Source organism: Mammaliicoccus sp. P-M58 (assembly GCF_022386165.1).
GTDB lineage: Bacteria > Bacillota > Bacilli > Staphylococcales > Staphylococcaceae > Mammaliicoccus > Mammaliicoccus sciuri.
The window spans coordinates 1-115,343 of the sequence record NZ_JAJNJI010000008.1; the positions used below are offsets into that span (position 1 = coordinate 1).

Genomic DNA, 115,343 nt, shown 5'->3' on the forward strand with positions numbered 1-115,343 from the left:
TCAAGACTGGCCAAACAAGATAAATAGAAGTGCTGTATTTATCAAGACTGACCAAACAAGATAAATAGAAGGTTTGTATTTATCAAGACTGGCCAAACAAGATAAATAGAAGTGCTGTATTTATCAAGACTGACCAAACAAGATAAATAGAAGGTTTGTATTTATCAAGACTGACCAAACAAGATAAATAGAACTGTCGAATATTGCAAGACAGCCCTAACTAGCAACATTCCCCATATATCATTGCACAAAAAAGCTAGGACTTGTTCAAAGTCCTAGCTTTTCTCATTTTATTGTCCGTGATAAATACTAAAGTTAAGTGGCTTAATGCCATTGCTCAACCATTCATTGTATATTTTTTGTTTATTTCTATCGTTTTCTACAATTGTAATACCGCAGTCTCCGCCGCCAGCTCCTGATGTTTTACTTGCGCCACCGTATGATTCTCCGATATCGCATAATTTTTTAAGATGTGGTGTTTCGATATCTATTGTAGCGAATGAATCTAAATATTGTATAACAGTACGATTCTTTCTAATTGTATCTTGAACACCTTGTATATTGTTTGTCTTAAATGATTTAATAAGTTGTTCAACATATTTCTGTGATTGATCTAAAAATTGTGTATATATTGTTGGGTCTGCTTTTAAGCGTTTGACTTCACTTACTAAATGATGTGAAGAAGCGGGTGAGCCTGTCCAACCGATTAATACTTCCATATGCTCTGGAGCTTGAAGTGGTTCGATGTGTAAGCCTGGCCAGTTTTTATAAAGGACGTCCATTACAGATGTTTCTTCTATTTGTTGTTTGACCCAAACGTGATCAAAAGTACTATAGACTAACCAACCTGTATAAACACTTACTGCGATATCACCGCAAGAACTTAAACTTTGTAATTTCATATTAGCGATAACAGCTAATTTATAAATAAATAAATTTGATAATTGTAAGTTATAGAATTCGTTTAGAGCTTTGATAACAGATACTAATACGGCTGCACTAGAACCTAAACCATATTTATGGCCAGATGCATCATCAAGGTTACTATCAATCGTTAAGTTATAATGTCTTAATGTGACATTGGAACTTTTAGCAAATTGTTCAAAGACTTCTATAGCTTGTGTAATATATTTAAGCTGATCTGCAGCATCATTATCAGAAATGATGATTTTGTCTTGTTCTCTTGTAAATGTAATCGGCTCATGATGTAAAGTCTTAGAATGGATAAATCCTGATGATGAATTCGTATCTTCAATTGTTGCCGTCACAAATCGATCAACTGCAATTAAGACAGATTTATATCCAGGCTCTGTTACTGCATATTCTCCAGCAATATACAGCTTTCCTGGCGCTTTGACTTGAATCATTATATCTCTTCCTTACTCAATAATTTCAATTCCTGTGTTTGTAATATCACTCGCAATAACTTGTTCTTTATTAAAAGATTTAAGTAAAGCGTCTATTATAAATTGCTGGTTTTTCTTTTCGACTAATATTTTAACATTTGGACCTGCATCCATTGTAAAATAGCATGGATATCCCGCTTTTCTACATTGATGTACAATATCCATAACTTCATAACTTTCTGGTACTAAGTATGTGAAAGGTGGCTGTGCACCTAGATTAGTAGCGTGCATGCGTAAGCCATTTTCTTCTATGACTTCACCTAAATGTTTGAAGTCTTTGTTACGTATCGCTTCTTTAACTAATGCAATATCTTCATCAACATGATCTAACCAATATTGGTAGAAACGAGATGTGTCTCTTGTATGGGACATGCCTGAACGACTAGATACTTTTTTAGATTGGTTATTAATGACAACAAATACCATTGATAAATCTTCTTCCCAACCTTGTGCATCGATTGCGTGTGCATATGACGTTTCATCGTCATGACCTTTTTCCCATTCAGCAAATCCACCAAAAATACTTCTAGAAGCTGAGCCTGAACCTCTTCTAGCTAATCTTGATAAATCTTTTTCAGACATATTCAAGTTAAGTGCTTCGTTACAAGCTCCTGCAAGGGCTGCAAATGCACTTGCTGATGAAGCAAGACCTGCTGCTGTAGGAACATAATTGACACTTTCAATATAAGCATAGTGTGAAGTATGACTACGTTCTCTTACAAGGTTCATAAACTGATAAATTTTCTTCGATTGTTCTTCGTTTACTTCTTCACCATTTAGAACGAGTATATCTTTCGTGTATTCAGGACTAAATGTTACTTTTGTTTCTGTATAAAATTTATCAAGCGTAACGGATAAGCTATTATTCATGGGGATGATAAGTGATTCATCGGCTTTTCCCCAATATTTAATTAAAGCAATATTTGTGTGCGCACGGGCTTTACCACTCATATTCAATCTCGTTAACCTCCTAAATTTTCAATCCAAGTATGATGAGCACCGAATTTTTCAGCACTTGTTGCAATTTTTTCAGCAATGTCGAGATTTTGAGCGAGTACAATCATGCTGCCACCACGGCCGCCGCCTGTAAGCTTGCCAGCGGTTGCACCTTGTAATTTACTTATTTCAAGTAATGCTTCAATATTGTCATGACTAACTGTTAACTTGCGTAAATTTTCTTGTGCACGTTCAAATACGTGTGCTAATTGTGTGAAATCATGATGTTCGATTGCTTCATTAGCATCATATACGAGCGTACCGATATGCTCTATGTACTGCATATATTGTTCGTTATGATTACATAACTGGTGTACATCTTCGACTGCTTGTTTAGTAGAACCTTGAACACCTGTATCTATCACGACCATATAGCCGTTTATGGATAATGGTTTTAAAGTAGTTACTTTTCCTTGGTGGAACCATACTGGTTTATTAGAGACAATCGTTTGTGTATCGATGCCACTCGGTTTGCCATGCGCGATTTGTTCTGCCCAATTCGCTTCTTCTATTAATAATTCATCAGAAAGAGGCTCTCCTATATAATCATAACTTGCTCTTACAAAGGCGATAGCCATAGCAGCACTGGAACCTAATCCTCTTGAAGGGGGAAGATTTGTTTCGAATTTAACATTTATAGGCTCTTCGATATGATATTTATCGATAAATCTTGAAATAACAGATTTAATATGTTCAGGAGCTGATTGTAACGTTCCTTCATATACATCACTATTAATATATGAAGTATCACCAGCGTTAAGAGACTGGATCGTTACTTTCACTTTACCTGTTGTAAATGGAATCGCTATTGCTGGTTGTCCAAAAGTAACAGCATGTTCTCCTATTAAAATAACTTTCCCATTTGCTTCCCCGTATCCTATTTGTGCCATATTTTCAATCACCTTTAGTATTTCTTATTTTATTTTTGTTAAACACTTTATTATTATAAAGCTCTGTCACCATATATTCAAAAACTTTAACTAATTAATGTGTAATTATTACAATTTTTAATGAAATTGATAGCTATTATGACCTTTTGCAAAGCCTTTTGCTGTAAATAACCATGAATCGCCACCACGTTCTATATCATTGGCACAAATGATTAATTGATTTGTACCGGGTATAAATGCAGGATGTGTCGATCTTAACATATGCCCTTGGTCGCGACCTGGCATTAATATTTGTCCGATAGGGTAACCACTTTTATTAAAGACAAGTACTCTACCTTGACCATACATAGCAACATAAAGGTTATCGTCGCTATCAATGCAACAAGAATCAGGGCCTTCATGACCTGTAAAATGATATGGAATAGATGCACCAAATGGTTCAATTGTCACACCGTCTTCTTCTAATGAAATACGATGTAATCTATTCGCATTTGTTTCAGTCACCCATAGTACACGTTCATCTGTACTTAATGCAATACCATTTGCTACTGCGATATTTTGAATAATAGGTGTAATCGTTTGATGATCAGGTGAGACATAATATACGCCACCAAGTGGATTTGTAGAGTATCCTCTAAAATCCGTAAAGTAGAATCCACCTTTACTATCAAATACTAAATCATCAACGCAATATTCTGTATCGATATCAGAAACGATACTTTGTGGATTTTTGCCGTCTGCATCAGTAGCAAAAATACCACCAGAACTTTTGAAGTCACCTAAATAAGACATATATAATCGTCCGTCTTTATGTATTTTAACAGAAGCCGGGTTAGTTTTCTTAGATTTAAATACTGTATTAACTTTTTTCTCAGGTAAATCTACGCGGAAAATAGTTCCGCCAAATACTTCACATAAGAAAAGATTATGATTTCTATCAAAGCATAAACCTTCTAATTGAAGACCTTCATCAGAAATTTTGAGCCAAGGTTCAGCTGTTACAGTTTGCAAGTGCTGTTCATGCGCAAGTAGCGGTACAGCACTTTTTGAAGCTTCCGTATAATATAAAGATGGTATATGTTGATTAGACATGATAATCTCTCCTTTAAGTTGTACAATATAGAAAAGTACACATGTACTTTAAAGATATGTTTAATATATATGTTTAATATTATCACTTTTAACTTACAATGAAAATGAATATTAAATTGCGAAAAATATGAATGATGTTTGAGATATTATAGTCATATAAAAAACAGCTTTTCGACAAGAAGAAAAGCTGTTTTTTATGATTAAGCTTTAATTGATTTCGCGCGTTGTTCTACATATGTCTGTAATTCTGGAGACAATACATAGCTGACTGATTTTAAATCAGATACGTTTGATGCATTCAATAAATTAGCAATGACATGCATTTGTTCTATAAATTGTTTCATATGTTCAATTGTATCTTCTACACCATAAGCATCTAAATATTTGAGAACATATCCAGATAAGCCAACAGCTTCTGCGCCTAGTACAAGAGACTTAATGGCATCGAGTGGGTTTTTAACGCCACCACTAGCTAATATGTGAATATCTGCATTTAATAATTGTGCTTCTAATAAGCTTTGAACAGTACTTTGTCCCCATTGATTTAAGAATGCCATATCTTTTAATGGTCTTCTTTGATTTTCAATGTCAGCAAAATTCGTACCGCCTCTACCACTGACATCTACATATTGAATGCCAATATCTTTAACTTTTTGAATCGTTTCAGCACTCATACCGAAACCAACTTCTTTGATGATCACTGGTATATCAATATTATCTTGAATTTCTTGAATGTTCGTTAACCAATTTTCAAATTCAGTATCACCTTCAGGCATTATCAGTTCTTGTGGTGCATTGACGTGAATTTGTAAGGCATCAGCATTTAAAAGTTCTATTGATTTCTTAGCTTTTGCATATTCAATATCTGCTCCAACATTACTAAATATTAGACCTTCAGGATTTTCGTCACGTACTACTGTGAAACTTGATTCAGCGTTAGGGTCTTTTAGAGCTGAATGTGTAGAACCTACTGCCATAGGTATGTTACAAGCTTTAGCTATTTGAGCTAACTCTTTGTTAATAGTTGCTGCTCTTTCACTTCCACCCGTCATCGCATTGATATAAATAGGGTATTTAAAAGTGAAATGCGGAAACTTTACTGATAAATCAATTTGATTTTTATTAATAGAAGGAATGGATTGATGTATAAGCTGTACTTTATCAAAATCAGTACTAACTGGTGAATACGTATCTAATGCCAGCTGAATATGTTCATTCTTCCTTTTGCTTCTTAATGAGTCGTCCATTCATTTATCCTCCGTGCGTCTATATGTTTAATGATATATTTTATCTTAATACACATTATAGCAGTTGTATAATTGAATATAAACTAAACATTGTTATACAATCCGCTTCTAAATCTTTTTCCAAATACCTGAAAAATCAATCAAACAATTTATGCTAATATTAATACTATACAAATATACATAAAATGGAGGAGAATCGTTATTAAATTTAAAAAACTTACTTTAATTTTAATTTGTACATTATTATTAAGCGGTTGTACTTTACCAGGCTTAGGTGGCACATCGTCTGATACAGTGAAAATTACGGCGCTTGCTACAAGTGAGTCTCAAATCATGGCGCATATGATTCGCTTACAAATCGAGCATGATACAAAAGGGGAAGTAAAACCGATAATTGTAAATAATCTTGGTTCAGCGGTAATTGAACATAACGCGATATTAAATGATAATGCTCAAATATCTGCTACAAGATATACAGGTACTGATTTAGTAGGTGCTTTAAACTCTGAACCCATTACAAATACTAAAAAAGCTGAGAAAGCTGTCAAAACAGGTTTCCAAAAGAAATTTGATCAAACATTTTTTGACTCATATGGATTTGAAAATACCTTTGCATTTACAGTCACTAAAGAAACAGCTAAAAAGTACAATTTAAAAAAAGTTTCGGATTTAGCTAAACATAAAGATGAACTAAGAGTAGCAAGTGATCCTACATGGATTAAGAGAAAAGGGGACGGCTATCCAGCTTTTTCAAAAGCATACGGATTTGAATTTAAGGATATTAGAACAATGCAAATAGGACTCGTATATGATGCATTGAAGAATAAGAGCATCGATGCAGCACTTGGATATACAACAGATGGTAGAATTGCTGCGTATGATTTGGTGACACTAGAAGATGATCGTCACTTCTTTCCACCTTATGACGCCAGCCCATTAGCAACAAATGATTATTTAAAAAATAATCCAACAGCTAAAAAATCTATAGAAAAATTGGTTGGGAAAGTATCCACTGAAAAAATGCAAGAATTGAATTATAGAGCAGACGGTCAAAAAGAAGAGCCAGCTATAATCGCAGAAAAATTCCTTAAAGCACATCACTACTTTGAATAGTTAATATAGTAAAAAGCAGGAACCACAAGTGCGGTTACTGCTTTTTTGATACATATTGAGGATGAAATATAAGGGGAATAGGAGATTCATGGCTTAATAGGGACGTTAAGCCAAGAGATAGCCCAAGTCGTGGCTTAAGTACCGCGTAAAGCCACGACTTAGATTATTTTCTTTAATATTCTATTTATTAAGCCCATCCTCTGAAACGTGTTGCTTCTGCTGTACGTCTAACACCTACAACGTAAGCTGATAATCTCATGTCTAACTTTCTTTTTTGTGAAATGTCATATACTTTGTCAAAAGCTTCTACAATTTTAGTTCTTAATAACTGATTTACTTCTTCTTCTGACCAATATAGTCCTTGATTGTTCTGTACCCATTCAAAGTATGAAACAGTTACACCGCCGGCACTAGCAAGTACATCGGGAATTAAAAGTACATCATTTTCTGTCAGAATACGAGTTGCTTCTTGTGTTGTAGGACCGTTAGCCGCTTCTGCTACTATACTCGCTTTTATGTCTCTTGCATTTTGTGCGGTGATTTGATTTGCTAAAGCTGCTGGTACTAAAATGTCACAATCTATTCCAAATATATCTTCGTTCGGAATAATGTTATCAAATAAAGGTGTGATTCTGCCGTGTTCTTTACGAAGTTCTAATAAATGATCAATATCTAAACCTTCTGGATCATATATAGCACCACGACTTTCTGAGATACATACAATTTTTGCACCTTTATCATGTAGGATTTTAGCGATAAAGCTACCGGCATTACCAAATCCTTGTACAACAACTTTTGAACCTTCGATATTTATATGTTTACGTTTAGCCGCTTCTTCAATCGTAATCACAGCACCTAATGCTGTTGCTTGTTCACGACCAAGTGAACCACCTAAAGAAATGGGTTTACCTGTAATGAAATTTGGCGCGTTAACTTTATGCATAATACTATATTCATCCATCATCCAAGACATGATTTGAGCATCTGTATATACATCTGGTGCAGGAATATCCTTAGTTGGTCCGACGATTTGAGCAATTGCTCTAACATATCCACGTGACAATCTTTCTAGTTCATTTTGACTCATGCTATGAGGGTCACATTGAATTGCCCCTTTACCACCACCATAAGGTAAGTTAACGAGACCACATTTTAAAGTCATCCACATAGATAATGCTTTTACTTCATTTTCATCTACATCAGGATGGAAGCGGACGCCACCTTTAGTAGGTCCTACTGAACTATTATGTTGAGATCGATATCCTGTAAAAGTTTTTACAGATCCATCGTCCATTTTAACTGGAATACGAACTCTTAAAAATCTAGCAGGTTCTTTAATCAATTCAAAAAGACCTTCATCATACCCTAATTTATATAAAGCTTGTTCAATTATATTTTGTGTGGAAGTTACAAGATTGCTATTTTCACTCATGATTGGCGCTCCTTTGTTGGTTAAAATAATGTCTAAAAAAAACATATTAAATAAAATCATAATACAAATGAAAATGGTTTTCAATAAAATAAACAGAATTTACTAAAAATTCTAATATGTATAATGATGAAATTTGTCGTATTTTAATGTAATGAGTGCAAGTGGTTGGTAGTAATTGGAAGTCATGATATAATTCAATTACGAGCATATACAAATATAATGAAATCATTATATTTACTAGTGTGAATGAATCTGGGACAAATGAATTTTTGTCCCAGATTCTTCTTTTTTATGTAAATCAAGAGGTGTAGAAAAGAGGTTCATGAAGTTATAATGTATATTTTATAAATTGAGTAATGAGTGAAATGAGAATATTGGATGAGATGTGAGTTAAAGGCAGAGTAAACTCACGAGATTACAAAAGATGTGAGTTAAAGGCAGAATAAACTCACGAGATCGTCAAAGATGTGAGTTAAAGAGGCAGTAAACTCACAAGTTCCATAAAAACCCAGCTCTATCCCACACCTCAGCACCTAATCCGATTCAAAGTTTGTATCATTTTCTCACATATAGCACACGATTATTTGCAATACTAAAAAGACGCCCCCAACAATTATCTAAGAATGTTATGATATTACTATCAAAAACTTATCTTATACATCGTGGGGGTGTCTTTTTGTCTGAAATGCTCAATATTTTACTAACGGTTGTTGTACCGATTTTTCTAATGACAGCGTTAGGTTATGTTCTTCAAAAGCGTGTGAAACTTGATTTACGTACGCTCGCAAAATTAAATATCAATGTGTTTGTGCCTGGATTTATTTTTGCGAAGTTTTACAAAGCTGAGTTAGCGGTAAATTTATTATTATTAATCATCGTATTCTTCGTTATATACATAATTGCTTTATATATCGTCGCATTTGCTATCGCCAAAATGCAAAATTTAGATAAGGGTAAAGAGACGACTTTAACCAATAGTGTGCTCTTCTTTAACTCTGGTAACTATGGTGCGCCGTTAAATGATATTGTATTTAAAAGTGATCCACTTGCAATGTCTGCACAAGTTATTGTATTAACGCTACAAAATGTCTTCACGTTTACATATGGTGTCTTCGCAATTCAATCCGTTCAATTAGGTAAACTTAAAGCATTACTCAATTACTTTAAGATGCCCATTATTTATGCACTCGTTCTTGCTATTATTTTAAACTATAATCATATTCCAATTCCTGAGTTCATGTGGACGACTGTCAGTTATTTGTCTGACGCTATGATTGCGATTGCTTTAATTCTTCTCGGTGCACAAATTGCCAATATTAAACTTAATTTTAAATGGTCATCTTCTTATATTTATATCTTTATAAGATTAGTTGTTGGACCTGCTATCGCATTTGTCATCATAAAATGCATGGGGTTAGATGGCATTATCGCACAAACATTGTTTATAGCTTCAGCGATGCCAACATCCGTGAACAGCTCAGTTATTGCACAAGAATATGATAATTATCCAGCTTTAGCTGCAGAATTAGTCTTCATGTCTACGTTGTTTAGTTCTATTTCTGTTGTTATTGTCATTTATTTATCTTATTTAATTTTTTAATGTACATTTAAAAGCTCTTTAAATGTATGACTTGAATAAGCTTCTCTATACAGTCCGCGTCGTTGTAATTCTGGAACAATATATGTTACAAAATCTTCAAGACTATGTGGTAAAGTAGGTGGCATTAAATTAAAGCCATCAGCAACTCCAGACTTAAACCAAAGCTCCATTTCATCTACTATTTCTTCAGGTGTACCTATTAATGTAAGATGCCCACCACCTGCATTGAGATAACCTAATAATTCTCTCACTGTAGGGTCGGTATCTTCTATAATTTCTAAAATCGTTTCATATCTGCCTACTGGACCATCGAATGCTTCTACAGGTGGCAGTTCTGGGACAGGTTCATCCAATGCCCATTTCGAACAATCTTGTCTAACAAACGTACTTAATTGTTTAATGGCATTTTCAATTGGTAAAGCTTTATCTAATTTTTCTTTTTTGAGCAGTGCTTCTTCACGTGTTTCCCCAACATAAGTGACTAATCCTGGGAAGACTTTAATATATTTCTCGGGTGTATCACTTTCGCTGATGGCCGTATTTAATTTATTTCTATAAGCTTTCGCTTGTTTCAAGTTCCATGATACTGAATAAACTGCGTCTGCATGTTTGACGGCTAACGCAATACCTTGTTTGGATGCACCAGCTTGCATAGCAACAGGTTTGCCTTGTGGGCTACTCGGTGTCGATAACGGTCCATTTACTTGGAAATAATCGCCAGAATGATGAAAAGCATGCACATGCTCATGATTAATCACTTTATTGTTATGACGGTCATGAACGAAGTCTTCTTTATGCCAAGATGTAAACAGTTTATCCATCAATTCAGCAAATTCTTGTGCTTTATGATATCTAGCATCATGCTGAGGTAAAGCTTTCATACTATGATTTTGAGCTTCTATATCAGTCATAGATGTTACTAAGTTCCAACCAACACGACCATTCGTTGCATGATCAAGAGTTAAAATTTGCCTAGCCGCAGTATAAGGGTTTGAAAATGAGCTTGATATTGTTGAAACTAGACCAATATGTTGTGTAACTTGTGATATAGCAGTTAAATTCACAATCGGATCTAACCAGAATGCAGGTAATTCACTATCTGACTTTGCAGGGAATGATTGATTATCTGCAAAGAACACAGCATCTAATAAACCTCTTTCTGATAGTTGTGCTAATGATTGATAATAAGAGATATCACCAATCTGTTCGATAGAGGAGTCTTCCATAAGCCATGCTGCTTGATGATGGCCACAGCCATATAATAAGACACCAATATTGAGTTGATCACTTCTTAAATTACGCATTTCTATTCTCCTTATCTCTCTTTTGGAATTCTAGTTCATTGTTAAGCCGCCATCTACAGTATAATTTTGTCCAGTTATACCATTTGCTTTATCAGAAGCAAGGAAGCTCACCATATTTGCGACATCTTGTGGTGAAGTGACTTTTTTAAGAGGTGTTGATTGAGCAATTAAGTCGAACACTTCAGGTGTTGTTACAGAGCTGGCATCAGTCGTTTTGAGTAGGCCACCAGAAACAACATTGGCTGTAATGCCGTATTGACCTAATTCAGCAGCGATATTACGCGTGAAGCCAATTAAACCAGCTTTCGCAGTTGTATATTCATGATAAGGTACGACAGGATTTTGGAATAAGTTCGTACCAATACTAATGACAGCACCTTGTTTTCTTTCTATGAATTGTGGTGCAACACTTTGCACGATATTAAATGCTGCTTTTAATGTGCCATCAATTTGCTGTTGATAGTCTTCCCATGCAAGATCGACGAATGCTTTTTGTTTTACTGGATCAAATTTAAAGTTAACTAAAGCATTATTGACGACGACATCAATTTTTCCAAAATGTTTCGTACCTTCATCAATTAACTGATCAGCTTCAGAGCGATTCGTCACATCCGCTTGAATAGCAATCGCTTGTTCTGCTCCAATTTCATCAACTAACTGTTCTGCTAACGCTTTACTATTATGATAATTAATGATGACTTGATGTCCCTCAGATGCTAATGTACGTGCGATTGTTGCGCCTAATCCTCTACTACTACCTGTTACTAATATTGTCTTTGTCATATGTAACACTCCTATATAGAATTTTAAATAAAAAAATACACAACCTTCTCGTAAGAAAGTTGTGTAAAAACAAAGATATTTATAAAAAGGGCATAGTCATCCCTATAAATTCATTTCACAAACACTTTCCTACGCTAGTACGATCTAGTTCAGGTTCAAAGGGTTCGAGTTCATCCTCATCTCAGTTAAAAAACACCCCTAGTGCATCTATTTAATTACTATCAATGTATAGTTTTTAATAATCGATGTCAAGTTTGTATAAATGTCAGTTGCAAATGATAGGGAAAATCGGTTATGATATAAAACGTATTCATTACGATTTATAAAATGAAGGTGATAAGATGAAGTGGACGATAGTAGGTGGTGGCATCCACGCGATAACGATAGCATTAGAATTAAAAATTAAAGGATTAAAAAATAAAGATTTAACAATTATTGACCCACATGATGTGTTCTGTCATCAATTTGACCATCGAACACAGAATATTAGTATGCCTTATTTAAGGTCTCCAATCGTACACCATGTTCACCCAAATCCTTTTCATTTAAAACAATATTTTAAGAAAATGGATTATGCAGGTGGTATTTATGGCAAGTATAAAAGACCAAAAAGAGATATGTTTATGGACCATACAGCGGAACAAGTTAAATATTATCGATTAACGGAATGTCATATTAAAGACACGGCTGTAGATATAAAGAAAAATCGCGATAAATGGTGTATCGTATTGGAATCTGGGGAGATGATATATACAGAGAATGTTATCATCGCATCTGGTTGTAACCATAAGCCAAAGGTTCCAGAAATGTATGAGCATGCACAAGATGTACAACATATTTTTGAAGATGCAAATATTCAATTTAATGAAAGTTCTCATGTTGTTGGAAGTGGGATATCAGCTGCACATTTAGCTTTAAAATTAATTTATCATGATGATGAAAAACATGTGCATTTATGGACGAATAAGCCGTTAGAAATTCATGATTTTGATGCTGATCCAGGGTGGTTAGGACCTAAAAATATGGCAAGCTTTTCAAAAGTAATAGATCCAGAAGAGAAGATGGATATTGTCTTAAAAGAACGTCATAAAGGTTCGATGCCACAAGAGTTATTCATTAGATTAAAGAAATATGTGAAAAAGGGCAGACTTACGATACATCTCAATGAATTAGATCATATTAACAATCATCAAATCATAACAGTAGATGGGAAACATATGGATTATGATCATATATTGTTGGCAACAGGATTTGATAATACTTTATTAACACAACCGATATTAAATCGTTTAATTCATGAGTATGAAGCACCACTCAATAAATGTGGATATCCTGAAATTAGCAAACATTTAGAATGGTTGCCGAATTTATTTGTATCAGGTGGATTAGCAGATTTAGAACTGGGACCTTTCGCTAGAAATATTATGGGTGGAAGAGAAGCGGCACGCAAAATAGGTGAGAAGTATCACGAAATAGAGCAATGCAGTTAGACTTATTAAACATAGAAAAGCCTGGAACAAATTCGTTCCAGGCTTTTTAAATTAAATTTCTTTCAAAATGTTATAAATAGCTTCTGTGCTTTCAGCGTTGATTAATTTTTCTCTTGTTTCATCATCCATAAGTGTACGTGACAGTCTTTGTAATAGCTTCAAGTGTGTATCACTACTATCATTTGGTACAGCAATTAAGAAGATGATTTTAGGTTGTGTTTCATCTAAGCTTTCCCATTCAACACCATGTTTGTTTTTCAGAACAGCTACGACAGGCTGTTTGACAACATTTGATTTAGCATGCGGGATGGCTACATTCATACCGATTGCTGTTGTTGATTCTGATTCGCGTTTCAATACAGCTTCTTTTAACATTTCTTCATCGTCTATAAAGTTGTGATGTTTTAAATTGTGAATCAGTTTATCTATTGCGTCATCTCGAGACATCTCAGCGTCTTCTATCGTAATGACTTTTTCATGAAAGACTTGTTCTGATTCTGTCTGAGTTTCATCATTTGAACTTGATGTTTCTTTTTGATCGTTATCATCTTCATCTAATCCCATAAATGATGTTGTGATACCGCTATTAGATGATTCCATTTCAGGTGTTGCAATTGTTGCTTCTTTTTTCTTTAATAAAAGTGTAACAAGCATTGTAACACTACTTCCGATGATGACAGCAATAAAGAACCATAGTATTTTATCGATACCACCAAGTACAGCTACAATCGGACCACCATGTGCAACTCTATCGCCAACGCCACCTATAGCTGCGATCGCTGCTGCAACCATTGCACCAATCATATTTGCAGGAATAATACGTAATGGGTCTTGTGCGGCGAATGGAATAGCACCTTCAGTAATACCAAATAAGCCCATCGTAAATGATGCTTTACCCATTTCAATTTCACCTTTATTAAATTTACGTCTATTGATAAAAGTAGCAAGACCTAAACCAATTGGTGGTGTACATACAGCTACTGCAACCATCCCCATAACGGCATAGTTTCCTTCAGCAATTAAAGCTGATCCGAATAAGAAAGCAACTTTGTTTACTGGACCCCCCATATCGAATGCAATCATAGCTCCGATAATAAGCGCTAAGATAATACTATTTGTACCTTGCATACCTTTTAACCATGTTGTTAAGCCTTCAAAAATACTCGCAATCGGTGCACCAATAACAAATATGAAAATAAGTCCTACAATAATTGAAGAAATAATAGGAATAATGATAATTGGCATAATCGGTGCCATTGCTTTAGGAATTTTAATGTTTTTAATCCATTTTGCAATATAACCTGCTAAGAAACCAGCGACAATACCACCTAAGAATCCTGCACCAGCTTCACTTCCGTAAAAGCTACCATCAGCAGCAATTGCGCCACCAATCATACCTGGTACTAAACCTGGTTTATCAGCAATACTAACTGCAATGTAACCAGCTAGAATTGGAACCATAAAGCTAAATGCTAAACTACCGATATTTTCAATAGATTTCCAGAATGAATCATCAGGAATTTTAAGGCCTTCAGGTGTTGTATGCCCACCTAAAGTTAAAGCAATGGCCATTAATAAACCACCGACTACGATAAATGGCACCATGAATGAAACACCATTCATTAAATGTTGGTAGACCATTTGTAGACCGCTTTTTTGATCTTCGTCATCATCTGTTTGTTTATTGCCACCTTTTTCATGATGGATATGCGCATCTTGATCGATGATGCGTTGAATTAATAATTTAGGGTTGTGAATACCTTCTCTAACACTTTCGTTAATTAATCGTTTCCCGTCAAATCTTGATAAATCAACTTGTCTGTCAGCAGCGATAATAATACCGTCTGCTTCTCTAATTTCTTTTGATGTCAGAACATTTTCTGCACCGACACCACCTTGTGTTTCTACTTTAATATCTATGCCCATTTCTTTTGCGGCTTGTTCTAATTTTTCTTGAGCCATATAAGTATGTGCAATCCCGTTTGGACAAGATGTAATTGCTAATATTTTCATAACGTCAGCTCCTTCTTAATTCAATTGTAAACGCATTCACTAAAGCATAAAAAAGAATAATTGCCGTTAGTAGTGGCAATTATTCTTTAAAACGTTCAATGATATATTGTTTGAATGGTTCATCTTCTAGTTTTAGTAAATGCGTAACATTTTGTTCTGTTAATGTAGCAATACTGTGTATGATTTTCTTCATTACTTGTTTATCTTTGTCTGCAATAGATAAGAAAAATACTAAATGAACTTTATGCTGTTTCCATGATATATCTTGTCGGGGTCTAAACATTAATACATGTGACTTAAATACTTTAGTAGGGTCGCCATGTGGAATAGCAATGCCATTTCCAATATAAGTTGATGAGAACTTCTCCCTTTCTAACGCACTTTCAATATACCCACTTGATATTGCATGTTGTTGATTAAGCAAACGTTCTGCATGTTGGAATATATCAACAGTAGAATGTATGTCTGTTTCGATCGGTACTGATAGAAAGTCGATAGGCAATAATGCATCGTTGTTTAAAACAGGGTTTTGCTTCTGATTTAAAATGGTTTGAAATTTATGTGCATCTTCTTCTGAAAATAACGGCGATACTTGAACAACTTGTACATTACTAGGTAGATGTGTCAAATCAATGTCGTGTGTTGTAACAAGTATATCTGTGTTAGTGAATGGGTATGTTGAAACATCTTCAAGTTTAATCGTATCCGTAATATTAATTTTATGGTTTAATTTTTGAATTTTTGCTTCTAATAAGCTTGAAATCCCAAGTCCGTAATAACAAGTAATGACAACATTAAATTGATCTTGTACATTACGATCTATTGATGATTGAAAATGCAATGCTAAAAATGCTATCTCATCTTCACTTAAATTGAGTTGTGCATCTTCTTCAAGTAAATGAACCGTTTCATATAATGCGTTGAACACAAAAGGGTATTGCTGTTTAATATCCTCTGTAAGCGGGTTGTTAATATAAACATTCTTAACGATACGCAAATATGTTCTACTAAAATGCGAATAAACATTTTCACGAAGTACTGCATCTTGCATAAAATCTATACCGATTTTGGCATTCATTTGATAAATTAAACGTTCAATATAACTTTGAATAAATATTTGTTTAAAGCCTAGGTCATATTTATCAAAATAATAGCTAATAAAAAATGAAAATAACTTTGCTGTTTCATCGCTTAAAGAGTATTTAAGCTGTTGGTTGATGTCTTCTATTATTGCACGGGAAATGACTAAAGCTTCTTGATTAATATCCCATTGCTCTGTCGTATCGTGGATTCTTTTGAAAATAATGATAAGGTGAACGAGCAACTGTTTAATATGCACTTTTGAAGTTTGAATATGGTGATGCTCTAAATGTTGTTCCATAATATGCATCATTAATTCACTATGCGCTTTTGGGATTTCATTCAAAATAAAATCCTCTACTTTAACATTATTTGTAGAGAGTTGGTTTAAATGAAGAATAGCATTACGAATATCCATTTCATTCCCACTTACCGTAACACCTTTTCTTTTAACGAGTTTAATAGCAACGTCATAAGATTCACACCAAGCTTGAATTTGGTTTAAATAATCGACAAGTTCATTCTTCGTTAAAGCATAGTCTTCAGATAATTGCTCAAGCGTAACAGATTGTTTATACATTAATAATTGATAAGCCATCTTGATGAGCGTCTGACCGTTCTTTTCCGTATATTGATTTAGAATGGTTTCTATCTCTTCAGTTTGATACAACTCGTGATTTACTTGATAACCACGCCCTTTAATACTGATGATGACATCTTTAATTTCACTATTGATATATTTAATATCGCTTCTTACAGTTCTATTTGAAACATTCAAATAGTCAGCTATTTCACTCCCGTTTAAATAACTATCACGATTTAAAAGTAATAGCCTCATTAATTTCACATGTCTTTCTAACACTAATCCCACCACATTTCAAGTCCACATTTTGATTCATATTATATTGTAAGCGTTTAATGAATGCGTGACAAATAAATGATTAGATACTCACTCAAGTATTCATGCGCTATAAACAGAATGCATGTATTATATCTTTCGACATATTATACTGAACTTAGATATTAAATATAAATTTTGAAGGTGACATAAATGGTTGAACATATATATTTAGATGAAACGCAAATCCCACTAACACATTTTGAAGACGAAACTGTAGATGGTTTATATAAAGTAACAATTGAATTTAATGTAACGAGTGAAGCGTATCACGATATTGCTGTTTTGTTATATAGAGGGCATTTTGATGTTGAAGTTCCGGCTAAAGATAAGAAATTTAAAGGTGAAATTTTTAATTATTCAACATCTTTAACAAATTTATATGAGGACAATCAAGTTGCGGTGTACCGTCTTGTGCTCATTGAAATACAAGAGGACCAAAAGGAATGAGCAATATGAAATTGAGTATACTTGACCAATCACCGATTGCACCTGGTCAAACAGCAAGTGATGCATTTAAAGATTCTTTGGCATTAGCGCAATTAGGAGAGGCTTTAGGGTATGAAAGGTATTGGTTAACTGAACATCACGGTTTGTTTAACCTTGCAAGTTCAGCGCCAGAAGTATTACTTTCTTATATTGGTGCGCATACAAACCGTATAAGAATTGGTGCAGGTGCCATATTGTTACCACATTATAGACCGTATAAAGTTGCAGAACAGTTTAATACATTGGCTACGTTATTTCCAAATAGAGTAGATTTAGGTATAGGTAGAGCACCCGGTGGCTCAGCTGAAGCTACTAATGCATTATCGACGCAGTTTTTAAAGCAAGTGTGGGCTTTACCAGAACTGTTAGAAGAATTATTAATGTTCTTGGAGGGGCAATTTCCTGTAGATCACGAATATCATAAAGTAAATGTGTTACCACAACCTGATGTACCACCAATACCATGGTTATTGGGAACAAGTGAGAAAAGTGCTTTACTTGCAGCTAAAAATGGTATGCCTTATGTGTTCGGTGTCTTTATGAGTGACCAAGATGGCCGTGCAATTGTGGATCGTTACCGTGAACACTTTGAACAAAGAAATCAAGAAACACCTAAAGTGATTGTTACGGTATCTGTCATATGTGCAGAGACTGAAGAAGAAGCGGAAGCACTTGCTATAGAAAGTTTAATACCTAAAGCACAAGGTGAAGATAAAAAAGAAAAAGTACAAACGTTTGATGCGTTAAGTGACCATGAAAAAGAAATGCTTTATGACATGAAAGACAATATGATCATAGGTGATGTCGAAACCGTTCAATCAAGACTTCAAGAAATTCAAGCAGAATATCAATGTGATGAAATCATGGTGAGCACAAATACAATAGCACATGAGGATAGAATGCAATCTTATAGATTATTAGCACAAATATAAATGCTTGTTTCAGAACTCAAATATGATATTAAAGGGTGATTTCGTATGATTTTATTAATAGGCAAAATCATCATCTCAGTCGGTCTCATAGTCGGTTCAATTATAGAAGAAACAATACGAGCTAAACGAAAAAAACAGTCTGGAACAAAATAGGGTTCCAGACTGTTTTTGTTAATTTCAAATATCATGATTTTACATGTTTATTTATTTCGGATACAAGTGCTTGTACGCCTTTATATTCTAAATGCACGCCGTCATAGGCGAAGTATTCTGAATGGTCTTTTGCTTTTTGATACCAATTGACTAATTGAACATTCTTATGTGAATCTGCTACTTTCGAAAGTTTTTCATTGACACTTTGTTCCCAATCTCTAGGTACGTGTGTATTAACGACATAAACATGTGCATTACCAAACATTTTAATGAGCTTCGTTAAATCATCATATGAAAAATCTCCATTCGTACCAAGTTCAAGTACCACTTGCTGATTGCGCTTGTTAAATTTACTGTATTTTTCTTGAACGAGTGGAATAGCATCATTTAAATTACGACCGACTTTACCATCTATTATCGCATCTGGATATGCTTTATGTATTTCTTCTCCGATATCAACCATGACGGAATCACCGATAAATAACATTTTATCTTGATGCTTTCCTTTATGATTAATGGTTTGTTCGCTATTAACATTTATTTTAGGAATAGGTAATATCAAACTATTCTTATGGTCGTGATTTGAAACTTTAAAAGTCGTCTTAGTATGATGATGTTGCGCTTGTTGTAAATAATCAAAATGCCCTGAAAGTATTGTTAACGTAAGACCAACTAATACTAAAGTAATGCTACTCTTAGCAATGAGTGATTTTAATTGAACTTTTCCAGGTTTAAAATATGCTAGCCCACGTACTCTAATCGGTACTTCAACATAACGGTATGAACATTCAGCTAACAGTAACGTTAATATGATTTCAATCAATATCATGTAAAAGGGGATTTGCCCTTGAACGAAATATTTATTGATAAATGTTATGACAGGATAATGCCATAAATATAAACTATAGGATCTCTTTCCAATCCATAAAAACAAACGATTACCTAATGCTTTAGATAATAACGTACTAGGGTGAACGGCACTCGCAATGGCAGGTAAAGAACTTAAAGATATAAGATAAATACCACCAAAGTATAACCAATTGTCATTGGATGAAACAGTCAACATAAAATAAATTAATAGCGCAATTGAAATACAACCTATCGTTTCGATTCCAATCTTTAACGGCGTTATAATTTGCTGTTTCAATCTAAAAGGCGGCCATATGTATGCTAGTAATACACCTAATAACAAAGTTTGTAATCTAGTGTCTGTTCCAAAATACACTCTTGAATTATCAACATTCGGTTCAGCAATTAAAATCATTAACAATAATGAAATAAGAGAAGATATAAATACAACTAAAACGAAATGTCTTTTTAACTTTTTAATGCGAAGTAACAGCATTAATAAAATTGGCCAAAACACGTAAAATTGTTCCTCAATTGCTAAGCTCCATAAATGTTTAAGCGGCATCACTTTAAAGCTATCAAAATAACTAACATGATGAAAAATATACCACCAATTGGATACATAAAATAAAGCAGCAAACGTATCTTGTTTCACACTTTTAATAATGCTCGGTTCAAATAATAACGTATATATGAGTACAATACTTAATAAAAATAAGACAGCCGGCAGTAACCTTTTAATACGTTTCTTCCAAAAATGTAAGAGGTCAATCGTGCCAGTCTGTTGATATTCATGGATTAATAAGCTCGTAATTAAATAGCCAGAAATGATAAAAAAAGTATCCACACCTAAAAAACCACCCGATAACCACTTAGGATTAAGGTGATAAATGATGATAGCTATAACAGCAATTGCACGTAAGCCATCTAAACCATATAAATAGCGAATTGGGTGTGACTTCATCTCTTTCATTTGACCATTCATTTCTCATTGACTCCTCAATAAATTGTAAAAATTTCCAATAAGAAATATTGTACCATAATTTACCAAAGATATACAAAAAAAGGATAGTAGATAGAAAAGGGCTAACGATCAAGACTGGAAAACAAAATCGTTAGAAATTCTATCGTTCAAGAAAACGAAATAAGATCGTTAGCCGGCAAAATAAATCAAAAAACTGGACCATATCAATCATGGTCCAGCCTCATAATATAAATCCACTTAACACATTCGTTTCAATAACTCAGCTTTAATAATATTTTGCGCTTCTTTGTAATTCTCTGCAGTATGTTCCTGTGCATTGACAATAAGTAAGTCGATTAATTCAGAATCGCTTTTTTGACTAACTTCATCTTCGAATTGGAAAATGTTTTCTTCTGTTTCCCTATGGCTCGCGTTTGGCTTAATAATTTGATAGTAATTATCAGCGCCTAATCCACCTTCTTCAATCATAACTGAAATCTCTGAAGATCTTTGTTCATTCTGCCGGTTCACTTTTATAAGATTTTTACCTTCAACAGTCATTTGAAAAACCTCCTTGATTACTCATAATGAATATCCAAAATTCAAAGCAAGAGATAAATATCTATTTAACAATAGTGTATTATTACACGATAGAAATTACAAATAGAAAGCTCAAGTAAAAATTTTTAATGTATTTTTACAACACATCATGTGACCTGCACACCTTATGATTTACTTTTACACAATATTGATTTAGAATTGGTATATAAAGAATTAAGATATCTCTTAAAGAAAGTTGCAATTCTTTCAGACCTTTATATTTATGTATACCCAATTCATGAATATAATACATCTTAAATTTTAGAAAGGTGATCAAAATGGATAATAACCAACCAAAAGACGTTATTCTCATTGGTGCTGGTATTTTAAGTACGACATTTGGTTCTTTTTTGAAAAATATTGAACCAGATTGGAATATTAAGTTATTCGAAAGATTAGAACAACCAGCTATTGAAAGTTCAAATGAAAAAAATAATGCTGGTACAGGTCATGCTGCGCTATGCGAATTAAACTACACAGTTGAGCAAGAGGACGGTTCAATTGATGTTGAAAGAGCGAAAGAAATTAACGAGCAATTCGAAATTTCTAAGCAATTTTGGTCATACTTAGTTAAGAGCAAAGCTATCGAGAATCCACAAGAATTCATTAGACCATTACCACACATTAGTTTCGTAATGGGTATTCGAAATGTAGATTTCTTAAAACGTCGTTATGATGCATTAAAATCTCTACCTATGTTTGAAGGCTTAACTTATACAGAAGATCATAAAGTATTAGCTGAATGGATGCCTTTAATGATGCAAGGTCGTAATTCAAACGAACCACTTGCAGCTAGTAAAATTGACGAAGGTACAGATGTTAACTTCGGTGAATTAACACGTAAATTAGTTAAAAATATCGAAAAACACGAAAATGCACAAGTTCATTTCCGTCATGAAGTAGTTGACTTTAAACAACTTTCTAATAGTAAATGGGAAGTTAAAGTTCGTAACTTAGAAACTGGTAAAGTAGAAACGCATGTTGCTGATTATATCTTTATCGGTGCTGGTGGACATGCCATTCCATTACTACAAAAAACTAAAATTCCTGAAAGTAGACATCTTGGAGGATTCCCAATTAGTGGTGCATTCTTAGTATGTAACAACCCTAAAGTTGTAAGTGAACATAATGCCAAAGTTTATGGTAAAGAGCCACCTGGTACACCACCAATGACTGTACCTCACTTAGACAGACGTTATATTCAAGGAAAAGAAAGTTTACTATTTGGTCCATTCGCAGCAATCGGTCCAAAATTCTTGAAAAATGGATCTAATTTAGATTTATTTAAATCTATTAATACAAGTAATGTGGTGACAATGTTATCTTCAGGTGTTAAAAACTTATCACTTGTAAAATATTCAATCCAACAAGTATTACAACGTAAAGAAGATCGTATGAAAGAATTGCGTCGATTTGTACCAGATGCAAAAGACGAAGATTGGGATATTCATATCGCTGGTAAACGTGTACAAGTTATTAAAGATACAGAAGAACATGGCCGTGGATTTATTCAATTTGGTACAGAAGTTGTAAATTCAGAAGACCATACTGTAATTGCTTTATTAGGTGAATCACCAGGAGCATCAACATCAGTATCTGTAGCTTTAGAAGTAATTGAGAAAAACTTCCCTCAATATATGGATAAATGGGAATCTAAAATTAAAGAAATCATCCCTTCATATGGTGAATCTTTAATCGAAGATACTGCGTTATTGAAGAAGACTCGTAAACAAACAGCAGAAGCTTTAGAATTAAATAAATAATGTTGAACAACAGAAGCCATTCCGTTAAGTCGGGATGGTTTTTTTATGTTTAAACGCACGAAGACTGGTAAATATCGTGCGCTGAGGTACAAAATCAGTGTGTATCGCACGAAGACTGGTAGATATCGTGCGCTTATAAGAATGAATCGTTTAATTTTTAAGAAATCCTACTTTTAGAATTATCCTCTCCAACTATTCCTTCTAATTATTTACTTGTGTATTATTGTTTCATTTATCAAACAATAATATTCCAAATTATTTTTGAGTGATAAGTGATATTTTCGCTTGGTGATTGGTATTTCAATGTTGTTGCATATACGATGCATGAGTAATTTAATGGCCTTAATATTTTATTGATATAATTAAGTTTTTTATATGCGTGATGATTTTCAGGGTATGCGTAAGTTCTAAACGAGCGATAATTATTTTAAAAAATATTACAACTACAGTATGTGAGGAGGTACTAAGTGTTAGTTGTAATTATTTTGAATTTGTAATTAAAAAGATATTGTCGTATACCTTTTTACTTTTCTTTCATATTTACACTATGTTATATTTATCAATGTAAGGGCTTACATTTTATTGGGGAGGTCTTTTATGGAATGATTGTAATTATGAAAGATAGGGGATAATCGTATGCAAATTATTTCGTTCGAAGATTTGAAAGACATTGTAAAAAGTGGAGATGTTATTTCACTGGCAGCTTTATCAGTGAGTAATTTACCTGTGAGTGTCTTAAAACATTTTGTTAAAGCTCATGATGAATATGGAAATCTAAATGATTTAACGTTTATGGTTGCGAATGATATTAGTGATTATCGTGGTGATGGTTATGATTTAGATTCATTTGTGAGTAGAGGTATGGTTAAAAGGCTCATTATGAGTATTATTATTGGTTCACCTAAAACGATAGAAGCGATAAAGAATAATGATGTAGAAGCATATTTTGTACCGCAAGGATTGTTAGCTACACATTATCGGAATTCGTTAGCCAAATTTCCAGATATGATTTCTAAAATAGGTTTACACACTTCCGTGGATCCTAGGTTTGATGGCGGAAAAGTCAATGATGTGACTAAGGAAGATATCGTTTCTTTATTAGAAATTAATAATGAGGAATATTTACAATATAAATTTCCTAAAGTTGATATTGCATTGCTTCGTGGTACATACGCTGATAGCGAGGGGAATATTTATATGCATCATGAAGCACACTTAGGAGAAGGCTATGGTGCTGCTCTAGCGGCGCATCAAAATGGTGGAAAAGTTATTGTACAAGTTAAAGAAATTGTACAACATGGTAGCTTTAAGCCAACAGAAGTCTTTATTCCTGGAGAGCTTGTGGATTATGTATGTGTAAATGATGACCCAAAACATCATAGACAAACCATTCAAAATTATTATGACCCAGCTATTTCGGGTGAATATAAAGTACTTAATATGCCTGAACCAATTAATGAATTGAGTACACGTAAATTGATTTTACGACGTGCTGCCCAATTTTTAAATGTAGGTAATGTTGTGAGTATAGGGTTTGGCATTAACAACGAATTATCGAATTTATTGGTTGAGGAAAAAGCTGAAGATTTAGTGCAACTGAATATAGATACGGGTGTATTTGGTGGAATGATAGGAAGTGGTCAAAACTTCGGATTAAATTACAATTTAGATGCGAAGATGCGACATGAAATGACATGGGACTTTATTTATAGCGGAGGCATAGATGTAGCTTATTTAAGCTTTGCTGAAGTGGATCAGTTTGGTAATGTCAATGTTTCAAAATATGGCGATAGAATGAATGGTTGTGGGGGATTCATAGATATTAGTCAAACGGTCCAAAAAATTATTTTCTCAGGAACAATGGTAGTAGGAAGTAAGGCTACTTGGAATGATAAAGGTTTAGTAATTGAAAAAGAAGGTCATGCTCAGAAATTTGTTGAACAAGTACATAATATGGACTTCAATGCATCATATGCTAAGTCGTTAAATCAAGAGGTCTATTATGTAACGGAACGCGCTGTATTCCAATTAACTGATGAAGGTGTCAAATTGATTGAAATTGCAGCTGGATTAGATTTAGAGAAAGATATTCTATCCAATATAGCATTTCAACCGATGATTGCTGAAGAACTTAAAGTAACAGATCAGCAAATTTATCAAGAAAATTGGGGAGGATTGCAACAATGTATTAAAGACAATGGTTCAAACTATTAAGGGGGTAGTTTAATATGAATTACGATTGGATTAAAACGAGAGCGCAATATGACGAAGAAAAGGCAGCAGTTACCGATCCACTAAAAGGAACAGAATGGACTTATCAAGATTTGAATATTCGAGCTGAGAACTTAGCCAACCATCTTGAAGATCAAGGTATTAAAAAGGGAGATGTCGTTGGGATATTTGCACCAAATGATGTAGCGGTTCTTGACTTACTATTCGCTTCATTTAAGATTGGCGCAGTATACTTCCCAATGAACTGGAGACTCAAACCGAACGAAATTGAAAGTGTCATAGAAGATTCAGGTGTGAAGTTTATATTCTATGCGAATCGTCATTTAAGTAGTTTACAAGGGATTGCAGATGACTATTTACACATGGATATCGATTCACCTGAATATGATGAACTTGTTAATCCTAAAAATCATAAACCATTCAAGACAGTAGATGTAGGTCGTGATGATTTAGCTGCATTAATGTACACAAGTGGAACAACAGGATTACCAAAGGGTGTCATGTTCACTTATGATTCATTCACATCAAATGCGATTAATACGATACTCACTTATAAAGTGAATTCAGGATTTTCATCTATTATTTCGTTACCGATGTTCCATGTATTTGGATTTAATGATTTAGTGATTCCATTGTTGATGGCGGGTGGTTCACTCGTATTACATCGTTACTTCGAAGGTGAACAACTCAACGATTTAATGGCTAAATATAAACCAAATTACTTATCGCTTATTCCAACAATGTATTACGCCATGTTAGTAGCACCTAACTTTGATGTGAAGAACTTTGACAATATTGATTTTCTTATTCAAGGTGGTTCAGCACCGTTGCCTGGTGTTCAGAAAAAATTTGCAAGCATGGGGTTAAATATTATTAATGGTTATGGCTTAACAGAAGCACCATTAGCGATGATTAATACACCTACTAACTCACTTAAAAAGCCAATGAGTATAGGGAAGCCTGTCATGTACGTAGAATCAAGATTATTTGATGAAGATTTCAATGACGTACCTGTAGGTGAAATTGGTGAATTAGCAATTAAAGGTAAACAAGTTACACCTGGTTATTGGCAAAAACAAAAAGAAACTGAAAAATCTTTCCATGATGGCTATTTCTTAACAGGTGATTTAGCACGTATAGATGAAGATGGCGATATATTTATTGTAGATAGGAAAAAAGAATTGATTATTACAGGTGGAGAGAACGTCTTACCATCTGAAGTTGAAATCGTTCTAGCTGGTCATCCACTCGTTGCACAATGTGTAGTCGTAGGTTATGAAAACGAAAAATTTGGAGAAACTGTAGCGGCTGCTGTGTTACTCAATGAACAAGATCCAGATTTCGTAGAGAAATTAGATGCTTATATGCGTGAGAATTTAGCGAGTTATAAAGTACCTAAAAATTATCTATCCGTAACGAAAATGTCATTAACTTCAACTGCTAAACCAGACAAGTTAGAAGTGAAAGCTATGATGAAGAGAAAGTTTCAATAATAAACAAAGATGACGCTAACATGAATACTAAATTTTTTTAGAGAATTATGTAAGCGCTTTAATAACATTTGGAGGTCATATATATGTCAACAAAATTAGAAACATTAAAAGCATTATTTCCAGAGGATGTACTGAATATTTCGAAACAATTAACAGAAGGTGAAGTTAAGTTCTTAAAACAACTTAATGATTTATTAGAAGAAAAATATCGTCCAACAATCAACGAACATTGGGTGAATGCGACAGTGCCAGAAGACTTCTTCGGTGATATGGGTAAACTCAACTATTTCCAAAACCCATTATTATTTGAAGGGCGTGAAGGTGCTAAGACGCCTAGTCAATTATTCCAATTTTTCATGTCTTATGTCGTAGCACGATTCGATGTATCTTTAGTGACTTTATTAGGTGTTCATCAAGGATTAGGACATAATTCATTCTTATTCGGTGGTAGTAAAGAGCAAATTGCATACTACATCCCTAAATTACAATCACATGAATTAAGAACATGCTTTGCGTTAACTGAACCAGAACACGGATCAGATGTTGCAGGTGGACTAGAAACAACTGCAAAACGTGAAGGCGATAAATGGATTTTAAATGGTGAAAAGAAATGGATAGGTGGTGCAAATTTAGCGGATGTTATTCCGGTATATGCTGTTGATGTTGAAACAGGTAAACCTAAAGGCTTTATTATCAGACCAGAACAAGTAGGTGTAGATATTGAAGTGATTGAAAATAAAATTGCTTTAAGAATTATTCCAAATACAATTATTAAATTAGACAATGTAGAAGTTGAAGAAGATCAAAGACTTCAAAATATAAATGGCTTTAAAGATATTGCGAAAGTACTTTATTCTACACGTGCAGGTGTTGCATATATGGCAACGGGTGCATTAGCAGGTGCTTTACGCGCAACGCTTGATTATGTAACAAAACGTAAACAGTTCGGTAAAGAAATTAGTAAATATCAATTAATCCAAGAGAAATTAGCAATGATGCAAGGAAATTTAGCACATTCAATGTCTATATGTGCTCAGCTTGCTAGAATGCAAGAAAATGGTGAGTATGACGAAGTTGCCACTTCAACTGCTAAGATGATGAATTCACTTAGATTACGAGAATCTGTCGCAATGGGTCGAGGTATCACAGGTGGTAACGGTATATTAGCTGAATATGATATTGCGAGATTCTTCTCAGATGCAGAAGCAGTATACACATATGAAGGTACACATGAAATCAATGCACTGTTAATTGGACGTGCATTAACTGGAGATTCAGCATTTATTTAAGCTAACTGAGCAAGATGAAACACACTCAGAATATATGAATTTGGAGGACTTTTTATGACGATAAGTAAAGCGACCGTTCTAGGTGCAGGTACAATGGGTAGCCAAATCGCTGCACTATTAGTGAATGCAGGTTTAAAAGTAAAATTATTAGATATAGTAATCGATGAAAAAGACCCGAATAAAATTTCTAAAAAAGCATATGATATGATAACAGATGCTAAAAGACCTTTATTATTCGATTTAGAGTTTGCATCTAATTTATCTTACGGTAATTTTCAAGATGATTTAACAGGTGAAGATGATGCAGATATTTATATTGAAGCGGTTAAAGAAGAATTAGATATTAAACATCAAGTTTGGAAACAAGTTACTCAAGTTGCGAAAGATAATGCGATATTTGCGACGAATACTTCAGGTATTCCAATCGAAGCAATATCTAAAGCGTTTAGTGATCAAGATAAAGAAAGATTTTTAGGATTACATTTCTTTAATCCACCTCGCATTATGAAACTTGTAGAGGTCATTCCGAATCGTAATACGTCAGATGCGATCGTTGAAAGAACACAAGTATTTGCTGAAGAAGTACTTGGTAAAGGTGTTGTCGTTGCGAATGACGTGCCTGGATTTGTAGCGAACAGAGTCGGTACACAAACGATGAATGACATTATGTATCGTGGCGAAGAACAAGGATTTTCAATTATTGAAGTAGATGCTTTAACAGGTAGAGCAATTGGTAGACCGAGTACGGGAACATATGGTTTATCTGACTTAGTTGGTTTAGATATAGCTGTTACCGTTACGAGAGGGCTCCAACAAGTGCCTGAAGAACAACCGTATTTCAAAGATACTAAAGTTGCCGATACACTTGTTAAAAATGGCTCGTTAGGTAGAAAAACGAAACAAGGCTTCTATAAAAAAGATAAAAAGACAAGACTTGTTTACGATATAGAAAGTGATTCGTACGTACAACCTGAACCGCCTAAATTCGAAATTCTTACTAAATTTAGTAAAGACTTAAAATCCAATTTAGATGTCATTTTTAATGCTGAAGATGATGCAGGTAAATTCTTATGGGAAACATTAAGAAATAATTTCTATTATTCAGCGATTAATGTGCCTAAAGCTGCATCTGACTTTAAAGATGTAGACCGTGCGCTTGTATGGGGATTTAACTGGAAAAAAGGACCGTTCCAACTTTGGGACTTAATGGGATTTGACCGTGTTAAAGATAGAATGAAACAAGAACTCGGTGAATTACCTGAATGGATCGAACAACAAAGCGGTGGCTTCTATAAAGAAGGCGAATCAATAGAGCGTGTCACACCGACATCAGCTTTCATTGACCGTGAAGTTTGGAATAGAGAAGATTCTAATTTATCAGTAGCAAACAAAGATCAATTATTACTTAAAATTCAAAGTAAAAATAATATTATATCTGATGGCTTTGCGAACGACTTAATAGAATCGATTGATTTATTAGAACAAGAAGATTATACAAGCATGGTTATATATGCAGATGGCAATAATTTCAGTGTCGGTGCAAACTTGTTCTTAATGAAACAAGCACATGAAAGTCAGAAAGTAGATGAATTAGTAGGTCCGGCAATTGATAAATTACATGAAAGTTTCGGAAGAATGAAATATTCACTTAAACCTATCGTAACTGCAGTTCATGGTAGAGCTTTAGGTGGCGGTTGTGAAGTTGTCTTACATTCACCATTTATCGTTGCTGCGAGTGAAACATACATTGGATTAGTTGAAACTGGTGTAGGTCTATTACCTTCAGGTGGTGGATTAGCAGAGTTTGCAGATAGAGTGCTTAGAACAAATCATAAAAATGATGACAAACAAGCATCGATTACGAAAGTATTAATGAATGTAGGCTTAGCTAAAGTATCTACAAATGCTTACGAAGCTAAGAGATATGGTTATTTAAGAGATATCGATACAATCATTTTCAACAAAGAAAGACGTGTTGAAGTTGCTTTAAATAAAGCGAGATATGAATCTGAAGCAAACTATGTTCCTAAACCTAAAGCTCAATATCCAGCGCTAGGCAGAGATTTTAAAGCTTTAGCACAAGCTGAACTAGATGCGCAAAGAATTGGTCACTTCATTAGTGATTATGACTACGAAATTACTTTAAAAGTTGCACATATACTTGCAGGTGGAGATTTACCTCGTAATACGTATATTAATCAACGATATATTCAAAAGCTTGAACGAGAAGGCTTTTTATCTCTACTCAAAAATGAAAAAACATATGATCGTATTACGCATATGTTAGAAAAAGGTAAACCACTACGTAACTAATGAAGTGTTGAATAAGAGAGGATGGATATCAATGCAAGAGGCATATATAGTAGCATATGGACGTTCTGCAGCAGGTAAAGCTAAACCAGGTGGTGCATTATTTCATGAAAGACCTGATGAAGTTGCATCTCAAGTATTAAAAGGTGTACTCAATCGTGTAGGTGGTACATTTGATGGTAGTATGGTTCAAGATGTTATCGTGGGGAACTCTTTTCCTGAAGGATTACAAGGTCAAAATATCGCGCGTTCAATAGCATTACTTGCTGGATTACCAAATGAAGTGCCTGGACAAACTGTTAATCGTTATTGTTCTTCAGGCTTGCAAACCATTGCGATAGCAGCGAATGAAATTATGTCTGAGCAGGCAGATGTGCTTGTAGCAGGTGGCGTTGAATTAATGAGTGCCGTACCAATGGGTGGTAATGAGCCGACAAATAACCCAGAGTTACAAGAAGAGGATACAGGTGTTTCTTATCCTATGGGACTAACGGCAGAAATGGTTGCTGAAGAATATAAAGTTTCAAGAGAAGAACAAGATGCTTATGCAGTTGAAAGTCATAAAAGAGCATCTGAAGCACAAAAATCAGGTAAGTTTGAAGATGAAATTATACCAATCGAAGTGCATAAAGTTAAATACGATGAGAACGGTCCAAATGTGACGAAAGAAACATTTAAACAAGATGAACTCATTCGTCCAGAAACAGATTTAGAAACATTATCTAAATTAAGAACAGTATTTAAAGCTGACGGCACAGTTACAGCAGGTACATCGGCTCCACTAACAGACGGAGCAGGATTTGTTGTATTGATGTCAGGTGATAAAGTAAAAGAATTAGGCGTTAAACCAATTGCTAAATTTGTAGGATTTAAAGCAGTAGGTGTAGATCCTAAATTAATGGGCATAGGACCAGCTTATGCAATACCAGAAGTATTAGAATTAACCAATTTATCAGTAGATGATATTGATTTAGTAGAACTCAATGAAGCATTTGCATCACAAACAGTAGCATCTATTAACGAAGCTGGGTTAGATATTAATAAGACAAACGTTAACGGTGGTGCAATAGCACTCGGACACCCACTCGGTGCAACAGGTGCTATGTTAACAGGTAAACTATTGTCAGAAATGAGTAAACGCCCAGACTCCAAATACGGCATGGTAACAATGTGTATCGGCGTCGGAATGGGAGCAGCTGGCATATTTGAATATGTAAGATAATATTTATATAGCATTCGATCATACGGTCGAATGCTTTTTTTGTTGAGGTGAGGGTGTGGGTGATGGGGTGGAAATACGAGGAATCGGTGAAAATGTGAGTTAAAGGAGGAGTAAACACACGAGATTGTGAAAGATGTGAGTTAAAAGGATAGTAAACTCACATCTCTCCATATCTCAACTCAAACAAAAAAGAGGCTGGGACATAAAGCATGTCTCAGCCAGTTTTAGTGTCTTGGCAGTAGATGACTGAATTGAAATACGCTTGTTTCAAGCTTTTTCAACTCTAGTCATCCTTGCCGGGGCGGGACTACGAAATCTTTTTATACAAATTAGATTTCTGTTCCGCTCCCCTCCAATCACTACTTTTCATTACTTCTTTTCCTATGATTGTTTATTATATTTTTCTTTTTCTGCTTCTCTTAATTCAACGCGGCGTATTTTGCCTGAGTTTGTTTTTGGTAGTTCGGATACAAATTCGATTGCTCTTGGATATTTATATGGTGCGACGTCACTTTTTACGTAAGTTTGTAGTTCTTTGACGAGTGCTTCGTCGCCTACGATATTATTTTGTAAGATGACAAATGCTTTGACGATATTGCCTCTGATTTCATCTGGGCTTGCGACGACTGCGCATTCTTGTACTTTCGGATGTTTAGTAAGTGAGTCTTCTACTTCGAACGGTCCGATTGTATAACCTGAACTAATGATAATATCATCTTCTCTACCTTTAAACCAGAAGTAGCCATCTTCGTCTAATCTTGCGCGGTCTCCAGTTACATAATAGTTTCCACGTTTTGATTTTTCGGTACGTTCTTCGTCTTTAAAATAGCCTTGGAATAATGATGGTGAATCTAATGATACGGCAATGTCTCCTGTGGCACCATTTGTTATTGGGTAACCATCTTCGTCTATTACAGTTACATAACTACCTGGTATTGCTTTACCCATGGCACCTGGTCTGCTTTCTGTATCTTTTAAAAATGCGATAAGTAATGTATTCTCAGTTTGGCCATAGCCATCTCTTACTTTAATGTTGAAGTTATGATTGAATTGTTCGATGACTTCTTTATTTAATGGTTCACCAGCTGATACAGCACTGTGTAAATGTTTCAATGTATAGTCTGAAAGATTAGGCAGTTTAGCCATTAATCGGTATTCAGTAGGTGTACAACATAATGCGTTAATTTGATGTTTTTCGAGTAAGTCCAAATATTTAGCTGCATTAAATTTACCGTTATAAACAAATGCGATGGCGCCAGATCCTAATATTGAAAGGAATGGACTCCAAATCCATTTTTGCCAACCTGGTGCTGCAGTTGCCCATACAGTATCTTTGTCTGTAATGCTTAACCAATGTTTTGGCGCTGTTTGAATGTGAGCAAATCCCCATCCATGTGTATGTATAACAGCTTTTGGTAATCCAGTTGTACCAGATGTATATGATAAAATTGCGGTATCATCACGTTTTGTTTCATCAACTGTAAGTTCTGAGCTTGCAGTTTGTATTGCTTCATCGATAGAAATCCAATCTTGTTGTTTAGAGCCTACGATAAATTTAGTGAGTTGATCATATTCTTGAATATTTTCAAATTCGACTGTATATTGGTCGATGACTACGACTGCGTTGACTTCACCATGCGTAATGCGGTGTTGTAAGTCTTTAGTTCTTAACATTTCTGAACTTGGAATGATAATAAGGCCAAGTTTAAGTGCAGCAATGTAAACTTCATAAGTTTTAATTGAGCGTGGCATCATAATAAGGACTTTGTCGCCTTTTTGAAGACCTTGAGCTTTAAAGATGTTGCCCACTTTATTTGAATTTTGGATGAGTTTAGCATACGTAATTGTTTGTACGTTGCCATCGACATCTTCAAATATAATGGCTTCTTTCGTTTCATCTACTGCATGTCTTTCGATTTCATTAACAATATTGTATGTTTCTGGTGCTATTAAGTCTGATCTATTCATGTTAATCTCCTCGTTTTGTTTAATATATTGTTTTATTTTAACAGTGAATAATCATTAATACGAATAAATAAAACTATAGAATATTTTAAATAGTCAAACTATTGACATTTGATAAAAATAAATATATGTTATTAAAGTATATAAAAAATTCAAAGCATCTAAACTTTAGCAAGTGGCTAATCGATATTGGCTAATTGAAAAAGTAAAAACGGTGCAATGACTCACAATTAAAAATTTCAAAAAGATTACATATAAATAATTAGGAAGCAATTAAAATAACGGTAAGCGTTAGTTTGATTGAAGCCGACAATTAAAGCAAATCTGCACGAGAGGTTTGTTTTAAATTGTCGGCTTTTTTTATTGCTTTTAACAGAAAAGGAGCAACCGACATGACAGGTTTATTAGTATTATTTTTTATTTCAATTGGATTAGCGCTTATAAGTAGCATCATATATTTAGTGCCAAAAGTGGCAAAGGCATATATTAATGTTCACTTAGTAATTGCATTTATACCAGTGCTTATCTCATTAATTGGCTTGTGTATGACAAGCGGAAATGTATATATAGGATTTTGGCATTTAGATAAATTGTCATGGTTGCTCGCACTCTTTATTTTGAGTATTGGTCTTATTATTCAAAGGTTTTCCGTACGTTATTTAGATGGAGATGCACAGTATCGTAAATATTTTTCATTATTTACATTTATGACGGTGTTTGCTTCAGTTGGTTGGTTAAGTAATGATTTAAGATTAATGGCGATATTATGGGGGTTAACATTATTTTGTTTAACGCGTTTAATCGGTTTAAACAAACAATGGCACATTACGAAACGTTTAGCGAAAAGTACTAGCATGATCTTTATCGTTAGTTGGATTGCTTTAGTAATCGCGATTATACTGACATACAATGTAACGGGTGAATGGCAACAGTCTACTATATTTAGTGAAAGCCATCTTGACCAATTTGATTCGTGGCAAGGTGTGGTTATTCAGTTGATGTTAGTGATATCGGTCATCATTCCGGCAGCTCAGTGGCCATTTCATAGATGGCTAATAGAATCTGTAGCGGCACCAACTCCTGTTTCAGCGATTATGCATGCCGGTATTGTAAATGTAGGTGGTGTTATTTTAACGAGATTTGCACCGATTTTTACAAATGAATGGATAATTGGGTTACTTATCATTATCGCAACGATTTCAGTATTGATGGGAGCGGGCATTAGTTTAGTACATGTGGATTACAAAAGGCAGTTAGTAGGTTCAACGATTGGACAGATGGGGTTTATGCTTATCCAATGTGCTTTAGGTGTTTATTCAGCAGCTATCGTTCATCTTATGTTACATGGATTATTTAAAGCGACATTATTTTTACGTTCTGGTTCTGCTGTAAGAACTTTTGATATGCCTTCAAGAATGAATGAAAGTGTGTCATATATATGGGTTCTAGTTGGTCGATTATTATCAATTATGATTGGTATTATCTTTTGGCTTATGGATTCGACAAGTAGTTACCAAATCATTAGTGCGCTTATTTTAGCTTGGTCATTATCTGTTTCATGGACACAACTAGTCGCATATGGTGAGGGCAAGTTAGGTAGAATCATTGGATTATTAGCACTTTTAATTGTTGGTTTATCTTACTTTGGTGTACATCATTTATTCCATGATTTGTTACATCAATACGCTACAAATGTGAATCATGCACCAATGTTTGCAGTTATTATCATGATTGTATTGCTTTTAATAGGAAGTGCACTGAACTTGTGGGTTGCAAGAAATCATTCATCTAAAATCGTCACGATTATATATTTATGGATTGTACATTTAGGTGAATCAAATGTGCAAAATATTGAAACGCATCCACGCTATTTGAAAAATCATACGTTTAAAGGAGGTTATCAACATGACGCAAACAATTGAATTACAAAATGACATCACATATTCAATTAAAGAGGCGAGTCGTGTCATAACACCACTTTCTCCTATTAATATATTTGCAGCAAGACATCCTTGGGCGGGTTTAGAAGATCGTACTTTTGAAGATGTCGCGAGATGGTTTCAAAAGGTACAGAATGTCGATTTGTATCCGAACGAAAGTTTATTATTTGCTGCAATTGAAAATGGAGAAATTAAACAAGAATATATAGAAGAACGATTATCAGCATGGCTATCGAACGAAAATACCCCATTAAATAAAGTGATGTTAAGAGAATACGCTGAATGCATATTGTTTAATAGAACTCACAAAGTAAATCTTACAGAACAAGAGCAAAAACAATTAAGAACGTCATTAGAAAATGTTGCACTAAATAAACAACAAGATGATGACATTATATTAAGTACGCGTATTGAACAATATTCTGGACAGGCATATTTAGATAAGTTGGATGCACAAATGATTAAGTGGAGTAAATTATATCTTGATGATAATCAATCAGGTTGGGCAATCCATAAAGATGGTAAAGGTTTCTTTAAAAATTGGAAAAGGTTAGCTCATTTGGATCCATCTTTATCGAAGGCAGAAAGGCATAAAATAAAAATGCTACCATCAACATCTATTGAAACAATAGAAAGCTGTTTAGACAAACTAGGTATATCAGAAGTACAAGTACAATCATATCTTGAAATACACTTGTTGGCTTTACCAGGGTGGGCAGGTATGATGCTTTGGAAAGACGAACGTTTAAACTTGCTGACAGATTATTTAGCCATAAGATTGGCTTTGGAATGGACATTGATGAGTGAGCATGCTCAAGAGCAACAACATACTGAAGAAGATATGTTTCAAGTGCTATCTTGGTTTGAAAGTGGAATCTTAACGTTGGAAAATTGGTTCGCATTATCTCAAGGTGAACGAGAAGATTATATAGCATTTTCACATCAATTTGATCGCATTACACAACATAAATTATTGCTAGAAGCTTGGGAAGATACGTATGCGTCACAATTACAAAGTGAAATTCAATCTCATTTCCATCATGAAGATGATAAAGTATTTGTCGAGGCACAGCTCGCTTTTTGTATTGATACACGGTCGGAACCTTTTAGAAGACAATTAGAAATGGAAGGTCCTTTCGAAACGATTGGTATTGCAGGATTCTTTGGACTACCAATTGAAAAGTGTGAACTCGGACATCAACATACACATAATGCTTTACCAGTAATGAATAAACCGCAACATAAGATTTATGAATACGAAGATGCACATCAATCCAATCATTACGTTGAAAAGAAAAAAAGTATTTCGTCAATATTTTATACATTTAAAAAAATGAAACAAAATGTATTACCAAGTCTATTGCTTCCAGAACTAACAGGTTCATGGCTAAGTGTACAAACGATAGCGAGAAGCTTTATGCCTAAACGTACGGGAGATTTGGTCAATCGATTTAATAAAAATCTTATGAATAAACCGGAAACGAAACTTTCTATAGATTATGCGTCAAATCGGTTTGGTGATTTACCTATTGGGTTTACGAAACAAGAACAGCTTACTTACGCACGAGAAGCATTGAAATTAATGGATTTAACGGAAGATTTTGCGCCATTAGTGGTCATATGCGGACATGGTAGTCATAGTGCAAACAACCCTTATGCAGCTTCATTAGATTGTGGTGCGTGTGGTGGATCAGCGAGTGGTTTTAATGGGAAAGTATTAGCGACTTTATGTAATTTGTCTGAAGTTAGAGAAGGACTCAAAAGCAATAACATTATAATTCCGGAAGATACAGTATTTGTTGCTGCTGAACATAGCACGACAACAGATCAATTAGAATGGCTTTATGTACCCGAACTCTCGAATCAAGCTGAGCGTGCTTTAGAAAAATTAAAATCAGCTTTGCCTAAAGCTAGTCAAGAAGCAAATCGTTTAAGACTTGAAGATATTCCGGGCATGGAACATTCAAATACACAATCCATAACTAAAGCAGAACAATTAGCAAGTGACTGGAGTGAAATCCGACCAGAATGGGGATTAGCTAGAAATGCAACGTTTGTTATTGGTAAGAGAACATTAACAGAGCAATCTCAATTAAATGGTCGTGCATTCCTGCATAATTATGACTGGACGAAAGATCATGACGGTGAAATTTTAAATACGATTTTAAGTGGGCCAGCGACAGTTGCTCAATGGATTAACTTACAATATTATGCTTCAACTGTTGCACCTTACTATTACGGAAGCGGCAATAAAATCACACAAACGGTGACGAGCGGCATTGGTGTCATGCAAGGAAATGGTAGTGATTTACTGACAGGTTTACCTTGGCAATCAGTTATGAAAGCTGATGGGGAATATTATCATGCACCGATTCGATTATTAGTTGTGATACAAGCGCCGAATGATTACATTCGTAAATTGCTCAATGAAAATACTGCGCTTAACACAAAAGTTAAAAATGATTGGTTACTGCTATCAAGCATAGATGAAAATGGTGAATGGCATAAATGGTAAATAAATGAGCGGGACAACAATTTATGTCCTAGACTCGAGAGGATGTATAATATGAATGATGAAAAAAATATACTCATACTATCTGATTTAAATTCACATCTAGAAAGCCAACTTGTTGAATCTTTAAATTTTAACCCTAATCATGTTATGTCGATACAAAGCTATCAAGCAGAAATTTCGCATGCATATGGTGATGTGATGCGGTCAATTATTATCGCGATTTATGAATATGATATAGAGAATATTTATATCATTAGAAAGTCAGACGATAAACAGGTTATCGCATTACCTGAAAGTATCCAAAGTCATACAGAAAAAATTAAAACACTCGATTACTTGTTTAATAACTGTAAGCCTGAGTTTAGTAGTGACAATATTCATGAATGGTTAAATGGTGAAAGTGATATTCACCAAAGTATTAAACAAAGTATTCATCAAGTTTCTAATCATCCACTTATACCATCTGGTATTACAATAAACGGTATGACCATCAATCAAAACAATATTGAAACAATTGCCGAACATTTAACATAAAGCAAAATAAGCATTAAGGAGAGACAAATATGGAAATGACTAAAGGAGCATGTGAATCAAAAATTAGTAAAGCCATTACACAATGGGAAAAAGAATATTTAGGTAGAGGATCTCTATCTGTAAAGACAGATATTATTAGAGATATGATTATTGTTGATTTACAAGGTGTGCTTACACCTGCAGAGTATAGCGTTTGTGAAACGCAAGAAGGTTTACTGAGTATAAAACGTACACGTTCAAAATTAGTAGAATCAGATATGGATCATTTATATCAAATGATATTTGAAATTACACAACAAGACGTCAAAAGTTTCCATACAGATTTAAGTTCACGAACAGGTGAACGTATGATGATCTTTAAAATGCATCATAATATAGAAGAACAATTTAATAAATAATTGCCAGATATCTATAATGAAAACCTTTTAAAAATTAAGTAGCAAAGAATAATCATAATTTTAATAAAAGTTAATTAAAAATTTACATTATCTTAACAATTATAGTTTATTATTCACAATGGTTACAATAACTTTAAAGAGGTGTGTTATGGAACTCTCGGCTTTACAAATGATTTTTACATTCATCGGTGGATTAGGTATCTTCCTATACGGGATTAAACAAATGGGGGATGGATTACAAGCAGCAGCAGGAGATAGATTAAGAGGTATACTAAATAGATTTACAAGTAATCCTATTATGGGTGTACTTGCAGGAATGATCGTGACAATTTTAATACAAAGTAGCTCAGGAACAACGGTTATCACAATTGGACTCGTAAGTGCTGGATTTATGACGATGAGACAAGCAATTGGTGTTGTCATGGGTGCCAATATTGGTACGACAGTCACAGCATTTATTATTGGGATTAACATTGGTGAATATGCTTTACCAATACTAGCATTAGGTGCGTTTTTAATTTTCTTCATTCAAAAAAGAAAAGTTAAAAATATTGGTATGATTTTCTTTGGATTTGGATCACTATTCTATGGTCTAGAATTAATGAGTGGTGCGGTGAAACCACTTGCTAATTTAGAAGGTTTTAAACAAATTATGTTAGATATGTCTTCTACTCCGATATTAGGTGTACTTGCAGGTACATTTGTGACGTTAATTGTTCAAAGTTCAAGTGCAACGATTGGTATTTTACAAGGTTTCTATGCCAATGATTTAGTTTCATTGCATGGTGCATTACCAATCTTATTAGGTGACAATATTGGAACGACGATTACAGCTGTATTAGCGAGTTTAGCAGGTTCTATCGCCGCTAAGCGTGTTGCGATGGCGCATGTTATGTTTAATGTTATCGGTGCAGCAGTATTTCTATTAATATTACCATTCTACGAAATGATAATGGAATGGATTCAACACGCTATGAATTTAAATCCAAAAATGGTTATAGCATTTGCACACGGAACATTCAATGTAACAAATACACTTATACAGTTACCATTCATCTTCGCACTAGCTTGGATTGTAACGAAAATCATTCCAGGTGAAGATGTAAATGAAAAATATAAACCGAAATATCTTGATAATAATTTAATTAATCGAGCGCCTAGTATCGCACTTCAAGAGGCTCAAGATGAAATTCAAAATATCGGTAAAATGACTGTTTCAATGTTGAATAATGTTGAAAATATTGATGAAAAAGCAATTAAAAAGCATAAAGATAAACACCTTGCAGTAGATAATATGTATGATAATGTACGTCAATATTTAAATAAATTATCTGAGAAAAAACTATCAGCTAAAGATGCTGAAAGGCTATCTGTTTTATATGATGTTAATAGAACAATATTGAAAGTATCAACTTTAACAGAATCATACTTAGAAGAATTACAGAAGAAACAATCAGCTGATATTCAAATTTCATCAAAAGCAGAAGAAAGCATTGAACGATTATATGATCATGTAAAAATTTCATATGAAAAAACGTTTGAAGTATTTGATGTTTATGACAATGTGAAAAAAGACGAAGTTGTTAAACGAAGCCAAGATTCATATGTACTAGAGCATGACTTACGTAAAAAACATATCAAGAGATTAAGCTCTGGAGAATGTTCACCAGAAGGTAGCCTTGTATATATCGACATGATATCAATCCTTGAAAGAATTGGTTACCACTCACGAAATATATCAGAATCCATGATTAACCTCGGAGAACATTCATACACACAAACAACTGAAGTGAAAATATAAATAAGTACCACCTCATTTCGCTGATTTAATCAGGTAGAAATGAGGTGGTATTTTTATAATCTGCGATTTTGGTCTTGGCCTTTTATTTTAAATAATTTAGTTGTTTTTCTATTTATCATACTGAAAATATTTTTAAGTTATGAAAATATATTCAGATGTAAAATATAAGTGTCTTTACAAGTGTTATTCGTTGGTGTTTATTGTTTTTTATTTTAACATAGTTATATAAACAAAAATGTAAGCGATTGCTTAATGTTATTAACTGTCGCATAAATACATAAAAGGGGTTGTACATATGAGTTTGAATGTAGGAATTATTGGTTGTGGTGGTATTGCGAATGGCAAGCATTTACCGAGTTTACAAAAAATAAATGAAGTGAACATTGTTGCTTTTTGTGATATCGATATTGAAAAAGCACAAGTGGCAGCTAAGGAATATGGTACGGAGAATGCGAAAGTTTATGAAGATTACCAATCACTCTTAAAGGATGATGCTATTGATGTCATTCATGTATGTACACCGAACAGTTCTCATAAGGAATTAACGGTTGCGTCATTAGATGCAGGTAAACATGTTATGTGTGAAAAACCTATGGCTAAGACGACAGAAGAGGCGCAAGAAATGATTGAAGCGGCTAAACGTAATGGTAAGAAACTTACGATTGGTTATCAAAATAGATTTAGACCTGACAGTCAATATTTACATAAAGCGACAGAGCGTGGTGATTTAGGGGATATTTATTTTGGGAAAGCACATGCTATTCGTCGTAGAGCAGTGCCGACTTGGGGTGTCTTCTTAGACGAAGAACAACAAGGTGGCGGTCCTTTAATTGATATTGGGACACATGCACTCGATTTAACATTATGGATGATGGATAATTACGAACCAGAATCAGTAATGGGTTCAACTTTCCATAAGTTAGGTAAGAAAGAAAATGCAGCTAATGCATGGGGACCATGGGATCCTGAAAAGTTCAAAGTAGAGGACTCAGCTTTCGGTTTTATTAAGATGAAAAATGGTGCGACAATCATGCTTGAATCAAGTTGGGCGTTAAACTCTTTAGAAGTAGATGAAGCAAAATGTTCATTATCTGGTACTGAAGGTGGTGCCGATATGAAAGATGGGTTAAGAATCCACGGAGAAGACTTTGGTTCTTTATATACAACGCAAGTAGAACTTGAAAATAAAGGCGTTGACTTTTATGAAGGTGAAAAAGTAGATGAAGCTGAAGTAGAGGCACGTAGTTGGATTGACAGTATTCTTAATGATACAGATCCTGTCGTGAAACCAGAACAAGCAATTGTAATTACACAAATATTAGAAGCACTTTATGAATCAGCTAAGACTGGTAAAGCAGTATATTTTGACTAAAAAGGGGTTTTATTAATGAACATAACAGTATGGAATGAATATAGACACGAAGTAGAAAGTGAAGAAATAAAAGCAGTTTATCCTAATGGCATTCACAATGTTATTGCTGAATTCTTAGGCGAAGAACATGAGGTTAAAACAGCAACATTAGATGAAGCAGAACACGGATTAACGGATGAAGTATTAGCTGAGACTGATGTCTTGTTATGGTGGGGTCATAAAGCACATGATGAAGTGAAAGATGAAATCGTCGAAAAAGTAAAAGCACGTGTACTAGATGGTATGGGTCTTATCGTGTTACATTCTGGACATTTCTCTAAAATATTCAAAAGTTTGATGGGTACGACATGTGATTTAAAATGGCGCGAAGCAGATGATAGAGAGCGACTTTGGGTAGTTGATCCAACTCATCCAATTACGGATGGATTAGGGCAATATATTGAATTAGAAAAAGAAGAAATGTACGGCGAACACTTTGATATACCGGCACCAGATGAAACAGTATTTATCAGTTGGTTTGAAGGTGGAGAAGTGTTTAGAAGTGGTGCAACATTTAAGCGCGGAAACGGAAAGATTTTTTATTTTAGACCGGGACACGAAAGTTACCCTACTTATTATAATGAAGAAATTCAACAAGTTATTAAAAATGCTGTTAAGTGGGCGAAAAATGATCGCACACCAAAACATCAATATGGTAATGCACAACCTTTAGAAGAAATTAGTAAGAAATAAAATAGGAGATTATATTTATGGATAAACTTAAACTAGGTGTTATAGGTGTCGGCGGTATCGCACAAAACAGACATATACCAGCTTTACAAAAATTAAATCACTTAGTTGAAATTGTGGGTGTACAAGATATTAATCAAGAACTCGCTAAAAAAGTATCATCACAATTTCAAATTCCAAATGTCTTTTCAGAATATGCGAAGATGTTTAAAAGTGTAGATGCAGTCGTCATATGTACACCAAATAAATTTCATGCAGAAATAACAGTTGCAGCGTTAAATGCAGGTGTACATGTATTTTGTGAGAAACCAATGGCTATGAATCGCAAAGAATGTGATGCAATGATTGAAGCGGCAAATCAATCTGGTAAAGTGCTCGCAATAGGCTATCATTATCGCTTTACAGATGCCGCAATAACAGCTCGTCGTGCAATTGATGAAGGTGTTGTAGGTGATGCACTTGTAACGAGAGTACAAGCATTGCGTCGGAGAAAAGTGCCAGGTTGGGGTGTGTTTACAAATAAACAACTTCAAGGTGGAGGCAGTCTAATTGATTACGGATGCCATTTATTAGACCTTGCTTTATGGTTACAAACGGATGCGAAACCAGTCGAAGTATTAGGTAAGACATACAACCGTTTAAGTCAGACACCTAATCAAATCAATGATTGGGGAACATTTGATCATGAAACATTTGAAGTAGATGACCATGTATCTTCATTTATAACATTTGAAGATGGTTCAACGATGCAGTTTGAATGCTCATGGTCTGCGAATATTAAAGAAGATAAAATTCACTTAAGTATGTCTGGTGTAGATGGGGGTATAAACCTTTATCCATTTGAAATTTATCAACCTCGATTTGGTACATTTTTCAACGAACAAGCATATGCTGAACATAATGAAAATATTGCTGCAGAACGTCAGACTTTAAACTTTGTGAACAGTTGCTTAGGACTAGAGTCGTTGGTCGTGAAACCTGAAGAAGCTAGACGCGTGAGTGCATTAATAGATGCAATTTATGAAAGTAGTGAACAAGGAACGAGTGTTAAAATAAAATAAGGGGTGTTACATATGAAAATTGGTGTATTTACAGTACTTTTTCAAGATAAAACGTTTGAAGAAATGTTAGATCATGTTGCAGAATCTGGATTGAAAATGGTCGAAATCGGTACAGGTGGGAATCCGGGTAACCATTTTTGTAATGTAGATGAATTGTTAGAAGATGAAAGTAAAAGACAAGCATTTATGGATGCTATCAAGAAACGTGGATTAGAAATCAGTGCATTCAGTTGTCATGACAATCCTGTTTCACCAGATAAAGAACATGCTAAACAAGCACATGAAACATTTATTAAATCGGTGAAATTAGCTTCGATTCTAGGTGTCCCAGTTGTTAATACATTTTCAGGTATACCAGGTTCAGATGAAGATGCTAAACATCCAAACTGGCCAGTAACACCGTGGCCAACAGCTTACTCAGAAATATTAGAGTGGCAATGGGAGAAGAAGTTAATACCTTATTGGAAAGAAGCGGCGCAGTTTGCTAAAGATCATAACGTTAAAATAGGGATTGAACTACACGCTGGATTCTCAGTACATACACCACATACACTTTTAAAACTTAGAGAAGCGACAAACGATGCGATTGGTGCGAACTTAGATCCAAGTCATTTATGGTGGCAAGGCATTGACCCGATAGCAGCCATTAAAATATTAGGTAAAGCTGGTGCGATTCATCATTTTCATGCAAAAGATACTTATATCGACCAAGAAAATGTCAATATGTACGGATTAACAGATATGCAACCGTATAGTTCAGTTCAATCAAGAGCTTGGACATTCAGAACAGTTGGTTATGGACATAGCCCACAAGTATGGGGAGATATTATTAGTGCGTTGAGAATCAATGGATATGATTATGTCGTGAGTATAGAACATGAAGACCCAATCATGTCAGTAGAAGAAGGATTCCAAAAAGCAGCACATAATTTACAAACAGTGAATATAAACGAATCATTAGATAATATATGGTGGGCATGAAGAAAACCATGGTTTCAGCTTGAGGCTGATACCATGGTTTTTATTTTTGAGAGGGGGTGAATCTATGGGGGATGGGGTCTGTGAGTGGAGGGCGACGATTTTGAGGTAAAAATTTTAGTTAACGTCGAGATAAACTCACGAGAGCCCCGAAGATGTGAGTTAAAGTTGAAGTAAACTCACGAGATTCAAAAAGATGTGAGTTAAAGCTGAAGTAAACTCACGAGATTCAAAAAGATGTGAGTTAAAGTTGAAGTAAACTCACGAGATTCGCAAAGATGTGAGTTAAAGCTGAAGTAAACTCACGAGATTCAAAAAGATGTGAGTTAAAGTTGAAATAAACTCACGAGATTCGTAAAGATGTGAGTTAAAGCTGAAATAAACTCACGAGATTCGTAAAGATGTGAGTTAAAGCTGAAATAAACTCACGAAATCCACAAAGATGTGAGTTAAAGCCGTAGTAAACTCACAAGTTACAAACAAACTTACATTTTAGATACTTCATAAGAAGTATCGGTACATATAATCACCTTCTTTCTTAAAATATTTATTACATATTTGCCTAATTGCCCATCTATCCCCACCACACCACAATTCTGCTTCTTTCAATGTAAATGGCCCATTTTTTAATACGTATAATTCTTTTAAATTTTCTAAATAGAGTAACTGTCTCTGTATATGTCTAGAGCAATACATACAATGACCGAATCTCATCCGTTTTTCTAATTGTATTTGGTTGATTTTACGGCAATGTGGGCATCTTAATCCTGGTTTGATTTGTTCGAATGGAATTATATGTCTAGGATAGGTCTTCGAAAAATCTTGTTTAAGTGTTTTGATTTTATTGAGGATGGCTCTATTTTCGTCTACTTTAAAATTATTAAATAACTTTGGAATTTTGTGTAACTCTGTTGGTAACAGTACCTGTTTACGATTAGGTATGTCAGAGTGAAGTGTAAATGTGGGGTTTGTAAAGACGAGATAAGATATTATATCTCGTTTAATATTGAGATGAGATTTAATCAGTTCGAGTTCATATTCGGCTCTTTTCATTTGTGAAAAAGGGGTTTGGAATATATTCCCGTAACTATTTTTCATTTGATTATCGATGATATAGTAGTCGCCTTTATAGTGTTTGACTTCTAAATTGATTATCATATCATCATCTACAATGAGGAAATCGAGTTGAATTTTGTTCTTTATATTTAATTCAATATTATGTACATAATTTAACTTAAGTTCTTGTTCTAACATTTGTTGTACAATTTGTTCACCTTCTTCACCTTGGATTTGTCGATAAATTTCTTGGGTGTCTTGATTGGCATCTATTCGACCAAAGATTGCCTTATTATATCGTGTGAGTTCCATCTATCAACCTCCTATTTTTTTACATTTATTATATATAATATTCCACTAAAATACAAATAAAAACATTTTAGAAAACATTTATCCTGATTTCCAAAATGTTTTTACCATAACTTATTTGAGTTTTTCAGCTAATTCGATATATATGCCTTCTGGACCCTTGATATAACACAATTTATACATGTCTTCGAATTGCGTAATTTCTCCAATCACATTGGAAGATGTTGCGGCCAATTGTTCTACAATTTGTTCAATATTTTGAACTGAAAATGCAAAATGACTAGCTCCTATATTTCTTGGGAAATGTAAAGATTTGTTGGTCATTGATGATTGGTCACGAAATTGTATGAGTTCTATAGCTGTTTCATCGTGAGGAACTTTCATCATAGCGATACTTGCTTCTAAAGCATCTACACCATAAATATTGTCGATCCATTCGCCATTAATATTTTGTTCTCCAATCAGTTCCAATCCTAACGTATTAAAAAATACTTTAACAGATTCTAAATCTTCAACGATAATACCTACATGGTCCATTTTCTTTAATTTCATGTTTACATCTCCAATTCAGTTAGTAGTTATATTATAACTATTATATCTGTTGAGATGGTTATTTCCTAACAGCATGAACAATATAATTCATATCTTTTTTATATCGTTTCATTGTTTTAAACATATTAAAGAACATAGATCGATTTTCTTTCTTTAAGGCATTTTTAATACCTTTTTCTAGAGCTTTAGCATTTAAGTCGACACCTTCAATTCTGCAACCGTAAGTTTTCGCAATCTGCATAGCTGTTGTACACATATTGCAACCAACTTCTAACACATATTTATCTCTCGTGAAATGACCTTTTTTAATGAGCCAATCTGTCGCAATTTTTCCACCGGGTCTTAATCGTTTCTTACCTAACTTTGCTAAAAATGTATGTCCAGCTTCTTTTTTCATAATGAATCATTCCTTTAAAAAGTTTTTAAAGTAGATGTTTGTATTTCTTGAATAATACGTGGTTTTCTAAATGAACATGTTCGTGTGTGTCGCGTTCTAATTGTTCTAAACGTTGATAGACAAGTCTCCATGTACCACATGCTTCTAGAGGCGGTTGGTAATCGTTTGTGATGGCACGTATCTCTCGTAATAATTGTCCAGCTTCGTCATGGTCATCAACTAAAGATGTAATCGTTGCGTTTAATTGATCAACTTGTTTACCTGCTGATACATCTAAAAGTTTAGGGAACGACTGATGATCTTCTTCGTCTATATGTGCTAATAATGCGGACTTCAATTTAGTATATAAGTCCTTTAGTTCCAATAAATATGGATGACTTGGACCGTGTACTTTAGCTAACTTTGTAACGTAAGGCGTTAAATTTTGGAACTCAGTTCTCAATCCTTCGTGATATCGAGATTGAATGTACTGAATAAGTGAAGCAGCATCTAAATATTTAATATCAATTCCACCATTTGGTTGATCGACAGGTATGCTATTGAGTTGATTTAACAATGTTTCTAAATCGACCTTTTTATTATTAGACACAGCTTGATCAATGGATACATCACCTCCACAACAAAAGTCGATACCGTATTTACGGAAAATATCAGCAGACTTTGGAATATCTGTTACGACATCAGCAACATGACACTCTTTAGTAATCATGTAATGACCTCCTTTAAAATATTTACCTTCTATATATCTCAATTATATTATATGAGAAGCATTCTCAGTATTAGGGAATTCCATGAAAATTACATAAAATTGTAAAAAATATGGTGCGAAAAGGTGTCGATAAAATTCATTCCGATATATCGCTTGACTCTTTTCGATATATCGGATAATATAACGATATATCGAAAAGAAGAAAGGTGATTATATGTTTATAAGAAATTTTGAGGGAAGATTTAACAATCACAGAGGTCATATGATGAATCGTGATGGCTTTGATTTTGGTAGAGGTTTTGGCGGTCATCCGGGAAGAGATCGTTTCTTTAAGAAAGGGAACTTACAATTTATTATTTTAAAAATGTTAAAAGAAGAACCAAAACATGGTTATCAAGTCATTAAAGATTTAGAAGAAAGATTCAAAGGATTCTATGCACCAAGCCCAGGTTCTGTTTATCCAATTTTGCAAATGTTAGAAGATAGAGACTTTGTATCAATTTCTAAAGATGGCAATAAAAAAGTTTATACAATTACAGATGAAGGCGAAGCATTTTTAAATGAAAACATCGATCAAGATGAATTTACGAAACGATTAGAAGGATTCCAAAATGTTGATATTAAAGCAATGGAAGATGCACGAAATCAACTTAGAGATTTATTTAAAGAAATTATGTTAGCAGGAAGAGAAGCAGTGGAAGATGATGAGAAAAAAGCGAAATTCGAATCATTTATAAATGAAACAAAAGAAAAAGCAAAAAACTTATATAAAAATTAAAAAGAAGGTAAAAATGTTGAAAAGTAATAAAAATAATAAAGTCGCAATTATAGGTGGCGGTCCTGGTGGCTTAATGCTCGGTTTGTTACTACAAAAACAAGGAATTCCATTTACTATATTTGAAAAAGGTGAACGTGATATTAACGGCAACAGAGGTGGTTCATTAGATATTCACGAAGAATCAGGACAATTGCCGATTAAAGAAGCTAATCTTATTGAAACATTTAAAAGTATGGCAAGATTTGAAGGCGAAGATACAAAAATTCTTGGACCAGATGGCACATTGTATTTTGAAGATGATGCTGAAGGTGAAGGCGGAAGACCAGAGATTGATCGTGGTGAACTTTGCGATATGATTCTTAACGAAATTAATCCAGAAAACATCCGTTATCATTATGAATTTAAAGCAATCGAAACGTTAGATAATCATAAAGTGAAAGTTACTTTTAATCATAATGTGAGTGAAATCTTTGATGTTGTAGTAGGTGCAGACGGATCCTTTTCTAAAGTGAGACCATTTATAACAGAGCAAGATATCATGTACACAGATATTTCAATGGTCGAACTAAACATTTCTGATGTGAAACAACAATTTCCAGATTTAGCTGCTTTTAATAAGAATGGTAAAGTCATGGCGCTTGGCGGGGATCAAGCTATACTTGGACAATTGAACGGTGATGGATCGATTAAAGTTTATGTCACTTATCGCATGCCTTATAAAGATTTAGATACGTATAAAGCTTTGTCTTCTGACCAACTAAAATCACGTTTATTACAAGATTTTAAGGATTGGGATAAAGAGCTGTTAAAATACATTTCATATGCCGATGATAAAATTCTGTTTAGAAGAATTTATAAATTGCCAATTGGTTTCAAATGGGATCATCAATCGAATGTGACATTGTTAGGTGATGCGGCTCACGTTATGAGTCCGTTCGCTGGTGAAGGTGTTAATACAGCACTATATGATGCGTATTTATTAGCACGCGCATTTAAAAATCATGACAATTTAGAAGATGTGATAACAGCATACGAAGATGAAATGTACAAAGCTTCTGAAGAACATGCACAAGAATCTCAAGATAATTTAGATTTAATGTTTTCAGATAATGCTGCTGAAAAAATGGGCAGTATATTTACAGATGTAGAACTAATGTCATAAAAATTCTTACTGTGTAGATGATTAATTTACGTTATACTTCAATTAAGGAAGAACTGAATGGAGTGATAACATGGTCAATCAAAGAGATCAATGGTCATCTAAGATAGGATTTATTATGGCATCAGCAGGTGCTGCAATCGGTATTGGCGCAATATGGAAGTTTCCTTATGTTGCAGGTCAATTCGGTGGTGGCGCCTTCTTATTGTTATTTATTATATTTACATTATTTATCGGATTACCGATGTTGATTTCTGAATTTATCATTGGACGTGCAACAAACAAAGAAGCTGTTGCTGCCTATGATACGCTAGCACCCAAATCACCATGGAGAATAACGGGAAGACTTGGTGTTATTGGATGTTTCTTATTATTATCCTTTTACAGTGTTGTAGGTGGTTGGATTACAATTTATACAGCATTGGGATTAACAGGCAATCTTATATCTGATGATACAAATTACAGTAAAGTCTTTGAACAAATTATAGGAGAGCCATTTACTGTATTAATCGGTGTGTTTGTCTTTATTTTAATGAATGTTGTTGTGTTAAACTTCGGTATTAAAAAAGGTATTGAACGTGCAAATAATGTATTAATGCCTTTATTATTTATATTCTTTATTATTCTTGTTGTGAGAGCAGTTACTTTAGAAGGCGCATCTGAAGGATTATCGTTCTTCTTTAGTTTCAACTTTGAAGACTTCTCAGCTGAAGGCGTGTTATATGCGTTAGGTCAGTCGTTCTTTGCTTTAGCTGTGGGATTCTCATGTATGGTTACTTATAGTTCGTATTTAAGTAAAAAAGAAAGCTTACCAACGTCAGCTATGTCGGTATCGATTATGAATATTATCGTGTCTATATTAGCGGGAATGGCGATATTCCCAGTTGTATTTGCTTTTTCATTAGAACCTACTGAAGGTCCTGGATTATTATTTATCGTATTACCTAATGTATTTGGCCAAATGGCATTTGGTTCAGTATTCTTAACGTTATTTTTACTGTTATTCTTATTTGCGACATTGACTTCTTCATTTAGTCAATTTGAAATTATCATTTCAGCTTTTGAAAAAGAAGGCAAAAGATCGCGTTCAAAAATAGTATGGGTATTAGGATTACTGACATTTATCGCTTGTATTCCATCATCATTGTCATATGGTGTTCTTGCAGATGTTTCGATTTTTGGGAAATCTATATTTGATGCTACAGATTATTTAGTGAGCAACATATTATTGCCAATTGGCTGTTTACTAATCGCAGTATTTATTTCGTTTAGAATGGATCAAGCTATTGTAAAAAGAGAATTCCAAATGGGGAATCAACTTTCTTTAAAATGGTTTAAATTATGGAAATTCCTAATGAGATATATCATTCCGATTATTATACTTATCGTATTTATATGTTCGCTTTAATTCTGTCATGAAATCCATGAAATGAGGTATAGCAAATGGAGTTTAAACAGTTAAAATATTTTGTGGAAATTGTTAGAAATGGTGGTATGACCCAAGCTGCAGAACATTTATTTGTAGCGCAATCTACAATTAGTAAAGCTGTGAAAAATCTTGAAAATGAATTTGATGTCACGCTATTTGATCGTTCACAAAAACACATTAAACTGACAGATACTGGCGAAGTATTTTATGATAAAGCGGTAGAATTCTTAACATTATTTGATCATTTGACGCTCGAACTGAATGATATCTTTGAAGTGCAACGTGGACATATTAGATTAGGTTTGTCGCCTATGATTAAAGTGGATCTTATAACAGATAGTCTTGAGAATTTTCATGGTAAGTATTCTAACGTCACATACGAAGTTACTGAAGGTGGCGGTAAAGCGGTAGAACATTATATTAATAAAGATGAAGTAGATATTGGTGTGACGACATTACCTGTAGATTCATCTAAATATAACAGCGTGCCACTTTATAAAGAGGAATTGTTTTTAGTAGTGAATAAATCGCATAAACTTGCCAAGAGATATCAAGTATCAATCAGTGAATTAAAAGATGAAGAATTTGTCTTATTTCACGATGACTATTATTTAAGAGATATGATTATTGAGAACTGCCGGAAAGAAGGCTTCTATCCAAAGACAGTTGCTAAAATATCACAGCTTACCTTTATCAGCAATATGATAGAAAGAGGACTTGGTCTATCTATTGTGCCACGAAGTATTGCTGAACAAATGAGTGATGATGTGACAATGATTGAACTTGAAGGTGAAAAGATATATTGGCATCTCGGATTAATTTGGAAAAAAGGTGCCTATGTGAATCGCGTTACGAAAGAATGGATATTATTTTTAAAAGAATCATTAATCAAGAAGCAGGCTGGAACATAATGTTCTAGCCTGTTTTTTGCTTTGAACAATGAAAATAAAATTAAACTATTCCGAAGTGGAATAGTTGTAATCGATAATATGTATTTTATTAATACTTTGAACCGTCCTATAATATTGTCTATAAGGTCTTATTAAAAGGATGAGTTTAGATGATTAAAACGTTTATAAAGATACTATTTCAAGTATCTCTCATATATATGATTACTCAAATTGGTAAATGGCTTCAAGAAATATTACATATACCAATTGCAGGTAGTATTGTTGGACTAGCATTATTATTTTTATTACTTTTAACAGGTATTTTACCTGAACGATGGATAGAAGTCGGTGCTAATAAATTAATTAATGTTATGATTCTATTCTTTGTGCCTTCAATTGTAGGCATAATGGATATTGCAGATCAGATTGGACCAGGTTATATCATTATGGTCGTGTTACTCATTGTGAGTACAAGTTTAGTAGCACTGTCATCTGGTTATGTTTGTGAGAAGTTTTTAAATATTAATAAAACGGATAAGGAGAATGCATCATGATTATACAATCTTTATTGATGGTACTTTTAACATTAGCTTGTTTTATCATCGCTAAGAAACTACAAATTAAATATAAACATCCTATTCTTAATCCAGCACTGATTGCTTCAATTATGATTGTCACAATTTTATTAGTGTTAGGTATGAATTACAAAGACTACATGGTAGGCGGTTCATGGATTCATCAATTTTTAGATTGTTCAGTTGTTAGTTTAGCGTATCCGTTATATAAATACAGAAAGTTGATTGTCGCGAACTTCAAAATTATTATTTCAAGTGTATTAGCAGGTATCATGGTTAACTTTGTCCTTATTTATGGTGTCCTATATATAATGGGATATCCGAGTTCAACGATTGTCACAATTTTACCTAGATCTATGACAGCAGCAGTAGGTATTGAAGTGTCTCATCAAATGGGTGGAACAGATACGATAACGGTTATGTTTATTATAGCGACAGGCTTAATTGGTAGTATTTTAGGTAATTTTTATATTAGTAAAGCGAAGTTTAAAAGTGATTTAGCGAAAGGTTTAACTTATGGTAATGCTTCACATGCTTTTGGTACAGCAAAAGCTTTAGAATCTAATATTGAAGCAGGTGCGTTTAGTACAATTGGTATGATTTTAACAGCTGTTCTCAGTGCGATTATGTTACCAGTACTTTATTTAATGACCACTTATATTTAATGAGATATAGAAGGAGATATGGCAAAATTCATGTCATATCTCCTTCTTTTTTATATAAATTTATATTCATTAAACATGTATAAAAATTCATAATAAAAGAACGTTAGATTTGTTACGTTCGTTAAATTTTAACTTAACACAACCGTTGTATCAATATTTATAATGATTATAAAAATTGTATTATATATATTTATTCATAAGTAATGATGATTTTGATTGTATGTAATTTGCATTTTTATTAAAACTTCTATAGTGTCTTCATTGTGATTTAAATCATCGTGTTCATTAATAATGATTATTTAACGATGTACATTAATCGACAACGAGGAGTGTTCAGAAGTGAAGAAACATAAAGTAATGGACTGGTGGACATTTTATGGGACGGTTGCAGTATTACTTATTGCTGTTATACCGATGATGGTATTCCCTAAAGCTAGTCAAGAAGTCATTACAAGTATCAATGATATTATTTCGGATTCATTAGGTGCATGGTATCTATTACTTGGATTGATTGTTTTTGCATTTGTATTATACATAGCGTTTGGGAAATACGGGAATGTCACTTTAGGTAAAGCAAGTGATAAACCTGAATTTAATAATTTTAGTTGGATTTCGATGCTATTTTGTGCGGGTATCGGTTCAGACATTCTATACTGGGGTGTCATCGAATGGGCATACTATTATCAAGTGCCGCCGTATGGTGCAGGTAGTATGACGGATGAAGCACTCGAATATGCAACAATGTATGGCATGTTTCATTGGGGACCAATAGCTTGGGCGATTTATGTGTTACCTGCATTGCCAATTGGCTATTTAGTATTTGTTAAGAAGAAACCAATTTATAAAATCAGCCAAGCATGTAGACCAATTTTAAAAGGTCAAACGGATAAATTACTCGGTAAAATTGTAGATATTTTATTTATTTTTGGATTATTAGGCGGTGCAGCGACATCATTAGCGCTAGGTGTACCAATGATTTCTGCTGGGATAGAGCGACTCACAGGACTTGACGGTGAGAATATGGTTATGAGAAGCATTATCTTACTCATCATTACAGTCATCTTTGCATTTAGTTCTTATACTGGCTTGAAAAAGGGTATACAAAAATTAAGTGATATTAACGTTTGGCTAACGTTCTTAATTTTAGGAATCGTACTGATTGTTGGGCCAACGATATTTATTATGGAAACGACTGTATCAGGATTAGGAAATATGTTGAAGAATTTCTTTAGAATGGCAACATGGTTAGAACCATTTGGTGGTGTAGGAGATAGAAATGAAACAAACTTTCCTCAAGATTGGACGATATTCTATTGGTCTTGGTGGTTAGTATATGCGCCATTTATTGGCTTATTTATTGCCAGAATTTCCAAAGGCCGTACTTTAAAAGAAGTCGTATTAGGTACAATTATTTATGGAACTTTAGGATGTGTATTATTCTTTGGTATCTTTGGTAACTATGCAGTGTTCTTACAAATTTCAGGTCAATTTGATGTCATTCAATTCTTGAATCAACATAGCTCTGAAGCCACTATAATAGAAGTGATGCATCAATTACCATTTCCAAAAGTAATGATTGTCCTATTCTTAATCTCAGCATTCTTATATTTAGCAACAACATTTGATTCAGGATCATATATATTAGCAGCAGCAACTCAAAAAGAAGTCATAGACGAACCATTAAAAGCAAATCGATTATTCTGGGCGTTTGCATTATGCTTATTACCATTCTCATTAATGTTAGTAGGTGGAGAACGTGCCTTAGATGTCTTGAAGACAGCATCCATATTAGCAAGTGTCCCACTAACCGTTATATTTGTGATGATGATGGTTTCATTTATCCGGACACTAGGTGGAGATCGAATAAAATTAGAAGAACGAGCTGAAAAATTAAAAGCAGTAGAACGACGATCATTAAGAATCGTTCAAGTACGAGCAGAAAAAGAAGACGATAACTTATAATAAAAATTCCAACAAAATCTTATGGTTTTGTTGGAATTTTTATATCTTAATTTTGTTAGAAGCATTTTTGATGAGAAGTGTGAATAACGATAGGAGTAGTTACAAATTTGAGAAGTTTTGTAACTAAGCCCCCAGTTAAAAACAAACTAACACTGAAGTGTTCACAATACCTAACATTTTCAGTGAATAATTTCTTCATTAAATAGACTGAAAATTTAAAAAGAATAGTTGACATCATATGATGTATCGGGTATGCTAATCATCATAATTTATTATTTCTTAGTAAACTTATCTGTTTAAAATAATTTCTGCTAAAAACATTGATTTTAAACATAAAAGCTTGTAGAAATAAGTATAAGGAGGACGTTATATATCATGACCGAAGTGTTAACTTATGAACGTTTTGACACTGATCCTTTTAAAGATATTGATATTGACGATGAAACTAAAGGTGCATATCAAATAATTAAATGGGCGTATGAACATTATGGAGATTCTATCGTATATTCATGTAGTTTTGGGGCAGAGGGTATGATTTTGATAGATTTAATATCAAAAGTTAAGCCAGATGCCAAAATTGTCTTCTTAGATACTGATTTGCATTTTCAAGAAACGTACGATTTGATTGACCGTGTGAAAGAAAGATATCCAACATTAAATATTGAACTTAAAAAGCCAGATTTAACGCTAGAGCAACAAGCAGATCAATATGAACCGGCACTATGGACAAGTGACCCGAATCAATGTTGTTATATCAGAAAGATTAAACCGTTAGAAGAAGTATTATCGGGCGCTACTGCTTGGGTCTCAGGATTAAGAAGAGAACAATCTCCGAGTAGACAAAATACCGATTTTATTAATAAAGATGAAAGATTTAAATCTATAAAAATTTGTCCTTTAATTTATTGGACTTGGGACGATGTATGGGCATATATCGAACGCCACGATTTAACCTACAATGAACTTCATGATTTTAATTATCCAAGTATTGGATGTATTCCGTGTACAGCTCAAGTATCTTCTTCAGGTGATTCACGTGAAGGTAGATGGACGAATTTCAACAAAACTGAATGTGGTTTGCATACAGTAAATAATAACCCTAAGTAATCTAATTAAGAGATTTATTAATCTTTTTTTAGCATAAATCAGACTATTCCCATAAGAATAGTATTTAAAACTTAAATAATTGGACAGGATGAGGTGACATCTTTGGAATTATCAGTAACAAATAGCCCTTTTAATCAAGAGCAGTCAGAAAAGTTAAATCAAGTATTTGCAACACTTACAAATGAACAAAAAATTTGGTTGAGTGGTTACTTATCGGCGTCAGTCGTGCAAGGTGGTCAAGTAAGTGCGCCTGTAGTTGAGCAATCTACGGCAGTAAGAAGTGAACCTAAGTTTAAGAAGAGAGATATTACGGTATTGTTTGGTTCTGAAACAGGTAATGCTCAAGGTTTAGCTGAAACGTTAGAAAGTAAATTAAAAGAAAAATCATTCAATGTCAATCTTGCATGTATGGAAGATTTTAAGACTAAAGATTTAAAGAAAGTAGAAGATTTATTTATTATCACAGCGACTCATGGAGAAGGAGATCCACCAGATAATGCAATTACATTCCATGAGTTTTTACATAGTCGTAAGGCACCTAAGTTGAATGATGTTAGGTTCTCAGTGTTAGCACTTGGAGACGAATCATATGAATTCTTCTGTCAGACTGGTAAAGATTTTGATAAGAGATTAGAAGAGTTAGGCGCAGAGAGAATACATCCAAGAGTAGATTGTGATTTAGACTTTGATGAACCTGCTGAGAAATGGATGGAAGACATTTTAAATTCAATCGGACAAGTATCAGGTCAAACGGCAGAAGAACCCGTTAAATTAGATGCTGAAGATTTATCAGCTACTCAAACATATTCACGCTCTAATCCGTATGAAGCTGAAATTTTAGAGAATATTAATTTAAACGGTAGAGGTTCAAATAAAGAAGTTAGACATATCGAACTTTCTTTAGAAGGTTTCAATGATTCATTTGAACCAGGTGATTGTATCGGTATATTCCCTAAAAATGATCCCGAAATTGTATCAGAGTTAATTGAAACACTCGTTTGGGATCCAGAAGAAATCGTGCCAATTAATGATTCTGGCGATACTTTAACTTTACGTGATGCATTAACTAATCATTTCGAAATCACAAAACTAACAAAACCAATCGTCACAAAAGCTGCGAATATCTTTGGTAATGGTGTGTTATCTGAAAAAGTTAAAAAAGATCGATGGATTTACGGATACGTTGAAGGTCGCGATTTAATAGACTTATTAAATGATTTTCCACCTGAAGATTTGCAACCAGATGCTTTGCATCAAATATTGAGAAAATTACCAGCTCGTGAATATTCTATCGCAAGTAGTCATCAAGCAGCACCTGATGAAGTACATTTAACGATTGGAGCGGTTCGTTACCACTCTCATGATAGAGATAGAAAAGGTGTTTGCTCAGTACAATTTGCAGAACGTCTACAACCAAGTGATACAGTACCGATTTACTTGAAGAAGAATCCGAACTTTAAGTTCCCTAAAACAAGTGAAACGCCTGTCATTATGATTGGACCAGGTACAGGTGTTGCGCCATTTAGATCATATATTCAAGAAAAAGAAGAATTAGAACTTACTAATAAAGCTTGGTTATTCTTCGGTGAACAACACTTTACGACAGACTTCTTATACCAAACAGAATGGCAAGGTTGGTTGAAAGATAGCGTACTTGATAAATTAAGTGTCGCGTTCTCAAGAGATTCAGAAGAAAAAGTATATGTACAACATAGAATTGAAGAAAACAGTAAAGAATTTTATCAATGGATTCAAGAAGGTGCAGCAATCTATGTATGTGGAGATGAAAAACATATGGCTAAAGATGTGCATCAATCCATTTTAAATGTCATTCAAAAAGAAGGACATTATAACGAAGAAGAAGCAGAAGAATTTTTAACTGAATTGAAAAAAGAGAGAAGATATCAAAGAGATATTTATTAAGAGGGGGCAATATTGTGAGCACTCAAACTAATTTATCCGACAAATTAGATGAAATGGAACACATTAAGAATAGAAGTAATTATTTAAGAGGAACAATTAAAGAAAGTTTAGCAGATGAAATAACTGGCGCAATAGCTGAAGACGATACTAAATTACTTAAATTCCATGGTAGTTATATGCAAGATGATAGGGATATTCGTGATGAGCGTCGTAAACAAAAGTTAGAACCAGCATATAGTTTCATGATTAGAGTTAGAGTTCCAGGTGGTACGGCTACTGCTGATCAATGGGTTGCGATGGATGATATTTCAACAGAATACGCTAATAACACAATCAAACTTACAACAAGACAAGCGTTTCAATTCCATGGCATCTTGAAAAGAAATTTAAAAAGTTCAATGCAAAGTATCCATCATGCAGTCATGGATTCATTAGCAGCATGTGGTGACGTTAACAGAAACGTCATGTGTAATCCAAATCCTTATCAATCAGGCGTGCACAAAGAAGTAGATACACTTGCTACACAAATAAGTGATCACTTATCACCTCAAACTGGTGCGTATCACGAGATTTGGTTAGACGATGAAAAAATTATCGATACAAAAGAAGAAGTTGAACCAATGTACGGTAAGACATACTTACCAAGAAAATTCAAAATCGGTATCGCTGTACCACCATCAAATGATATTGATGTTTATTCACAAGATATCGGATTGATTGCAGTTATTGAAGATGATCAATTAGTCGGATTTAATGTGACAGTCGGTGGCGGTATGGGTATGACACACGGTGATACGAAGACATACCCTCAAGTAGGACGTCTATTAGGCTACTTCCCTAAAGAAGAAGCGGTAGATGTTTGTGAGAAGATTTTAACTATCCAACGTGATTATGGTAATAGAGAAAACAGAAAGAACGCACGATTTAAATATACTGTTGATCGTCTTGGTGTTGATTTTATTCGTGAAGAATTGAATAAACGTTTAGGTTGGGAAATTGAAGAAGCGAAACCATTTGAATTTAAACATAATGGTGATCGATATGGCTGGACTGAAGGAAGCGGAAAATGGCACTTTACATTATTTATTCAAAATGGACGTGTCAAAGATACATCTGACTACAAATTGAAGACAGCACTTAGAGAAATTGCTGAAATTCATACTGGAGACTTCCGTCTAACACCAAACCAGAACTTAATCATTGCCAATGTAGCTAAAAGTAAAAAACAACAAATTCAAAAAATTATTGATAAATACGGAATTACAGATGGTGAACATTACACAGGACTTAGAAGAAATTCAATGGCATGTGTTGCGTTTCCAACGTGTGGTTTAGCGATGGCTGAATCAGAACGTTATCTACCAACACTTATTAATAAAATAGAAGGACTTTTAGATGAAGCAGGATTAAATGAAGAAGAAATAACGATTCGTATGACAGGGTGTCCAAATGGATGTGCAAGACCAGCATTAGCTGAAATTGCATTTATTGGTAAAGCGCCAGGTAAATATAATATGTATCTTGGCGGTGGATTCACTGGAGATCGTTTAAATAAACTATTTAAAGAAAATATTGGTGAAGATGAGATTTTAGAAAGCTTAAAACCAATTCTGATTCAATACGGTAAAGAAAAAAATGATGGAGAACACTTTGGAGACTTTGTTATCCGTAAAGGCATAATTAAAGAAGTGCAATCAGGGCAAGACTTCCATAGTTAATCAGAAAATGGGGTGTAAGAATGGGGAAAGTATTCTTGGTTGGTGCTGGACCGGGCGATCCAGATTTAATAACTGTTAAAGGTATTAAAGCCATTAAACAGTCTAATGTCATATTATATGACCGACTCGTTAATAAAGCATTATTAGATTATGCAACTGAAGACACGAGAATGATTTATTGCGGTAAAAGTCCAAATAAGCATTCTTTAACTCAAGATGAAATTAATGAATTGCTCGTAAAACTTTCTCTAGAAGGTTACACCGTAACAAGACTTAAAGGTGGCGATCCATTTATCTTTGGTCGTGGTGGCGAGGAAGCAGAAACATTAAATAGCTATGATATTCCGTTCGAAGTGGTTCCAGGTATTACTGCTGGTGTTGCAGCACCAGCTTATGCTGGTATTCCAGTAACACATAGAGATTATAGTTCATCTGTTGCCTTTATAACAGGTGTTATGAAAGACAGTGTTGATGAAGATGAATATTGGAAACACTTAGCACTAGGACCTGAGACACTTTGTATTTATATGGGTGTAAAGAAGTTGCCTGACATCCAAAAATTATTAGTGAAACACGGTAAAGATATTCAAACACCAGTAGCATTAATTCATTGTGGAACTTCACAGAAACAAGTAACAGTGACAGGGACTTTAGAAGACATCGTAGAGAAATCAGAACAAATCACAAACCCTGCAATGATTGTTATTGGAGAAGTCGTCAAACTAAGAGAACGCATGAGCTGGTTTGAAGAAGTGGCATCAGAACAGAACGTTCCACAACTTATTTATTAATACTGGAGGGATACAATGATAGGCGTGTTATATGTCAGTCACGGTAGCAGAATTAAAGAAGCGACAGATGAGGCAATTTCTTTTATAGAATCAGTGAAACAGTCTATTGATATACCTTTACAAGAAATTTGTTTCTTAGAATTAGCACAACCGGATATTCAGCAAGGCGTCGAAAAGTTAATAGCAAAAGGTGCAACCGAGATATCCGTTATACCCGTATTATTACTAAGTGCAGGTCACTATTTTAAAGATATACCGAAAGAGATAGATGAAATTAAGACACAATATCCAGAAGTAACATTTACTTATGGAGAGCCTTTAGGTGTTCAATCAAGATTAACAGCCATTCTTAAAGAACGTATTGAAGAAACGAAAGTCGCGATTCAAGAAGATGCTAAATTACTTGTTGTTGGAAGAGGCAGTTACAATCCGCAAACGAAGATAGATATAACAGCTATAGGTCAAGCTTTATATGAATCGACAGCATTTAAAAATGTAGAAGTGTGTTACTTAGCTGCCTGTGAGCCATCCTTTGAAGAAGCTTTGCAAGATGCATTACATGAAGAATATTCACAAGTATTCATTGCACCGTATCTTTGGTTTACAGGTGTCTTGGAGCGTCACATAGAGCAAACAGCAGCAGAACATAATACGAAAAGCGACATCATCGTATGCGAACATTTAGGTCATCATCCATCCATACAAGAAGCATTGAAAGATCGCGTATTAGAAACACTAACGACTCAAACAGTTTAAATATCAGATTAAAGGATGATTTATTGTGGCATACATTCCAATCAATTTAGATTTACAAGATAAAATCGTCAAAGTTATTGGTGGCGGTAAAATTGCTGAACGTAGAGTGAACGCACTGATAGATAGTGAAGCGTTGATTCATGTTATTTCACCAGAACTTACAGACCATTTAAAGCAATATGAAATTGAAGGGAAATTGAAATGGCACAAAAAGGACTTTGAAATATCTGATATAGAACATGTTGATTTTATTGTAAATGCCACGAACTCACCAGAAATAATCGATGTCATTAAAGATAATACCCCTAAACATTGTCTAATCAACATGGTCGGTGATGCACAAGATGGCAATGTGATATTTCCTGGGACATTAAATAGAGGTAAGTTGCAGATAAGCGTCACATCAAATGGTGCAAGCCCAAAGTTAGTGCGTAATATTTTGAAAGATTTAGAACAACAATATTCAGTAGATTATACAGAATATGTAGATTTTTTATATGAATGTCGCACAATCATTAAATCACTAGAAATAGAGCAAACAGAAAAAAATCAATTATTAGAGAACATTTTGTCTCATCAATATTTTGATACGGATGAGCAAAATAAATTAATCAATTGGTTGAAACGACAACTTAAATAGAAAGCCAGAGAGGAGTAGCTTATGCGAAAGTTAACGATATTTGCATTAATAGGTTTTTTAGCACAACTTATAGACGGTTCTCTTGGGATGGGATTTGGTGCAACCTCTTCATCATTACTATTAACTTTTGGAGTGGCACCAGTAATCGCATCTGCAACCATTCATTTTTCAGAAGTGGCAACAACAGCAGCATCAGGACTTTCACACTTAAAGTTTAAAAATGTTGATAAGTCTATTATTCTAAAGCTTGCTTTACCAGGCGCGATAACTGGATTTATCGGTGCGGGTGTATTGAGCAACTTGCACAGTGATTTTATTAAACCATTCATCGCCTTATTCTTATTATCAATGGGAATTTATATTATTTATCAATTTGTATTTAAAAAACAGCAAAACCAACAAGTGAAAGATGGCAGATTTTCAGCTTTATTACTTGTTCCACAAGGTGCAATTGCAGGATTCTTAGACGCAATTGGTGGTGGTGGTTGGGGTCCAGTCAACACACCATTATTACTATCAAGAAATAAAATTGAACCAAGATATGTTATCGGAACAGTTTCAGCGAGTGAGTTCTTTGTGACAATTTCAACTTCATTAGGATTTATTATCTTCTTAGGTTGGAGTCAAATAAATATTCTACTCGTCGTTGCGTTAGCATTTGGTGGCGTCGTAGCAGCACCGTTCTCAGCATGGTTAGTGAAGACTTTACCGGTGTATGTTTTAGCGGTACTTGTCGGTGGTCTGATCATATTTACAAATAGTAGTGTTTTATTAGGTACTTTAATTAGCAGTGAAGCAACAGTCAATATTATAAAAGGTGTTATTATCCTTGCTTGGTTAGGTTTAGTACTATTCACACTTTACCAACATAATAAATTTCCTTTTAATATTCAAAATCAAAAATCAAAAGAAGTAGATCAAATTAATTAATAGGAGTGAATATTGATGGTATCAGCAACTCAAATGACTAAAGAAACAATCGAAGCTCATGGTGGAGAATTAATTAATCGCCAAGTCATAGGTCAAGAAAGAGCAGAACTTATTGAAGCGGCACAATCATATCCTAAATTAACATTAAATCCTTGGAGTCTATCCGATTTAGAATTAATCGCAATTGGTGGTTTCAGTCCACTGACAGGATTTTTAGGTGAGAAAGATTATATTAGTGTCGTTGAAAATCTACGTCTAGAAAACGGACTTGTATGGAGTATTCCAATTACATTACCGGTTACTGAAGAAGAAGCAAACAACTATGAAATAGGTTCAGACATCGCTTTATATGGAGAAGACAATCATTTATATGGTGTGCTAAAGCTTGAAGAGAAATATACGTATGATAAAGCTAAAGAAGCTCAAAATGTATACGGCACAACAGATGTAGATCACCCAGGTGTGAAACGTGTATATGAAAAAGGCAATGTTTATTTAGCTGGTCCAATCCAATTAGTTGATCGACCAAAACATGATGAATTTAGTGATTTCCATTTAGATCCAAGTGAAACACGTGAATTATTTAAAGAATTAGGATGGAAAACAGTTGTAGGGTTCCAAACTAGAAACCCAGTTCATCGTGCGCATGAATATATTCAAAAAATAGCACTTGAATCAGTTGATGGGTTATTATTAAATCCTTTAGTTGGTGAAACGAAGTCTGATGATATTTCAGCTGAAATAAGAATGGAAAGTTATCAAGTTATCTTGAAACATTATTATCCTAAAGAAAGAACACGTCTTGTTATTTATCCAGCAGCAATGAGATATGCTGGTCCACGTGAAGCCATTTTACATGCATTAGTACGTAAGAATTATGGATGTACACACTTTATCGTCGGTCGTGACCATGCAGGTGTCGGTGACTACTATGGTACATATGACGCACAAGAATTAATTTCACAATATGAAAATGAAATTGGCATTCAAATCTTTAAATTTGAACATGCATTCTTCTGTACAGTTTGTGACAACATGACAACAGCTAAGACATGTCCTCATGACAAATCAAATCATGTTCATTTAAGTGGAACAAAAGTGAGAGAGAAACTTCGTAACGGTGAACAATTACCAAAAGAATTCTCAAGACCAGAAGTAGCAGATGTATTAATTAAAGGTTTAAGACAAAATTAATTTCTTTAGGAGTGGAATAATGAGCGCGTCAACAAATATTACATGGCATGATTCTGAAGTAACAAAAGCACAAAGACAAGAACGTAACGGTCATAAAAGTGTTGTGATTTGGTTTACTGGATTATCAGGATCAGGTAAATCAACAATATCTGTAGCATTAGAAAAAGCACTATTTGAACAAAATATCACGTCATATCGTTTAGATGGAGATAACATTCGTCATGGATTAAACCAAAATCTTGGATTCAGTCCAGAAGATCGAAAAGAAAATATCCGTCGTATCGGTGAAGTTGGTAAATTAATGGTAGATGCTGGTGTTGTCACAATGACAGCATTCATTTCACCATATGAAGAAGACCGTAATACAGTTAGAGATATCCTTGAAGACGGTGAATTCATCGAAGTCTACACTAAATGTAGTTTAGACGAGTGTGAATCAAGAGATCCAAAAGGACTGTATAAGAAAGCAAGAAGCGGTGAAATTAAAGAATTCACTGGCATTAATGCACCATATGAAGAACCATCAAACCCTGAAATAGTCATTGATACAGAAAACGAAAGTGTAGAAGAATCTGTAGAGAAAATCGTTGCATACTTAAAAGAAAATCAATATTTATAATGATAAAGCTCACAACGCTAGCTAGTGTTGTGAGCTTTTTGTATTGTGGTGGAGTGCTTATGAACAAGTTTAGCAAGAAGTGTTCATAAGGCTGTCAGTATTTACAATTTTTAAGAGTTTTTTAAATAAAGTAGCCGTTACAAGCAGTTTTGCCCAAAGGTGCAAATATTGGTGCCAATAAAAATAACAAAAGCGCGGGGTATGCATTGCTACCTCGCGCTTTTACTTATTTGTCTTCTTGACTTGGTATTGGGAAATACTTATATATCTCTCCAGTTTTAATAGCGTTACTGATATTTGCTAACCATTCATAATATACTTTTGATTCTTCTAATTGTGTATGAATGGTGATTGCTTCTTCTTTAGTTTCTTCATCGACATCATCTGCATCTATGATTTTTTGTAGCAAGATTTCTGCGTCTTTAACAGAATCCATATTAATAGAAATTTCTCGATCCCATTTTCTTGAGAAAAAGTTATTAAAGAAGATAAAGAAGTCTTTTTCAGCGATGAAATGTTGTTTTCGACTTCCTCTTGTAAATTGTTGTTTGACGATATCAAATTCTTGTAGTTTCTTAACACCAGCACTCATGCTTGGTTTGCTCATTTGAAGTTGTTCACGCATTTCATCTAGTGTCATACTACCTTCAAATACCATCGTCCCGTATAAATTTCCAACACTTCGATTAATACCATATAAATCCATCGTTTCTCCAATACCGTTAATCACGATGTCTTTAGCTTGGTCTAATTGTTTTTCGTAGTTATCTGAACGTACCACTACATACACCTCCAATAGTTACCTTAATTGTACCATGAATCCTTTTACATTGTAGTTGCTTTTCCATTACTTGTCTATTTGAAATACCTATTAAAAACAAACCATAAATGAACTTTGGAAATTTGACGCCTTTCATAATTCTATGCTAACATAAAATCTGTAAAGTTCGTTAAATAAAAATTTAACAAAGTTAACGGAGGTATTTTGAATGGGATATATAGAGCATTTATCTAGACGACAATTTATAAATGGTGAGTGGGTAGAAGCTTCTAATAAAGCGACTCGCGACATTGTGAATCCATATAATCAAGAAGTTGTGATTTCAGTAGCAGAAGGTACAGAAGAAGATGCTGAAAAAGCAATTTTAGCAGCTAGACAGTCATTTGAAGATGGTGAATGGTTAGGTGAAACGACTGAGAATAGAAGTCGTAAAGTTAGAGCCATTGCAGATTTAATTAAAGAACATAAAGAAGAACTAGCAGAACTTGAAACTTTAGATACTGGTAAGACATTAGAAGAATCATATGCAGATATGGATGATATTCATAATGTATTTATGTATTTTGCAGGTTTAGCAGGACATGATGGTGGTGAAATTATTGATTCTCCAATAACTCATTCAGAAAGTAAATTAGTAAAAGAACCTGTAGGCGTTGTAACGCAAATTACGCCTTGGAATTATCCGTTACTTCAAGCTTCATGGAAAATAGCACCTGCTCTTGTAACAGGTTGTTCGTTAGTTATGAAACCAAGTGAAATTACGCCATTAACAACAATTCGTGTATTTGAATTAATGGAACAAGTTGGATTTCCTAACGGGGTCATCAACCTTGTACTAGGTAAAGGTTCTGAAGTTGGTGAAGTATTAGCATCTCATAAAGAAGTCGATCTAGTTTCATTTACAGGTGGTATTCAAACAGGTAAGCATATTATGAAACGCGCAGCAGATAATGTAACGAATATTGCATTAGAACTAGGTGGCAAGAATCCGAATATTATTTTCGATGATGCAGATTTTGATTTAGCGATTGATCAAGCATTAAATGGTGGCTATTTCCATGCCGGTCAAGTTTGTTCAGCTGGATCTCGAATTATCGTACATAACGATATTAAAGATAAATTTGAAAAAGCTTTAGTTGAACGTGTTAATAAAATTAAAATCGGTAACGGTTTTGATGAAACAACTGAGATGGGACCGTTAATTTCAGGAGAACATCGCGATAAAGTTGAAAAATATATAGAAGTTGCGAAAGAAGAAGGTACGACAATTGCTGCTGGTGGTAAACGACCAGACAGAGCAGACTTACAAGATGGTTTCTTCTTTGAACCAACTGTCATTACAAACTGTGATACATCTATGAGAATTGTACAAGAAGAAGTATTTGGACCTGTCGTAACAATTGAAGGGTTCTCTAATGAACAAGAAGCGATTGAATTAGCGAATGATTCTATTTATGGACTCGCAGGCGGCGTATTTACGCAAGATATCGCTAAAGCAAATCGTGTAGCCAATAAATTGAAAATGGGTACTGTTTGGATTAATGACTTCCATCCATATTTTGCACAAGCACCATGGGGTGGATATAAACAATCTGGTATTGGTAGAGAGTTAGGTAAAGAAGGTTTAGAAGAATATTTAATTTCTAAACACATTTATACAAATATTCAACCTGAGCCGGTGAATTGGTTTAGTAAATAAATACAACAAAGAAGAACGAGTATATAGGAGGATTTTGAGATGAAGCAATCTTATGATTATATAATTATTGGAGGCGGAAGTGCCGGATCTGTATTAGGTAATCGTTTAAGTGAAGATAAAGATAAGACCGTATTAGTATTAGAAGCGGGTAGAAGTGACTATCCATGGGATTTATTAATTCAAATGCCAGCAGCACTAATGTATCCATCGGGTAATCGTTTCTATGACTGGAAATATGAAACAGATGGCGAACCTCATATGGGCGGTAGAAAAGTTGCACATACGAGAGGTAAAGTACTCGGTGGTTCAAGTTCAATCAACGGTATGATTTATCAACGAGGAAACCCAATGGACTATGAAGGTTGGGGAGAACCTGAAGGCATGGAAACATGGAAGTTTGCGAATTGTTTACCATACTTTAAACGATTAGAAAAAACTTTTGGAGCAGATAAATCAGATCAATATCGTGGTCATAATGGTCCGATTAAATTAAGAAGAGGACCAGCAACAAACCCATTATTCCAAGCTTTCTTTGAAGCGGGCGTACAAGCTGGATACAATAAGACACCTGATGTAAATGGTTTTAGACAAGAAGGATTTGGACCATTTGATAGCCAAATTCATAATGGTCGACGCGTTTCAGCATCACTTGCTTATTTAAGACCAGCTATGAAACGTAAGAATTTAACTGTTCAAACAAGAGCTTTTGTTACAGAAATCAATTATGAAGGTAGACGAGCGACGGGCGTAACATTTAAGAAAAATGGTAAGACGCATACAGTTGCTGCAGGAGAAGTTATTCTATCAGGCGGAGCATTTAATACACCACAATTACTTCAACTTTCTGGAATTGGTGACTCTGAACATTTAAATTCATTAGGTATAGAGACACGTGTTCACTTGCCAGGTGTAGGTGAAAACTTTGAAGACCACTTAGAAGTATATGTACAACATGCATCTTCTAAACCAGTGTCTGAGCAACCAAGTTTAAATAAATTTAAAATGCCATTTATCGGATTACAGTGGATATTCGGTAGAAAAGGACCAGCAGCAAGTAACCACTTTGAAGGTGGAGGATTTGTAAGATCTAATGATACAGTTGATTATCCAAACTTAATGTTCCACTTCTTACCATTAGCAGTACGTTATGATGGACAAAAAGCAGATACGAAACATGGTTTCCAAGTACATATCGGACCAATGTATTCTAACTCTAGAGGTAGCTTGAAGATTAAATCTAAAGATCCATTTGAAAAACCTAAATTTGTCTTTAATTACTTATCTACGAAAGAAGACGAACAAGAATGGATAGAAGCAATTAGAGTTGCAAGAAACATCTTGAAACAACCAGCTTTAGCACCATATAATGATGGTGAAATATCTCCAGGACCTTCAGTACAAACAGATGAAGAAATTTTAGATTGGGTTAAAAAAGATGCAGAAACAGCACTTCACCCATCTTGTAGTGCAAAAATGGGACCAGCATCAGATCCAATGGCTGTAGTTGACCCATTAACAATGAAAGTACACGGTATGGAGAACTTGAGAGTAGTCGATGCATCAGCAATGCCACGCACAACAAATGGTAATATCCACGCACCGGTGTTGATGTTAGCAGAAAAAGCAGCAGACATCATTCGTGGTAAAAAACCATTAGAACCAGAAGAAATAGATTACTATAAACATGGCGTTCATCCTAAAGACGCAGGCATTGTGAAATAATAGGAGAAGTAAGAAGGCTGAGACAGAAATTGTCTCAGCCTTTAGTTGTTATATGGGAACGCGCTAACTACCATAATTCTGAAAAGTGGTAATAAGAACGCGCTAACTATCATAATTCTGAATAATGGTAATAAGAACGCGCTAACTATCATAATTCTGAAAAGTGGTAATAAGAAGTCGCTAACTATCATAATTCTGAATAATGGTAATAAGAAGTAGCTAACTACCATAATTCTGAATAATGGTAATAAGAGAGGGATTTTCTAAGGGACATTTTCCAGAATTGTGTCCCTAACAGCATGTCTAAGGGACATTTCCCAGAATTATGTCCCTAATTATTATTTATTTAAGTGTCTATACAATGTTGCTCTGCTAATGTTTGTCGCTTCTTTAATTTCTTCTAAAGTATATTTCTTAGAATGGTACATTTCGATGGCATTTTTCAAATTAAGATCATTTCGTTTTGGTCTTCCGATAGTCTTACCTTCTGTTTTGGCTTTGGCGATTCCTGACTTAGTTCTGAATTTAATCATATCGCTTTGAAACTGATTAAGTAGACTTAAAAATTTATTAAAATTCATTTGTTCATGTTGGCTAATTGTTATTTGAGCATTAATAATATGAATGTCCACATTGATTTCCTGGGCAATTGTAATGAGTTCTTCTAATTGATATGAGGTATCTGCAAGAATACATAAATCAGTTATGTATAATTTATCCCCGCTTTGTAATTTACTATAAAATAAAGTATTTAATTCTTTTCTGATGTCAGTCTGTGCATGAGATTCTTCAATAATTGTTAATGAAAATTTACTTAACTTTGAATATTGTTCAGCGACTGTATCATATAATTCGATTGGTCTAATATAACCATAATTCATAAATTTCACCTCAATAGTTTCATAAATGTGTACATATGAAACTCTTTTGTTTATAATAGCACTTTGAAAATATATAAAATAGGAGTATGTATAATGTTTAAATCTTATATAGAAGAATGGCTTTCTAATCCAGGGAAAAATTTACTAGCTGGTATTGTTGTAGCGCTAGCACTTATACCTGAAGCTATTGCATTTTCTATAATTGCAGGTGTAGATCCAATGGTAGGATTGTACGCTGCTTTTATTATTGCTACGACAACTTCAATAGTAGGCGGTAGACCTGCTATGATATCTGGAGCTGCAGGAGCTGTTGCGCTTATTGTAACACCTTTAGTAAGAGAACATGGTGTCGATTATTTATTTGCAGCAACGATACTCATGGGTATTATACAGTTATTATTAGGAATTCTCAAAATTGGTAGACTCATGAAGTTTATACCAAGGTCAGTCATGATTGGATTTGTAAATGCCTTAGCGATTATGATTTTTATGTCCCAACTTGAGCATATATTTGGTATTTCAATAAGTACATATATTTATATAGCTATTACATTACTCATTGTTTATATTGTACCAAAATATTTCAAAGCAATTCCTGCACCGCTTATCGCAATTATTTTATTAACAACGCTATATATGGTAACAGGTTCTAATGTAAGAACAGTTGGCGATTTAGGTACCATAACAAGAGCATTTCCAAATTTCTTAATACCACAAATTCCTTTTAACTTAGAGACATTAACTATCATTTTGCCGTATTCTTTATCAATGGCAATTGTAGGATTAGTAGAAAGTTTATTAACGGCTAAAATTGTTGATGAAGCAACAGATTCTCATAGTAATAAAAATAAAGAATCTAGAGGTCAAGGTATTGCCAATATTATTACTGGGCTATTTGGAGGAATGGGTGGCTGTGCTATGATTGGTCAATCTGTCATCAATGTAAAATCAGGTGCAACAAGTAGATTATCAACATTTACGGCGGGTGTCTTCTTAATCATTCTCATCCTATTATTAGGAGATGTAGTTGTACAAATTCCTATGCCAATTTTAGCGGGTATTATGGTGATGGTATCTATTAGTACATTTGATTGGAAATCATTTAAGTACGTTAAGCAAGCTCCAAGAACAGATGCTGTCGTTATGATTTTGACAGTGATAATCGTGTTGTTTACACATAACTTAGCTATAGGCGTTATTGTCGGCGTAATATTTAGTTCTTTATTCTTTGCTACTAAAATATCGAATGTTCATGTTCATCAAACAATAGAAAATCATTTTTATAAATATGCATTCACCGGGCAAATATTCTTTGTTTCAATAGATTCAATGATGAATCAGCTAGACTTTTCAATTGAAAATAGTCAGATTGAATTAGACTTTACACACGCTCATTTATGGGATGACTCAGCAGTCAATGCAATCGATTCAATGGTGAAAAAATTTGAAGATAAAAACAATACGGTATTTGTTAAACAATTAAATACAGATAGCAGAAAAATTATTTCCGAATTAAGTCAGCTCAATGAAACACATTTAACATAAGAAAATAACCAAAAAACCAGTATCAATCCATTATAAAACGGATTGATACTGGTTTTTTAATGTGAAGTTTTTTGTTTAATCAATATTTCTCCAATATATTAATCGCTGTTTCTTCGTCTATTACTAGTACATCGATTAATTCATTTTTTAATGCTGCATGTATGGCTGATGCTTTATTTATACCACCTGCGACGCCAATTTTGAGTGGAATCTTTTTGTATTCTTCAAAAGAAATACTGATTACTTTATCGTTCCATTCACAATCGAGTTGTTTACCTTCTTCGTCGATAAAATTATAGAATATATCACCTGTTGCATTAATTTTAGAAACGTCGCTTATTGATAGTTCATCGTTATAAGCAGATACCATTGTTGATTCTAGTGGATTAGATCCTATTCCGACTACTGCAATCTTTGTTTTTGAAAAGTTTTCAGTGATGTTCTGAACGAATTTCTGTTTCATTATGAATTCTTTCGAATATTTATCATCTACAACGACTGGTGCATGCAAGAATAAACTTTTTGTACCTAATTTTTTACTAAAGGTATCAACTATGTGGTTGGCATGTATGTCAATTGTGACATTCCCCATACCACCGACTAAAGGAATTAATAATGAATTTGGAAAAGTTTTGTGAGTGGCTAACATTTTTGCGACTTGGTCAACAGTAGTTCCTGCTGAAACGGCTAATGTGTCACCATCTTTTAAGTTTCTTAAAATGTAGTCGGCTGCGCTTTTTCCTAATGTAGATTTTAAGTTGTGGTTTTTTTGAACACAAATGACTTCTTTTATTTTGTATTTTTCTTCTAATTCTTTTTCCAATTCTAGTAAATCATTTTCATTAATCTTAATTTCGACTATACCTTTTCTTTTGGCTTGGTTTAAATGCCTCGATACTGTAGGTCGACTTATTTTCATTTTTTTTGCAATTTCATTTTGACTGAGTCCTTCTTGATAGTACATTTTGCATACTTTAATCATCATTCTTGTATCATCTAATATAGACATAATTTAAATCCTTTCTATTCCTTATTTATAAATATAACATGATTAATTGGAAATTATTAGAATCATTTTATGTAAATTTACATTTGACTTTAAGCGCTTACATTGTTATTATAACACTCAAGAACATAATTTCAATGATTGAACAAATGTAAAAGGAGATGTTTGAATGACTATATACAGCCAATTGCAAGAAAGAGAAAGTGAAGGTAATCCAATACGTGTTGGTATTATTGGAGCAGGTCAAATGGGATTTGGTATGGTATCACAAATCGCGCATATTCCAGGAATGGTTATTGTAGGTATAAGTGATATTAAATTAGAAAATGCAGAGAAAGCTAAAGATGCATTTAATGAGTCTAGTGAAGTTCATGTAGATATAAAAGTATCAAATGATTTTAAAGTAATTATTCATGACGAAGCACCCGAAGTAATAGTCGATGCAACAGGTGTACCTGAAGTTGGCGCAAAAATTGCTTTAGAAACATTATTAGCTAAGAAACATTTAGTATTGTTGAATGTTGAAGTTGATATCACAATTGGACCAATCATGAAGAAATTGTATGATTCAGCTAATTTAGTTTATACAGGATCTGATGGAGATGAACCTGCAGTAACACTTGGATTATTTGAATTTGCTAAATCAATGGGATTGGAAGTACTTGTTGCAGGTAAAGGTAAGAATAATCCACTTATCCCTACAGCTAATCCAGATACTGCAAGGGAAGAAGCATTGAGTAAACACATGGCACCTCATATGTTAGCTGCTTTCCAAGATGGTACAAAAACAATGGCAGAGATGACATTATTATCTAATGCAACTGGATACAAACCAGATGTTGTTGGTATGCACGGTTTAAAAGGAGATTTAGATTCTGTACTAGATGATTTGAATTCAAAAGAAAATGGTGGCGTATTAAATAATTTTGAAGTAGTTGAATACGTCGATGGGTTAGCACCAGGTGTATTTATTATTGTTAAAGGTAAGAACGTTGGTGTGGCAAACGAATTAAATTATTTATTGAAAAAAGGTGATAGAGATCACCATATCTTATATAGACCTTTCCATTTAGCAAGTTTAGAAACACCATTAACAATTGCTAAAGCAGTATTAAACCATGACTATGCCATTATTCCAATTGAAGGGCCAGTATCAGAAACAGTTGCAGTTGCTAAGAAAGATATAAAAGCCGGCGAAAACATTGATGGTATTGGTGGTTATTGTGTAAGAGGGTTGATGGAAACGCATGAAGAAACTGTAGAAAAAAAACATATTCCGATTGGCTTGATTTCAGGAAATGTAACAGCAAATCAAGATATTAATGAAGGTGAATTCTTAACTGAAGATAATGTTTCATTAGATACAAATACAACAGTTTGGAAACTAAGAAAATTACAAGATCAAACATTCAAATAATATAAAGAGGTGTCAAAATGTTTAGTTCAAAAATAGTAGAAATAGGGTCGTTAGTAGAAGAGTTTAAACAGGAGAATTTATTAGTATTATTTGGAAAGGATGCACCACCTGAATTAGCTGACATATCAGTCTTACATGTACCTGAAGAAGATAATGGCCATAAGTTAGTTGAAGGTAGCACATTATCTATTGGTAAAGATGAATATCATATTGTTCAAGTAGGATCAGAAGCTAATGAAAATTTTGATACATTAGGTCATGTTTCAATTTATTTCTCAGATGATGAAAATACAGAAATTTTACCTGGCGCGATTTTAGTAACACCATCTCATTTTCCAGAGCTTGCTTTAAACGAAAAGATTAAACTTTATTAAAATATAGGGGTGATGTTTAATGAATTTCTTAACAAAAGTAGCTGATGGTTTCATAGGAATGTTTGAAGAAGGCGCAGATGTATTTATGGGATTTATGACTGATATTATTCCATTGTTAATCGTATTAATCACGGCAATCAATGCATTAGTAAAATTGATTGGTGAAGACAATGTAAATAATTTTATTCAGAAAATCACTAAATTTACGATTTTAAGATACACACTTGTTCCATTTTTAGCTGTATTCTTCTTTACAAATCCTATGTGTTATACGGTTGGGAGATTTTTGCCTGAACGATATAAACCAGCATATTATGATTCAACGGTTTCATTTTTACATCCAGTAACAGGACTTTTCCCACATGCCAACTCTGCTGAATTATTTATTTGGTTAGGTATTGCGCATGGCTTTTCAAAAGCAGGAGGGAATCAATCATCATTAGCTTTAATGTTTCTATTAACTGGTTTGATTGTCATATTGATGAGAGGCTTTATAACTGAAAAAATTAGTATGCATTTATTCAAAAAACAAGGTTTAAATCATATTCTAAACGAAGATAAATGATTTAAGGGGGGATAAGAAATGTCTAAAATAGTGAAGGTTAATAAAGGGAAACAAGGTTGGGGTGGCCCCTTAACATTGAAAGCCACTGATGAACTGAAATATGTTGTGAGTGTAACCGGTGGTGGTATTCACCCTGTTGCCAAAAAAATAGCAGAAATGACGGGAACAACTGCAGTTGACTCCTTTAAAGATCCAGTACCAAAAGAAGAAACAATGGTCGCAGTTATTGATTGTGGTGGTACAGCTAGATGTGGAACTTATCCAAGAATAGGGATTCCCACTATAAATGTAAAAGTTATGAGTCCGTCTGGTCCGTTAGCTAAGTTCATGACAGAAGATATATTTGTATCTGGTGTAACACCAGAAGATTTAGAGAATGTAAGTGATGGAGAAACTCAGGAATTAGCTGCTACTAAAAATGACAGTGAGACACAATCTGGCAATGAAGATATAAAAACAAAAATCAAAGAAGCGAAACAAGAACATCAGCAAGAGGAAGAAGTATCTAAAAACAAAATGATGCTTATCATTGATAAAATCGCTAAAGGTGCAGGTAAGTTTATGAATATTATGTATCAATCTGGGAGAGATACAGTTGATACAGTAATTAAAAATATTATACCTTTTATGGCGTTTGTCGCAACGTTAATTGGAATTATCAACTATACCGGAATTGGTGATATTATTGCCAAATTACTGAGTCCTTTATCAGATAATCTTATTGGTCTTGTAATATTAGCATTTATAACAGGCTTACCATTCTTATCTCCATTATTAGCTCCAGGTGCAGTTATTGGTGCTATTATCGGTACATTAATTGGTAATGAAATTGGAAGCGGAAATATTGAAATGAGTATTGCTTTACCTGCTTTATTTGCCATTAATGCACAAGTTGGTTGTGACTTTATACCAGTTGGATTAACACTCGGAGAAGCAAAACCTGAAACAATCAGTGTTGCAGCACCAGCTGTTCTATTTTCAAGAACAATAACCGGACCACTAGCAGTATTAATTGCATATGGCATGTCATTTTTCATATAAGTGAGGATGATTGAGTATGAGTATAGAAAAAATAGACTTTGGTGTTTTAGAATCTCAAGGAAAAGCTAGTGTTAAATCGATGTTATTACCTGAATTAGGTGAACATGACGTATTACTTCGTCAAGAAGCATGTAATATATGTACAACTGATTATCAACAATGGCAAGGTAAAAGAGAACATCAAGGTTATCCTATGGCAGGAGGGCATGAAGTTTCTGGCATCATTATTGATAAGGGACAAAAAGTCTCAGAAACATATCAAATTGGTGATCAAGTAAGTGTGCTATATGACTATTGTGGGAAATGTGACGAATGTCTTAAAGGAAAAATAACAAACTGTCAGAACATCCCTCAATTCGGTAAAAATTACTCAGATGACTACTTTGGTATATTTGGATTTGCAAATTACTTTGTAAGAAACGCTAAAAGTATCGTGAAAGTGAACAATGATGTATCTCCGCAAGAAGCAGGATTTGTTGAACCACTATCATCAGTTATACGAGGTATCAAGAAGTTAAAGATCACTAAAGATGATCATTTAGTTGTGATTGGTGCAGGTACGATGGGGCTGCTAAATGCTTTAGTTGCAAGAATTAAAGGAGCAAACGTTATTGTGAGTGAAAGGAATCCAGTTAAAGTGAAGAAAGCAAGAGAACTGGGTTTTAAAGTAATAGATATTAATGAGGGAGATTTAAAAGAACAAATCATGGTAATGACAGGACAAGGTGCTGATATTGTAATTGTTGCAGTTGGTACGGCTTCAGCAAATCAACAATCATTAGATATTATCAAAAATTCAGAAGGACAAATTCTATTTTTTGCAGCGGGTTATCCTTCGCCAGAACTTAATGTCGATTCTAATTATATACATTATCGTGAAAGTTACTTTGTTGGAACATATGGATCTAGTATAGAGGATTTTGATGATGCAGCAGAATTGATTAGTAGCAGAAAAATTGATGTCAGTCCTCTAATAGAAGAAACATTTTCACTCAATGATATTCAAAGTGCTTTTGAAAAAGCGAGCACAAGAGGTAGTTATAGAGTGTCAGTAAAATTACAGACAGAGGAGTAGATACGATGAAATGTTTGGCTATTAGTGATTTATTTATTGATAAAGATATGATGGACGAAGGTTTACAAGAATTGAAAAATAATGGTATCGATGTAACTATACGAGAATGGAAACACGATGATTTAGAACAACTTCAACTCGATAATATTAAATTAGAAAAAAATGGACCAGACGCAGTTGAATTACCTGAAGAATTATTAAATAATGCTGAAACTTTTGATATTGTTATTACTCAATTTGCACCAATTAATCAACAAACAATAGATAAATTTACGAGTTTAAAAATACTTGGTGTGCTACGTGCAGGTATTGAAAATGTGGATCATGCGTATGCAGAAAAAGCAGGTGTTAAAGTTTTTAATACACCAGGTAGAAGTATTACAAGTGTATCCGAATTTACAGTAGGTATGATTTTATCTGAAATTAGAAATATTGCTAAAGGTCATTTTGACTTGAAGCAAGGTAAGTGGGAAAAACACTATCCAAATGGAGTACTAGCACCAGAAATTAAAAATTCTAAAGTTGGTATTATCGGCTATGGTGCTATCGGTCAACGAGTTGCTGACTTACTTAGACCATTTGGTGGAGAAATATTATATTTTGATGAGTATTATGATGGTCAAAGTGAAGATAGACAAGTTAATAATCTAAATGATTTAGTCAAAGAAGCGGATATCATTACAATGCATTATAGACTTACAGATACAACAAAAGATATGTTAAATAAAGAACACTTTAAAATCATGAAAAAAAGTGCTGTCGTCATAAACACTGCTAGATCTGGACTTATAAATGAAGAAGATTTGATCAAAGCATTAGAAAGTCGAGAAATAGCAGGTGCTGCAGTAGATGTATATGAAAAAGAACCGCTACCATTAGAACATCCATATAATAAATTAGATAATATTACGATTACACCGCATATTGCAGGCTCTACAATAGGGAATTTTGCGAACTCACCAGTTATATTAGGGAAAATCATTTTAGAAAATATTAAATAGAAAAGTAGGTTTAATATATGGAAAATTTCGGGTTTATTATACTATTAATTATCGTTGTTCTATTACAAGCAGTTGCAAACTATTACCATGGAATATATTATCAGAAAAAAATTAAAAAACTCACTGCAAAATATTCAGAAGGCTATTTAGGAGTGGGGATTACTAAAAAGTTTTTAAGACCTGGTAAAGTGGCGATAGTAGTTACAGATAAAGAAGGTACAATTTTGGAATGTAATATCTTGTCAGGAATCATGGTTCTATCAAAATTCTATAAATATAAAGAATATGAAGGAGAATCCATTGATTCAATGAATTGGGAGAAAAAGAAACATAAAAAAGTAGTAGAAGAAGCTATTAATAAAGTAGTATTCCAGAAAGTAAATCAAAGAAAAAGTGTATTGAATTAAAAAGTATTAAAAGTTTTATGCCGAATATAACCCCAATATAAAAAAGGCTCGGACACTAATAAATTGTCCATGCCTTTTGTTATGTTTTTAATTCTTATTTACTGATGCGTCATAGATTGAATCTACTGCGTCTTGTAATCCGTTATTAAATTCTTCTGCTGATTGTCCAGCGAATAGGTCAGTTACTAATGCACGTGAGAAACTTGCAATAAGTCCGTCATTTTCTTTAAGTAATTCGTTTGCTTTTTCTCTTGAGTAACCGCCTGATAATGCTACGACGCGAACAACGTTAGGGTGTTCGATTAATGATTTATATTGGTTTGGTTTTGTTGGAATTGTTAATTTCAACATAACGTATTGATCGTCGTTTAATTTATCTAATTCTTTCGCGATTTCTTCTTTTAAGATATCTTCGATTTCTTCTTTATCTTTAGCATTAATGTTCACTTCTGGTTCGATAATTGGAACTAATCCTGCTTCGATAATTTGTTTACCAATTTCAAATTGTTGTTCTACAACTTTAGTAATAGCTTCTTGATTTGCTTCAAGAATATTTGAACGCATTTTTGTACCGAATACATTACGTTCTTTTGCACGTTGTAATAACTCATCTAAACCAGGAATGACTTTCATTAACTGAACGCCATTTTCTTCATCTGCTAAACCTTTGTCTACTTTTAAGAAAGGAACGATACCTTTTGAAGCTAAGTAGTCAGAAGTATATTGACCTTCAACTTCACGGTCCATTGTTTGTTCAAATAAAATAGCACCTAATATTTTTTCAGAAGTAAAGGCTGGAGATGTTACGATACGTGTTCTCATTTCATGAACAAGTGTAAACATTTCATCTTCATTGCTGTATTGATTTTCTTCAATACCATAATCTTTAAGAGCTTTTGGAGTACTACCACCACTTTGATCTAGTGCAGCTATAAAACCTTTACCATTTTTTATTTTTTCAAATTGTTCTTGGTTCATTTTTTCCACTCCTTTAGATATTTTCAATTATAGTATGATGATTTTTAACATTTATCGCAAGTTATTCAACTTTTAATGATTTTTTTAAGAGAGAAAAATACTAAATAAATATGTCGAATTTAAGAAGATTGATGCGTGATTATTTCATAAAATGCTTATACGCCTTATGATGTACATTAGGGAGGATTCTCAATGAATAAAAAATCAGCAATATTATTAATAGGTGGCTTAGCTATCGTAGCTTTAGCAGTCGCAGCTTTATTATTATTTTCAACGCAAAAAAGTACTTACTACGGATATATGGAGAATAGTACAACTGCAGAAAAAGTAGTAAGTGAGAAAAATAATGAAGTTACGGAAAATATCAAAATCGAATCAACAAGTGATTTCAAACCTAAAAAAGGTGATTTTGTAAAATTAATTTCAAACGATAACGGCAAAACATTTTATAAAAAAGAAGTCGTCAAACATGATGACATACCACATGGTTTAATGATGAAAATACATGATATGGAAATGTAAGGAATATGAAGTCTGAGACGAATGAGAATGTCTCGGACTTTTACTATTTTATTTAATAGACACTTATAGTAAAATTACATTTAACTTCTATAGAATGTGGGTGGTTAAAGTGATGTTAATCAGAAATAAACAAGAATCAGATGTTGAAGCGATTGCTAAGGTTCATTATGAGTCTTGGTTGACGACATATAGAGGAATTGTTCCAGATAGTTATTTGGATCAATTAACGTTAGCATCATATATTGAAAGACACCATAAATTTAATGCACTGTGTATTGTTGCAGAGGTTGATGGAGAAGTGATTGGATTTCTAATGTATGGTAAAGACAAAGATGAAGATACAAGTGATACATGTGGTGAAATTATGGTCATTTACTTACTTGAAGCATATCAACACCAAGGAATAGGCACACGTTTGATGCAAGAAGCGGAAGAACAAATGAAGGATAAATATGATGAATTAAGTCTTTGGGTTTTTGAAGATAATCATCCTACGATTAAATTTTATGAAAAGCATGGCTTTAAAAAAGATGGTAAATCTGAAATAAGTGATGTTAGTAAAGCATTAAAAGAAGTAAGAATGATGAAAAGAATATGATACATAGTTGCCATGAATTTTAAAGTTCATGGTCTTTTTTTATATTAATAATCCAGGAAAAATTAAAAGAAAATAATTTTAAAGAATTTTGCTAAATATAGTAGAAAATTACAATAAATTGTGCTATATTTATAAAAAATTAAAGGGGAAGAGAAATGAGAACAAGAAATAATATTTTAAAATTACTGCTAGCTATTATCTGTGTGTTATCTTTTACAATGCCTACAATTCATATTCAAGTTGATGCAGCTACAACGAAAGTTGTAAAGAAAAAAACGACAAAGAAAGTTGTGAAAAAGAAAACAAAACAGTTACCACCAAGCCAAAGATATAATTACAAAAAACCGGGTGCTAAGGAAAAACGTAACTATCAAAATTGCACAGATTTAAGAAAAGTATTTCCAAATGGTGTGACTTATGGTCATCGTGCATATTTACCAAAATTTGATAGAGATAAAGATAGAATTGCGTGTGAAAGATACTAGGTAGAAGTATTATTAAATGGGATTGTGTTTTACGTGAAACGAGCAGATGTTTGATCATCTGCTCGTTTATTTTTTTAAAATATTAATTACTTATTCAAATTATTTAGGTTTTTAGAATAGATTTTTAAACAAATCAAAAATTATTATAAAAAATATGATTAGTATTATTATACTAGGGTAACATATCAAGAAAGGAGGAATTAAATATGAGTAAAATAACAGATTCATTCTTAAATGCTTTAGACAGCATTATAGCATTCATACCAAACTTAATTAGTGCAATTATATTATTAATTGTCGCTTGGTTAATTGCAGTAATTGTTAAAACAATTATTGTGAAAGGTTTAAACGCAGTTGGTTTTGAGAAATGGCTAGAGAAAAAGGGGTTAACTGAATCAGGAAGTGGCAAATCAGGATCTGAAGGTTTAATTCAGACATTTGGTAAATTAGCTTACTTCATTATATTCCTATTATTCTTACCATCAGTGTTTGATGCATTAAATATGACTTCTGTATCAACACCGATTAAAAACATGATGGGTAGTGTATTAGACTTCTTACCTAGAATTATTGTTGCGATTGTTATATTAGTTGTTGGTTTATTCATCGCAAAAGTATTAGGTACATTAGTTAAAAACTTATTAACAAATTTAAATGTTAGTAAATATAATCACTATGTAAACTTTGGTGAGAATAAAGAAAGTATTGATATTCCTTCAGCTGCAGGCTGGGTAATTTCAACAATCATTGGTTTATTCTTTGTTGTTGAATCATTAAATACAGTTAATTTAGAAGTATTAAATACAATTGGTGAAGCAATTATTGGATACTTACCATTAGTAATTTCAGCAGCAATTATCTTATTAATTGGTTTCATTGGTGGTAACTTACTATCTAAATTAATTAAAAAATCTACAGGTAACGTATTCGTATCTGAAATCGTTAAATATTTAGTAATCATCGTTTCAGTATTTATGACATTAGATCAATTAAACTTTGCTCAAAGCATTGTTAATGTAGCATTCTTACTAATCTTAGGTGCTGTAGCAGTAGCATTTGCTATCTCATTCGGTATCGGTGGTAAGTCATTTGCAGAAAAAACATTATCAAAAATTGAACGTAAAGCTGAATCAAATGACAAATAGAATATGATTAGAAAAAGCTGAGACATCCGTGTCTCAGCTTTTTTTTGTAGATATATTTAATGGGTGGGTGAAGGTAAGAGATTGAAAAGATGTGAGTTAAAGGCAGAATAAACTCACAAGATCGCAAAAGATGTGAGTTAAAGGCAGAATAAACTCACAAGATCACAAAAGATGTGAGTTAAAGGCAGAATAAACTCACAAGATCACAAAAGATGTGAGTTAAAGGTTGAATAAACTCACGAGATCCACCAAAGTCTTACCTTAAACCCTAAACATCCTCACTTTTTTCAAAAATCACATTCTATATCGTAACAATGCCCATCAAGATAGCTATAAATAGCATTAGGATGGAGAAACCCCAAACCCAGAAGAATGCGTATTTGATATATCTACCCATATTTATTTCTGCAAGTCCAACGGCTAACCATACTGCTGGTGCGAATGGGCTGACGAATGTTCCGATTACGTTACCTATCATAAGTGAGAAGGCTGTTGATTGTGATGGAACGCCAAATTGACTGGCTGTTGATTCTACTATAGGTAAGATTGCGAAATAATAAGCATCTGTACTTGTTAATAAATCTAAAGGAACACCTAATACACCGATTATAATGTGTAAGTATGGTCCTACAACTGTTGGTAATACTGCAATTAACGATAGTGCAATCGATTCTAACATACCTGTTTCATTAAGTATTCCTAGGAATACACCTGCTGCTAATATAACAGCTGCCATCATTAAGGCATTTGGTGCATGTGCTCTAATACGCTCCATTTGTTCATCGACATCTCTAAAGTTTAATGGTAATGCGACTGCAACACCGAGCATAAATGCAAATTCAGGAGGTACAATATCTAATAACATCATAGCTACGACAATGACTGTAAGTATTAAATTGAGCCAAAGTATGTAAGTATGCTTTGTAGCTTCACCTTTAATAGTAGCATTCTCTTCTTGGTCTTTTTCATAGTTTGCAATAATTTCATCCATATTGATTTTTACAATATCTTCATTAGGAAATGCTTTAGCAATACGTCTTTTTTCACGGATTCCTAAATAGATAGAGAATAGTATTGCGAGTACGATTCCGACTAGTTGAATAGGTATAACTTGATACCATAAGTCATTGATGTTATCGACTTTAAGAACTGAAGCGGTTCTTGCCATTGGTCCGCCCCAAGGTACCATGTTAATGATTGCTGCACTTAATGCAAGAAGTAGTACTAATAAGTATGGGCTCATTTTTAGTGCCCTGTATAATGGTAATAAAGCAGGAATTGCTAATAAGAAAGTAGTGGCACCAGCACCGTCTAATTGTGCAAAAGTACCGATAATCGTTGTGACAATCGCAACGATAATAATATTACCTCGTGTTAATTTAATCATTCCTCTAACAAAAGGTCTGAATAAACCACTATCTGAGATAATACCGAAATAGATAATCGCAAAAATAAACATGATTGCGACATTAAATACTTGATCAATACCGGATTCAACATATTTTCGAATATCTCCAAATCCATGACCAATAACTAATGCGCCAATTACAGGTATTAAAATCATTCCTACAACTGGACTTATTTTTTTCATAATTAACATTGCGACAATTGAAATAATAATAACGAGTCCAACTAATGTCAGCAGCGTATTTGGTTCTTCCATTTTTATCCCCCTCAGTTTAATATAGCGCTTACATTATTAAAAATTAAAAAGCTTTCTACAACACATTAAAGTGTAATAGAAAGCATATACTTATTATATCATTTGAAATTAAAAAATAATATAATAAATTGAAAATTCTAATAATAATTTAATAATCAATTTCAAATCCTAAATCTTGAATCATGTCATAGTCCATTTGATTTGGTTGACCACCAGTAATTAAATAATCTCCAACAAAAATAGAATTCGCAACCATGAGTGATAATGATTGAAGCGATCTTAAATTTACTTCGCGTCCACCAGCAATACGTATTTCTTTTGTAGGATTAATGAGCCTAAACATACATAGAATTCTAATACATTTCATAGGTGTTAAGTCATCCATACTGCCAAATTTTGTACCTTTTATAGGGTGTAAGAAATTGACTGGAATACTATCAGCATCTAATTGGTTCAATGTAAAAGCCATATCGATAATATCTTCGTCAGATTCCCCCATACCACAAATCACACCAGAACATGGAGAAATATTCTTTTCCTTCATTATATTTATTGTATTTACACGATCATCAAAACTATGTGTTGTCACAACTTCATCATGATAGTTAGCACTAGTATTTATATTATGATTATATCGGTCTACACCACTGTTTTTAAGAGACTCTGCTTGTTGTTCATTCGTTAATCCGAGACAAGCACAAATCTTAAGTTGAGGATGATTTCTTTTAATTTGTTCAACAGAATCAGTAATGTGAGAAATCTCTTTATCACTAGGGCCACGACCACTCATAACAATACAGTAAGTTCCAATTTTATTTTCAGAAGCCACTTTAGCACCATCGACAATTTGATTCTCTGGAATAAGTGCATATCGTTGAGATTTTTGTTTAACATCTCTTGATTGCCCGCAATAACCACAGTCTTCAGGACAAATACCACTTTTGGCATTTAAAATCATATTCAGTTTTACTTTTTTACCATAGTAATGATGTCGAACTTTATAAGCTTCTTGAACAAGTGTTAATGTATCGATCGATTCATCTTGATAAATTTTTAAAGCTTCATCATATGTTAAATGATGACCATTGATTATGTTAGTTCCTAAAGTCATTAAAATTCCCCCTCTATAATTATTAATAGAATACTAATAATATTCTTAATTGTAAACCTAAATAATTATATGGTTAACAATTAAGTGTTATTTACTAAAATATGGTAGAAATTACAATGAACTAGTGATAGCATATATATTGAAAGATTTAAATTATATATAGGAGAGATAAAATGAAGAAGTTTAAGTCAGTCATCATATATAGTAGTTTAGCTTTATTGCTTGTAGGATGTGGAAACGAAGAAAGTTCAGCAAGTAAAGATAATGAGCACAATCAATCAGAACAGCAGGCAAATAAACATGAAAATGCAAAGTTGCCAACTGTTGTATTTGAATCTGATTTAACAAATGAAAAATTATCAAAGTCAGAAATACATAAAAGTGTTCTACGTTATTTAGATACAAATGAAAGTATTTATAAAGTGACAACAAAGATTGAAGAAAAAGTATGGGACGAACAACCTTTAACGAAGAGAGAAGCAGATCAATTAGAAGAAGGTAGAAAACTTTTAGAAAAGAATGACCAGAACTTCTCAAATTATATAGAAAATAATACACTCCCAAACGGTTATCAAAAAGAAACAAATAGAATCAGTCAGTACTTTACAAGTTACAATCAAACAATTAAAAATTTAGATCAACAAGTGCAAAAAATAGAAGATAAAGCAGAAAAAGGTACCATCTCAACAAAAGATATAAAAGATATCGTACCAGATAGTCAAAATGTAAATGGCAGACAACAAGAAAAAATAGAAAAATTCCTTAAACAAATCAATGTGAAGACGAATGCGTTTAAAAGGTAAAAGGTTATTTTGAAAGATGGTGGTTGTATGCAGAAGCGATTATTAGAGAATCAAACACTAATAAGAGGAGCAAGCTTGTTTGTAATCTTTGTAATTGGAGCACTTCTATATTCATTTATGTCACTTCCGAAAATGCTTATTTTCATGGTTCCATTGTTTATATTATTGGTGCTATTTTGTGATTGGTTAAGAGGTGTAGAAGAAGCTAAGAATATAAAACGTTTTATGACCTATAGGGTAATTGTACTCTTAATAGGTGTTGTATTATTGGTTCAATATTTTTTAAGTATGTATCGAGAAGAAGTAAAGTATTTATACTTGTTTGCATGGTTTATAATATCATTTATCACTGACTTTATTGAGAAGAAATGTTTCCTTAAACAAAACAATGTGAACACGAATTTGGATAAAAGCTAAAAGGTTACTTTGAAAGTGGTGGTTGTATGATGAAACAATTAATAAAGAATAGAGAGTTATTAACGTTGATATTTATTTTTATCTTGATAGGCATATGTTTGTTACTGGGTTTATTCCTAAATCTTGAACAAATTTTGATATGTATTGCTCCTGTACTAATCATTTTCTTGATGTTTAGAGATTGGCTAAAAGGAAAAGAGGAAGCAAAAAATTTGAAGCATTTTATGGTATTTAGGCTCATCATTAACATAATAATCTTTGTATTAATGATTCTATATATTTTCAGTTCATACCAAAGTGATAGTGGCCCAAATATTTTGTATATGCTTGGCTGGTGTATTGTTATCTTTATTGGCTACATTATAGAGAATAAATATTTTATAAAAAAAGATTCAGGTAATTAACAATCAAGAAACATAAAAGGCTGGGACAGTATGAGCTGTCTCAGCCTTTATAATATTTAATATTTTGTTTTTAACTGTTCTTTTTCAATGTCTGATATAAAGGCATGGTCTATTGCTTTAATATTAATGTCTTTCATTTCTGCTATTGATAATAACTGATGGTTATACAAGAGTTGATATTCTTGGTTTAAGTTTGTATTCGAAACTGTTCTATTATCTGTATTAATATTAAAGGGTATACCTTGCTCTATGAGCTTTCTAATGTTAAGTTCTTCTACTGATTGAATTGCTTTTGTTTGTAAGTTACTCGTTGGACAAATTTCTAATAATGCGTTGTGTTGTTTAATGTATGATAATGCTTGATTGTCTTGAATTGCTGCAACGCCATGTCCTATTCTTCGTGCACCGAGTTCGATTCCTTCTATTATATTATGAATACATCCACATTCACCGGCATGCAATGTTAAGTAATGGCCAGAATCTGTAGAATGTTGAATGGCTTCTTGTATGACCTTTGTTGGAAAGGCTTCTTCAGGACCTGCAAAATCAAAACCTACAATATGACAATTGTTTGTATTTAACTGGTCTACAGATTTAAATAGTTCAATGTTTGTTTGATTGTCGTGATGTCGCATACCGCAAATTAGCAAATTGACTTTAATATCATATGTATGTTCAGCTTCGATTGCTCCGTTGTTAACTGCTTCTAGAATTTCTTCAATGTTTAATCCTTTATCTGTATGGAAAAGTGGCGCAAATCGTATTTCTATATATTTAATGTTGTCGTGATGTGCTTGTCGTGCGACGTCGACAACAGCTTTTTCTAAGCTATCTTTTGTTTGTAGCACTTTTAAAATGGTGTCGAAAGATTTTAAGTAGTCATCTAAGCTTTCACAATTTTGATCTACTTGAATATCTTCTAAATTAATAGATACATGTTGTTCTCGTGCGAGTTGTTGGATTAATTCGATGCTGACAGATCCGTCTAAATGACAGTGTAACTCTGTTTTTGCTACTTCGTTTATTGTAGACATTAGGAATATCCTTTCTTTATCTATTGGTATGATTTTTAAATATAATTATATATTATAAACAATTTCAGAAATATCTGGTAGTATTTAGCACAAATGTGTAGATTTTGTGATTGAATATATAAAAATATTAGTTTTTATTTGAAAATTCTTGGTATCCAATTATTAAAAATGCTATATTTATAGAATATTTTAATAATTATAGGTTGAAAATTTAGAACTTACATATTAAGAAGGGTCAGACATGAATAATAATTTAAAAAGAGAGTTAACGTCAAGACAAATGCAAATGATTGCGATTGGTGGCACAATTGGTGTTGGTCTATTTATGGGTGCATCAAGTACGATTAAGTGGACAGGGCCATCCGTGTTATTAGCTTATGCGATTGCAGGTGTATTTGTATTTTTAATTATGAGAGCACTAGGTGAAATGGTTTACGTTTATCCAGATACAGGTTCATTTGCTAAGTTTGCAAATGATTATATTCATCCGTCATTTTCATTTGTAACAGCTGCAAGTAGTACATTTAATTGGATTATTGTCGGTATGAGTGAGGTTATAGCAGTAGGTTCGTATTTTAAATTTTGGTGGCCAGATTTACCTTCATGGATACCAGGTTTAGCTGTCGTTCTTATATTGCTTTCTGCAAACTTAGTTTCTGTTAAGTGGTTTGGTGAATTTGAATTTTGGTTTGCCGCTGTAAAAGTCGTAACGATTATATTAATGATTATTGCAGGTTTAGGCTTAATAATTTTCGGAATAGGTAATAACTTTAATCCGATTGGTGTTAGTCATTTATGGGATCGTGGTGGTTTCTTTACTGGTGGTCTAAGTGGTTTCTTCTTTGCATTATCTATTGTATTTGGTTCTTATATTGGTATCGAATTAATTGGTATTACTGCAGGTGAAACGAAAGATCCACAGAAAAATATTGTAAAAGCCATTAACGGTGTTGTATGGAGAATATTAATTTTCTATATCGGTTCGATTTTCGTTATTGTAACGGTTTATCCATGGGATGAAGTGAATCAAATTGGTTCACCGTTTGTTGCAACATTTGCAAAAGTGGGTATTACAGCTGCTGCAACAATTATTAACTTTGTTGTGATTACAGCAGCAATGTCAGGTTGTAACTCTGGCATTTTTAGTACGAGTCGTATGCTTTATACATTATCTAAACAAAAGCAAATTTCTCAAATATTCTATAGAACGAATAAAAATGGTGTCCCACATATCGCTGTTATCGCAGTATCAATCGGTATCTTCTTCGGTATCGTCTTAGATATTGTATTACCTCTAATATTAGGTAAAGATACGAATATATTTGTATATGTGTTCAGCGCAGGTGTGCTTCCAGGTATGGTGCCATGGTTCGCTATTTTAATTAGTCATATGAATTTTAGAAAGAGAGAACAAATTAAAGACCATCCATTTAAGATGCCATTCGCACCGGTCAGTAATATAATCACAATTATTATGCTTATACTGGTTGTCATTGGCATGTTGTTCAATGCTGAAACACGAATTTCGGTCATAATTGGAATCGTATTTATTGCGATCATTAGCTTATATGCATTTATTAAAAAGCCATAATATATGAATAAAAATACATGTGCATTTTGTTTGCACATGTATTTTTTATAGTATAAATCTAAATATAGTAAATTTATTTGATAACTAATGATTGTTATATAACAGTTAAATAAAGGGTTTTATAAAATAAATATTCAAAATTGACTATAGACATCATTTTCTGAATATTATACAATTGATAACAGTTATCAATTATTAGGAGGACATCATGAATAAATATTCAAGAATTTTTATGGCGGTATTAGTTGTTTCAGCAATGTTTCTAGCAGCTTGTGGCAATAATAAAGGTAGCGAAGCAGGTGCTAAGAAATCTGAAACAATAGAAATAAAAGATGAATTAGGTACTCAAAAAGTTAAAAAGAATCCTAAAAACATTGTCGTATTAGAGTATTCTTTTGCAGATGCAGTTAAAAATCTTGGCAATACACCAGTTGGTATTGCGGATGATAATAAGAAAGAAATTATTAAAAAGTTATATGGTGAAGATGTGAAATATACATCAGTTGGTACGCGTAAGCAACCAAACTTAGAATCTATCAGTTCACTTAAACCAGATTTGATTATAGCGGATGTTCAACGTCATAAAGGTATAAGTGAAGACTTGAAGAAAATTGCACCTACACTTGTACTGAAAAGTAGAGAAGCAAGCTATGATGATGTGAATGGCTCATTCAAAACAATTGGTAAAGCTTTAGGTAAAGAAGATAAAGCGAAACAATTACTTGAAAATCAAGATGCAAAAATTAAAAAAGCTAAAGATAAAGTAACTACTAAAGAAAACAAAGGTCAAAAAGTATTGATTGCAGTTGCGAGAGAAGATGCTTTTCAAGCTCATACATCTACTTCTTATGCTGGTCAACTTTTAACGAAATTGGGATTAGATAATGCTGTAGAATCTAAAAATGCATATGAAGATGTTAATTTAGAAAATTTATCTAAAATTAATCCGGATAAAATCATTTTTACAACTGATAAAAAGAATCCAATAACAGATGATTGGAAAGAAAAAGCGATTTGGAAAGATCTTAAAGCATATAAAAAAGGTCAAATATATCAAGTCGATAGAGACTTCTGGACAAGATTCAGAGGTATCAATGCCAATGAATATATCATAAAAGATTTACAAAAATATAACGAAAAGAAATAAACACTTGAACAATGAACGTACATACAATTGTCCGTTCATTGTTTTATTTCTGAGTTGAGTTGGTGATGTTATGAAAAAAGAAACGATAATCATTATAGCAACATTCATAATTTTAATTATAGGAATTTTTATAAATTTAAGCTTTGCTTCGTCAATTATGAGTTTTAAAACGATATTTCATGCTTTAATACATAATGATCATTCGAAAGATACATTAATTATTAGAACGGTAAGGTTACCAAGACTGTTAGTTGCGATTATGGTTGGTGTGAGTTTAGCGCTAGCAGGTGCAATCATGCAAGGTATTACGAGGAATGCACTCGCTTCACCTCAAACATTTGGTATTAATGCCGGTGCTTCGTTAGTACTTGTTGCGGCATTGGTTTTCTTTCCTGATTATAATGGTAATCAAAGTGCGTATATTGGCTTTATTGGTGCGATTTTAGGTGGCGTGATTGTTTATACCTTTATTTATGGACATGAGAATAATCAAGTTCGTTTAGCCTTAGCGGGTATGACCATTCATTTGTTACTATCTTCGGTCACTGAAGTGTTGATATTAATGAATGAAAATGCCACAGATATTCTATATTGGTTAACAGGTTCATTAAACGGTAAAGATTGGGATAGTGTGGAAGTCTTATTACCATGGTTTGTAATCGGTACGATTATCACCATTATGTTAGCGAGACATTTAACGGTTATTTCACTTGGTGATGATTTAGCTACAAGTTTAGGTGTTTATAAGAAACTGATTTATATCGTATTTGGATTGATGGTTATTATTCTAGCTGGTTCATCAGTATCTGTTGCTGGCCCAATTGGCTTTGTAGGCTTAATTGCACCTCATATTTCGAAGAGGTTGATTAGAGGCGGTTATGAAAGACATATTATATTAACGGCACTTATTGGTGCAGTGTTACTCGTTTATTCAGATGCGTTATCACATATTATCGCATATCCTTATGAATCGCCCGTCGGAATTGTAACAGCTTTAATAGGCGGACCATTCTTCCTTTACTTATGTAAAAATGGAAGGAGTGTTCAAAAAGGATGAAACTTAAATGGAAATATATCATCGTTTCACTCGTACTATTGGTCGCATTATTCATTAATCTACAAGTAGGTTCTCAGTTTATAGGTATATCAAAGATTATATCTACATTAACTGGCTTTTCAGATGATTATGATTTTGTCGTTTATAATTATAGATTGCCAAGAATGATTATTTCATTGATTGGTGGATGTTTATTAGGTGTATCAGGTGCAATTGTCCAAAGTTTACTGAGAAATCCTTTAGCATCACCAGATATCATCGGTGTCACAAAAGGTGCAGGATTATTTGCAGTCGCCCAAACATTGTTGTTACCAGCACTACCATTTTATTTCTTAGGTATTGCTTCATTTATTGGTGCAGTTGTACTCATCATGCTTATAATGCTTATCGGTAAATTGTTCCAAGCAAGTACATACACAATAGCATTAATCGGTGTTGCTTTAAGTGCAATATGTCAAGCAGGTCTACAATATTTCATGATTAGATATCCAGACAATATTAATACGACATTATTATGGTTGTCAGGAAGTGTATGGGGACGTAATTATGATGACTTATGGTTCTTTATACCTGGAGTATTGGTGTTGCCACTTATTTTCTTTTTTGCTCGTAAAATTGACATATTAAGTTTAGGTGATGAATCTGCTGTCAGTTTAGGAGAAAAAGTATCGCTCATTAGAAATATATATCTTGTAATGGCAGCAATTTGTGTTGGTTCTGTTGTGTCAGTAACAGGAACAATTAGTTTTATAGGCTTAATTGCACCCCATATTGCAAGGTTATTAGCGGGACCGAAAGCCATTAAATTGTTACCATTGTCAGCTTTAATAGGTTCAATATTCTTATTAGTAGCAGACGCAATAGGTAAAGGATTGTTTCCTCCACTCGAAATTCCTGCAGGTGTTGTAACAGCCATTATAGGTGCACCTTATTTCTTATATTTATTAAAAAAATCTCAAAGTGTATAGAGAGTTATTTAGCCGGAACAGTCAGGGTTGTTTCGGCTTTTTGATAGGCAAAAATATTTCTTGAGAAATATTGCTGTGATAACATTGCATTAAAAAGAATATTAAGGAAGTGTAAGTATGTCTAATCAATCTGCTTTACTAGTTATGGATATGCAAAATGGTATTGTTGGTAGCTTATCTAATTCGAGTGAAATCATCGATAAAAATAAAAAGGCTATCGAAAGTGCTAGAAAACATCAAATCCCAGTTATTTTTGTGAGAGTAGCTTTTTCAAAAGGATTTTATGAAGTGTCGCCTTACAACAAATCATTTTCACGTATTAAAGCAAGTGGACAACAAATGAGAGTGAATGATGCATCAACTCAAATTATAGACGAACTTGCACCAAATGAAGATGAAGTCGTTGTTACAAAACATCGCTTTAGTGCTTTTACAGGTAGTAATTTAGAAGTGTTATTGCGTGGTATGCAAGTTGACCACCTTATTTTAACAGGTGTTGTAACAAGTGGTGTTGTATTATCTACTTTAGTTGAAGCGGCAGATAAAGACTTTGAATTAACAGTCTTATCAGATGCGATGACAGACAGAGATATTGAAACACATCAATTTCTAATTCATAAGATTTTTCCTAGGTATGCGGAAGTAACTGAGACGATAGAATGGTCAAATACAATCGTATAGATAGGAGATAATTTTTATGCGTCAAGTTTCGAGTGAAGAAGCCTTTAATACGAAACTATATCCTCCAATGATTTTAGGGTCAATATTGAATCCTATCAACTCTTCTATGTTAGCTGTTGCACTTATACCAATTGCACAAGCCTTCGGTATACCTTTTTATCAAACAACATGGCTTGTGTCATCGTTATATTTAGCAACAAGTATTGGTCAACCGGTTATAGGTAAACTTATAGATATATTTGGTCCAAGAGGATTATTTTTATTTGCTACAAGTTTAGTAGGAGTAGCGAGCTTGATTGCGATTTTTACACCATCTTTTTATGGATTAGTATTAGCAAGATTTCTTATAGGTATTGGTACTTGTGCAGGTTATCCTTCAGCAATGTATTTAATCAGTTATGAGGGCAAGCGTACAGGTAAAGATAGTCCAAGTAAAATATTAACAATGCTATCTATATCCAATCAGACGATTTCTGTTATTGGTCCAACAATCGGTGGTTTGTTAATTCATAGTGGCGGTTGGCAAGCTATATTCTTAGTCAATATTCCACTTTCCATTCTTTCATTCGTATTTGGATTTTTATATTATCCAAAAGTTGAAAGTCCAAAGAAATTAAATGCATTAAAAGAACAGATAGACTTTATAGGTATAACGTTGTTTACAATTACTTTAACAACATGGATGATTTTCTTTATGGAGCCAGATCAATCCATTTTTTATCTATTTATAATTGGACTGTTCAGTTTATTAGTTTTTGTCATTGTGGAACTCAAATCTAAGAAACCATTTATTGATCTAAGAGTACTTGGTCACAATGGTGCTTTAAATAATACTTATATAAGATCACTTCTTACAGCTGTTATTTCTTATAGTGTGCTATACGGATATGTTCAATGGCTAGAAGAGGGGAGAGGATTGACTGCAGCACATGCAGGACTCATGATGTTACCTCAATTCTTGGTTGGGATTTTTATGGCACAATTAACAGGTACAAGACTATCAATTAAGTTCAAACTATATTTAGGCACAATTTGTGCACTCATAACAATGATAGGCTTCCAATTTATTCATGCCGATACACCATTATGGATATTAGTATTATTAGCTGCAATTTTTGGTGTGCCACAAGGATTATTAAATTTAGCAAATCAAAATGCACTTTATCATCAAGCACCAAAATCAATGATAGGCATGTCAGCAGGATTATTAAGAACTGCAATGTATATCGGTGCAATCGTATCATCCACTCTCATTAGTACTTTATTCAAAGGTGACCACATCACAAATGGTATACATGAATTAGGTCTATTCTGTATGCTGATAGGCATAGTTATCATCATTCTAACCTTTGTCAGTAGACGTTCATTAAGCACAAGGTAGACTGCGGGTTGTCTGAAGTTAGAGAGAGGGGAGGTTGAGTTTTGGAGTGGTTGTTTAGAGTTAGATGTCATGGCTTAAGTAGTGAATAAAGCCACAACATCACCCAATTTCACATTCCCCATCAAAAAAAGAGCTAGGACACGTATCCTAGCTCTTTTCATATTTATTTCATTTCTTTAAAGGCTTTTAAGAATATCTCTCTTTGTTTTTCTAATGAAATTGGATCGTTATATTGTGTTTCTGTTACATCAAATTTAACGACGTGATTATTTTTCTTAGCTTCTGTATTTGCCCAAACATTTGTATCTTCGAATGGTGCTTTCTGATTTCCGTTTGCTGCGATTACAACAAAATCACCTAAATATTTATCGAATTCTTCAGGTGTTATTGTGATAGCATTTGTTTTTTCTGTTGCTTTTTTTAGGTCTTTTGGTTGTTTCAAGCCCCAACCGCTATATAAAATTTCAGTACCTCGACCTAATTCATCACTGAATGCCATAAGTCCTTTTGGTGTTTGTTGTAAGACTGTTGCTGTTTTTACTTTGATAAGTGGTTCTAAATCTTTTTTATCATCTTTAAGTTTTTGATCCCATTCTTTAATCCACTCTTTAGCTTGGTCTTCTTCGCCGACTAATTCTGCTAATTTAGTTGTATTATCTTTATATGTAGAAGTCATTGCATCAAAAGTAACTGTAGGTGCAATTTTTTTAAGTTTATTAAGGTTTTTGTCTTGTGCACTCGTAATAATTAAGTCAGGCTTAGATTTCGCAACTTGTTCCACATTTGTTTGATCTATTTTCTTAGCATCTTTCGTAACATCTTTAAGTACCTTGTTTTGATTAATAAATTCTGGTACTGCTACTGGTGTGTGATCAAATTTAACTAATGCGCCGACATATGTTGGGTGTAATACTGCAATTCGTTTAGGGTTTTTTGGTACATCTACTTTCTTACCATTATCCATCGTAAACGACTTTGTATCAGAGCTTGAATCTTTCTTACTACTTGAATCTTTATTGTCATTGTTGTTCCCGCATGCTGCAACAAATAAAATTAACGTTAATACTAAAATTAATACCTTTTTCATTAAAAAGCCTCCCCAATTAATTGATATTGATAATCTTTCTCAATTGTATCAAAGTATAGTGATAATACAATAGGTTTTGCAAAATTTAAAGAGTGCAATTATTTGAATATCATATTTTTACCATGTATATTTAACGTAGTAAATTCGATTGGAAAGGAGTGAAGGCGTAATGGAATGGCTCATAGGGTTATTAGGTGAAGAGATATTAATTAATTATGTTGCATTTAGCATACATTATTTCATTCCTGTGTTATTAACGCTTTTGTTTGTTTATTTGCAGATGCAAGCAAACATCAAGCTCCACAAAGATTGGATTGTAAGGTTTTCAACTGAAGTAGAGGATCAATACATTTTTGAATGGATAGTCCCTATTTTAAGGTGGAGAACACGTTGCTTATCCAAATCCGTCGATGAAGAAGACGCTAGTCCAATATATTAACGCATAATTAATATATTGGAGGAGAAATTTTGAAAAAATTATATACATTTTTAGCATTTTTAGCAGTATCGATATTACTAAGTGGATGTGCACCACAAGAAGGTGGTGTATTTTATAATTCATTAGTAGAACCATTCATTTATTTGATTAAATTCTTTGCATCATTCTTTAACAATAGTTACGGAATTGGCATTATCATCGTTACCATATGTGTAAGACTAATTGTCATGCCGTTTATGTTGCGTTCTTTTAAAGGACAGAAGAAAATGCAATTTAAAATGAAGAAAATAAAACCACAAATGGATGAAATTAATGAGAAGATGAAATCAGCTAAAGATGAACAAGAACGTGCGCAATATAGCCAAGAAATGATGGCTTTATATAAAGAACATGGCGTAAATCCTTTAAATATGGGATGTTTACCAATGATTATACAGATGCCGATACTAATGGCGTTGTACTTTGCAATATCTCATAATGATGCACTAGCAAGTCATAGCTTCGCTTGGTTTAACTTAGGTTCACCAAATATATTTATGGCACTGATTGCCGGAGCACTCTATTTATTACAAGCATATTTATCAACAAAATATTTACCAGAAGAATCAAATGGGCAAATGAAATATATTATGTATATTAGTCCAATTATGATATTTATTGTGAGTATGAGCACACCAGCAGCACTGCCATTATATTGGAGTGCAAGTGCAATCGTACTTATCATTCAACAATATATATCTAATAAGTACTTTAATTATCACGAAGACGATCTTCAAACAAGTTCATAAATAACAAAAGACGCTCAATTCTTGAGCGTCTTTTTATGAATAAAAACAAAAAAATAACCTTCTATTCGCTTTGACATGTATAGAAGGTTATTAAATTAATTATATGCAGTCACCGTCACTTAAACGGGCTTGTAGAGGTAACGTGTTACAGCACGTTACCTTTATTTGATTATAGAATATCATGAAAAAATACAATTTGTCTAGTGTCTTAAACACCTGAAGCTCAATTCTCGAGCTTCTTTTTCTTTCTTCTCTTAATGATTTCATATGTAATCAAAATAACAACAATCACCAGCATAGGGTATATTCTGTAATCGGGAGAAACGAAAAATCTAATCAAGATGAATGCGATAATTAATGAGCTAAACTGTATTAAGTATTCTTTAGTAAAGATATTATATCTATCTTTTTTATATTTATTATTTTCTAAAACTAGTGGTATAGCTACTGATATTCCTATTATTGCACCAATTAATGACGCTAAATCCACTTTATTGAAGATAATAAGTTGGGTTAATACAATAATTGAAATCATATACAATCCATACGTCACACTATAAAACAATTTCTCCTTCATTCTTCTCAGCTCCTTAATTTAAATGGATTTTGAAGTTTACACCTTTTGTAGTGGGCATAATTTTAAAGGTTCCGTTATGAAATGTGATGCAATCCATAATAATCGTTGAACCGATACCGTGTCCTTCTTTGTTGTCTTTTGTTGTGTAATTTGAATGAAGCATGTGTTTCTCTGTTGTCTTGCTTATGCCGACACCGTCATCTTTGTAGTTAATTTCTAAACCTTCATTTATATTCTTAATGTTGATTTCGATGTTTGGATTGCGTTTATTATGATCGATACTATTATCTATAAGGTTCATCATCATACGTTCAAAATATAGTTTATTGCCATAAAATTTTTGTTCTGTTAATTCATTGATAATTTCAAGCTTGTCATATTGTATCGTTCTTCTCAGCTGCTTTAATGTTTCTGTAATATCGAATGATTCTTTATGAATGGTCATTTGATCTGTTTCATATCTGAAGTTATTGTTTAAACTATCAATCAATTCAGTCATATATGCAGCTTTATCTGAAATTAAAATCGCATATTTCTTAGTGTCTATTTCTTCTGATGATAATAGTTTGGCGTAACCATAAATAGATGTTAAAGGTGATTTTAAATCATGAGATAGCTGATTAAGCCATTTCTCGCGATAGTAATTAATTTGATTTTGATAAATTTTATCTTCAGTCAGTTGTAAGTTTAAGCTTTCTACAGAATCATTAAGTTCTTTAAATAATTTTTTGCTTCTTTTGTTGTAGTGTTTAGAGCTTGGCTTAAACAATTTACCTTTAGAAAGATTTTCTATCCAATCCGTATAGAAGAATAATGGCTTAGAAAGTCTTTTAGAAATGATAAATGCGAAAATAATTACTAAAATCATGTTGAGTAACAGCAATAATAAATAAGATAGTGCTAAAAATTTAAATGTCTTATTTTCAATATCATTAAACTCATCTGTATATTCTACTTTATGATAGGCAGGATTATCTATAAATGTTAATTGATTATCCTTTTCGACATGATAATATTTATTGTAATTATTGATATACAAGCTACTTATCAATTTCTTTGTATCAATATTTTCTGTTGATTGAATAGCATGTCTATGTGATTTTGGGTAAATTAATATGACGCTATAGTCATCACTGCGAAAAGGAATAGCTTGTGTATTATATAAGTTTTCAACAAGTTTATTTTTCAAATTCAATTGTTTTTTAGGATAAAGGACATTGGCATTTTTATCGATAATATACAACTGAACATGATTGTCTTTTAATTTTTGTTTTAAATCATCATTTAATTTATAGCCGTTTTCTTCATTTGATATTGAAAAATCCATATAAAAATCATCAACATCATCTAAATCGGAATAAGAAATTTTTATAACATTTGTAAAGAAAAGCCATATGCCAATAACACCTATAATAAAAGTAATAGTAAGAAAAATAAAAATATATTTCGTGAATTTCCATGTGAATCTTTTATTCATTTCATTAACCTCTATATATGTAACCTTTGCCTCGAACTGTCTGTATAAGTTGAGGATTATTCGGGTCATCTTCTATTTTTTTGCGTAATGTTCGAATGTGAACCATTAATGTATTGTCATCCACACTGACTGAATAACCCCATACACGTTCGTATATTTGGCTCTTCGTCAAAACTTGGTTTTTATTTTTAATAAAATAAGCGAGAAGGTCGTATTCTCTTGATGTCAGGTTAGCTTTTTTGTTATTTGTGATAACGTCAGTTGTATCTAGATTGACTTGCAAGTTCTTATTGTGATGTGTATTGATATTTTTAATATGTACAGAGACGCGATAAGCGAGCTCAATAGGATCAAATGGTTTCTTCACATAATCTACAGCACCATTTTCAAATCCTTTATAAACGTCTAGATCAGAATCTTTTGCTGTAACGATAATAAGTTTAGTATCTTCATGTTTAATATATTTGACGAGTTCATAGCCATTTTCTGATTTTAAGTTTAAATCAAGCAACACGACATCAAAGTGATGTTCTTTTATTTTTGCTTCAGCTTCTGGTTTGTCACTTGCTAAATATATGTCACCTAATTGTTTATTCGATAAGGATATTTTTATCAATGTTTGTATATCTAAATCATCTTCTACTATTAATATTTTGGCAGTCATTTTTACACCTCTATATTATTGTATATTTTCATTTTATATGTATCCACACGTATATGTAAAATTAAGTCAGATTTAAGGTTTATATAAGTCGGATTTTATTTTAACTTGTTAATATAATATGTGAGGTGAATAGAATGAACAGAATAGAAGTTGCTGATGCACTAAGGGGATTTAGTTTATTTGGCATATTTATGGCCAATTTATTAATTTTCCAATTTGGTTTAACAGGGCAATTATACATAGATCAGTATCATTTAAGTGGTTTGAATCAAACAATTTATCATGTAATTAAGATTTTATTTGAAGGAAGTTTTATGCCCATATTTGCGATTTTATTTGGTTTTTCTTTAGATAAGCTTTATCAATCTATGAAAAGTAAACAAATTAAACGTCCAAGAATAAAACTGTTAAGAAGAGCTATATTCTTATTAATATTAGGTAGTTTACATGCTTATTTTATATGGGAAGGAGATATCTTATTTGGTTATGCATTATCGATGTTAATTGTGATTCCATTCATTTCATTGAATCGTAAATTTTTTAAATGGATTACGATTATTGGATTTGGGTTGATATTAGCAATGTCGGTTGGTTCTTTGTTTGATACTTCAAGTCCTATTATAGAAACGAGTGATAAAGCTTCATATGTGCATGAGGTTAAAACATTATATAGTGAAGGTAGTTATTGGGATATTCGTGAAGCAGATGACACGATACAAGATCCGAAATTCATGCAATTACAATCAATGCTTGGCGATAATATGGGATGGTTATTTGTAATGATTCTGTTTATAGAAGTTCCGTATTTTACTTTAGGTATATGTTTATCAAAATATAAATGGTTTGAAAAACGTATTAAAGATCAACACATTTCAAAATGGTTTATATATTTAATACCAGTATGGATATTAGGAAAGTCCTCTTATTTATGGTTATCGAATGAAAATGCAGCAGAGAGCATTGCCATGATATTTGGTATATTGTTGGCCATCAGCTATATTTGTTTATTTAAATATTTATATCAAACGTATCAACAAAACATCATATTTAGAGGATTTGAAAGTCTCGGTAAAATGTCGTTATCGATGTATATTTTACAAAGTATTATTGGAACACTCATATTATATGGCTATGGATTAGGATTCTTCGGAAAAGATGTACTTTTAGTGACGACGATTAGTTTTATTTTAATTTATGTATTACAAATGCTTTTAGCAACATGGTATCAAAAGCATTGGCGATATGGTCCGCTAGAATATATACTTCGAATGTTTACACATTGGAAAATTAAAGTAGGAAAAAGGAGATGAAATAATAATGATAGAAATAGTTAAGAAAGTCGCACGCATATTATTTGTCGTATTTTCAGGACTATTAGTCGCAAGATATGTCATTCAGCAGCTGAATCAATTTACTAATTTGCATTTAAGCTGGTTCTATTTAGAACATGTGCCATATAGTTTCATCATCATTGTTATTTTATATTTCATCTGCATTGTCGTTTATAGTTCATTGCGTACATATGGACAAAGTGATTAGTTTAAATATATAAAGAAAGGGAGCAGGACGTATTGTCCAGCTCCCTTTTTTGATTGCTATTCTTTTGGCTTAATAGATTTAACATTTTTAAATCCACTTTTCATACTTGCAAGGTGTTCCATAAAATCATGCCACTCTGTACCAGCTTCTTCGAACGTTTGCTGTAATAATTCATTTTGCGCTTGGTTCAATTTATGAACTAAAGCACTACCTTCTTCTGTAGGGTATAAATGTTTTACACGTCTATCATTGTCAGAGTCTACATATCTAATTAATTTTTTTTCTTTTAATTTTTTTAATGAAGCGTGAGATGCTTGTTTAGATATTTCAAGTGTATCTAATAAATCTTTAATTGTTATACCTGGCATTTGATCTATAAAAAATAAAAATCTATGATGCTGTCTGTTCATGCCATGATTTTTAATAATATCGTCAGCTGTATTGATAAATGTTTTGTACGCGAAATAAAAAAGCATATGATCATAATTGTTTTTATTATCCATCGTGTCGACTCCTTTTCAACTATTATAAAGGATAGTTGTTAAAAATTCATTTTTAGGTCAATGATGTTGACTTAATTTTAAAGTAGGTATATACTAAGAATTGTTATAGGGATTATTAAACATTTGATATTTAATCAAACGTTTATTTTTTACATTAATAGGTCAACTATATTGACTTAAATTGATTCGTAAAACTAGAAAAGGAGAATCGGATATGAAAAAACGTGTTGGGGAATATTTAATGGATTCATTAAGTACGGTAGGAGTAGAAAAAGTATTTGGTGTTCCTGGAGATTTTAATTTAGCATTTTTAGATGACATTGTAAGTAGAGAAGATATGGAATGGGTAGGCAATACGAATGAATTAAATGCAAGTTATGCTGCGGATGGATATGCAAGAATGAATGGTATCAGTGCAATGGTCACTACATTTGGAGTTGGTGAACTAAGTGCAGTTAATGGTATTGCAGGATCTTATGCAGAACGTGTGCCAGTGATAGCTATTACAGGTGCACCAACAACAGTTGTTGAAGAAGCGGGTAAATATGTTCACCATTCATTAGGTGAAGGTAAGTTTGATAGTTATAGAAAAATGTTTAAAGAAATTACAACTGCTCAAGGTTATATAACAGTAGAAAATGCTCAGACTGAAATTCCAAGATTAATTAATGCAGCATTAGCTGAAAAAAGACCTGTCCATATACATTTACCAATCGATGTAGCACAAGCAGAAATTGAAGTTGAAGAAGCTTTCAAACCAGCTGACGTGATCAATCAAGATGTTTCTCAATACATCGAAATGGTACAACAAAAATTAAAAACAGCACAGCAACCTGTTATCATTACTGGTCATGAAATTAATAGCTTTAAATTACATGATGAATTAGAGCGCTTTGTTGAACAAACACAAATTCCAGTTGCACAACTTTCTTTAGGTAAAGGTGCATTTAATGAAGAAAGTCGTTATTATATGGGGATTTATGATGGTAGTATCGCAGAAGAAGATATTAGAAATTATGTAGATAACAGTGACGCTATTTTAAATATTGGTGCTAAATTAACAGATTCAGCAACTGCAGGTTATTCTTATGGATTTGATATTGATGATGTCGTAATGATCAATCACTTAGATTTCAAATTAAACGATACAACTTCATCAGAATTTACATTACCAAGTTTAATGAACGGATTACTTGATATTGAATATAAAAACGAAGCACATTTCCCAGAAAATAATCGTCCTGAAAAAGGTGATTACACAGTTGATAATGCGCCACTTACACAAGAAACTTACTTTAAAATGATGCAAGATTTTATTGGATTAGATGATATAATTTTAGCAGAACAAGGTACTTCATTCTTCGGTGCGTATGACCTTAACTTATACAAAAATAATACATTTATTGGACAACCATTATGGGGATCAATAGGTTATACATTACCAGCAACAATAGGTACACAAATGTCTAATTTATATAGAAGAAATATCCTATTAATTGGTGATGGTTCATTACAATTAACAGCACAAGATATATCAACAATGATTAGAAATGACCTTAAACCTGTTATTTTTGTTATTAATAATGAGGGATACACAGTTGAAAGAAAAATCCACGGCGAACACCAAGTATATAATGATATTCAAATGTGGGACTACAAAATGTTACCAGCCGTATTTGGCGGTAAAGATACAGTAGCCGTACACGACGTAGAAACATCTGCCGATTTAGAAAATGTATTCTTAAAAATTGACAATGAACCTAATCAAATGCATTTCATAGAAGTTAAAATGGGCGTTTCAGACGCACCAGAAAAACTAGACGCAATTGGACAAGCATTCTCAAAACAAAATAGTTAATATAAAACCCCCTAAACCATCAATCATGGATTAGGGGGCATTATTATGTGAAGAGGATGGAGAAGGTTTATACGGGTGTAGCAATTTCTTCAACTAATTTATTTAATTCTAGAATATTATTTTTACAGGTTGATTTCAGTTTGTTTTTTGAGGAATTAATACCATCTTCTACATATGCTTTTGCAGCATCACTCCATGTAGCTCTACCACATAATACACCATTAAACTTAGACCCTGACTTATATGCGAAGTTTAATGTATCTATAAATAATTGTGATGACACGCCAGCACTTAAAAATATAAACGGTAGGTTGGTAGCATTAGATTGTTCCAGGAAGAATTCAGCAGCTTCCTCTTTTGTATAAACATATTCATTCTTAGCATATCCCTCTACAAAGTTCATATTAACTGGAACTTCTACTTTTAGTACATCAACATTAAATCTTGATTCACTGTAAAGACGCATGGCATTAATCACTTTATGTGGCTTTACCTTAGCAAACTCAATTCCCTTTTCATCACCAATAGAGTCATCATATGTTAAAATTTCTAGGAAAAAAGGTAATGATTCTGATACACATTCACTACCAACTCTTTCTACAAAAGCTTCTTTTTGACTATTTATTTCTTCTGACTCATTTATGTCTACATAGATAAGAAGTTTGATGGCATCTGCACCTTTAGATTTCAAGTTTTTTACTGAACAATTTGGAATTAAGTCAGGAAATCTTCCTGGTGTTTTTTTATCATAACCTGTTTTTTCATATGCCATAATTAAACCACAATTTGCATCTCTTATATTAGCTGCTTCTTTACCAAATTCAGGATCTAATAATATAGATGATGCATAAGGTGTTAATTCATTTGAGACTAATTCTTTAAAATTAGATATTTCAGTATTTGAAATATTTTCGCCCATCATTCTTTTTAAAGCACCTCTTTGGTCTATAGCTAATGCAGTAATAATGCCTTTATTGTTAGTTAGTTTTTTTAAAGATTTCATTTCTTATTCACTCCACTTAATAGATTTACGATTTCTTCTTTTGAATTTGAAGATATTAATTGATTTGTAAATTCTTTATCCATTAATTTTCTAGATAGGTTCGCTAAAATATTTAAATGTTCCTCACCATTATTTTCAGGTACTAATATACTTATTAAGAAATTAGTAGGTTTCCCATCTAAAGATGGCCATTCAATTTCATTATCCATTTTAATGACAATTAGACTTGCGTTACTAATTGATTTATCTGATACATGAGGTATAGCTATACCATTCTCCATGCCCGTACTACTTTCTGATTCACGTGCTTTCAAACCTTCAAAGACAGAATTGAAATTATCTGAAACATTTGTTTCAACTGATTTTTGGGCAATAAACTCTAAAGCACTTTCTTTATTGTTGAAAGATTTATTTAAGAAAACTCGTTTACAGTCTACTAAGTTGTTAGTAGATATGATTTTAGGCTGTTCATCAGACACATTACTTTTAGTAACATATCTTTTTTGTTCGATTGACATCAATATTCCAGCAACAAGAGCACCAATAATTATTGATACTACCCAGAAAATTGGATGAGTAACTACAGGCAATACTATAAATCCACCATGTGGAGCTGGAACTTCAACTTTCAACATATATGTGAGTATTGCAGCTATAGACGAGCCAACCATAAGTATTGGGATAATAATAAATGGTCGTTTAGCAGCAAATGGAATCGCACCTTCAGTGATATGTGTTGAACCAAGTAAAAAGTTGACTAATCCAGCACTCGTCTCAGATTGACTGTAATATTTTCTAGATAGTAATACTGAGAATCCAGTTGCTAATGGTGGGACTATACATGCAGCTGATACTCCAGCCATGAAAAGATGGTTACCTTGTGCTAATAGAGCAGTACCAGTAACATACGCTGCTTTATTTACTGGTCCACCCATATCAAATGCACACATTATACCGACAATTAAACCTAAAATTATTGGATTTGAGTTTTGGAAACCTGCTAAAAATTCCATCATACCTTTATTAATAAATTCCATAGGTATTGATAAATACCACATTATAAAGCCTGCAATAAAGATACCCAAAACAGGTAGTAAAAATATTGCTTTCAAACCATCTAATGATTTAGGTAAGTTTTTTAGAGATTTTTGTAATAATAATACGATACCACCAGCTAAGAAACCTCCTGCAATACCTCCTAGAAAGCCTGTACCATTTGTATCAGCTATCATACCAACGATAAAACCTATAACTAGACCTGGCCTATTGGCTATTGATTGTGCTATATATGCACTAAGTATAGGAACCATTAGACCCATAGCTAAGCCACCTATTGTGTTCATTTGTTCAGCGATAACATTGTATTGATCAGATTTTGGATCAGCAGAGTATATGCCAAACATGAACGATATAGCAGTCATAACTCCTCCTGCAACTACGAAAGGAAGCATATGCGAAACACCATTCATTAAATGAACATATATTTTATGCCACATATTAGAAGAAGTATTTTCTTGATGCTCAGAATTATCAAATTGATTATTCACAGATTGATAAATTGACACATCACCTGAAATAGCTTGATCGAGTAACTGATTTGCTTGCTTAATACCTTTAGATACTGAAACATTAATAACTTTCTTCCCTTTGAATCTATCGATATTTACATTTTTATCAGCTGCAATAATAATGACTTCTGCTTCGTCAATTTCTTTTTTACTAAATTCATTTTCAGTTCCTCTTTGTCCATGCGTTTCTACTTTAATTGTTACATTTTTACTTTTAGCAGCATTTTCTAGTGCTTCAGCTGCCATGAAAGTATGTGCTATTCCCGTTGGACATCCTGTAACTCCTAAAAATTGATATTTCATAAATATCACCCCTGTTTAGTAACGTTTAATGTTGAAATTTGAATCTCTTTCAATAATTCTTCGGTATCGCTAAAATCTGTGAGTCCTGATTTAAATGCCGTAGAAGAACCGGAAACAACAGCTTTTTTGAGAGCGGTAGCTTCATCTAAAGTCTCTTGAAAAGTATGATAAAATGTTGCTAAAATTGTATCTCCAGCTCCAGCTGTATTTAAAACTTCACCTTTAGGAGCAGTACAATGATAACTACAATATTTATTGAAAAAATATGCTCCATTTTCTCCAACAGATACTAAAACATTTTGACAACCCTCTCTAATAAGTAGATTGGATACATATGCGATGTCTTTATCAGATTTTAGATCATGGTTAGGGAAAAGGTTTTGTAACTCTTCTTCATTAGGTTTGATTAAAAACGGTTTGTATTTAATAATTTCTTTTAGAATAGGATGGCTGGTATCAATAATTAATTTAAATCCTATTGATTTTGATAATTTTGCAATTGTTAATAATATTTCACCATCAATACCTTTGGGAAGACTTCCAGATACAAAAAGAATATCATTACTATTCAAATTTTTTATTTTGGCTAATAGTGTATTTATCTCATTTTTCTTAATGGTAGGTCCCGAATTAACAATTTTATATTCACCTTGGTTTGATTTAAGAAATACATTAATTCTAGTATTACCTTCTACTTCAATAAAATCTGTTTGAATTTTCATTTTTTCTAATTCATCTTTGACAAATTTCCCACTAAATCCTCCTACAAATCCTGTTGCGATATTAGGAGTACCTAATTTACTTAAAATTACAGATATGTTAACTCCTTTTCCATTAGGTTGAAACTCGTCATAAATACTTCTATTTACATAATCAGGTTTAAAATCATTCATATGAACGAACATATCAATAGCTGTGTTTAATGTACAAGTGTATATCATAAGCAAACATCCTTTCTTAATAATGATTATGGCATGTGCAAGAATGAAAATGTTTACACTTTCTATGATATAGTAAAAATAAAGTGAAAATATTTACATAAGGAGGGTTAACATGAATTTTCAACAACGTGTACAATATTTTTATAGTAAGTTAAGTGATAGTGATAAATACTTAATAAACTATATAGAAAAAAATTATCTTGATATGGTAAATCTTTCTATTATTAAATTGAGCGAAGATGCTAATGTATCTACTTCAACGATAGTAAGATGTATGAAAAAACTAGACTACAGTGGTTTTACGGATTTTAAGTTTCAAATTGCAACAGAGATTTCTAATACTAATCCAAAATCATTGGAACAAGTAGAATACATTGATAGTCAAATTCAAACTGCGATTATTAAAAATAAAGAAGAAGTTGATAAGACTATTAGATACATTCAATCTTCTATAATAGAGGATGCTATATCAGCGATTAAATACAGTAAAAAAGTTACTATATTTGCAAGAGGATTTTCAGAACATATATCAAATGAAATGACAATCAAACTGCAATTACTAAATAAATATACTGAGGAGCATAATGATCCGAACATAATTCGAATAAAATCAAAAACATTTACAAAAGATGATTTAGTAATATTTATTTCTTTGAATGGTGAAACAGAAGAACTGGTGGAAGCTGCTGAATATTGTAAAAACTTAAACGTCAAAACAATTTGTTTAACAACAAATAAAGAAGGTAGACTATATGAACTATGCGATATCATTTTATTAGGATTTAAATCTGATAAAAATTATTTACCTGAATATGAAGTTAGGTCACGGTTACCATTACAAGTTTTATCTAGAATACTTTTGGATGCATATGTAATAAGAAATGATCAAAACAGTTAATACAATACCCCCTATACCATCAATTATGGATTAGGGGGCATTATTATGTGAAGAGGATGGAGATAGCAGTATATACGAGAAGTAGGGCCATTATGATATTAAATGCTAATTCATGTTGATTAATAAACTTTTTAAAGATTGAACCAAAGACACTCCAGCTGAATGAGGATAGAAATCCGATGAGCGCTAAATATGTAATTAAGATGATTTGGATAGAGAAATGTTCAAAGTTTGGTGTTATAAATGCAGCTACAACACTTAACGCATAAATCACACCTTTAGGATTTACGAACTGTAACAACATACCAAATTTAATATTATTGTATCTATTACTAAACGATTGAGCATCCGTACCTTTACTCGTTCCAATTTTATATGCTAAATAAAGTAAATAAATTGCCCCGAAAATCTTCATATATAATTGTATTTTAGGGAATAGGTGATACAAAGCAGAACTAAAGAAATTAGATACGAGCAGTAATAAAAAGAAGCCAAGCGCAACACCGATACAGAAACGTACTGTACCTCGCAGACCAGTTTGTTTAGAATAATATAAAGACATAATGTTATTAGGTCCAGGCGTGAAACTAGAAACAATCGCATAAATCGTCATAGATAATAAAGTCATATAAAACACCCCTTCAAATTAAACTATTGAGAGTATTGTATCGGTAGATGAAGTGATTGTAAATGGTTGGTGGTGGGGGATGAGAATAAGAAAATTTTAGTTTATCTTTTCCTGCGCATTCTCTATAATAATTGTAAAGAATTATGGAGGTGCATCGATGAATAGTCAAACATACTTACTGGCTCTCAAAAATCGTATCATTCAAGATAAACTTGATGAAGATACGAGGAACTATATTAAAGGTCTGGAGGGTGAACTTTTCATTAAAGGTATTCTTGATGAATATCCAGATCTTCATTATTTATATGATTTTCATATAAGTCACAAAAATCGCGTTCAGATTGATTTTTTAATTATAACGGATGATGCTATATGTCACTTTGAGGTTAAACATTATTCTGGAGATTATACGATTAAAGATGGTCAGCTTATGAACGAATTTGGAAATATGTTTTATACACCTTTTCAGCAACTGCGACGAGCCAATTATGAATTGAATCATTTAATATCCCATTTGAATATCAACAAACCCTTACATTCCTATCTTATTTTTTCAAACCCCAAATTTACTTTAAAAGGTACAATGCCAAATCATTTCAATATTCTATTACCAACAGAATTACACAAACTTAAATATATGTTCAAAAATAATCATACTATAGAAAATGCTAATATCTTACATATGTTTCAACAAGAGCATAGTGACTTTTCACATCTTTATAACAATATTAAAAAAGTCCCGATGGCTAGTCTAAGACCAGGATTGAAATGCCCGAAATGTAAGAGATTGAATACAGTTGAGGTAGAAGAACGAAAGAAATATCTAGGTTGTAAATTCTGTCACTTTGAAATTAGTAGAAATAAATTGTACTTGTATAATTTAATGGAATTCTATATCTGCAAAGGGGAGCCTTTTACTTTATCAGAAGCCCAAAAATGGTGTGGTGTGGAGAATAGTTTAACTATTAGAAGGGTGCTTGATAAAAATTTTAGGTTTATTAATAAGAAACCAAAGAAATATTATCTTGATAATAAATAAGTATCATCTTTAAGTTTTGAAGAGTATTTATCAAGACTGCCCAAACAAGATAAATAGGGCATCGTATTTATCAAGACTGGTCAAACAAGATAAATAGGGGCCTCGTATTTATTAAGACTGCCCAAACAAGATAAATAGGGGCCTCGTATTTATCAAGACTGGTCAAACAAGATAAATAGGGGCCTCGTATTTATCAAGACTGGTCAAACAAGATAAATAGGCGCCGTACTTTTATTAACATCCCCCAATCTCCCATACCCAACCAAAAAACAGGGGCGCCATACGCGGCGCCCCTGCCCCTGTTCCTTCTTAAGGTATTATTGATATATGGTTATGTTTATTTATGGGTGGAAGATTACTTTATCGTACTGTTTCTTTCTGTTTACTAAGTTTTCAAATGTTTCTGGTCCTTTTGATAAAGGAAGTACATCGGAGATAATGGGTTTCACATCAATTTCTCCTGTAGACATATAATGTAGTGTAGCTGCCCATTCTTTTCCTGGAAATGGGGCGGATAAACCGTTCCATGAACCTATGACATTAAGCTCATTTCTTAATATCTTTTCGAAATGTTGACGATGAATCTCGATATCTGAATATGGAATACCTAATAGTAAGACTTCGCCACCTTTAGTAGGTAATGTAAGTACTTGTCCTATTGTAAATGGTGATCCTGCTGATTCAACAGCAACATCAATTTTTTCAGGTATTGCAGATATAGCTTCATCTAAGTCTGTTTCTTTAGAATTAATCGTATAATCCGCGCCGAGTTCCTTAGCGATTTCTAACTTATGGTCATCAATATCTATTGCGATTATTTTAGCTGCTCCGAATATTTTCGACCATTGAATGGCTAGTAATCCAATGCTTCCACATCCCATGACTGCTACAGTTGCACCCGGTTTCATACGTGTTCTGTAAAATCCATGTGCAACGACTGCAGAAGGTTCGACCATTGCTGCAGTATTTAAATCTACATTGTCTGGTACTTTAAGTACATTGTTTGCTGGGAGTTTCACATATTCTGCAAAACAACCAGGTTCATATGATCCAATCACATATAAATTTTCACAACGTGAGTATTCACCTTTTTCACAGTAATGGCATTGATGGCATACGACAGCGGGGCATCCTGTTACAGCATCACCGACATTTAACCCCGATACGTCGCTACCAACTTCCTCAACAATTCCTGAAAATTCATGTCCGAACGTCATACCTTGTTTGTAAGGTCCAAGCTTTTTGTAGCGGGAGGTATCTGATCCACAGATACCTGTTGCTTTAACTTTAATAATGACATCATTTGGTGCATCTATCTTTGGTACAGCTGTTTCTTCAAATCTTAAATCTTCAATACCATATAAATTTAAGGCTTTCAAAAGTATTATCCTCCCCTCTATTTATATTATGAGGTTTGTTCTGAAGTCAATTTCTTCTTCTTGAAAAGTTTAGAACCGAAATAACTTAAGAAGACAGCACTATTACATACGAGTAAATTATCCATATAGAATTGTGTAATACCTCTCATTGGCCCAAGCATAAAATCTAACATGTGTTCAACCATAATCAACATTCTCCTTTTTTATCTTTAAAAAGATTATTTGTTTATTCGATAGGGCGAAGTAATACTTTAATACCTTCGCCGCCTTTAATGTGATTGTAACCTTCATCCCATTCAGTAATATCAAGCTCAGCAGTAACAAGTGCTTCTGCATTTACTTGTCCAGTACTCATGAGTTGTAATGATGGTTCCCAATCGGCAGGTTTCTGACTTCTACTACCAACAACTCTAATTTCTTTTTGAACGATTTTTTCCAAATCAAAAGGTATTTCTGAATCTTTAAAAATACCAACTTGGACATATAGACCTTTTTTGCGTAATAGATTAAGACCCTGTTTAGCAGCAGGTACAGCGCCAGAACATTCTAATACAACATCTGCACCGTATCCGTCTGTAATGTTGTTAACATATTCTTTTAAGTCTGTATGTTGAATATTCACAACATGATCTAAATTTAATTCTTCTGCTTTTGCTAAACGCGCTTTATCGTTATCTAAACCAGTTATAACGACTTTTCCACCTTTACTTTTAACGACTTGTGCGACGAGTAGACCAATTGGACCTGGTCCCATAACAACAACAGTATCACCTTGATTAATTTCAATTTTAGACACTGCGTGATGTGCACAAGCAAGAGGTTCTGTCATAGAAGCGGCTTTATAAGAAACATTGTCAGGCAACTTGTGAACACTTGCTGCTCTTGCTACAAGATATTGTGTGAAGCCACCATTTTGTTGCGTACCTAAACCTTTACGATGATTACATAAATTGTAGTCTCCAGATTGACAGTATTCACATTCACCACAAATATAATATGTTGTCTCAGACGTTACACGATCACCAATTTCAAATCCTTCAACTTTATCACCAAGCGCAACGATTTCTCCAGAAAACTCATGGCCAAGTGTTACAGGGAAGTTTACATTGTAATGACCTTCATAAGTGTGAACATCTGTACCACAAATACCGGCATAATGAACTTTTATTTTTATCTCATTTTCATTTGGTTCTGGAATTTCTTTATCTAAAATTTCTAAATTACCAAAACCAGGTGCTGTTTTTACTAATGCTTTCATTTAAAGTCATCCCCTTAATGTTAGTTGAACAATGCAAAGAACTTGAAGATAATATAGTTTAAGATGTTACCACCTTGGTCAAGACTTGAGATTTGTGAAGATCCTGATGGCATTTTCACATTTGTACCGTCAGCCATGCTTGTGAAGATAGGTGCTACATCTGTTGCGATATATAGTGAAATAGCAATCATAATTGCACCAACGATAACTGAATGTATGATATTACCGCGTGCTGCACCTACGATAAATGCGACGATAAATGGAATTGTTGCTAAGTCACCAAAAGGTAATACTTGGTTACCAGGTAAAATAACAGCTAATAATACAGTTACAGGTACTAAGATTAAAGCAGTTGAGATAACAGCTGGATGACCTAATGCAACCGCAGCATCTAAACCAATATAAATTTCACGATCTCCAAAGCGTTTGTTTAACCAAGTACGAGCTGATTCTGATACAGGCATTAAACCTTCCATAAGAATCTTAACCATACGAGGCATTAAGACCATAACAGCAGCCATTGACATACCTAAGTTAATAACGTCACCAGCATTGTAGCCAGCTAATAAACCAATTGCTAAACCAAGTACTAAACCTACGAAGATAGATTCACCGAATGCGCCGAAACGTTTTTGAATTGTATCTGGGTCAGCATTTAATTTGTTAATACCAGGCACTTTTTGAAGACCTTTAACAAGGAAGATACCAGGTACATAAGAAATCGTACTACCAGTTGCAATAGATACACCTGGTAAATCATAGAATTTACTCATCATTGGTGCAGTCCAGTCAGCTACTTTTAAGCAGACGATTTGGAATAATGCAGCTGCAACTAATGATTGCCAAATGCTCCCTGAAACGGCATACACCATCGCACCACAGAATGTATAGTGCCAGAAGTTCCAAATATCAACGTTCATTGTTTTAGTTGTTTTAGTTAATAACATAATGACATTAATCACAATACCTAAAGGAATAATAAATGCAGCGATAACAGATGCCCATGCAATTGATGATGTAGCAGGCCAACCTACATCGATTACATTTAAACTTACGCCTAAATTTTTAACCATTGCTTGTGCTGCAGGTCCTAAATTATTTACAAGTAAATCAATTACTAAGAAAATACCTACAAAGGCAACACCAATCGTTAAACCAGATCTAAATGCTGCGCCAACTTTCTGTCTGAAAAATAACCCTAATAAGAATATGACAATCGGTAAAATCACCGTTGCACCTAAATCAAGAAATGCTTGAATAAAATTTACAAAACCATTCATTCCCTACACCATCCTCTTTTTAGAAGAATGAGGATGAAATATGATTTATTCCAACCTCATGCTAGTTTTTAATTTTGAATTTGTTTAACTTTGTAAAGCGTCTAAAATTTCTTTCTTAGTATCTTCAACACCAATTCCAGTTAAGAAGTTACGTGCGTTAATAACTGGGAATTTGTATTCTTTTTGCGTCATTGCTGTTGTGACTAATAAATCGGCTGTATCAGCGTATGCACCAACTTCAGAGATTTTGATTTGTTTTAAATCTACTTTAATGTTGTGTTCTTTAGCCATTTCCTCAATTGCGTTGTTAACCACTGTTGACGTTGCGATTCCTGCTCCACATGCTACTAATACTTGTTTCATAATAATTTCCTCCTAATTTGAGTCGATGTGTACATCGAACTCTTCATGTTAATTTTTTATACTTCGCTTAATTCTTTATCTATTGCATCTACAATTGTTTGTTTATCTTGTGCATTGGCAATCAATTCAAGTAATTGATTGTTTTGGAAGATTCCCATCAGTTTTTGTAATAATGATAGTTGAGCATCTTCTTTATCCATTGCTAACATGAATATTAATTTCACATCTGTTGTTTCTTCAATTTCTCCCATAATGACAAATGGAACGGTTTCTTTTAGTACTGCAATACCTATTGATCTCGTCTGAACGTGTTGTATGTCGGTATGTGGGATTGCCACTGAGCAATATACAGTTGGTAAACCAGTTGCAAATGACTTTTCTCTTTCTATCACTGCGTCTTTGTAAGTGTCTTTAACATAATTATTTTGATACATAACATCTGACAACTTACTCAACGCTTCAACATTCGTCTTAGCTTCTAAATCTAGAATGACGTTAGAAGCATCGATCTTTAAATCTTGCATATTATGCAACCCCTTTGACTTAATCTATTTTTGAAAAGTGTTGAATGATTTTATATACATCAATTTTTGAATCTGTTTGAACAATTTGTTGTATAGCTTCATCGTCTTGAGACATATCTCTCAGTTGTAGTAGTGGTCTTAAATGTTTGAACTTATCTGTAGCAGCGATTGCGACAAAGATATGAACTTTTAATCCAGTACTCAACTCGAGTGGCTCTTTCAGAATCAACATACTCATTGCAGTTCTATGAACGACTTGATCACCATCAGCATGAGGGATTGCGATATTTTGGTTAATAACCATATACGTATCATCAAATGCTGCATGCATCTTATCTACATAGAGCGGGTCGACATATTTCATTCTTACTAACGGGTTAGCCGTTAATTGAATGGCTTCTTCAATATCAGCTAAGCGCTCTACAAAATTAATATGATTGGTTGGTAATAAATCTTGTAAGTTCAAAGTACTATTGATAGATAATGTTGATGCTTTAACCGATGAATATGCATACGTATCTTCAAATTGTGCTTTTACGATTTTGAAAAGCTCTGATTCATTATGAATTGTTGCATGTTCTCTTATAGCCGAAATCATTTTTTCGACTTGTATTTCTGTTTTCATCGTATTATTTA

105 protein-coding genes, 1 pseudogene and 1 riboswitch (1 of these 107 running past the window's edge) are annotated in these 115,343 nt (G+C 33.2%); of the genes and pseudogenes, 66 read left to right on the plus strand and 40 right to left on the minus strand.

Going from position 1 to position 115,343, the window contains the following annotated elements; genetic code table 11:
• Positions 1–290: 290 nt before the first annotated feature.
• The 5 genes from LQ694_RS09740 to fni all read right to left on the minus strand — a co-directional run bounded on the left by LQ694_RS09740 (position 291) and on the right by fni (position 5,631).
• A complete protein-coding gene (locus LQ694_RS09740; protein ID WP_058612077.1) occupies positions 291–1,367 on the minus strand; it encodes a phosphomevalonate kinase in 1,077 nt (358 codons plus the stop codon).
• Between the two features lie 12 nt (positions 1,368–1,379).
• Entirely contained in the window at positions 1,380–2,363 is a 984-nt protein-coding gene (mvaD, locus tag LQ694_RS09745) for a diphosphomevalonate decarboxylase (protein WP_218697092.1), read from the minus strand.
• Positions 2,364–2,368: 5 nt separating this feature from the next.
• Entirely contained in the window at positions 2,369–3,292 is a 924-nt protein-coding gene (gene mvk, locus LQ694_RS09750; RefSeq protein ID WP_096791619.1) for a mevalonate kinase, read from the minus strand.
• Positions 3,293–3,409: 117 nt separating this feature from the next.
• Positions 3,410–4,384 (minus strand): SMP-30/gluconolactonase/LRE family protein, encoded by a 975-nt coding sequence (locus tag LQ694_RS09755; RefSeq protein WP_065381525.1) that lies wholly within the window; start codon positions 4,382–4,384, stop codon positions 3,410–3,412.
• 200 nt (positions 4,385–4,584) lie between these two features.
• On the minus strand, positions 4,585–5,631 hold the full coding sequence (gene fni, locus LQ694_RS09760; protein WP_025907581.1) for a type 2 isopentenyl-diphosphate Delta-isomerase: 1,047 nt from the start codon (positions 5,629–5,631) through the stop codon (positions 4,585–4,587).
• Positions 5,632–5,832: 201 nt separating this feature from the next.
• On the opposite strand from fni, the gene LQ694_RS09765 reads away from it, so the two are divergent.
• The gene (locus tag LQ694_RS09765; protein ID WP_096791621.1) at positions 5,833–6,744 is read left to right on the plus strand and encodes an osmoprotectant ABC transporter substrate-binding protein; all 912 of its coding nucleotides are present in this window, start codon (positions 5,833–5,835) and stop codon (positions 6,742–6,744) included.
• Between the two features lie 187 nt (positions 6,745–6,931).
• Here LQ694_RS09765 and LQ694_RS09770 read toward each other — a convergent pair whose 3' ends face one another.
• Positions 6,932–8,176, minus strand: coding sequence for a Glu/Leu/Phe/Val family dehydrogenase (locus tag LQ694_RS09770; protein WP_096791622.1), 1,245 nt, complete (start codon positions 8,174–8,176; stop codon positions 6,932–6,934).
• Positions 8,177–8,852: 676 nt separating this feature from the next.
• Between LQ694_RS09770 and LQ694_RS09775 the strand changes: the two genes are divergently transcribed.
• Positions 8,853–9,776 (plus strand): AEC family transporter, encoded by a 924-nt coding sequence (locus tag LQ694_RS09775; RefSeq protein WP_058592100.1) that lies wholly within the window; start codon positions 8,853–8,855, stop codon positions 9,774–9,776.
• Here LQ694_RS09775 and LQ694_RS09780 read toward each other — a convergent pair.
• A complete protein-coding gene (locus tag LQ694_RS09780; protein WP_058612084.1) occupies positions 9,773–11,080 on the minus strand; it encodes an NtaA/DmoA family FMN-dependent monooxygenase in 1,308 nt (435 codons plus the stop codon). The two genes, LQ694_RS09775 and LQ694_RS09780, sit on opposite strands and share 4 nt — an antisense overlap.
• Before the next feature lie 30 nt (positions 11,081–11,110).
• Complete coding sequence (locus LQ694_RS09785; RefSeq protein WP_218697093.1) at positions 11,111–11,863, minus strand: 3-oxoacyl-ACP reductase; 753 nt, start codon at positions 11,861–11,863, stop codon at positions 11,111–11,113.
• Between the two features lie 109 nt (positions 11,864–11,972).
• A riboswitch (TPP riboswitch) is annotated at positions 11,973–12,073 on the minus strand.
• Between the two features lie 131 nt (positions 12,074–12,204).
• Between LQ694_RS09785 and LQ694_RS09790 the strand changes: the two genes are divergently transcribed.
• A complete protein-coding gene (locus tag LQ694_RS09790; protein ID WP_196968427.1) occupies positions 12,205–13,353 on the plus strand; it encodes an NAD(P)-binding domain-containing protein in 1,149 nt (382 codons plus the stop codon).
• Between the two features lie 51 nt (positions 13,354–13,404).
• Here LQ694_RS09790 and LQ694_RS09795 read toward each other — a convergent pair whose 3' ends face one another.
• Together LQ694_RS09795 and LQ694_RS09800 are read right to left on the minus strand one after the other, a co-directional pair.
• A complete protein-coding gene (locus LQ694_RS09795) occupies positions 13,405–15,366 on the minus strand; it encodes a fructose-specific PTS transporter subunit EIIC (RefSeq protein WP_058612087.1) in 1,962 nt (653 codons plus the stop codon).
• Between the two features lie 79 nt (positions 15,367–15,445).
• Positions 15,446–17,308, minus strand: coding sequence for a BglG family transcription antiterminator (locus LQ694_RS09800; protein WP_231492991.1), 1,863 nt, complete (start codon positions 17,306–17,308; stop codon positions 15,446–15,448).
• A 189-nt stretch (positions 17,309–17,497) separates the two neighbouring features.
• On the opposite strand from LQ694_RS09800, the gene LQ694_RS09805 reads away from it, so the two are divergent.
• Together LQ694_RS09805 and LQ694_RS09810 are read left to right on the plus strand one after the other, a co-directional pair.
• Positions 17,498–17,794, plus strand: coding sequence for a DUF3219 family protein (locus LQ694_RS09805; RefSeq protein ID WP_058612089.1), 297 nt, complete (start codon positions 17,498–17,500; stop codon positions 17,792–17,794).
• Positions 17,795–17,799: 5 nt separating this feature from the next.
• Entirely contained in the window at positions 17,800–18,765 is a 966-nt protein-coding gene (locus LQ694_RS09810; protein ID WP_096791752.1) for an LLM class flavin-dependent oxidoreductase, read from the plus strand.
• 184 nt (positions 18,766–18,949) lie between these two features.
• Here LQ694_RS09810 and LQ694_RS09815 read toward each other — a convergent pair whose 3' ends face one another.
• Positions 18,950–20,752 (minus strand): acyltransferase family protein, encoded by a 1,803-nt coding sequence (locus LQ694_RS09815; protein WP_096791625.1) that lies wholly within the window; start codon positions 20,750–20,752, stop codon positions 18,950–18,952.
• A 237-nt stretch (positions 20,753–20,989) separates the two neighbouring features.
• Positions 20,990–21,292 (minus strand): hypothetical protein, encoded by a 303-nt coding sequence (locus LQ694_RS09820; protein WP_065381531.1) that lies wholly within the window; start codon positions 21,290–21,292, stop codon positions 20,990–20,992.
• A gap of 317 nt (positions 21,293–21,609) precedes the next feature.
• Here LQ694_RS09820 and mqo point away from each other — a divergent pair, with 317 nt between their 5' ends.
• The 6 genes from mqo (at position 21,610) to LQ694_RS09850 (ending at position 31,640) form a co-directional block, all read left to right on the plus strand.
• Positions 21,610–23,094 carry a malate dehydrogenase (quinone) gene (mqo, locus tag LQ694_RS09825; protein ID WP_049321062.1) on the plus strand — a complete coding sequence of 495 codons (1,485 nt, stop codon included), beginning with the start codon at positions 21,610–21,612 and terminating at the stop codon, positions 23,092–23,094.
• Between the two features lie 636 nt (positions 23,095–23,730).
• On the plus strand, positions 23,731–25,308 hold the full coding sequence (gene fadX, locus LQ694_RS09830; protein ID WP_065381541.1) for a fatty acid degradation protein FadX: 1,578 nt from the start codon (positions 23,731–23,733) through the stop codon (positions 25,306–25,308).
• A gap of 14 nt (positions 25,309–25,322) precedes the next feature.
• Complete coding sequence (gene fadD / locus LQ694_RS09835; RefSeq protein WP_231492990.1) at positions 25,323–26,819, plus strand: long-chain-fatty-acid--CoA ligase FadD; 1,497 nt, start codon at positions 25,323–25,325, stop codon at positions 26,817–26,819.
• Between the two features lie 83 nt (positions 26,820–26,902).
• Complete coding sequence (gene fadE / locus LQ694_RS09840; RefSeq protein ID WP_231492989.1) at positions 26,903–28,108, plus strand: acyl-CoA dehydrogenase FadE; 1,206 nt, start codon at positions 26,903–26,905, stop codon at positions 28,106–28,108.
• A 54-nt stretch (positions 28,109–28,162) separates the two neighbouring features.
• On the plus strand, positions 28,163–30,421 hold the full coding sequence (gene fadB, locus LQ694_RS09845; RefSeq protein ID WP_058612096.1) for a 3-hydroxyacyl-CoA dehydrogenase/crotonase FadB: 2,259 nt from the start codon (positions 28,163–28,165) through the stop codon (positions 30,419–30,421).
• Positions 30,422–30,452: 31 nt separating this feature from the next.
• Entirely contained in the window at positions 30,453–31,640 is a 1,188-nt protein-coding gene (locus LQ694_RS09850) for a thiolase family protein (RefSeq protein WP_231492988.1), read from the plus strand.
• A gap of 381 nt (positions 31,641–32,021) precedes the next feature.
• Here the strand turns inward: LQ694_RS09850 and mbcS are convergent, their stop codons facing one another.
• A complete protein-coding gene (gene mbcS / locus LQ694_RS09855; RefSeq protein WP_058612098.1) occupies positions 32,022–33,608 on the minus strand; it encodes an acyl-CoA synthetase MbcS in 1,587 nt (528 codons plus the stop codon).
• Between the two features lie 389 nt (positions 33,609–33,997).
• Here mbcS and LQ694_RS09860 point away from each other — a divergent pair, with 389 nt between their 5' ends.
• The 9 genes from LQ694_RS09860 (at position 33,998) to LQ694_RS09900 (ending at position 44,936) form a co-directional block, all read left to right on the plus strand.
• Complete coding sequence (locus tag LQ694_RS09860) at positions 33,998–35,527, plus strand: NADH dehydrogenase subunit 5 (protein WP_218697098.1); 1,530 nt, start codon at positions 33,998–34,000, stop codon at positions 35,525–35,527.
• Complete coding sequence (locus LQ694_RS09865) at positions 35,511–38,060, plus strand: DUF2309 domain-containing protein (protein WP_058612100.1); 2,550 nt, start codon at positions 35,511–35,513, stop codon at positions 38,058–38,060. Before LQ694_RS09860 ends, LQ694_RS09865 begins: the two co-directional genes overlap by 17 nt.
• Positions 38,061–38,111: 51 nt before the next feature.
• Positions 38,112–38,594, plus strand: coding sequence for a carbonic anhydrase (locus LQ694_RS09870; RefSeq protein ID WP_058612101.1), 483 nt, complete (start codon positions 38,112–38,114; stop codon positions 38,592–38,594).
• Between the two features lie 29 nt (positions 38,595–38,623).
• Positions 38,624–38,992 carry a Na-translocating system protein MpsC family protein gene (locus LQ694_RS09875; protein ID WP_048540502.1) on the plus strand — a complete coding sequence of 123 codons (369 nt, stop codon included), beginning with the start codon at positions 38,624–38,626 and terminating at the stop codon, positions 38,990–38,992.
• A 148-nt stretch (positions 38,993–39,140) separates the two neighbouring features.
• On the plus strand, positions 39,141–40,793 hold the full coding sequence (locus LQ694_RS09880; RefSeq protein WP_070373360.1) for a Na/Pi cotransporter family protein: 1,653 nt from the start codon (positions 39,141–39,143) through the stop codon (positions 40,791–40,793).
• Between the two features lie 295 nt (positions 40,794–41,088).
• Positions 41,089–42,165 (plus strand): Gfo/Idh/MocA family protein, encoded by a 1,077-nt coding sequence (locus LQ694_RS09885; RefSeq protein ID WP_058612103.1) that lies wholly within the window; start codon positions 41,089–41,091, stop codon positions 42,163–42,165.
• Between the two features lie 15 nt (positions 42,166–42,180).
• Complete coding sequence (locus LQ694_RS09890) at positions 42,181–42,897, plus strand: ThuA domain-containing protein (RefSeq protein ID WP_196968430.1); 717 nt, start codon at positions 42,181–42,183, stop codon at positions 42,895–42,897.
• 17 nt (positions 42,898–42,914) lie between these two features.
• Positions 42,915–43,955 (plus strand): Gfo/Idh/MocA family protein, encoded by a 1,041-nt coding sequence (locus LQ694_RS09895; protein ID WP_196968431.1) that lies wholly within the window; start codon positions 42,915–42,917, stop codon positions 43,953–43,955.
• A gap of 12 nt (positions 43,956–43,967) precedes the next feature.
• On the plus strand, positions 43,968–44,936 hold the full coding sequence (locus LQ694_RS09900) for a sugar phosphate isomerase/epimerase family protein (RefSeq protein ID WP_048540507.1): 969 nt from the start codon (positions 43,968–43,970) through the stop codon (positions 44,934–44,936).
• Between the two features lie 498 nt (positions 44,937–45,434).
• On the opposite strand, the gene LQ694_RS09905 is transcribed toward LQ694_RS09900, so the two are convergent.
• The 4 genes and pseudogenes from LQ694_RS09905 to scdA all read right to left on the minus strand — a co-directional run bounded on the left by LQ694_RS09905 (position 45,435) and on the right by scdA (position 47,956).
• A complete protein-coding gene (locus tag LQ694_RS09905) occupies positions 45,435–46,301 on the minus strand; it encodes a nuclease-related domain-containing protein (protein ID WP_196968432.1) in 867 nt (288 codons plus the stop codon).
• Positions 46,302–46,412: 111 nt separating this feature from the next.
• On the minus strand, positions 46,413–46,850 hold the full coding sequence (locus tag LQ694_RS09910) for a VOC family protein (RefSeq protein ID WP_058612106.1): 438 nt from the start codon (positions 46,848–46,850) through the stop codon (positions 46,413–46,415).
• Between the two features lie 160 nt (positions 46,851–47,010).
• Positions 47,011–47,247, minus strand: a pseudogene (locus LQ694_RS09915) (class I SAM-dependent methyltransferase); the annotation flags it as partial.
• Between the two features lie 25 nt (positions 47,248–47,272).
• Entirely contained in the window at positions 47,273–47,956 is a 684-nt protein-coding gene (scdA, locus tag LQ694_RS09920) for an iron-sulfur cluster repair di-iron protein ScdA (protein WP_196968433.1), read from the minus strand.
• Positions 47,957–48,170: 214 nt separating this feature from the next.
• Between scdA and LQ694_RS09925 the strand changes: the two genes are divergently transcribed.
• The 16 genes from LQ694_RS09925 to cysC all read left to right on the plus strand — a co-directional run bounded on the left by LQ694_RS09925 (position 48,171) and on the right by cysC (position 65,092).
• Positions 48,171–48,734 carry a PadR family transcriptional regulator gene (locus LQ694_RS09925; protein WP_096791632.1) on the plus strand — a complete coding sequence of 188 codons (564 nt, stop codon included), beginning with the start codon at positions 48,171–48,173 and terminating at the stop codon, positions 48,732–48,734.
• A 13-nt stretch (positions 48,735–48,747) separates the two neighbouring features.
• Positions 48,748–49,896, plus strand: coding sequence for an FAD-dependent oxidoreductase (locus tag LQ694_RS09930; protein ID WP_196968434.1), 1,149 nt, complete (start codon positions 48,748–48,750; stop codon positions 49,894–49,896).
• 70 nt (positions 49,897–49,966) lie between these two features.
• Positions 49,967–51,301 (plus strand): sodium-dependent transporter, encoded by a 1,335-nt coding sequence (locus tag LQ694_RS09935; RefSeq protein ID WP_070373357.1) that lies wholly within the window; start codon positions 49,967–49,969, stop codon positions 51,299–51,301.
• 35 nt (positions 51,302–51,336) lie between these two features.
• Positions 51,337–52,233 (plus strand): cidABC operon transcriptional activator CidR, encoded by an 897-nt coding sequence (gene cidR, locus LQ694_RS09940; protein WP_096791634.1) that lies wholly within the window; start codon positions 51,337–51,339, stop codon positions 52,231–52,233.
• Between the two features lie 149 nt (positions 52,234–52,382).
• A complete protein-coding gene (locus LQ694_RS09945; RefSeq protein ID WP_058612111.1) occupies positions 52,383–52,766 on the plus strand; it encodes a CidA/LrgA family protein in 384 nt (127 codons plus the stop codon).
• Complete coding sequence (locus LQ694_RS09950) at positions 52,763–53,452, plus strand: LrgB family protein (protein WP_049320490.1); 690 nt, start codon at positions 52,763–52,765, stop codon at positions 53,450–53,452. The genes LQ694_RS09945 and LQ694_RS09950 overlap by 4 nt, the downstream gene beginning before the upstream one ends.
• A gap of 339 nt (positions 53,453–53,791) precedes the next feature.
• On the plus strand, positions 53,792–55,414 hold the full coding sequence (locus LQ694_RS09955; RefSeq protein WP_218697100.1) for a BCCT family transporter: 1,623 nt from the start codon (positions 53,792–53,794) through the stop codon (positions 55,412–55,414).
• Between the two features lie 375 nt (positions 55,415–55,789).
• Positions 55,790–56,521 carry a phosphoadenylyl-sulfate reductase gene (locus LQ694_RS09960; protein WP_218697101.1) on the plus strand — a complete coding sequence of 244 codons (732 nt, stop codon included), beginning with the start codon at positions 55,790–55,792 and terminating at the stop codon, positions 56,519–56,521.
• Positions 56,522–56,623: 102 nt separating this feature from the next.
• Complete coding sequence (locus LQ694_RS09965) at positions 56,624–58,444, plus strand: assimilatory sulfite reductase (NADPH) flavoprotein subunit (RefSeq protein WP_239772012.1); 1,821 nt, start codon at positions 56,624–56,626, stop codon at positions 58,442–58,444.
• A 14-nt stretch (positions 58,445–58,458) separates the two neighbouring features.
• Entirely contained in the window at positions 58,459–60,162 is a 1,704-nt protein-coding gene (gene cysI / locus LQ694_RS09970; protein ID WP_376750689.1) for an assimilatory sulfite reductase (NADPH) hemoprotein subunit, read from the plus strand.
• Positions 60,163–60,182: 20 nt separating this feature from the next.
• Entirely contained in the window at positions 60,183–60,953 is a 771-nt protein-coding gene (gene cobA / locus LQ694_RS09975) for a uroporphyrinogen-III C-methyltransferase (RefSeq protein WP_048540520.1), read from the plus strand.
• 15 nt (positions 60,954–60,968) lie between these two features.
• Positions 60,969–61,709: a sirohydrochlorin chelatase gene (locus LQ694_RS09980; protein ID WP_058592138.1), complete on the plus strand. Its 741-nt coding sequence runs from the start codon at positions 60,969–60,971 to the stop codon at positions 61,707–61,709.
• A 25-nt stretch (positions 61,710–61,734) separates the two neighbouring features.
• Entirely contained in the window at positions 61,735–62,349 is a 615-nt protein-coding gene (locus LQ694_RS09985; RefSeq protein WP_058612117.1) for an NAD(P)-binding protein, read from the plus strand.
• 21 nt (positions 62,350–62,370) lie between these two features.
• Complete coding sequence (locus LQ694_RS09990; protein WP_218697103.1) at positions 62,371–63,279, plus strand: sulfite exporter TauE/SafE family protein; 909 nt, start codon at positions 62,371–62,373, stop codon at positions 63,277–63,279.
• A 15-nt stretch (positions 63,280–63,294) separates the two neighbouring features.
• Positions 63,295–64,473 carry a sulfate adenylyltransferase gene (sat, locus tag LQ694_RS09995; RefSeq protein WP_218697104.1) on the plus strand — a complete coding sequence of 393 codons (1,179 nt, stop codon included), beginning with the start codon at positions 63,295–63,297 and terminating at the stop codon, positions 64,471–64,473.
• A 19-nt stretch (positions 64,474–64,492) separates the two neighbouring features.
• Positions 64,493–65,092, plus strand: a complete 600-nt coding sequence (cysC, locus tag LQ694_RS10000) for an adenylyl-sulfate kinase (protein ID WP_049320498.1) — start codon at positions 64,493–64,495, stop codon at positions 65,090–65,092.
• A gap of 226 nt (positions 65,093–65,318) precedes the next feature.
• On the opposite strand, the gene cudC is transcribed toward cysC, so the two are convergent.
• On the minus strand, positions 65,319–65,873 hold the full coding sequence (gene cudC, locus LQ694_RS10005) for a choline uptake/conversion transcriptional regulator CudC (protein WP_058612119.1): 555 nt from the start codon (positions 65,871–65,873) through the stop codon (positions 65,319–65,321).
• 208 nt (positions 65,874–66,081) lie between these two features.
• On the opposite strand from cudC, the gene betB reads away from it, so the two are divergent.
• Complete coding sequence (gene betB / locus LQ694_RS10010; protein WP_218697105.1) at positions 66,082–67,572, plus strand: betaine-aldehyde dehydrogenase; 1,491 nt, start codon at positions 66,082–66,084, stop codon at positions 67,570–67,572.
• Between the two features lie 39 nt (positions 67,573–67,611).
• Positions 67,612–69,294, plus strand: a complete 1,683-nt coding sequence (gene betA / locus LQ694_RS10015) for a choline dehydrogenase (RefSeq protein ID WP_058612121.1) — start codon at positions 67,612–67,614, stop codon at positions 69,292–69,294.
• Between the two features lie 338 nt (positions 69,295–69,632).
• Here betA and LQ694_RS10020 read toward each other — a convergent pair whose 3' ends face one another.
• Positions 69,633–70,175 carry a recombinase family protein gene (locus LQ694_RS10020; RefSeq protein ID WP_196968438.1) on the minus strand — a complete coding sequence of 181 codons (543 nt, stop codon included), beginning with the start codon at positions 70,173–70,175 and terminating at the stop codon, positions 69,633–69,635.
• A 93-nt stretch (positions 70,176–70,268) separates the two neighbouring features.
• On the opposite strand from LQ694_RS10020, the gene LQ694_RS10025 reads away from it, so the two are divergent.
• A complete protein-coding gene (locus tag LQ694_RS10025) occupies positions 70,269–71,720 on the plus strand; it encodes a SulP family inorganic anion transporter (RefSeq protein WP_204206354.1) in 1,452 nt (483 codons plus the stop codon).
• Between the two features lie 79 nt (positions 71,721–71,799).
• On the opposite strand, the gene LQ694_RS10030 is transcribed toward LQ694_RS10025, so the two are convergent.
• Positions 71,800–72,729 carry a sugar-binding transcriptional regulator gene (locus tag LQ694_RS10030; RefSeq protein ID WP_058612700.1) on the minus strand — a complete coding sequence of 310 codons (930 nt, stop codon included), beginning with the start codon at positions 72,727–72,729 and terminating at the stop codon, positions 71,800–71,802.
• 166 nt (positions 72,730–72,895) lie between these two features.
• On the opposite strand from LQ694_RS10030, the gene LQ694_RS10035 reads away from it, so the two are divergent.
• Genes LQ694_RS10035 through LQ694_RS10065 form a run of 7 tightly spaced genes read left to right on the plus strand, consistent with a single transcriptional unit; the run spans position 72,896 to position 78,606 of the window.
• A complete protein-coding gene (locus tag LQ694_RS10035; RefSeq protein ID WP_239772015.1) occupies positions 72,896–74,143 on the plus strand; it encodes an NAD(P)H-dependent oxidoreductase in 1,248 nt (415 codons plus the stop codon).
• A gap of 17 nt (positions 74,144–74,160) precedes the next feature.
• Positions 74,161–74,517, plus strand: coding sequence for a PTS glucitol/sorbitol transporter subunit IIA (locus LQ694_RS10040; RefSeq protein ID WP_196968442.1), 357 nt, complete (start codon positions 74,161–74,163; stop codon positions 74,515–74,517).
• 19 nt (positions 74,518–74,536) lie between these two features.
• Complete coding sequence (srlA, locus tag LQ694_RS10045; protein WP_058612697.1) at positions 74,537–75,082, plus strand: PTS glucitol/sorbitol transporter subunit IIC; 546 nt, start codon at positions 74,537–74,539, stop codon at positions 75,080–75,082.
• Between the two features lie 18 nt (positions 75,083–75,100).
• A complete protein-coding gene (srlE, locus tag LQ694_RS10050; protein ID WP_231492987.1) occupies positions 75,101–76,123 on the plus strand; it encodes a PTS glucitol/sorbitol transporter subunit IIB in 1,023 nt (340 codons plus the stop codon).
• 16 nt (positions 76,124–76,139) lie between these two features.
• A complete protein-coding gene (locus LQ694_RS10055; protein WP_218697106.1) occupies positions 76,140–77,198 on the plus strand; it encodes an alcohol dehydrogenase catalytic domain-containing protein in 1,059 nt (352 codons plus the stop codon).
• Between the two features lie 5 nt (positions 77,199–77,203).
• Positions 77,204–78,199: a 2-hydroxyacid dehydrogenase gene (locus tag LQ694_RS10060; RefSeq protein ID WP_058612694.1), complete on the plus strand. Its 996-nt coding sequence runs from the start codon at positions 77,204–77,206 to the stop codon at positions 78,197–78,199.
• 17 nt (positions 78,200–78,216) lie between these two features.
• Positions 78,217–78,606 (plus strand): transcriptional regulator GutM, encoded by a 390-nt coding sequence (locus LQ694_RS10065; protein ID WP_025907310.1) that lies wholly within the window; start codon positions 78,217–78,219, stop codon positions 78,604–78,606.
• An 87-nt stretch (positions 78,607–78,693) separates the two neighbouring features.
• Here LQ694_RS10065 and LQ694_RS10070 read toward each other — a convergent pair whose 3' ends face one another.
• Positions 78,694–79,584: a fructose bisphosphate aldolase gene (locus LQ694_RS10070; protein WP_058612693.1), complete on the minus strand. Its 891-nt coding sequence runs from the start codon at positions 79,582–79,584 to the stop codon at positions 78,694–78,696.
• Between the two features lie 192 nt (positions 79,585–79,776).
• On the opposite strand from LQ694_RS10070, the gene LQ694_RS10075 reads away from it, so the two are divergent.
• From LQ694_RS10075 to LQ694_RS10090, 4 genes are all read left to right on the plus strand, one after another.
• Positions 79,777–80,106 carry a DUF4889 domain-containing protein gene (locus LQ694_RS10075; RefSeq protein WP_025907313.1) on the plus strand — a complete coding sequence of 110 codons (330 nt, stop codon included), beginning with the start codon at positions 79,777–79,779 and terminating at the stop codon, positions 80,104–80,106.
• A 112-nt stretch (positions 80,107–80,218) separates the two neighbouring features.
• Positions 80,219–80,704 (plus strand): GNAT family N-acetyltransferase, encoded by a 486-nt coding sequence (locus LQ694_RS10080; protein WP_218697107.1) that lies wholly within the window; start codon positions 80,219–80,221, stop codon positions 80,702–80,704.
• 155 nt (positions 80,705–80,859) lie between these two features.
• The gene (locus LQ694_RS10085) at positions 80,860–81,189 is read left to right on the plus strand and encodes an excalibur calcium-binding domain-containing protein (protein WP_218697109.1); all 330 of its coding nucleotides are present in this window, start codon (positions 80,860–80,862) and stop codon (positions 81,187–81,189) included.
• Positions 81,190–81,395: 206 nt separating this feature from the next.
• A complete protein-coding gene (locus LQ694_RS10090) occupies positions 81,396–82,334 on the plus strand; it encodes a mechanosensitive ion channel (protein WP_048540541.1) in 939 nt (312 codons plus the stop codon).
• A 301-nt stretch (positions 82,335–82,635) separates the two neighbouring features.
• Here the strand turns inward: LQ694_RS10090 and LQ694_RS10095 are convergent, their stop codons facing one another.
• The gene (locus tag LQ694_RS10095; RefSeq protein WP_058612690.1) at positions 82,636–83,997 is read right to left on the minus strand and encodes a CitMHS family transporter; all 1,362 of its coding nucleotides are present in this window, start codon (positions 83,995–83,997) and stop codon (positions 82,636–82,638) included.
• 148 nt (positions 83,998–84,145) lie between these two features.
• A complete protein-coding gene (gene bioB, locus LQ694_RS10100; protein WP_058612357.1) occupies positions 84,146–85,108 on the minus strand; it encodes a biotin synthase BioB in 963 nt (320 codons plus the stop codon).
• Between the two features lie 173 nt (positions 85,109–85,281).
• Here bioB and LQ694_RS10105 point away from each other — a divergent pair, with 173 nt between their 5' ends.
• Genes LQ694_RS10105 through LQ694_RS10115 form a run of 3 tightly spaced genes read left to right on the plus strand, consistent with a single transcriptional unit; the run spans position 85,282 to position 86,732 of the window.
• Positions 85,282–85,911, plus strand: a complete 630-nt coding sequence (locus tag LQ694_RS10105; RefSeq protein ID WP_196968449.1) for an NDxxF motif lipoprotein — start codon at positions 85,282–85,284, stop codon at positions 85,909–85,911.
• A gap of 27 nt (positions 85,912–85,938) precedes the next feature.
• Positions 85,939–86,328 carry a hypothetical protein gene (locus LQ694_RS10110; protein WP_096791644.1) on the plus strand — a complete coding sequence of 130 codons (390 nt, stop codon included), beginning with the start codon at positions 85,939–85,941 and terminating at the stop codon, positions 86,326–86,328.
• Positions 86,329–86,357: 29 nt separating this feature from the next.
• A complete protein-coding gene (locus LQ694_RS10115) occupies positions 86,358–86,732 on the plus strand; it encodes a hypothetical protein (protein ID WP_049320517.1) in 375 nt (124 codons plus the stop codon).
• Between the two features lie 56 nt (positions 86,733–86,788).
• Here LQ694_RS10115 and add read toward each other — a convergent pair whose 3' ends face one another.
• Positions 86,789–87,766, minus strand: a complete 978-nt coding sequence (gene add / locus LQ694_RS10120) for an adenosine deaminase (RefSeq protein ID WP_218697111.1) — start codon at positions 87,764–87,766, stop codon at positions 86,789–86,791.
• Positions 87,767–88,007: 241 nt separating this feature from the next.
• Here add and LQ694_RS10125 point away from each other — a divergent pair, with 241 nt between their 5' ends.
• From LQ694_RS10125 to LQ694_RS10150, 6 genes are all read left to right on the plus strand, one after another.
• On the plus strand, positions 88,008–89,357 hold the full coding sequence (locus tag LQ694_RS10125) for an amino acid permease (protein ID WP_058612352.1): 1,350 nt from the start codon (positions 88,008–88,010) through the stop codon (positions 89,355–89,357).
• A gap of 208 nt (positions 89,358–89,565) precedes the next feature.
• Positions 89,566–90,504: an ABC transporter substrate-binding protein gene (locus tag LQ694_RS10130; protein ID WP_058612351.1), complete on the plus strand. Its 939-nt coding sequence runs from the start codon at positions 89,566–89,568 to the stop codon at positions 90,502–90,504.
• A gap of 70 nt (positions 90,505–90,574) precedes the next feature.
• The gene (locus tag LQ694_RS10135; RefSeq protein ID WP_065381558.1) at positions 90,575–91,561 is read left to right on the plus strand and encodes a FecCD family ABC transporter permease; all 987 of its coding nucleotides are present in this window, start codon (positions 90,575–90,577) and stop codon (positions 91,559–91,561) included.
• On the plus strand, positions 91,558–92,529 hold the full coding sequence (locus LQ694_RS10140) for a FecCD family ABC transporter permease (protein ID WP_096791646.1): 972 nt from the start codon (positions 91,558–91,560) through the stop codon (positions 92,527–92,529). The genes LQ694_RS10135 and LQ694_RS10140 overlap by 4 nt, the downstream gene beginning before the upstream one ends.
• Before the next feature lie 117 nt (positions 92,530–92,646).
• Positions 92,647–93,210: a cysteine hydrolase family protein gene (locus LQ694_RS10145; RefSeq protein WP_058612348.1), complete on the plus strand. Its 564-nt coding sequence runs from the start codon at positions 92,647–92,649 to the stop codon at positions 93,208–93,210.
• A 16-nt stretch (positions 93,211–93,226) separates the two neighbouring features.
• On the plus strand, positions 93,227–94,591 hold the full coding sequence (locus LQ694_RS10150) for an MFS transporter (protein ID WP_096791647.1): 1,365 nt from the start codon (positions 93,227–93,229) through the stop codon (positions 94,589–94,591).
• Between the two features lie 163 nt (positions 94,592–94,754).
• Here the strand turns inward: LQ694_RS10150 and LQ694_RS10155 are convergent, their stop codons facing one another.
• Complete coding sequence (locus LQ694_RS10155) at positions 94,755–95,678, minus strand: ABC transporter substrate-binding protein (RefSeq protein ID WP_218697113.1); 924 nt, start codon at positions 95,676–95,678, stop codon at positions 94,755–94,757.
• A 169-nt stretch (positions 95,679–95,847) separates the two neighbouring features.
• Here LQ694_RS10155 and LQ694_RS10160 point away from each other — a divergent pair, with 169 nt between their 5' ends.
• Positions 95,848–96,117 carry a hypothetical protein gene (locus tag LQ694_RS10160; RefSeq protein ID WP_049320526.1) on the plus strand — a complete coding sequence of 90 codons (270 nt, stop codon included), beginning with the start codon at positions 95,848–95,850 and terminating at the stop codon, positions 96,115–96,117.
• A 29-nt stretch (positions 96,118–96,146) separates the two neighbouring features.
• A complete protein-coding gene (yidC, locus tag LQ694_RS10165; RefSeq protein ID WP_096791649.1) occupies positions 96,147–96,905 on the plus strand; it encodes a membrane protein insertase YidC in 759 nt (252 codons plus the stop codon).
• A 223-nt stretch (positions 96,906–97,128) separates the two neighbouring features.
• On the opposite strand, the gene LQ694_RS10170 is transcribed toward yidC, so the two are convergent.
• The 3 genes from LQ694_RS10170 to LQ694_RS10180 are packed head-to-tail and all read right to left on the minus strand — an operon-like array spanning position 97,129 to position 99,623.
• A complete protein-coding gene (locus tag LQ694_RS10170) occupies positions 97,129–97,482 on the minus strand; it encodes a hypothetical protein (RefSeq protein ID WP_096791650.1) in 354 nt (117 codons plus the stop codon).
• Between the two features lie 13 nt (positions 97,483–97,495).
• Complete coding sequence (locus LQ694_RS10175; protein ID WP_058612343.1) at positions 97,496–98,959, minus strand: sensor histidine kinase; 1,464 nt, start codon at positions 98,957–98,959, stop codon at positions 97,496–97,498.
• 4 nt (positions 98,960–98,963) lie between these two features.
• Positions 98,964–99,623, minus strand: a complete 660-nt coding sequence (locus LQ694_RS10180; protein WP_196968455.1) for a response regulator transcription factor — start codon at positions 99,621–99,623, stop codon at positions 98,964–98,966.
• 134 nt (positions 99,624–99,757) lie between these two features.
• Here LQ694_RS10180 and LQ694_RS10185 point away from each other — a divergent pair, with 134 nt between their 5' ends.
• Together LQ694_RS10185 and LQ694_RS10190 are read left to right on the plus strand one after the other, a co-directional pair.
• Entirely contained in the window at positions 99,758–100,933 is a 1,176-nt protein-coding gene (locus LQ694_RS10185; RefSeq protein WP_096791652.1) for a DUF418 domain-containing protein, read from the plus strand.
• A gap of 7 nt (positions 100,934–100,940) precedes the next feature.
• Entirely contained in the window at positions 100,941–101,162 is a 222-nt protein-coding gene (locus LQ694_RS10190; protein WP_048540559.1) for a hypothetical protein, read from the plus strand.
• Between the two features lie 56 nt (positions 101,163–101,218).
• On the opposite strand, the gene LQ694_RS10195 is transcribed toward LQ694_RS10190, so the two are convergent.
• Positions 101,219–101,665, minus strand: a complete 447-nt coding sequence (locus LQ694_RS10195; protein WP_025906982.1) for a MarR family winged helix-turn-helix transcriptional regulator — start codon at positions 101,663–101,665, stop codon at positions 101,219–101,221.
• Between the two features lie 214 nt (positions 101,666–101,879).
• On the opposite strand from LQ694_RS10195, the gene LQ694_RS10200 reads away from it, so the two are divergent.
• Positions 101,880–103,523, plus strand: a complete 1,644-nt coding sequence (locus LQ694_RS10200) for an alpha-keto acid decarboxylase family protein (RefSeq protein ID WP_096791653.1) — start codon at positions 101,880–101,882, stop codon at positions 103,521–103,523.
• Positions 103,524–103,590: 67 nt separating this feature from the next.
• Here the strand turns inward: LQ694_RS10200 and lacD are convergent, their stop codons facing one another.
• Genes lacD through pfkB form a run of 3 tightly spaced genes read right to left on the minus strand, consistent with a single transcriptional unit; the run spans position 103,591 to position 107,338 of the window.
• Positions 103,591–104,526 (minus strand): tagatose-bisphosphate aldolase, encoded by a 936-nt coding sequence (gene lacD, locus LQ694_RS10205; RefSeq protein WP_096791654.1) that lies wholly within the window; start codon positions 104,524–104,526, stop codon positions 103,591–103,593.
• Positions 104,523–106,397 carry a fructose-specific PTS transporter subunit EIIC gene (locus LQ694_RS10215; protein ID WP_096791655.1) on the minus strand — a complete coding sequence of 625 codons (1,875 nt, stop codon included), beginning with the start codon at positions 106,395–106,397 and terminating at the stop codon, positions 104,523–104,525. The genes lacD and LQ694_RS10215 overlap by 4 nt, the downstream gene beginning before the upstream one ends.
• Before the next feature lie 5 nt (positions 106,398–106,402).
• The gene (pfkB, locus tag LQ694_RS10220; protein WP_096791656.1) at positions 106,403–107,338 is read right to left on the minus strand and encodes a 1-phosphofructokinase; all 936 of its coding nucleotides are present in this window, start codon (positions 107,336–107,338) and stop codon (positions 106,403–106,405) included.
• Positions 107,339–107,450: 112 nt separating this feature from the next.
• Between pfkB and LQ694_RS10225 the strand changes: the two genes are divergently transcribed.
• A complete protein-coding gene (locus tag LQ694_RS10225; protein WP_049320537.1) occupies positions 107,451–108,236 on the plus strand; it encodes a MurR/RpiR family transcriptional regulator in 786 nt (261 codons plus the stop codon).
• Positions 108,237–108,279: 43 nt separating this feature from the next.
• Here LQ694_RS10225 and LQ694_RS10230 read toward each other — a convergent pair whose 3' ends face one another.
• Positions 108,280–108,864, minus strand: coding sequence for a LysE family translocator (locus LQ694_RS10230; protein ID WP_049320538.1), 585 nt, complete (start codon positions 108,862–108,864; stop codon positions 108,280–108,282).
• Between the two features lie 157 nt (positions 108,865–109,021).
• On the opposite strand from LQ694_RS10230, the gene LQ694_RS10235 reads away from it, so the two are divergent.
• Positions 109,022–109,903 carry a nuclease-related domain-containing protein gene (locus LQ694_RS10235; RefSeq protein ID WP_204201041.1) on the plus strand — a complete coding sequence of 294 codons (882 nt, stop codon included), beginning with the start codon at positions 109,022–109,024 and terminating at the stop codon, positions 109,901–109,903.
• 341 nt (positions 109,904–110,244) lie between these two features.
• On the opposite strand, the gene LQ694_RS10240 is transcribed toward LQ694_RS10235, so the two are convergent.
• The 7 genes from LQ694_RS10240 to LQ694_RS10270 all read right to left on the minus strand — a co-directional run.
• Complete coding sequence (locus LQ694_RS10240; RefSeq protein ID WP_218697117.1) at positions 110,245–111,282, minus strand: galactitol-1-phosphate 5-dehydrogenase; 1,038 nt, start codon at positions 111,280–111,282, stop codon at positions 110,245–110,247.
• Between the two features lie 26 nt (positions 111,283–111,308).
• A complete protein-coding gene (locus LQ694_RS10245) occupies positions 111,309–111,467 on the minus strand; it encodes a hypothetical protein (protein ID WP_049320541.1) in 159 nt (52 codons plus the stop codon).
• Between the two features lie 41 nt (positions 111,468–111,508).
• A complete protein-coding gene (locus tag LQ694_RS10250; RefSeq protein ID WP_218697119.1) occupies positions 111,509–112,540 on the minus strand; it encodes a zinc-binding dehydrogenase in 1,032 nt (343 codons plus the stop codon).
• Positions 112,541–112,560: 20 nt separating this feature from the next.
• The gene (locus LQ694_RS10255; protein ID WP_049320543.1) at positions 112,561–113,820 is read right to left on the minus strand and encodes a PTS galactitol transporter subunit IIC; all 1,260 of its coding nucleotides are present in this window, start codon (positions 113,818–113,820) and stop codon (positions 112,561–112,563) included.
• Positions 113,821–113,904: 84 nt separating this feature from the next.
• On the minus strand, positions 113,905–114,183 hold the full coding sequence (locus LQ694_RS10260) for a PTS sugar transporter subunit IIB (protein WP_037590477.1): 279 nt from the start codon (positions 114,181–114,183) through the stop codon (positions 113,905–113,907).
• Between the two features lie 56 nt (positions 114,184–114,239).
• A complete protein-coding gene (locus tag LQ694_RS10265) occupies positions 114,240–114,707 on the minus strand; it encodes a PTS sugar transporter subunit IIA (RefSeq protein WP_218697121.1) in 468 nt (155 codons plus the stop codon).
• 19 nt (positions 114,708–114,726) lie between these two features.
• Positions 114,727–115,343, minus strand: partial view of a BglG family transcription antiterminator gene (locus LQ694_RS10270; RefSeq protein WP_231492986.1) — the 3' end only. The gene runs 1,369 nt beyond the window's last position; only the last 617 of its 1,986 coding nucleotides appear in the window; its start codon lies off the right edge, out of view; it ends in the stop codon at positions 114,727–114,729.

Coding starts and splice junctions, on each gene's coding strand:
- LQ694_RS09890 (WP_196968430.1), top strand. CDS start 42,181: ATGAACATAACAGTATGGAATGAATATAGACACGAAGTAGAAAGTGAA.
- LQ694_RS09900 (WP_048540507.1), top strand. CDS start 43,968: ATGAAAATTGGTGTATTTACAGTACTTTTTCAAGATAAAACGTTTGAA.
- LQ694_RS09875 (WP_048540502.1), top strand. CDS start 38,624: ATGGAAATGACTAAAGGAGCATGTGAATCAAAAATTAGTAAAGCCATT.
- LQ694_RS10155 (WP_218697113.1), bottom strand. CDS start 95,678: ATGAAAAAGGTATTAATTTTAGTATTAACGTTAATTTTATTTGTTGCA.
- cobA (WP_048540520.1), top strand. CDS start 60,183: ATGGGGAAAGTATTCTTGGTTGGTGCTGGACCGGGCGATCCAGATTTA.
- LQ694_RS09880 (WP_070373360.1), top strand. CDS start 39,141: ATGGAACTCTCGGCTTTACAAATGATTTTTACATTCATCGGTGGATTA.
- LQ694_RS10130 (WP_058612351.1), top strand. CDS start 89,566: ATGAATAAATATTCAAGAATTTTTATGGCGGTATTAGTTGTTTCAGCA.
- lacD (WP_096791654.1), bottom strand. CDS start 104,526: ATGAAATCTTTAAAAAAACTAACTAACAATAAAGGCATTATTACTGCA.
- LQ694_RS10230 (WP_049320538.1), bottom strand. CDS start 108,864: ATGACTTTATTATCTATGACGATTTATGCGATTGTTTCTAGTTTCACG.
- LQ694_RS10125 (WP_058612352.1), top strand. CDS start 88,008: ATGAATAATAATTTAAAAAGAGAGTTAACGTCAAGACAAATGCAAATG.
- srlA (WP_058612697.1), top strand. CDS start 74,537: ATGAATTTCTTAACAAAAGTAGCTGATGGTTTCATAGGAATGTTTGAA.
- betA (WP_058612121.1), top strand. CDS start 67,612: ATGAAGCAATCTTATGATTATATAATTATTGGAGGCGGAAGTGCCGGA.
- LQ694_RS09810 (WP_096791752.1), top strand. CDS start 17,800: ATGAAATTGAGTATACTTGACCAATCACCGATTGCACCTGGTCAAACA.
- LQ694_RS09780 (WP_058612084.1), bottom strand. CDS start 11,080: ATGCGTAATTTAAGAAGTGATCAACTCAATATTGGTGTCTTATTATAT.
- LQ694_RS10110 (WP_096791644.1), top strand. CDS start 85,939: ATGCAGAAGCGATTATTAGAGAATCAAACACTAATAAGAGGAGCAAGC.
- scdA (WP_196968433.1), bottom strand. CDS start 47,956: ATGATTACTAAAGAGTGTCATGTTGCTGATGTCGTAACAGATATTCCA.
- sat (WP_218697104.1), top strand. CDS start 63,295: ATGGTATCAGCAACTCAAATGACTAAAGAAACAATCGAAGCTCATGGT.
- LQ694_RS09815 (WP_096791625.1), bottom strand. CDS start 20,752: ATGAATGGTCAAATGAAAGAGATGAAGTCACACCCAATTCGCTATTTA.
- LQ694_RS10020 (WP_196968438.1), bottom strand. CDS start 70,175: ATGAATTATGGTTATATTAGACCAATCGAATTATATGATACAGTCGCT.
- LQ694_RS09770 (WP_096791622.1), bottom strand. CDS start 8,176: ATGAGTGAAAATAGCAATCTTGTAACTTCCACACAAAATATAATTGAA.
- LQ694_RS09865 (WP_058612100.1), top strand. CDS start 35,511: ATGACGCAAACAATTGAATTACAAAATGACATCACATATTCAATTAAA.
- LQ694_RS09755 (WP_065381525.1), bottom strand. CDS start 4,384: ATGTCTAATCAACATATACCATCTTTATATTATACGGAAGCTTCAAAA.
- LQ694_RS10260 (WP_037590477.1), bottom strand. CDS start 114,183: ATGAAACAAGTATTAGTAGCATGTGGAGCAGGAATCGCAACGTCAACA.
- LQ694_RS10105 (WP_196968449.1), top strand. CDS start 85,282: ATGAAGAAGTTTAAGTCAGTCATCATATATAGTAGTTTAGCTTTATTG.
- LQ694_RS09860 (WP_218697098.1), top strand. CDS start 33,998: ATGACAGGTTTATTAGTATTATTTTTTATTTCAATTGGATTAGCGCTT.
- LQ694_RS09905 (WP_196968432.1), bottom strand. CDS start 46,301: ATGGAACTCACACGATATAATAAGGCAATCTTTGGTCGAATAGATGCC.
- LQ694_RS09935 (WP_070373357.1), top strand. CDS start 49,967: ATGGTCAATCAAAGAGATCAATGGTCATCTAAGATAGGATTTATTATG.
- LQ694_RS10070 (WP_058612693.1), bottom strand. CDS start 79,584: ATGAACCAAGAACAATTTGAAAAAATAAAAAATGGTAAAGGTTTTATA.
- LQ694_RS10060 (WP_058612694.1), top strand. CDS start 77,204: ATGAAATGTTTGGCTATTAGTGATTTATTTATTGATAAAGATATGATG.
- cysC (WP_049320498.1), top strand. CDS start 64,493: ATGAGCGCGTCAACAAATATTACATGGCATGATTCTGAAGTAACAAAA.
- LQ694_RS09785 (WP_218697093.1), bottom strand. CDS start 11,863: ATGACAAAGACAATATTAGTAACAGGTAGTAGTAGAGGATTAGGCGCA.
- LQ694_RS10150 (WP_096791647.1), top strand. CDS start 93,227: ATGCGTCAAGTTTCGAGTGAAGAAGCCTTTAATACGAAACTATATCCT.
- LQ694_RS10175 (WP_058612343.1), bottom strand. CDS start 98,959: ATGAATAAAAGATTCACATGGAAATTCACGAAATATATTTTTATTTTT.
- LQ694_RS10255 (WP_049320543.1), bottom strand. CDS start 113,820: ATGAATGGTTTTGTAAATTTTATTCAAGCATTTCTTGATTTAGGTGCA.
- LQ694_RS10040 (WP_196968442.1), top strand. CDS start 74,161: ATGTTTAGTTCAAAAATAGTAGAAATAGGGTCGTTAGTAGAAGAGTTT.
- bioB (WP_058612357.1), bottom strand. CDS start 85,108: ATGACTTTAGGAACTAACATAATCAATGGTCATCATTTAACATATGAT.
- LQ694_RS10215 (WP_096791655.1), bottom strand. CDS start 106,397: ATGAAATATCAATTTTTAGGAGTTACAGGATGTCCAACGGGAATAGCA.
- LQ694_RS10090 (WP_048540541.1), top strand. CDS start 81,396: ATGAGTAAAATAACAGATTCATTCTTAAATGCTTTAGACAGCATTATA.
- LQ694_RS09740 (WP_058612077.1), bottom strand. CDS start 1,367: ATGATTCAAGTCAAAGCGCCAGGAAAGCTGTATATTGCTGGAGAATAT.
- LQ694_RS10035 (WP_239772015.1), top strand. CDS start 72,896: ATGACTATATACAGCCAATTGCAAGAAAGAGAAAGTGAAGGTAATCCA.
- LQ694_RS10145 (WP_058612348.1), top strand. CDS start 92,647: ATGTCTAATCAATCTGCTTTACTAGTTATGGATATGCAAAATGGTATT.
- LQ694_RS10055 (WP_218697106.1), top strand. CDS start 76,140: ATGAGTATAGAAAAAATAGACTTTGGTGTTTTAGAATCTCAAGGAAAA.
- LQ694_RS10075 (WP_025907313.1), top strand. CDS start 79,777: ATGAATAAAAAATCAGCAATATTATTAATAGGTGGCTTAGCTATCGTA.
- LQ694_RS10115 (WP_049320517.1), top strand. CDS start 86,358: ATGAAACAATTAATAAAGAATAGAGAGTTATTAACGTTGATATTTATT.
- LQ694_RS10025 (WP_204206354.1), top strand. CDS start 70,269: ATGTTTAAATCTTATATAGAAGAATGGCTTTCTAATCCAGGGAAAAAT.
- LQ694_RS10250 (WP_218697119.1), bottom strand. CDS start 112,540: ATGAAAGCATTAGTAAAAACAGCACCTGGTTTTGGTAATTTAGAAATT.
- LQ694_RS09960 (WP_218697101.1), top strand. CDS start 55,790: ATGACCGAAGTGTTAACTTATGAACGTTTTGACACTGATCCTTTTAAA.
- LQ694_RS09805 (WP_058612089.1), top strand. CDS start 17,498: ATGGTTGAACATATATATTTAGATGAAACGCAAATCCCACTAACACAT.
- mbcS (WP_058612098.1), bottom strand. CDS start 33,608: ATGAATAGATCAGACTTAATAGCACCAGAAACATACAATATTGTTAAT.
- fni (WP_025907581.1), bottom strand. CDS start 5,631: ATGGACGACTCATTAAGAAGCAAAAGGAAGAATGAACATATTCAGCTG.
- LQ694_RS09925 (WP_096791632.1), top strand. CDS start 48,171: ATGTTTATAAGAAATTTTGAGGGAAGATTTAACAATCACAGAGGTCAT.
- LQ694_RS09980 (WP_058592138.1), top strand. CDS start 60,969: ATGATAGGCGTGTTATATGTCAGTCACGGTAGCAGAATTAAAGAAGCG.
- srlE (WP_231492987.1), top strand. CDS start 75,101: ATGTCTAAAATAGTGAAGGTTAATAAAGGGAAACAAGGTTGGGGTGGC.
- LQ694_RS10170 (WP_096791650.1), bottom strand. CDS start 97,482: ATGAAGGAGAAATTGTTTTATAGTGTGACGTATGGATTGTATATGATT.
- LQ694_RS09895 (WP_196968431.1), top strand. CDS start 42,915: ATGGATAAACTTAAACTAGGTGTTATAGGTGTCGGCGGTATCGCACAA.
- LQ694_RS09910 (WP_058612106.1), bottom strand. CDS start 46,850: ATGAAATTAAAGAAAATGGACCATGTAGGTATTATCGTTGAAGATTTA.
- LQ694_RS10160 (WP_049320526.1), top strand. CDS start 95,848: ATGGAATGGCTCATAGGGTTATTAGGTGAAGAGATATTAATTAATTAT.
- mqo (WP_049321062.1), top strand. CDS start 21,610: ATGGATAATAACCAACCAAAAGACGTTATTCTCATTGGTGCTGGTATT.
- LQ694_RS10190 (WP_048540559.1), top strand. CDS start 100,941: ATGATAGAAATAGTTAAGAAAGTCGCACGCATATTATTTGTCGTATTT.
- LQ694_RS10225 (WP_049320537.1), top strand. CDS start 107,451: ATGAATTTTCAACAACGTGTACAATATTTTTATAGTAAGTTAAGTGAT.
- LQ694_RS09795 (WP_058612087.1), bottom strand. CDS start 15,366: ATGAAAATATTAGCAATTACATCTTGTCCAAACGGGATTGCACATACT.
- LQ694_RS10265 (WP_218697121.1), bottom strand. CDS start 114,707: ATGCAAGATTTAAAGATCGATGCTTCTAACGTCATTCTAGATTTAGAA.
- LQ694_RS10180 (WP_196968455.1), bottom strand. CDS start 99,623: ATGACTGCCAAAATATTAATAGTAGAAGATGATTTAGATATACAAACA.
- fadB (WP_058612096.1), top strand. CDS start 28,163: ATGACGATAAGTAAAGCGACCGTTCTAGGTGCAGGTACAATGGGTAGC.
- LQ694_RS10140 (WP_096791646.1), top strand. CDS start 91,558: ATGAAACTTAAATGGAAATATATCATCGTTTCACTCGTACTATTGGTC.
- mvk (WP_096791619.1), bottom strand. CDS start 3,292: ATGGCACAAATAGGATACGGGGAAGCAAATGGGAAAGTTATTTTAATA.
- fadE (WP_231492989.1), top strand. CDS start 26,903: ATGTCAACAAAATTAGAAACATTAAAAGCATTATTTCCAGAGGATGTA.
- pfkB (WP_096791656.1), bottom strand. CDS start 107,338: ATGATATACACTTGTACATTAAACACAGCTATTGATATGTTCGTTCAT.
- LQ694_RS09990 (WP_218697103.1), top strand. CDS start 62,371: ATGCGAAAGTTAACGATATTTGCATTAATAGGTTTTTTAGCACAACTT.
- LQ694_RS10195 (WP_025906982.1), bottom strand. CDS start 101,665: ATGGATAATAAAAACAATTATGATCATATGCTTTTTTATTTCGCGTAC.
- fadD (WP_231492990.1), top strand. CDS start 25,323: ATGAATTACGATTGGATTAAAACGAGAGCGCAATATGACGAAGAAAAG.
- LQ694_RS10135 (WP_065381558.1), top strand. CDS start 90,575: ATGAAAAAAGAAACGATAATCATTATAGCAACATTCATAATTTTAATT.
- LQ694_RS10085 (WP_218697109.1), top strand. CDS start 80,860: ATGAGAACAAGAAATAATATTTTAAAATTACTGCTAGCTATTATCTGT.
- LQ694_RS10030 (WP_058612700.1), bottom strand. CDS start 72,729: ATGTCTATATTAGATGATACAAGAATGATGATTAAAGTATGCAAAATG.
- betB (WP_218697105.1), top strand. CDS start 66,082: ATGGGATATATAGAGCATTTATCTAGACGACAATTTATAAATGGTGAG.
- add (WP_218697111.1), bottom strand. CDS start 87,766: ATGTCTACAATAAACGAAGTAGCAAAAACAGAGTTACACTGTCATTTA.
- LQ694_RS09790 (WP_196968427.1), top strand. CDS start 12,205: ATGAAGTGGACGATAGTAGGTGGTGGCATCCACGCGATAACGATAGCA.
- LQ694_RS09950 (WP_049320490.1), top strand. CDS start 52,763: ATGATTATACAATCTTTATTGATGGTACTTTTAACATTAGCTTGTTTT.
- LQ694_RS10080 (WP_218697107.1), top strand. CDS start 80,219: ATGTTAATCAGAAATAAACAAGAATCAGATGTTGAAGCGATTGCTAAG.
- LQ694_RS10235 (WP_204201041.1), top strand. CDS start 109,022: ATGAATAGTCAAACATACTTACTGGCTCTCAAAAATCGTATCATTCAA.
- LQ694_RS09820 (WP_065381531.1), bottom strand. CDS start 21,292: ATGACTGTTGAAGGTAAAAATCTTATAAAAGTGAACCGGCAGAATGAA.
- LQ694_RS09850 (WP_231492988.1), top strand. CDS start 30,453: ATGCAAGAGGCATATATAGTAGCATATGGACGTTCTGCAGCAGGTAAA.
- LQ694_RS09870 (WP_058612101.1), top strand. CDS start 38,112: ATGAATGATGAAAAAAATATACTCATACTATCTGATTTAAATTCACAT.
- LQ694_RS09930 (WP_196968434.1), top strand. CDS start 48,748: ATGTTGAAAAGTAATAAAAATAATAAAGTCGCAATTATAGGTGGCGGT.
- LQ694_RS10245 (WP_049320541.1), bottom strand. CDS start 111,467: ATGGTTGAACACATGTTAGATTTTATGCTTGGGCCAATGAGAGGTATT.
- cidR (WP_096791634.1), top strand. CDS start 51,337: ATGGAGTTTAAACAGTTAAAATATTTTGTGGAAATTGTTAGAAATGGT.
- fadX (WP_065381541.1), top strand. CDS start 23,731: ATGCAAATTATTTCGTTCGAAGATTTGAAAGACATTGTAAAAAGTGGA.
- LQ694_RS09945 (WP_058612111.1), top strand. CDS start 52,383: ATGATTAAAACGTTTATAAAGATACTATTTCAAGTATCTCTCATATAT.
- LQ694_RS10185 (WP_096791652.1), top strand. CDS start 99,758: ATGAACAGAATAGAAGTTGCTGATGCACTAAGGGGATTTAGTTTATTT.
- LQ694_RS10200 (WP_096791653.1), top strand. CDS start 101,880: ATGAAAAAACGTGTTGGGGAATATTTAATGGATTCATTAAGTACGGTA.
- LQ694_RS10095 (WP_058612690.1), bottom strand. CDS start 83,997: ATGGAAGAACCAAATACGCTGCTGACATTAGTTGGACTCGTTATTATT.
- LQ694_RS09885 (WP_058612103.1), top strand. CDS start 41,089: ATGAGTTTGAATGTAGGAATTATTGGTTGTGGTGGTATTGCGAATGGC.
- LQ694_RS10065 (WP_025907310.1), top strand. CDS start 78,217: ATGGAAAATTTCGGGTTTATTATACTATTAATTATCGTTGTTCTATTA.